Source organism: Neglectibacter caecimuris (genome assembly GCF_034335015.1).
GTDB classification, from domain to species: Bacteria; Bacillota; Clostridia; order Oscillospirales; family Acutalibacteraceae; genus Acutalibacter; species Acutalibacter caecimuris_A.
In genome coordinates this window covers 519,044-634,386 of record NZ_JAWXXK010000003.1, presented here as the reverse complement: position 1 = coordinate 634,386, position 115,343 = coordinate 519,044, and the positions used below count along the sequence as shown (strand labels likewise).

Below are 115,343 nucleotides of genomic sequence, written 5' to 3'. Positions count from 1 at the left end.
GGCGAGGGAAAGGATCTGCGTACCCCTCTGACACAGGACTGCGCGCTGGAGATCCTCACCTTTGATGAGGCGGAGGGAAAGCACGCTTACTGGCACACCACCGCCCACATTATGGCCCAGGCGGTAAACCGGCTGTACCCCGGCACAAAATTCGCCATCGGCCCCGCCATTGAAAATGGCTTCTATTACGATTTCGACATGGATACCCCCCTGTCTTCGGAGGAACTTCCCAAAATTGAGGAAGAGATGAAGAAGATCATCAAGGAAAATCTGGAGCTGGAGAAATTTGAGCTGCCGGCGGAAGAAGCCAAACGGGAAATGGCCGGGCAGGAATACAAAGAGGAGCTGATCGACGAGCACTCCGGAAACGGGGAGAAGATCAGCTTCTACCGGCAGGGGGACTTTACGGATCTCTGCGCCGGCCCCCATCTGATGAGCACCGGCGGGGTAAAGGCCGTAAAGCTCACCTCTATCACCGGCGCTTACTGGCGGGGGGACGCCACGAAGAAAATGCTTACCCGCGTCTACGGTATTTCCTTCCCCAAGCAGTCGCAGCTGGACGAGTACCTGCAAATGCTGGAGGAAGCGAAAAAGCGGGATCACCGCAAGCTGGGCAAGGAGCTGGGCCTCTTTATGCTGCGGGACGAGGGCCCCGGCTTCCCCTTCTTCCTGCCCAAGGGCATGGTGCTGAAAAACACTCTGATCGATTACTGGAGACAAGTCCATAAGAAATACGGCTACTTGGAGATCTCCACGCCCATCATGCTGAACCGCCAGCTTTGGGAGCGCAGCGGCCACTGGGAGCACTATAAGGACAACATGTACACCACGGTCATTGACGAAACCAACTTCGGCATCAAGCCCATGAACTGCCCGGGCGGTATGCTGGTGTATGCCAGCGAGCCCCATTCCTATCGGGAGCTGCCCCTGCGGGTAGGGGAGCTGGGCCTGGTACACCGCCATGAGCTTTCCGGCACCCTTCACGGCCTGTTCCGGGTGCGCTGCTTTACCCAGGACGACGCCCATATTTTTATGACCCGGGAGCAGATGCAGGAGGTCATTCAGGAAACGGTGGGCTTGTTTGACGAGGTGTACTCCACCTTTGGCCTCAGCTATACCATTGAGCTTTCCACCATGCCGGAGGATCATATCGGCGAGGTGGAGGAATGGGAGCGCAACCAGGAGATCCTGAAAAGCGCCATTACGGCCATGGGCAAGGATTACGTGATCAACGAAGGCGACGGCGCCTTCTACGGCCCCAAGCTGGATTTCCACATTGCGGATTCCCTGGGGCGCACCTGGCAGTGCGGCACGATCCAGCTGGACAGCCAGCTGCCGGAGCGCTTCGAGCTGGAATATGTGGGCGCGGACGGAGAAAAGCACCGCCCGGTGATGATCCACCGTGTAGTGCTGGGCTCCATCGAGCGGTTTATCGGGGTGATCACCGAGCATTTCGCCGGGAAATTCCCCCTGTGGCTTTCTCCCGTGCAGGCCGTGATCCTGCCTATTTCCGAGCGCCACCACGAATATGCCCAAAGTCTGAAGGCACAGCTGGAGGCCGCTGGGCTGCGGGTGGAATGCGATACGAGAAATGAGAAGATCGGCTATAAGATCCGGGAAGCCCAGCTGCAGCAGACCCCCTATATGCTGGTGGTGGGCGATAAAGAGGCGGAGAGCAGCACCATTTCTCCCCGCCATCGGAAGGACGGCGACCTGGGCGCCATGTCGGTAGAGGAGTTTATCGCGAAAACCCAGGCGGAGATCGCCTCCCGGGAGATCAAGTGAGCAGCGAAGCCGCGGGAAAGCGGCTGTATGTGCTGGCGGAACTGGATCAAAGAACCCAGACCGAGGGGATAAGGCTCTACAGCCGCCTGACCGCCGCCGGGTTTTCGGGCAGGCAGACGCCCGGGCCCCCTTATCACATTACCTTGGAAGCTTTCCCTGTGAAGAGGAGGGGAAGGTGCTGTCCGCCGTGCAAAAAGCGTCGGGGGAGACAGAGCCCATTTCCCTTACGTTCAGTCATATCGGGGTGTTCGGCGGAGGAAACGTGCTGTTTCTCGCGCCGGACTGTACCCGGGAGCTGCCAGCCAGACGGCGCGAATTTGAACCACGGTTTTGCCGGGCGTATTTTCGCCCGCCCGTTGTTAGAAATGCAACGCTTTTGCCTAGGTCGGACAAAAATCCACCACGGCAAAACTTCTTCGAACTGAAAACTGGTGAGATGTTGTCGATTTTCAGCGCAAAAAGCTTGCTTCGCAAGCTCCGGACGACGGCAGGCAAATGTTCCGCTTGCGGAACATTTGCGCCTTTGCCTAGGACGATAAACTGAAAAGCGGCAATATATCGCTTGTGGCAGCTTGCTGCCGCTATTCAGCGGGTTCAAATTTGCGCCGTCTGGCTAGACTGCAGGGAGCGGTTTGGAAGCTCGGAAAACTGGACGCCCCATGCCACGCTGTATCTGGAGGACGCGCCGGAGGTCTGCCGGGCCCTGCTCCTTGTACTGAAGGAGTTTTCCCAGTTTCAGGGCAGAATAGAGGCGCTTTTGCTCTACGAGTTTTTCCCGACCCGATTCCTCGGCCGGTTCCCGCTGAAGGGAATTCAATAATTGTTTTCACAAAAAGTGCCGCTGCAAAACATGTTTTGCAGCGGCACTTTTTTAGATGCTGAATGCTGGACGGCGGCGCATAGCAATGAGCAACGAGGAGTAAGGGCACCAGCGTTGTAACTAACGCTGGTAAATTATAACTTAGCAGATAGTCCCCTCTTGTCATTCTGAGGAACGAAGTGACGAAGAATCTCGTCCTTAATTCCAGAGCAAAAGGGCAAAGGACGAGATTCTTCACCGAGAAAGCAAGGCTGCCTTGCTTTCTGTTCAGTAATGACAGGTGGAAGGTAAGCGGGCAACCGCTAAATTCCAATTTATCATACTGTTCCTTTTGCCCTTAATTGCTCATTTCACATTTCTCATTTAGAAAGGTCGGCCCTCACAGCGAATGGCTATTTGTCGGCTTCGTATTCCAGAAGATCTCCCGGCTGGCATTGCAGGACTTCGCAAATTGCCTCCAGGGTGGAAAAGCGGATGGCTGTTACCCGGTTGTTTTTGAGCTTGGAAAGGTTCACGTTGGAAATGCCCACTTTTTCCGCCAGCTGATTCAGAGAAATTTTCCGCTCTACCATCATTCTGTCCAGCCGCAGTACGATCCTGCCCATCGCTTACACCAGCCCGTCCATATCGTTTTGCATTTGCATGCCCAGGGCGAATACCTGAGACAGGCACAGCATCAGAATTCCCATGACGATCCCCATCATATCCACGCTGGATTCCACCAGCTCCGGCCCAATCACCAGTGTGGCAATGGTGCTGAAAACCAGTTGCACCATGGTGATGGAAATAAAGAAAATGCCGATCTCCCGCATCATGCGCACATTATCCTTTTGAAAGGGCGTTTTCCCCTGGGAAAATTTTGTCAGCCCCTGGGTGGTGCGCAAAATCAGGTTGACATTGCGGAATACCCAGGCCATCAGTTCCAGGGTCATGGCGCCGCAAAGGAGAAAAAGGATCATAGCGGCGCTATTTAAGGAGCCGTCCTCGTTGCCGATCACCAGGGCCAGGGAAAAGCCGTGTACGCTGACAGCCTCTCCGGGAACCACGCCGCCCTTGACCAGAACGCCGGGAAAGAAATTTTTATCCAGCAGGAACAGGACGAAACCAACGATCATCGTCACCGCGCCGATGTCATAGCCAATTTCCAAAAGCTTGGAAAGCACGGTGGCGGCCTTGGTCAAACGATCTTTTTTCTGTGTTGCCATAAAGAGGCACCTCCCAATCGGTTTGTGCCTTCAGTATAATCTGGAAATTATCGTTTGTCAATAGAATTTTAATGTTTATCGATAATATTTTTTCGACAAACATTGCTTCCGAATTTCCACGAGCAATATTTTTGACCTTACGGAGCCACCTTTACCGCCCGGGTGGCCCAGAAGGTGGGAACATTGTGCTCATGAAGCTTTCCCTCGCCGTTGGTATCCTCATAGACATGGGTGAGGGTGAGCCCGGCCTCCAGTTGGCCGCCGATCTGCTCCTCCAGGGTATGGGAAAACTGCACGCCTTCGTTTCCCTTTTGCAGAGACGCCAGCTGCTCCGGGTTTTTCAGGGGATCGAAGGGCAGGCTCCAGGTCAGGGTGGTTTCCGTTTCGTCAAACAGGTAATTGATCCCGTTATCCAGGCCGCTGAGCAAAGCGCCGCCGGGCTTCAAAACTCGGGCGCACTCCCGGAAAATGGGGCGCACTTCCCGGACATAGCAGTTGGATACCGGGTGAAAGATCAAATCGAATTCTCCGTCCGCAAAGGGCAGGGGCTTTGTCATATCCGCCCGAATCATGCGGATCTCATAGCCCTCTCGCCGGGCCACCTCCCGTTCGCTTTCCAGCTGCTCCGGGGTGTAGTCCAGCACGGTGCAGTCCGCGCCCAGGGCGGCAAAAATGGGCATTTGCTGCCCGCCGCCGGAGGCAAGGCCCAGCACCCTTTTTCCCCGCAGCTCTCCGAACCAGCTGTGGGGAACGGGCTTTGTGGGGGTAAGCAGTACGTCCCAACGGCCTTCTTTTGCCCGCAGGAAGGTCTCGTGGGAAATGGGAACACCCCATACCCAGCCTTCCCGGCACCAGTCACCAATAGCTTTCGCGTTGATATCCTGATAGTTCATTTCTCAGGTTCCTTTCTGTACGAGCTTTTCCGCCAGCAGGATCGGTTCACGGTTCTCCGTGGTATAGGGCTTCCAGCAGGGCAGGGAGCCGCCATTGGGGTCGCCGGTTTTTACAAAATTTGCCCAGTAGGCGGACATCACCCGGGAAAGCTCTCTGTCACACTCCTCCCAGGGCCGCCAGCAGCGGGGATAGGTCTCAAACACATACCACAGCTCGCTGGAATGGAAGGCCCCCGCGTTGTCGCCGGGAAGCTTGCGGTCAAAGAAATAGAAATAGGCGGGGGTGCGGCCCAGCTTCAACTGGTTTTCGCAGAAGCGCGCGCCGCTTTCCTGAAGCAGCGTATCTCCGCCGATATCGTCTCCGGTAGAGCCGATCATGTAAGAAATATCGTGTATTTTTCCGGCCTCCGCCAGGGCGTCGGTAGAAGTGGGCAGCAGCCAGCCGTCCTGATGGGGCGTCCAGCCCAGGCCCTCTCCGTTTACCGCGTAGGCCGCTTCCATCAGGGTGTTTGCCGGGACTTCCCGCAGATCTTTTATGGTTTTTACCTGTAAATGCTCCATAAGTTTTTCAGAAATATCCCAAAGCTGTTCCTTGTTTGGTGTTTCAAATACCGCCCTGAGCCCGCCGCCGCTTTGCAGAATAGCGCCTCGCAGCATGCCTCTGGAAAGGGGGGAGGAAATGATGGACTGCACGCTCATGCAGCCCGCCGATTGTCCGGCAATGGTGATTTTTTCCGGATCGCCACCGAAAGCGGCAATGTTTTCCCGGATCCACTTTAAGGCAAAGATCTGATCCAGAATGCCGTAATTTCCGGAAACGTGCTCTTCCGTTTCTCGCTCCAGCTCCGGGTGGGCAAAGAAGCCGAAAACGTTGACCCGGTAGTTGATGGTGCAGAGGATCACGCCCTTCTTGGCAAAGCCTTCCCCGTCAAATTCCTTTTCACTGCCCCACCCGTGCAGAAAAGCGCCGCCATGGATCCAGAACAGCACAGGAAGGCCGCTTTCCGGGGTGGAGTCAGCCGGCACCCAAAGGTTCAGGCGCAGACAGTCCTCTCCGCATTCCGGCACGAAGGAATCGTAAAATTCTTTCGCATAAAAGCCCATTTTTGTCGGATCGGCCTGGGGGCAGCGGTTGGGGAATTCCTGACAGGGAAGGATCCCCTCCCAGGGCGCGTGCTCCTGAGGGCGGCGAAAGCGCAGCTCTCCCACAGGGGGCTGCGCATAGGGAATTCCCTGGAATAGGACGGTTTTTCCGTCCTCGCTTCGAAGGCCTTCCACAAGTCCCTGCTTTGTTTTGACAACAGCGTTCATAGTGACTCCTCCTTTTTAGGGTGTGTTTTCTCCATTTTTCTCCCGCTCCGGGGGAAGCATGGTCAGCCGCTTTTGTACCTCCTCCGGCGGTGTTTCGGTTTTTCCCAGCTCCGGCCAGGCGGTGATCCCGTCCTGCTTTTTGCGGGGAATGATATGAAAATGCAGGTGGGGCACAGACTGCTCCGCGCTTTCCCCGCTGGCGTTCAACAGATTTACGCCCTCGTAGCCGCAGCTTTGCACATAATGCTCCGCAATGAGCTTTGCTGTCTCCATGAGATGAGAGCAGGTCTCCATGTCGCAGTCCATCAGGGTCTTTGCGTGCCGTTTGGGGATCACCAGGGTGTGGCCCTCCGCGTCTCCGGCAATATCCAGAAATGCCAGGGTGTATTCGTCCTCATAGATCTTCCGGCAGGGCGCTTTCCCCGCCGCGATCTGGCAGAAAATACAGTCCGGCTCCGAATCGGATTTTTCAGGCTCCGCTTCGGAAAGGGGAATGGGATCCAGCAGACCCGCGCCCTCCTCGCTGGGAGGAGGAAGCTCGTTTTCCTTCAGCCGGGGAATGAACTTGGGGGCAAATTTTCCCTTTCCTCGGCCCATGATATACAGCATGCCGATGAGGGAGAACAGTACCGCGCCGACGAAGTTCACCAGGAGATCCTTCATGGTATCGTGCAGTCCGATATCCAGATAGCCCGCCCAGGGCTCTCCGTTTATCACAACGCTTTCAATGGGAACGGTAACGGCGGCGTTTCTGCCCTCCGGGTTCAGCATTACGGAGGTGACAGCGGAAATCACGGTGTCCTTCTGCATATCCATGTGGAAGAAGCAGTCCATGCCGTATTCGAAAAATTCCCACAGCACGCCGATAGTCATGGAAAAGCAGAAGGCCACTACCGCCACAAAAGCGGGAGACAGCCGCACCTTGAATTTCCGGGAACGGTTCAGAATATCCACCATGGCAATGCCGATGGCGGCCATCAGGAAGCCGTTCAGGGTATGGAGCATGGTGTCCCAAAAGGGAAAAATCAAATAGTATTCCTGGATTTCCCCCAGAATCTCCGCCGAGAAGATGAACAGAAGAATGATCACCTCCAGCGTATTGGGAACATCGATGTGCAGCCGGCGCTCCACGAAGCTGGGAACGGTGAACAGCAGCAGGGTAAGGGCGCAGAGGAATACATCGTAATATTCCCGATTGAAGATCTGAAGCACCATCACGGCGATCACCAGCGCTCGCAGGACCACATAGGCCGCAAACAGCACCGGGTGTTCCTTGATTTCCTGCTTCATTTTCCTTTTGTTCTCCGCCGACCGAAGCTTTTTTTCCGCTTTTGTCAGCTTTTGCTTCTTTTCCTTTTTCATGGTTACTCTGATTTCCTTTTTGAATTCAAAAGTAAATAGGCTGGTAAATTGTAGTTTAGCGCTCTTAGGCTCCACTTGAGGCAAGGGGAGCTGTCACGGCGAAGCCGTGACTGAGGGGATTGAAACTGGCGGTTTTATCTCACTTTCTGCGTGTGACTATCCCTTCCACCGAGTTTCACCTGTCGGTTCGGTTGCTGTGCCCCAGTGGGGCACGTTCAGCAATGTCTGAAGCGACAGCCGAGTTCTCCACTGGAGACCTTCCCCCCACCGGGACGCGCTCACCCGTCCGGCGGTCCCCGCAGACTGCGAAGCAGTCTGTTTCCCCTCTATAAATAAGGGGAGGCAAAGGGCAGCTAAATCCCAATTTAGCGCTCTGCTTACGGTCGGGTCAAAAACTATTTTCCCGCACCAAGTACGGACACGAGTGGCCGCGGCGCCTCGCCGCCTAATTCAGTTTTTCAGGCTCTGCAGGGGCGCCGGGATCTTGCCGCCCCGGTGAATGAATTCCGCGGGGGAGGCGGGGTTTACCGCCATGATGGGCCCCCGGCCCAAAAGGCCGCCGAAATCCAGCTCGTCTCCGGCTTTCCTGCCCACGGCAGGGATCAACCGGACGGCGGTAGTTTTGGAGTTCACCATGCCGATGGCCATTTCGTCCGCGATGATGCCGGAAATGATCTCAGGGGAGGTGTCTCCGGGAATGGCGATCATATCAAGGCCCACGGAGCACACCGCCGTCATGGCCTCCAGCTTTGTCAGGGTAAGGCAGCCGCTGCGGGCAGCCTCAATCATGCCCGCGTCCTCGGTGACGGGGATAAACGCGCCGGAAAGCCCGCCCACGCTGGAGGAGGCCATGACGCCGCCCTTCTTTACCGCGTCGTTTAACAGAGCCAGGGCCGCCGTGGTGCCGTGAGCGCCGCACTGGGCAAGCCCCATGCCCTCTAGAATATAGGCCACGCTGTCGCCGATGGCGGGGGTGGGGGCCAGGGACAGATCCACAATGCCGAAGGGAACGCACAGCCGCCGGGAAGCCTCCTGGGCCACCAGCTGTCCCATACGGGTGATCTTAAAGGCCGTGCGCTTGATGAGCTCGGCGATCTCTGTCAGGCTGCGGCCCTCGCCGGATTTTGCGATGGCGGCCCGTACCACGCCGGGGCCGGAAACGCCTACGTTTATCACACAGTCCGGCTCACCGGGGCCGTGGAACGCGCCCGCCATAAAGGGATTGTCTTCCGGGGCGTTGCAGAACACCACCAGCTTGGCGGCGCCGATACATTCCCGGTCGGCAGTACGCTCAGCGGTTTCCTTGACGATGCGGCCCATTTTTTCCACAGCGTCCATATTGATCCCGGCCTTGGTGGAGCCCACGTTGACGGAGGAACAGACAAGCTCCGTTTCGGAAAGCGCCTGGGGAATGCTCTCCAAAAGGGCATAGTCCCCGGGGCCGAAGCCCTTTTGCACCAGGGCGGAATATCCGCCGATAAAGTTTACCCCCACCTCCCGGGCGGCTTTGTCCAGGGCCTTGGCGAAATGAATGGGGGAAGCGCCGGGGCAGACCCCGGAGATCATGGCGATGGGCGTTACGGAAATGCGCTTGTTGATGATGGGGATCCCATACTGGCGGCTGATGTCCTCCCCGGTGCTGACCAGGTGCTCCGCGTAACGGCAGATCTTATCGTAGACCTTTCGCACCGCCTTGTCGATCTCGGAATCCGCGCAGTCCAAAAGGGAAATTCCCATAGTGATGGTGCGCACGTCAAGATTTTCGTTGTCGATCATATTGATCGTTTCCAGAATTTCATTGGTATTCAAGATAAGACCACCTTTTTTAGATGCTGGATGCTAGATGCTGGGCGTTGGTGGCGCTGCTGTGCAGCGCAATGTAAAGAAAAGTAAATGATAGTTTAGTGCACACTCTTGGCTCCCCTGAAAGGGGAGCTGTCGCGGCGAAGCCGTGACTGAGGGGTTCTGGCTGGGAAGATGTAAAACGCAGATTTTATATGGCTTTTCAGTGAGCTGGAACCCCTCCGACGGTCTTGCGGCCGCCACCTCCCCTTTCAGGGGAGGCAAGGGTTACTGCTATTTGCCAGCCCTACAAACCTCAATTCATCAAATAAAAAAGACAAAAAGGAAAATTCCCATGAGTAGAATAAGTCGACGTTTTCCGGTTCCACGAAAGCGGAATCGTTCTCCTGCGGAGAACGAAGGAAAACTCCCAAGAACAGAATAAGTGGACGTTTTCCGGTTCCGCGAAAGCGGAATCGTTCTCCTGCGGAGAACGAAGGAAAACTCCCAAGAATCTAAAACGCCGAAGGCGTTTTAGATTTTGTGCATAGAATTAAAAATATCCTCATGCATCACGTGGATCTTCAGATTCAGGCTTTCCCCCAGGGCGTCGAATTGATCCGCCAGCTCCGCCACCTGGGCGGTGGCGCGGGTGATATCCACCAGCATGACCATGACGAACATATCCTGTAAAACGGACTGGGTGACTTCCAGCACGTTTACGCCGTGCTTTTCACACTGGGCGGCAACCTTTGCCAGAATTCCCACCATGTCTTTTCCAATCACTGTGATAACGGCCTTTGTGGTTTTTTCCATAAATGCTCCATCCTTTCCCGGAGCACGGCCCCGGAAGTATCTGATTATCTGCGAAAAGAAATCCGGTTTCCATTATAAGGCACCGGAAGATGGTTGTCAAAGAAATCCTGAAGCTTTCCCGTGAAATCGATTTTTTCCTTTTCTTTTGTCCCTGTTTATGCTATACTGAAATTCAATTTTAACTTTCCCATGGGAAGGGAGGCGGGGATCATGGAACATCGGTATGCAAGCGACTGCCACAACCATTCGGCCTGCTCGCCGGACGGGAAGGACACGGTGGAGCGCATGTGCCGGCAGGCCGCGGAGCTGGGGCTTTACGCCTATACCTTGACAGATCATTGTGAATGCCAGGAATATGAAAGCCGCTATAGGCCCAGGGTGCGAAAAGCCTGGGGGGAAATGGAGCGGGCACGGGACAGCTTTTCCGGAAAGTTTCGGTTTTACCGGGGCATCGAGCTGGGCCAGCCCAATCAGGATCTTCCGGCGGCGGAACAGGCACTTTCCCAGGGGGAATACGATTTTGTCATTGGCTCTATCCACAATATTCGGGGCTTTGAGGACTTCTTTTTTCTGGACTATACCAGGGAAGGGCCGGAGTTTATCGACCGGCTGCTTTCCGCCTACTGGCAGGAGCTTTTAGAGGTGATCCGCTGGGGCGGATTTGATTCCCTGGGCCATTTGACTTATCCGCTGCGGTATATTGTGGGGGATCACGGGATCCCGGTGGAGCTTACACAGCACCGGGAGCAGATCGACGGGGTCTTTCGGGCGCTGATCTGGGCTGAAAAAGCGCTGGAAGTGAACACCTCGGGTCTGCGGCAGAAAATAGGCCGTACCCTGCCGGATCTGCCCTTACTTGCCCGATATCATGAGCTGGGAGGCAGGCTTGTTACCCTGGGCTCCGACGCCCACCGGGCGGAGGATCTGGGAAAAGGCGTCGATGAGGGCATGGAGCTGCTGAAGCAGGCGGGCTTTAGGGAATTTGCCGTTTATGAAAAGCGGAAGCCCACTCTGCTGCCGCTGGAATAGCCAGACAGCGCGAATTTGAACCACGGTTTTGCCGTCTGGCTAAAGGAGGAAAAGCCAATGGGTGTTTTTCAGGTAGAGCTTAAAAGAGTGGTGGACGACAGCTACGAGATCGAGATCGGCTTCGGGCTGGAGGAAAAGCTGGTATCGGATCTGCGAAACGGGCTTTTGGGGGACAGAAAAAAGCTGGCCCTGATCACAGACAGCAACGTGAAGGGCTTATACGGAGAGCGGCTGTGGGAGATGCTGCTGGAGGCGGGCTTTCAGGCGGAGCTTTTTGTGTTTGAAGCCGGGGAACGGCAAAAAACCAGGGAAACAAAGGCCCGGCTGGAGGATGAGCTGCTGGCCGCCGGCTGCCGCCGGGACTGCGGGATCATCGCCGTCGGCGGCGGCGTGGTCACGGACCTGGCCGGCTTTTTGGCGGGCACCTTCGCCAGGGGAGTTCCCTTTGTGAATTACGCCACCACCCTGCTTTCGGCGGCGGACGCCTCCGTAGGCGGAAAAACGGCGGTGGATACGCCTTTGGCCACCAACCTGATCGGCCTTTTCAACCAGCCGAAAAAGGTATATCTCGATGTGAACGCCTGGAGGACCCTGCCCAAAAGGCAAATTTCCAGCGGCCTGGCGGAAACCATCAAGCACGCCTGTATTGCCAGCCTCGGCTTTTTTGAGTATCTGGAGGAGCATATGGAGAAGCTTCTTGCCTGCGGCCGGTCGGCCTGCGCCCATATTGCGGAGGAAAACTGCCGGATCAAATATCAGGTGGTCATGCGGGACGAGCGGGAAAGCGGGCTGCGGGAAGTGTTGAACCTGGGGCATACTGTGGGAAGAGCCATTGAAACGGTAAGCGGCTATGAGCTGCTTCACGGAGAGGCAGTTTCTATCGGCCTTGCGGCGGAAGCGGCGCTGGCGGAAAAAATGGGCTTTCTCACCGAGGAGGAGCGGCAAAGGCTGCTGGCCCTGCTGAAGCGGGCCGGGCTTCCCACCGGGATCCCCTCGAAGATCGACCGGGAGGCCCTGGTGCAAAAGCTTTACACCGATAAAAAGGTGCGAAACGGCAGGCTTCGGTTCGTACTGCAAAAGGGCTTGGGAGATGTGGTGGAATTTTCTCCCGGCGTATTTTCCACTCCCGTGGAGGAACAAACAGCGCGGGAGATCATAGCTTCACTCGACTACATAGCATTTTAGCGGAAAGGTGGAAGATCAAATGAAAACAGACCGTCTTTTAGAGCTTTTACGGGAGGACGCGCAGCTTACCCCCGCCCAGCTGGCCGTGATGCTGGGGGAAAAGGAGGAGGACGTAAGAAAAACCATTGCGGCGCTGGAAAAGGACGGCGTGATCCGGGGCTATCATGCTTTGGTGAACTGGGAAAGAACCGAGATCCACCGGGCCACGGCCCTGATCGAGCTGCGGGTCACCCCCCAGAAGGACACAGGCTTTGACGAGATCGCCGGAAAAGTGATGAATTTCCCGGAGGTGGAAAGCGTGTATCTCATGTCCGGCGGGTATGACCTGGCAGTGACAGTGACAGGGGAAACCATGTCCGATATCGCCATGTTCGTTTCCCGGCGGCTGGCCCCCATTGGCGGCGTGCTCTCCACCGCCACCCATTTTGTGCTGACGAAATACAAGGACGGCGGCGTGATCTTCCACAGCGATTACGAGGAAAGAGACGAGAGGGGGAGCAATCTTTGTGATTGATTTTGAGTCCCTCTTAAATCCCACCGCGAAAAGCATCAAGCCCTCCGGGATCCGAAGGTTCTTCGATATTGCCCATGAAATGGAGGACGTGATCTCCCTTTCCGTGGGCGAACCCGATTTTCACACCCCTTGGCATATTCGGGAGGCGGGCATTGAGTCTCTGGAAAAGGGGCGTACCCGCTATACCCCCAACCGGGGCTTTATCCGTCTGCGGGAAGCCATCAGCGGCTTTCTTTCCCGCCATTATCAGGTGCAGTACGCGCCGGAAAGCGAGGTGCTGGTAACGGTGGGCGGGTCGGAAGCCATTGACCTGTGTATCCGCAGCCTGATCTCCCCCGGCGAGGAGGTGCTGATCCCGGAGCCCAGCTTCGTCTGCTATGTGCCCATCACGCAAATGGCGGGCGGCGTTCCCGTGATCATTGAGACCAAGGCGGAAAATGAGTTTCGCTTGACCGAAGAGGAGCTGGAGGAAAAGATCACGGAAAAAACAAAGCTTCTGGTGCTGCCCTACCCCAACAACCCCACTGGCGCGGTGATGCGCCGGGAGGATCTGGAAGCGGTGGCCCGGGTGGTGGAGCGCCACAACCTTTTGGTGCTTTCCGATGAAATTTACGCTTCCCTTACCTATGGGAACGCCCCTCACGTTTCCTTCGCCTCCCTGCCGGGTATGCGGGAGCGCACGGTTCTGGTCAACGGCTTTTCCAAGTCCCATTCCATGACAGGCTGGCGCCTGGGCTATGCCGCCGGGCCCAAGGAGATCATCGGCGTAATGACAAAGCTGCATCAGTTTGCCATTATGAGCGCCCCCACCACCAGCCAGTATGCCGCCATTGAGGCCATGGAAAACGGGGACGAGGATATTGAATACATGCGGGGACAGTACGATATGCGCCGCAGGCTCATTTTGGACGGCTTACATCAAATGGGCCTCAGCTGCTTTGAACCGGAGGGGGCCTTTTATGTGTTTCCTTCCATTCAGTCTACCGGGCTCACCTCTCAGGAATTCTGTGAAAAGCTGATTTATTCCCACCATGTGGCGGTGATCCCCGGCGATGCTTTCGGTGCCTGCGGCGAGGGCTTTGTGCGCATTTCTTATTCCTATTCCATCAAGCACATTACGGAAGCGCTGGAACGTATGGAAGCGTTTCTGAAAGAGCTGTGAGAGAGCGGGTGGCGCTGGCCCGGTGCGAAACCTACCGGGCGGAGGAATTGGAGCCGCTGATCCACGGCATGTTTGAAACGCTGGGCATTTATGATGAGCTGAAGCCCGGTATGACGGCGGTGCTGAAGCCCAATCTTGTCATGCGCGCAAAGCCGGAGGAGGCGGTGGCCACCCACCCGGCTTTTGTGGCGGCGGTGGGGAAATGCGTGAAAAAGGCCGGGGCAGGGGTGCTCATTGCCGAAAGCCCCGGCGGGCCCTATGCCCCCGGGCTGATGAAGGCCCATTTTAAGGCCTGCGGCTATACGGAAATGGCGGAGCAAAACGGGTTTTCCCTGTATACCGATTGTAAAAGCAGAGAGGTCTCCCTGCCGGAGGGCTCCGTCTGCCGGCGGCTTTCCGTGGTGGAGCCCTTTTTGGACGCGGAGTACCTCATTGACCTGGCCAAGCTGAAAACTCATTCCATGGTAGGTTTTTCCGGGGCGGTCAAAAATCTGTTCGGCGTGGTGCCCGGCCTGCAAAAGCCGGAGCTGCACTGCCGGTTCCCGGAAAAAGAGGAATTTTCCCAAATGCTGGTGGATCTCTGCGGGCTGATTTCCCCTGACCTCGCGTTTCTCGATGGGATCTGGGCCATGGAGGGGGACGGGCCCACCGGCGGCTCCCGCCGGGAACTTGGGGCGGTGGCGGCCTCGAAAAATCCCTATGCGGCGGACGTGTGCGCCGCTTATTTAGCGGGCATCGAGCCCGCCTCCGTGCTAATGCTGCTCTATGGAAGCCAGCGGGGGTTTGGACCCATTTCCCTGGAGGAGCTGGAGCTTGTGGGGGACGACCCGGAGACCCTGCGGTTGGCGGACTTCAAGCAGGCAAGGGCTTCCAGCACGGACTTCATCGATAAGCTGCCGAAGCTGCTGCGTCCCCTGGCAAAAAAGCTTGCCACGCCTTATCCGAGGATCGATAAAAAGGGCTGTGTGGGCTGTGGAAAATGCGCGGAAAGCTGCCCTCAGCATACCATTGCGCTCAAAAACGGAAAAGCGGAGATCGACTATAAAAACTGCATTCATTGCTTCTGCTGCCACGAAATGTGCCCCCGGCATGTGATCGGCGTGCGAAGGCTGGGTGCGTTCAGGCTGTGAAAAGGTATGAAACTGAAAGCGTATGGAAAAATCAATCTGACCCTGGATATTACCGGAAAGCGGGAGGACGGCTTTCACCTGCTGGATACGGTGATGCAAAGTGTTTCCGTCTGGGACGAGGTGGAGTTGACCCCCGGCGGTAAGGGTGAAATTCGCCTGCGGTGCGACCGGGAATATCTTCCCACCGATACGAAAAACACAGCTTACCGGGCGGCTTCTCTCTTTTTTCGCCACTGCGGGCTCAAGCAGGAGGGCCTGACGATCTCCTTACGAAAGAACATTCCCACCCGGGCCGGTATGGGCGGCGGCAGCGCCGATGCGGCGGCGGTGCTTTTCGGGCTGAATCGGCTTTATGAAACAAAGCTGGAGCCTTCTGCTTTATTGGAGCTTGGGGCCGGGGTGGGGGCCGATGTGCCCTTCTGCATACAGGGGGGGACCTGCCGCTGTACAGGCACCGGAGAGCTTTTGGAGCCGGCTTCTCCCATGCCGGACTGCTTTCTGGTGATCTGTAAGCCCCCCGCCGGCATGAGCACGCCCCGGGCTTACGCGCTGTTAGACCAGTATCCCCTTTCCGGCGGCAGAGCTACCCCCAAAATGCTGCAAGCCCTGGAGGCGGGAGAGCTGCGGCAGATCGGCAGGGCGCTTTCCAACCGTTTTGACGAAACCATGAAGCTTTCCCAGGTACGAACAGTCAAAAAGCTCATGCTGTCCGCCGGGGCCCTGGGCGCGATGATGACAGGCAGCGGCTCCGCTGTTTACGGTATTTTTGATCAGGTGGAAAAAGCAAAAAGCTGCATGCGCCTTCTGGAGCGCAAGGGTGAAGTATTTCTTTCCAGACCCCGTCCCCGGGGCGTGGAGGAAGGGTAAAAAAGCTCCGCCGCAAAATGACACATTTTGCGGCGGAGCTTTTTAGATATTAGATACTGGATTCTAGATGCTGGACAGCGGTGGTACCGCTATGTTCAATGAGCAATGAGAAATTAGCAATGAGAAATGAAGGGCATGGCCGGGTGATAAATTATAGTTTAACACGCAGTTCCCACCTGTCATTCTGAGGAACGAAGTGACGAAGAATCTCGTCCTTAATTTTCCGGATAAAAGGGGAAAGGACGAGATCCTTCGCTTCGCTCAGGATGACAGGAGAGAGGTGAGCGAATAACCGGTAAATTCCAATTTAGCGAACTAAGTTCTTGCCCTTTATAATTGCTCATTCCTAATTCCTAATGTCCCTTTTTTCTCCGGCAGCGAAGAAGAACGGCGGCGGCAAGCAGGAAGATGCCGCCCAGCAGCAGGGCGGGACGAAGGCCGGGGAGATAGTCCTGCCCTCCCGGGGCGGTACAGAGAGCCTCCAGTCCCCATTCGCCCATGCGCTCCCGCCCGGTCATGGCGCAGAAGATAAAATACAGGACCGGGACCAGATAAGCGGCGGGCAGGTTTTCCCACAGGGCATAGCATGTGGCTCCCAGTCCGCCTAAAAACAGAGAAGCGCAAACGGCTTCGCACCACAGTCCGGAGGGGATCTCGCAATGAAGAAATCCCAGAACCAGCAGCGTTCCGGCGGGAAGGGCCAGCAGAAGAAGACAGGCGCAGGCCGCCCGCACGGTGAAAATCAGGGCAAGAGGGGTGCTTCGCATGCGGAGTACGTCCAGGGTATTCTGCTCCTGCTCCGGCAGAAACAGCGGTGTCAACAGCAGGATCCCGGTAAGGGGAAGGAAGATCAGGAAAAAGGACATGGTTTGGCCTTTCTCCCAATAGCAGGGCCACATCACAAGAAAAGCCCCGGTCAGCAGCAGAAGGGAAAGCAAAAGGTGGGGAGGCAGATTATTCCTCACACAGGTTTTTGCGATGGATAAAGCGCGTTTTGAAAGCGTCAAAGCCGAACCACCTGCCTTTCCGTTTTTGTTCCAAAACCAGGGCCGAAAGCCCCACAAGGGCCAGGGCTACGGCGGTATAAAGCAGTCTGTTGGTCAAAAGCTCTCCAAAATTCTGTTGAAAAGTGGAGGCCCCCATAATGTTATTGTGCCGGGGCATCAGAAGAAAATCTCCATAGCCGCCGCTCATTTGCCGTATGCCCCGGTTCAGGTCCAGAAACCAGAGGGCCAAAATCGCGGCAAGGCCCAAGGGCGTATCGGTAAGCTCTGTAATAACAAGGCCCAAGGAGCAGGAAAACAGCACGGTGGGCAGGATCCACCCCAGGGTGTATTTGCAGTAGGCCAGCGGGTCAATGGAAAGCCCGCTGTACAGCAGGGCGCTGCGAACGGTATCGATCCCCATTAGCAGGAGCACCGGGGCCATGGAGAGCAGCACCGCGGCGCCGTACCGGGTCAGGGTAAGCCTCAGGGAGGAGACCCGCCGGGTAAAGATCAGTTCCCGCATACGGGCCCGGCGGTCCCGCAGCCCCTCCGAAACCATAAGAAAGGCTGGAAGAAAAGCGCAGAAAATCGTCATGTAGTCGGAAAACAGCCTGGCGTGGGCCCCGGTATAGCGGTCGATCTCCCGTGCCTCCTCATATTCCCGCAGGGCCTCCTCATAGGTCTTTCCCCGGTAGGCGAAGGCGGAAAGGCGATCCTCCCGATAGTCGCTTCCCCCGCCCAGCAGATCGTCCGCCTGGTTCATCAGCTCCCGAAACCGGGCATAGGAAAGCCCCTCTGCGGGAGTAAGGCCGTGGTCGGACTCCTGCTGCTGGGCGCTCAAGGTGCCGTCCTCGTTCATGGTGACGGTCATGCCGCCCTGGGCGTCGGGGTCGTTTTCCATGGCCAGAACAGTTTCCTGATCCGTGCCGGAAAGCTGGGAAAGCAGCTCCGCCATTTTGCCCTGATCCTCCTCGCCCAGCCGAACGTTGCGAAGAAAGCCCCAGGGGTAGGTCACATAACGGTTGGAGGCAAATTCTGAAAGCAGGCTGTTCAGCGCCCCCGGCATCACAAGGGCCGGGTCGTCGGTGTGAACAAGGCCGTATTCTGTAAGTCCCGGCTGGGGCTCTGTGAGCTTTTTGTCCTCGTCCAAATACCCGCCAAGCTGGCTCTGGTAGAAGATCAGCAGGGTGAGAAACAGCAGCAGAAAGGGAATGGAACGGGCTCCCTTTTTCAGCTCCTTCCAAAACATGCCGAGCCCTCCTTTCCGCTGTGGATACAGGCAAGATACGCCCGCTCCATATTGGGTTCTCCGGTGGTTTCCAAAAGCTCGCTGACCGTGCCGGTATAGCGGAGCCTGCCGCCGTCCAGAATGGCCAGGTTTTCACAGGCCTCCTCAATATCGCTAACGATATGGGTGGAGAGCAGCACCGTTTTTTCCCGGGCAAGCTCCTGAAACAGCTGCCGGAACCGCACCCGCTCCTCCGGGTCCAGCCCGGCGGTGGGCTCGTCGGCAATGATGATCTGGGGGTCGTGGAGCAGTGCCTGGGCAATTCCCAGGCGGCGCTTCATACCGCCGGAAAGGGCTTTGATCTTTTTCCCGGCCTGCTCTGTCAGGTTCACCTGCTCCAAAAGCAGCTTGATCCGCCTGTGCCGCAGGGATTTTTCCATACCGGAAAGCACCCCCAGATAATCCAGGGCCTCAAAGACGGACATGGAAGGGTACAGGGAAAATTCCTGGGGCAAATAGCCTGTGATCTCCCGGATCTTTCCGGCCTGAGAAACGGAGATCCCGTTTACGGTGATCTCCCCGCTTTTGGGGGTAAGCAGCGTGCAAAGGGTTTTCATCAAAGTGGTTTTCCCCGCCCCGTTTCTCCCCAGCAGACCGAACATACCCTGGGGAATCGTAAAGCTCACGTCACAGAGCGCTTCCTTTTTTCCATAGCTCTGGTATAAATGGGAGATCACAATTTCCCGATCCATAAAAAAACACTTCCTTTTTCTGAGGTTTTCCCCAGAATACAGGAAGTGTTTCACATTTTTTTCAACCCGGATACAGAATCTAAGCCGCCGGGTGCGGGAGAAGTGTAAAAAGGGATTTCAGGTTTTGTGCGGCAGACAGGAAAAGTTCAGTTTGACAACATAGATAGATACAGTTTTATGCATAATTTTTGATAAAAATTCTTAAAATTTTATGATATTTTTATTGACTTTATATCTAACTTAAGATATACTTAAAAAAGGGAACTAAATTTTATATCATAAAAAAGAGTTGTCATCATGTTTGCAAAAAGAGTAAAGTCAATATGCAGCGCAGTCCTTATTCTGTCTGTTTTCCTTCTTTCTTTTTCTATGCCGGCCGGCGCGGCGGAAGAAACCAAATTTTCTGCTTTTGGAATGGTCGGATACAGAACAGATTGTCAGCGCGTCACGTGCCAGGAGCGCTGAAAGCAAAATCGTATATCCGGGCGTATTAGAGTACTATATTGATAATGGCGGATCTACTCTTTTGACCGAACAAGGGCAAACGGTGCTTCGGAAGGATCTGGCCAACACCTTTGAGGAAAGAAGAAGCCCGGAACATATCAACGAGGAAGTAAAAACCGCGCTGAAAGAAAGCTTGTCAGACGGAAAAAGGAGAATCGGAGCGATCAATACCCAGGGCGGCTATATGGACGACCCCTGCGCGTACGCAAAGAATGTATACGGCGGTACCTTTTGGGGCGTAAACTGGAAAAATACCTGGGAAAGCTATGCCCATTTCGCGATTATGACCGACTTTGCCAAAAACGAGCCGAACTGTTGCCCTACTGCTATTACCAACCTGATCAAAATGTACGGAGAAAAATATAATAAAACTACAATTAGAAATGCCACAGATAAAAGTGTTTACAGCAAGGTGATGGCGGCAAACGATGGGTATTATAATCCAACCGGGGTGATAGAAGAAACAGCTGGGGGTACAGGATTTTTTTGGGCTGGAAGATTTATTAAAGATTCTTTTAAACAATATGGGATAAATACGGTTGATACATTTGATGCAGGCCAACTAAATTATCAAAAAACAATCACTTTATTTGATTCTCCTAACAAATTGATGTTGATCGGTATACCATACAGCGAAACAAAACATCCATATGGAAGCCATGCCGTTATTGGATATGCCTACAACCGTGTCTGTAACAGTGCCGGAATTTACCGTGCCTTTATCAAAATTTCTGATGGCAGAAACGTAAATAGAAAGGGAAGATATGTTGAGATAGATTCCGTTGCTTTCGGCGGCAAATTTTGGGAAATCACATTTTAAACAGAGGCGATCACTGTGAAAAAGAAGCTCCTAATCATATCCCTTTTCGCTATTTTAGGCATCCTGCTGGCTTTCGGAGCTTACCGGATCGACATTCTGATAAACGGAGAAAGGCTTCCCATTAGCAATGAGATTCCACAAATGATAGAAGTTTTTCCACCAATAGGAAGCGAGAAATCCCATACAGTTCTGAAAATAGAAAGCGATGAAGAAGAGATTCGGGAGATTGTATCGTTGTTTCGCAAAATCAGATATAAAACCTGTGAGCAAAGCGGCCATGAAACAGATTCGTACGCGTTGTATTTCCGCTATGCTCACTATGGAATATCGCTCAGGCTGTTTCCTGACGCAGTAGCGATCTGGGGAGACGAGAATCTTCTTTATACCGTAACAGACGCAGAACTTTTGCAAAGAAAAGCAGAACAGCTGGATCAGCTTGTTTGGCCTGCGGACGTGGAGGGATAGAAAGCACAATGAAAAAGCGAATCCTGATAATCGGGCTTTTACTTATTACGTGCGCGCTGCTTGTTTTCGGAGCCTATCGGATCGATATTTTGCTAAACGGGGAAAGGCTTCCGATCAGCAATGAAATTCCAAAAAAGGTGGAATTCTCAAGATCGGACATAGAAAATCACGAGTACGCCATTTTGGAAATAGAAAATAATGAAGAAAAAATCCGGGAAATCATATCATTTCTGAAAAACATCAGATATGAGAATTGTGAACCCAGCGGACGCGACAGCGATCAGATCTATTCCATAAAGCTTCACTATGCGCACTATCTCGCTTTCCTTGTGGTGTTTCCTGATGGTATCAAGATATGGGGAGACGCAGACAACACGATACTTTACTATGCGAAAGACCCCGAAAAGCTGCAGGAAGAAGCCGCGCGGCTGGATCGGCTGATTCTCGGGGAATAAGTCTGCTTTGCGGTTACCGGAGGTGTACACGCCATGAAAAAACGATTCCTGATAAGCTGTGCTGTCCTTCTCGCGGGGGTTCTTCTCGTTGCCGCGCTTTTTGTGGGTGACAGGCTCCTGAATGGTGACAAGCTTGAGCTGAGAAGGGAGCTCCCCGTAGCAGTGAACTTCAGCTTTATGGAGTCTCAGGGAGATCTGCACGAATTCACGCTGGAGGAGGACCGGGAGATGATCGGGGAATTTATTTCCTACCTGAGGGAATTCCGGTACGACGACTATTTTGAAATGCCCTTTATTCTGGGCTGGTCAGGCGACAACTTCGGCCTGACCTACAGTGACGGCGAGTATTGGCATATTGCGCTGGTGGCCGAAAAGGGATTTCAGATACAGCGGGGAAGCGGAAAGGATATCCTGTACTACGCTAAGGACGACGAGGAATTCCGCTCCAAAAGCGAGTATTTTCTTGAGAAATTTTCCGAGGGCGAAAAGCGGGAGAATCAGGAAAACTGAAATGCTTTCCCGGAGGTGAAAAACGAAAAACCACGGCTTCAAAGTGGAAATAAAACGAAAAACCCGGGGACACCGGCCGCATATAAACGGCAAACGGTGTTCCCGGATTTTTTGAGAGGGGCTTTTCCTGGAAAATGGCATTGCCTGCCGCTAAAAATCAAAAGAAAATTCCCGGTGGTTTTGAAAGCCGTCCTCATAGATGCTGGTCAGATACTGTGCGGTAAAGCCGCCCTCTGTTTGCAGGGCCTGGTACAGGGTATCGTCCCACAGGTCTTGTGTTACATGGCCGCTAAAGTAGGCGGTGTTGATATCGGCGAAAAAGCGGCCCAGCTCCGGGTCTGCTTTTCCGTTTTCATCGGCGGTAAGCTGGGCGCAGTGCTGCCAGTGGTAATCGTAGGCGTAGTCTGAAAAGGGGGATTCTACAGGGATCGCGCGGTAATGGGCTGTTTTTCCTTCCAGGGAAAGCTCCCCGTATTGCAGGGGCCACATCAAAAGGGAAGAGGTGGCGATATCCCAAAGCCCCGCTTGGCTTTTGACCGTATGCTGAATGTGCATGTGGCCGCTGAGGTTGCAGAGCACGCCGTATTTCTCATACAGCTCCAGCAGCTTGGAGCCGTTGTGGATCGCATAGCCGAAATCGAAAAGATCGCTGTGAGCGATCAGGTTTTGGTGGCTTATCGCCACCACCCGGCTTCCCTGTCTTGCCGCCAGGATCAGCTGTTCCTCCGCCCACCGAAGGGTTTCCTCTTTTACGGCGCCGCCGCACCCCGGTGAATTTACATCTATCATCAGCGCGCGAAGCTGGGGCGTGATCTGAAACACATAGCTCAGAGAAGTTTCGTCCCGGCTGAGAGCGTCTTCAAAGCCGAAAGCGCTGTAGAGCTCCGAGAACTCCGCTGCGGTCACGCTGTCTACCAGGGTGTAGTGATCTCCCTGAAAGCTGGCGGCGTTTCGATTTTCCAGGTCGTGATTTCCTGGAATGGCCAGCACCGGGATCCCCGCCTCTTTGATTTTGGAAAGCTTTTCGATCAGCGCCTCATGGCTCTTTCGGGCGCCGTTAAAGGTCAGATCCCCGGAAAGGAGCAGGGCGTCCGGCGGGGTGGAGATCACCTGCTCCACAAAGGCGTCAGTGATCTCCTCGCAATGCTCCATTGCTTTGCCGTCCCCGTTTTCCAGAACTAAACGAAAGTATTCCCCATGGTCGGTAAGCTCTGGGGAAAGATAGTGGAGGTCTGTTGCCGTGACCAGCCTGGCAGTAACCGGAGGCAGAGGCTTTTTCCAAAACAGCAGAACGCAGACCCCCGCCGCTATGAGCAGCAGGAGACCCCCGAAAATACATAGCTTTTTCTTCATTTAAGAATCTCCTCACAAGCCTGCGTTGATATGGCGCAGTTTTTTCTTTTAGATACAATATGAGCCCGGTTCCTCACCAAAGGCAGTTCGGGCTCCGCATGCTTCAGATTTCCAGCATGGTGATGACGTTCCGGGGGCAGGCTTCGGCGCACTTGCCGCAGCCGGTGCATTTTTGGGGATCTACCCGGGCCAGGTTGTCCTGTACGGTAATGGCCCCGTCCTCGCAGGTTTTTTCGCATTTTTTGCAGCCGATGCAGCCGATTTTACACACCTGCATGGTATCCCTGCCCTTGTCGCAGTTGGAGCAGCGCACCACCGCCTGCCGCTTCAGGGGGACAAATTTGATCAGACCCTTTGGGCAGGCCTCCACGCATTTGGAACAGCCCCTGCATTTTTGGGGGTCGATCCTTGCCACGCCGTTGCACACGCTGACCGCGCCGTATTCGCAGGCCCGCACACAGTCTCCCATGCCCATGCAGCCGTACCGGCAGCTGGAGATCCCCCCGGCCAGGAAGGTGGAAGCGGAGCAGCTTTCAATGCCGTCATAGATCATTTTATCGGTGGTGTTGTCATAGCTGCCCATGCAGTGCACCAGGGCGGTTTTATATTCCACGGAAACATCGCCAGAGCCTAAAAGCTCCGCGCATTTTTGGGCTGTTTCCTCCCCGCCGGGCGAGCAGAGGCCGGGTTTTGCCTCTCCCTTGCTCATGGCGGCGGCATAACCGGAGCAGCCGGAAAAGCCGCAGGCGCCGCAGTTGGCTCCCGGTAATATTTCTTCCAGAGCCTCGGCGGTTTCATCCTTCGGTACCGCCAGAAGAATGGAGGCCACCGCCAGAACGACCCCGGCCAGCAGGCCGATGATCCCCACGATCAAAATGGGAGTGATAAAATTCATAGTTGTTTCTCCTTTTCTGAAAGGAAGTTGCCGGTCAGAACACAAGGGCCGATCGCCGGAAAGCTACAGCAGCCGATCGACCACGCCGCCGAATCCAAGGAAGGAAACGGCCACCAGAGAGGCCGCTACCAGGGTAATGGGCAGGCCCCGGAAGGTCTCCGGAATATCACACTCTTCCAGACGCTCCCGCACTCCGGCAAACAGCACCATCGCCACCAGGAAGCCCACGCCGGAGCCGAAGGCGTTTACCAAAGACTGCAAATAGCCGAAGGAGGGATCCGCCGCGCCCTTTTCCAGAACCAGCATGGTCACGCCCAGCACGGCGCAGTTGGTGGTGATCAGCGGAAGATAAATGCCCAGGGAATTGTAAAGCGGCGGCATGAATTTCCGCAGCACGGTTTCCAGCAGCTGCACCAGGGCGGCGATCACCAGAATAAATACCACGGTCTGTAAATAGCCCAGATCTCCCGGCACCAGAAGGTACGTGTAAAGCGGCCAGGTGACGGCGGTGGCGATCACCATGACCACCGTGACAGCGCAGCTCATGCCAAGGGCGGTGTCAAGCTTTTTGGAAACGCCCAAAAACGGGCAGATGCCCAAAAATTTATTGAGCACATAATTTTCGGTGAGAATGGCGGCCAGGAAAATAGCCACCAGGGTTTTGATGGTTTGTCCGTCCATTATTCAGCCGCCTCCCAGTTTTCCATATTTTTCGTACAAGTTTCCTTTTCCGTGAGCTTTGAGCAGGAGGCGGCCAGAGGGCAGCCTGCGCAGCCCACTCCCTCCGGAGCTTTTCCCTCTTTGGAAAGCTTTCCGGCCAGCGCCACCAGCATGCCAAACACAAAGAAGCCGCCGGGGGGCAGAAGAAAAATGATCACGGGCTCCATGAAATGGGAAAGAATGGGAATGCCAAATACTGTACCTGCGCCCAAAAGCTCCCGGATCGTCCCCATGCACAGCATGGCGGCGGTAAAGCCCACGCCCATGCCGAGGCCGTCCAGAATGGAGGGAAGCACCTTGTTTTTGCTGGCAAACATCTCCGCCCGGCCAAGAATGATACAGTTTACCACGATCAGGGGCAAAAACACGCCCAAGGCCGTGTCCAGCGCGGGGGAAAAGGCCTTGATAAAAAGCTGAACAATGGTGACGAAGCCCGCGATGATGGTGATAAAGGCGGGAATGCGAACCTTACCCGGGATCACGTTCCGCAAAAGGGAAATGGCGGCGTTGGAGCACACCAGCACAAAGGTGGTGGCGGCCCCCATGCCGATGGCGTTTCCGGCGGCGGTGGTCACCGCCAGAGTGGCGCAGCAGCCCAGCACCAGCCGAAGCACCGGATTTTCCCGGATAATTCCCTTGGTGAATTCCATTCGGAGAGAACCGCTTTTTTTAGTTGCCATCGTAGTCGCCTCCTCCGAATATGTTGTGGTAGGTATCCACCGCCTGATTGACGGCGTTCGTCACAGCCGTGCTGGTAATGGTGGCCCCGGTTATGGCCTCTATCTGTCCCTCCGCCGGGGTCTGGTATTTCACAAGCTGAAGGCAGGTATCCGGCACAGGCTGCCGGTACTGAGCCCGGAAGCTCTCTTTTTCGGCGTTGGCCCCAAGGCCGGGGGTCTCGCCGTGGCTTAAGATCATCACGCCGGTAATGGCGCCCTCCGCGCTGATGCCGGTCATCACGCGCACGTCGCCGCCATAGCCCTTGGCGGTGGTCTCAAACACATAGCCAACCGTTTCATTTCCGGATTTTCCGATATAATATTCGTCCGGGCTTCCGGCATTGGCGGCTTCAAAAGAATCCGCGCCCTGCAATACGACCTTTCTGGATTCCTCGGCCTTTTGCAGCTGCTGCTGCGCGATCTTATCCTTTGTCAGGAGGTTTGTTCCCATGAGAGCCGCCGATACCACAACGCAGATGATAAGCAGTACCGCCGTGGGGACGAAAACGCTTTTGAAATCAAGCTTCACTGGGGGAGCCCTCCTTTTTCTTTTGTTCCTTTTCCTTGCCGAAGGGCCTGGGCCTGCTGATCCGCTCGATCAGCGGGGTAAGGATATTCATCAGAACGATGGAGTAGGAAACGCCTTCGGGCAGGGATCCGAACTCCCGGATTACCATGGTAAGGGCCCCGCAGCCAACGGCAAAGATCAGGCGGCCCTTAAAATACAGGGGGCTGGTGGTGTAGTCCGTGGCCATAAAGAACGCGCCCAGCATCAGGCCGCCGGAAAGCAGATCGATCAGCGGGTTTCTGCCGAAGAGGGCGGAAAACGCCGCCGCGGTGGCAAGGTAGGTCACCGGGATCACCGGGCTGATGACTTTTCTGACGATCAGGTACAGCCCGCCCAGCAGAATGGCCAGGGCGCAGGTCTCGCCCAGGCAGCCGCCGTGGGTTCCCAGAAAAAGCTCCAAAACCGTCGGAGAGCCTTCGCCGCCGTTCTGCCAGAAGGAAACCAGAGGCGTGGCGGTGGTAACTGCGTCGGCATTGGCGGAATAATCAAAGGCTGCCGTCCAGTGGGTCATGCGGGCGGGGAAGGAATTCATCAAAATGATCCGGGCGGTCAAGGCGGGGTTTACAAAGTTCTGCCCAATGCCGCCGAACATCTGCTTTACCACCACAATGGCCACCACACTGCCGAATACGGCAATCAACGGGTTGATGGTCACGGGCAGATTCAGCGCCAGCAAAATACCGGTGACCACGCAGGAGAGGTCACTCACGGTCTGGGGGCGCTTCATAATGTGCCGGGACAGGTACTCGCTCAAAATGCAGGAGGCCACACAGGTGAGGATCACCGCCATGGCCCGAAGGCCGAAGATCACCACAGAGGCGATCATGGCGGGGGTAAGGGCAAGGATCACGTCCAGCATGATATTCTGGGTAGTGCGCTTTCCATGAAAATGGGGAGAGGAGGAAACGATCAGCTTATCCATGATTCTTTTGCCCCGCTTTCTTTACATAGTTTTTTCCCAGCCGGATGGCCTGTACCAGCCGCCTTCCGGCGGGACAGGCAAAGGCGCAGCTGCCACATTCCATGCAGGCCATCAGGTCCAATTCCCGCAGGGCCTCGATATCCTTCTTTTCCACAGCTTTTTCCAGCTTTGTGGGAACAAGCCCCATGGGGCAGGCCTCCACGCATTTGCCGCAGCGGATGCAGCTTGTGGGTTCCAAAGAGGCAGCCTCCTGGGCGGCGAAGGCCAGAATAGCGTTGTTCTGCTTTAAGATGGGGAGCTCATCGGAGGTAACGGCAATGCCCATCATGGGGCCGCCCATCAAGAGCTTTTTGGGCTCCGACCGGTAGCCTCCGCAAAATTCAATCACGTCCCGAATGGGGGTTCCCACGGGAACGATCACGTTTTTCGGCTCCTTGACCGCGGAGCCGTCAATGGTGACCCGCTTTTGGGTCAGGGGCATGCCGGTGCGCATGTAGCTTGCCAGGAAGGAAATGGAGGCGATATTCATCACCAGACACCCCGCATCGGCAGGCAGCTTTCCCATGGGGATCTGCCGCCCGGTGCAGGCCTGTACCAGAACCTTTTCCGCCCCCTGTGGGTATCGGCTGCGCAGAGGAAACACCCGCACCTCGTCGAGAGGATCCATTTCCTGATTGTCCGCGATCTCCCGCAGCTTTTCAATGACATCGGGCTTGTTATCCTCTACGGCGACAAACACCCGGTGCACATCTAAAATATCCTTTACCTTGTAAATGCCGTCCAGCACATTTTTCCCGTTTTCCAGGGCTTCCCGGTGGTCGGCGGTTACATAGGGCTCGCACTCCGCCGCATTTACGATCAGGGTATCGATGGTTTTCTCCTTCGGCACATTTAATTTTACGTGGGCGGGAAAGCCCGCGCCGCCCAACCCCACCAGCCCAGCGGAGCGCGCCGCCTGAGCCAGCTCTTCCCGGTCCCGAATGGCGGCAGGCGGGTAAATATTGGGATCCCGCTCCATTTTTCCATCGGAGTCGATCACCACGGCGGCGGTCATCTGCCCGCCGGTGAGCATCACGCTGGTGATCTCCGCCACCGTGCCGGAAACAGAGGCGTGAATGGGGGCGGACACGTAGGCGTCGCTGTCGCCGACCACCTGCCCCAAATAGACATGGTCGCCCTTTTGCACCATGGGGGTGCAGGGCGCGCCGATATGCTGTTGCATGGGCAGGATCACCCTGCTGGGGGGAGGCAGTACGGCGGAAGGAAGCTCCCAGGTGTTTTTGCAATGAGAAACCGCCGCTCCGCCATGAGTGCGGAAGGGGTGTTTCGGAAATACCAGTGCCATAAGCGTGAAACCGCCTTTCTGTATGCGGCTTTCGCAATTTGTCGAAAGCCGCCGCATATTTTCTTATTTTACTAGGAAATCGTTGTTCTTGCAACAGGGATTTTTTTGTAATGCATTTTCCTCTCCAAATCAAAGGACTTTTTAAGTGTTTGGCGCGGCAAAACGCAATGGAAAATTAGAAATGAGGAATGAGCAATTAGCAATGAAGGGTAAGGCGGAGAGATAAATTATAGTTTAACGCCCGTAGGCTCCCCTTGCGCGAGTAAGGGGAGCTGTCAGCCGAAGGCTGACTGAGGGGATCAAAACTAGCGGTTCTATGCCGCTTTCTGCGGGTAACGATCCCTTCCACCGCCTGTCGGCGATCCCCGCAGACTGCGAAGCAGTCTGTTTTCCCTCTATAAATAAGGGGAGGCAAAGGGGAGCTAAATTATAGTTTAGTACATAGTTCCCTCTACTGTCATTCTGAGCCGCAGGCGAAGAATCTCGCCCTTAATTCTTGGTAAAAGGTTAAGGACGAGATCCTTCGCCACCTTCGGGGGCTCAGGATGACAACTTGAGAGCCCTTTTCTCTTTTCTAACAACTAACTACTCACGGCTAACAACTAACACACTAAATTCCAATTTATTTGCTTACCAATGGTCGGGTCAGTGATTAACTTCCCGCACCAAGCAGCTTCACAAGTGGCCGCGGTGCCTCACCTCTAAATTCCAATTTACAAGCGTTGATTACAACGCTTGTGTCCTTGACCTTTCTAATTGCTCATTCCTCACTGCTCATTTCATATTCCCTTCTCTTAACATTATGAAGCCGCAGAGTCTTCCATGAAACAGAAAACCCCCGTGGAAGCCGCATACTGCGGCGATCCACGGGGGTTTCTGTACATTTGTACTTTTTACTTTTTCAACTCCGCCCGGCGCATGAGCAGCCAGGTGAAGAGGCTGAACACGCCGAAGAGGATCAGGCAGCTTACCCCGGCGTTCCAGGGGGCGCCGAAGGCCAGGTGGAAGAAGCTGAACAGCGCTTTTCCCAGCACCGGCCAAAGGGGCCACTGGGGGTAATGGTCGTACAGCTCAAAAACGCCCGGCAGCCCTACAAGGAGCAGGAGAGCGCTGCCAATGCCGATCAGAAGCTTTCCCAGCTTGTTCAGGCGGTAGAACAGCGTGCTGATAAAATATCCCAGTGCCCCAAAGGCCAGAAGCAGGCAAAAGCTGAAGGGCACCGCCGCAAAAGCGACCAGTACCGGGGATAGGCCGGAAAGGGCGGAAGAGAATACGGTTTCCAGCAGGGAAAACGATTCCGTTTGAACGCCGGGCAGCAGGCCCGCCAGCCGTAAAAGCAGGGTAGAGGCCTCGTCGATCATTGCCATAATCAGGCAAAGCGCAGCGGAGGCGCACAGCCTGCCGAAGAAAAGGTTCCGGCGGGAAACGCCGTTTTGCAGGGCCATGGAAAAGCTTTCCCGGAAGGAGCAAATACCGGCAACCAGGAGAAAGATGCAGGAAATGGCCGAGATCCCGCTGGAGCTGGTGATCACCAGCCCGCCGTTTCCGGCGCTGACCAGTGTAAGGGGGATCGATACGAGATAAGCAAGAACCTGCATGCCCACCAAAATGAGATAATAGACCAGCAGATCCTTTTTATGGGAAAAAAGCTGATATCGGAAAGAAGAATAAATTTGCATAAAGAGGCCCTCCTCAGGAATTTGTCAGCAGAATGAAAAGCTTTTGCAGGTCTACGCCGGAAAACTCCAGCTCCGGCCCGGCCGCCGCTTTGTCCGGCAGGCCCTCCACACAGGCGGAGCGCAGGCCGCCGATGGCCTCCACGTCCAGTACCTTCCGGCCCTTTATGTAATCCTCCACCGCCTGGGCGCCGCCGGATACCGTATAGACTCCGGCGGTGAGCTCCTCCCGGGGACAGGCCCGCAGAAGCGCTCCTTCCTTGAGGATCACCACGTCCTCAATAAACCGGGCGGCCTCTTCGATCAAATGGGTGGAGATCACAGCGGTAAAGGGCTTTTCCGCGTATTTCGCCAAAAGGATATGGTAAAAAAGCTCTCTGTGGTTGGCGTCCAGCCCCAGCACCGGTTCGTCCAGCAGCACATAGGGAACGTTGACGGAAAGCGCCAGCACCAGCTTAAAAATGGAAAGGTACCCGGTGGAAAGCCCTTTGACCCTTGCTTTCAAATTCAGCTGAAAGCTGTCCGCCAGCTTCCGGGCAAAATCCTCGTCAAAGGCGGGATAAAAATTCCGGGTCCAGCGGAAGGCCTCTGTTACCCGCATGGCCTCCGGATAGCAGGTTTTTTCGCTCATCAGGTAAAGCTTTGCCTGGGCGGCGTCGTTTTCCGCGGCGGGGGTTCCGTCAATGGTAACGCCCCCGGCGTCGGGAAAGATCCGGTTGGAAATAATATTCAGCAGGGTGGATTTTCCCGCCCCGTTTCTCCCCAGCAGGCCGCAGAGCTTTCCTTCGCCGAAGCTCAGGGAAACATTTTTCAGAGCCTGGGTCTGCTGAAAGCTTTTGGAAACATTTTCTACAAGAATGCTCATAAAGATACCCCTTTCTTTTCTGCTGTGTACCGGTCAGCCTTCTCGCCGGAAAATTCGCTTTGCACGATTTCGGAAAGCTCCTCGGCGGTCAGCTCAAGCCGATGAGCCTCGGCGACCATTGCCGCTACAAAATTTGGCGTAAAGCTTTGAAGACGTTTTTGCCGCACACGCTCCCGGGCGCCGGGGGAAACGAACATGCCCACGCCCCGTTTTTTATACAGGATCTGCTCCTCCACCAAAAGATTTACGCCCTTCAGGGCTGTGGCGGGGTTGATGGTGTACCGCAGGGAAAATTCCGTGATCGACGGGATCTGCCCCTCCTCCGGGAAGCCTCCGGTGAGAACAGCGTCCTCGATCCCTTCGGCGATCTGCTGGAAAATAGGCTTTTCCGAGTCAAACTTCAGCTCCATAGCCTTCCTCCTATCTGGTTAGTTAGTCAAGTAAATAACCAGTGAACAGGATATCAAAAAGGAACGCCCCTGTCAACCCCCTGTAAGAAAAATTTTTTGCGAGGGGGCGTTTTAGTTGTTAGCTGTTAGAGAAGGGCAAGTTCTCTCTTTTGTCATTCTGAGGAACAAAGTGACGAAGAATCTCGTTCTTAATCTCTATACAAAGAACCAAAGGATGAGATCCTTCACTTCGTTCAGGATGACAGAAAGAGGGCTTTCCTTTTCTAACAACTAACGGGGCAAATCCAATTTATTGAACTGTCTACCAATCTGTCATTCTGAGCCGTAGGCGAAGAATCTCTCCCTTGCCCTTCCAGAAGAGCGCGGCATTTCCGAAAAATAAAAAAGCCGCCGCGAAGCGGCGGCGGTGGAGCTTAAGAAAGGTCAGAGGAATTGGAGCCTGTGGAGGAATCGTTCCAGGTGGAGTTGCTTTCCAGCCTGCTGCTGTTGTCGTCATAGCGTGAGGAAAGGCCATCATCGTTCCGGGAAGAGAGGTCGTCCCGGTCGAGACGGGAGCTGTTCAGACCGGAATTTCTGGAAGTGTCGTTCCGGTCAGATTCCAGGCGGCTTCCGGTTTCGCTCATATCCTCTCCGGCCTTGGAGATGGCGTCTCCGGCTTTGGAAGCGGCGTTGGAAACTACATTGCCAGGCTTGTTGCCGCAGCCCGCCAGGAGAAGGGCCAGAAGCATGCACAGCAGGGGTACAAGAAGTTTATTTTTTATCATGGAGAAAACATCCTTTCTTTTTTTAGAAGCTGCGTTCCCCGGTGGGGACCGCAAATTCTTGATTTTCGCTATGGCTTAGAATCTCCAGCCAAAGCAAAAAAATACCCCTTCCGCCGGATTTGAAAAAATTTTTTCAAAATGATAAAATATTCTTAAGAATGTTGTAAGGTTGTGAGAGTATGATATGGACCGTGACGCTGAATCCCGCCATGGACTGCTACCTGTTCCCGGAGCGCTTTGAAAAGGGTGCGATCAATTCCTATGATAGATGCTGCTTCCGTCCCGGCGGCAAGGGTGTGAACGTATCTTTGCTGCTGACCTCGCTGGGCGTGGAAAATACCGCCCTGGGCATCGGCGCCGGCGCTTCCGGCCGGGAGATCGAAGCGCTGCTTCGGCAGGCGGGCTGCAAAACAGATTTTCTGTTTTTGAAGGAAGGGGCCTCCCGCGTGAACCTGAAGATCCGTACCCCGGAAGGGGAGGAAACGGACTTGAACGGAGCAGGGCCGGAGATCTCTGAGGAAGCCCTGGAACGGCTGGGAGAAAAGCTTTTCGCCCTTCAGCCCGGGGACGGGCTGGTGCTGGCGGGCAGTATTCCGCCGTCTCTTCCCACAGGCAGCTACGTGCGGCTTTTAAGGCGCGCCGGAGAGAAAGAGCTTTTTACTGTGGTGGACGCCGCCGGGGAAGCGCTGCTTGCGGCTTTGCCCTGCCGCCCATTTTTGGTCAAGCCCAATCTGGAGGAGCTGGGGGCGCTGTTCGGCACGGAGCTTCGGGAGCTGTCCGCTGTCATAGAAAGCGCTTTGGCCTTACAGGAAAAGGGCGCCCGGAATGTGGCGGTTTCTCTGGGAGAAAGGGGAGCGCTGCTGGTCTGTGAGGACGGCAGGCGGCTGTTCTGCCGGGCGGCGAAAGGGGAAGCGGTTTCCTCCGTGGGCGCGGGAGATTCCATGGTGGCGGGCTTTCTCTATGGCTGGCAGCTGCACAATACACTGGAAGGCGCTTTGCGCTGGGGCGTGTGTGCCGGTTCGGCCACAGCCTTTTCCCAAGGGATCGCCTCCGGGGAGGCCGTGCGGCGGCTCTATCCCGAAACAGGCAATATTCATGTTCTCTGAAAAGCGTGCACCGCTGAGATTTCAGTTGACAGAGAAGCGGTTTCCACGTACAATGTTATATAGTTGATTGCAAAAGATATCAGGTTAGTTCAGGGGCAAGCTTGGCCCGGTTTACTTTTTTAGAATAGGAAAGTGGTCATCACGATGAAACAGACTGGCAGCAGGCCCGTGGAGGAGGAATTTCGCTCCTCACAGATCTATAAGACCCTGAAAAGCTCCGGAATTCCCGTAGCGGATAAGATCGCCCAGGGGTTGGGAAAAGCCGCCGAGGGGCTGGACAGCGCCCTGGGCAGCATCGCGCCTGCGGTAAAGCGAAGCGTGGGTGTGCAAAACGGGTCGCCGCAAAGCCATACTCAAAGCACAGCCCCCACAGGAGGACAGCCTTTTTCCGGACAGCGGGCGGGGCAAACACCACCTCCCGGCCGAACCGCTCAGACCGCGGGGGTTCAGGGAAAAGGATATCCATACCAGTATCAGTACACATATCCCGCCGGAACCAACAAAACGGCTCCGGGGCGGCAGGCAGCTCCCGGGCAGCCTGTTCCGGGGCAGGCTGCGTACCCCGGCAGAAAGCCCGCGGGGGTCAATCGGGCCCCGGCCCCGCAAATGCCGGCCATGAAGCTGGTGCGCAAGGGGAGCCCGGCGAAATTTTACATTACCGGCGCCGCTGCGCTGCTTTACGCGCTGAATTTTCCATTGTACGAGGTCTCCCACTTTATCGTGTTCGGGCTGGTGCTTGCGGGGGTGTTTCTCCTTTCCGGTAAGCTGTTCCGGGGAAAGAAGGAATTTGTTCCCATCGAGCCGGTAAAGCCGAAGGAGAAGGAAGCACCCAAGCAGGAGGAAAAGCCCTCGCAGACCGGGAACCCGGAGGTGGATAAGATCATCGATGAGGGCAGGGAGTATTTGAAAAAGCTCCGGGCCGCCAACAACGCCATTCCGGACGAAAGCCTTTCCGAGTGCATTGACAGAATGGAAAGAGCTTCCGCCGATATTTTCCGCTTTGTGGCGGATCACCCGGAAAAGGCCCCGCAGATCAGGAAATTCATGAATTACTATCTACCCACCACCCTGAAGCTTTTAAGTAGCTATCAGCGGCTTTCCTCTCAGTCCGTGCGGGGAGAAAACATCACCTCTACCATGTTCAATATCGCCGGTATGATGCACACGGTGGCGGCCGCCTTTGAAAAGCAGCTGGATTCCCTGTTTACCGATGAGGCCATGGACGTTTCTGCGGATATTTCCGTATTCGAGACTCTCCTGAAGCAGGAGGGCTTTGTGGAGGAGCAAAAAGAGGAGAAAAAGCAGTAATGCTTTGAGGACACGCTCAATTATAATAAGGACCGCGCAGCAGCGGCCCTGAAACCATCAGAAAGGATGCTGTCACATGGATAATGAGATCAAGCTGACCCTGGAGGCCGAAGAGCCCCAGGCCCCCGCCCTCACGCTGAACCCGGAGGAAACCGCCAAGGAGACCGCGGTGGAGCCTGTTGTGCTGGACGAATCCGCCTTGACCCCTGAGGAGCAGAAGGCTGTAAACGAATTTGCCGAGAAGATCGACCTGACGAACAGCACCCTGGTGCTGCAGTACGGCTCTGCCGCCCAGAAGAAGATCGCCTCCTTCTCCGATACGGCTCTGGATAAGGTGCGCACCAAGGATCTGGGGGAGATCGGCGATGAGATCTCCAGCCTGGTGGTGGAGCTGAAGGGCTTCGATATCGACGAGGAGGAGAAAAAGGGTCTGTTCGGGTGGTTCAAAAATACCGGCAATAAAATCACCGCCATGAAGGCCCGGTACGACAGCGCCGAAACCAATGTGGATAAAATTGCCGCGGCCCTGGAAAATCATCAGGTTCAGCTGATGAAGGACGTGGTAATGCTGGATAAGCTCTATGAAATGAATCTGAACTATCACAAGGAGCTTTCCATGTACATCATTGCCGGCAAGAAAAAGCTTCAGCAGGAGCGGGCCACCCGGCTGGTGGAGCTGCAGAACAAGGCAAAGCAGAGCGGCCTGGCGGAGGACGCCCAGGCGGCTAACGATTTTGCCCAGCTGTGCGATAATTTTGAAAAGAAACTGCACGACCTGGAGCTGACCCGCATGGTAAGCGTGCAGATGTCTCCCCAGATCCGTCTGGTGCAGAACAACGATAAGCTGATGACGGAAAAGATCCAGTCCACCCTGGTGAACACGATCCCCCTGTGGAAAAGCCAAATGGTGCTGGCTCTGGGCGTGGCCCATTCCGCCCAGGCGGTAAGAGCCCAGCGGGAGGTATCGGATATGACCAACCAGCTGCTGCGCAAGAATGCGGAGAAGCTGAAGATGAGCACTATCGAAACCGCCAAGGAATCCGAGCGGGGCGTGGTGGATATGGAGACCCTGCGTATCACCAACCAGTCCCTGATCCAAACCCTGGACGAGGTGGTAAAGATCCAGGACGAGGGCAGGGCAAAGCGCCGGGCCGCCGAGCAGGAGATTGGCAAGCTGGAAGGCGAATTGAAGCAGAAGCTTTTGGATATTCACCAGTGAAGTTAGTTGTTAGAGGACGGTCAAGGGCGCAAGGCTAAAGGTATCCTTCTTGTCATTCTGAGCCGAAGGCGAAGAATCTCGTCCTTTAGCCAGTAGTTATTTAGAAAAGACCACTGCATTGTGTTTTATGGGTTTTACCCTAAAGGAGCTTTGGAAGCCATGAAAAAGAAAAATGTGATCGGCGCTTTGGTAATGGCGGGAATGATCCTGGTTTCCGTTCCCTTCGGCGCCAACCGTTCTCTGAACCGTCTGCGGGAAGAAACGCGGGACGAGGCCTATTATTATGACAGCACCGGGTATGCTATTTACGAAGGGCTGGAGAAGCAGCAGGCAGCGGCCCGAAACCTTATCACCGTGGCGGAGCGCTATGTGGAAAGCAATCCGGGGCTGGATCCGTATCTCGATGAGCTCACGTACCGTGCGGATTTCTGCGAGAAATTTTACGATCCCGGAGATCCGAAAGAGGTGGAATCCTACGGTCTGCTGGTGGAAGCCGCCCAGGGGCTTTCCGGGCAGCTGGAGGGGATCAGGCTGAACGAAAAGGACGAAAAATACCCCCGGCAGCTGATTGCCGAAATAGAATCCGAGCAGGATAAGCTGGAGCGCAGCAGCTATAATGACGAGGCCAGGGAATTTAACGAGACCCTCACAAGGTTCCCCGCAAGCCTGCTGGGAGAGCTCACCGGAGTGAAAGAACTGGGCGTTTTCGGGCAATAAGGGCAACACCGCACAAAGATTGTGCGCAAGTTGTACAGTCAGATTTTTCGTCAGAGTGCACAGATTGAGTGCAGCCAATCTTGCGATTGACAAACGAGAGCTGCGTGCTATGGCGGAAAATATGCAAGCAAATTGTGTACAAAGGCCTCTGGCCGGTCTTTGTGCGGTGTTGCCTAAGGTTTTTTACAGCCGGCAATGTCCGGCTGTCTGTTTTCAGAAAGGGAGAATCGCCATGACAAGAAAGACCCGCGTACCGCATATTCTCAAAAGCTTTGCCGCGCTCTGCTTCACAGCGCTGCTTTTGTGCTCCTTGTCCATTCCCGCCCTGGCCGCTGTGCCGGATCGGCCCCAGAACCAGTACGTGCTGGACGAGGCCGGGGTGCTGGATAGCGCCACGGAGCGGGAGATCATTTCCAAAAACCAGAAACTTTTTGAGAAAACCGGCGCGGAGATCGTCATTGTCGCTGTGGATTTTTTGGGCGGCCAGGAGATCGATGATTATGTGTTTGAGCTGTTTAACTCCTGGGGCGTTGGCTCAGAGCAGCGGAATAACGGCATTTTGCTGGTAATGGCCATCGGTGAGGACAATTATTACGCCCAGGCGGGCTATGGAATAGAGGATTATTTCGACAGCAGACTGCAAAGCCTGCTGGACGAATATCTGGAGCCGGATTTCGCCGCCCGGGATTACGATGCCGGCGCGAAAAAATTTTTCGACGCGGTATATACCGAGCTGGAAACCTATTCCTATGACGACAGCTATGATGATCAGGAATACGGCCAGGGCGGCGCCAATACGGACAATTATGATTACGAGTACGAAAGCGGCTACCGTGCTTCCGATTTTGTCTTTACGGTTCTCCGGTTTGTATTCCGGATCGTGTTGGTGATCATTGTCATTGTGGTGATCCTCGCTGTGATCCGGGCGCTTTCCGGCGGCGGAGGAGGCCCCGGCAATCCCGGCGGTGGTGGAGGCGGAGGCGGCTTCTGGCGCGGCATGTTCTGGGGGAATATGCTGGGCAGCAGACGGCGCAGAGGCTGGTATGCGCCTCCGCCGCCTCCTCCCCCCGGCGGCTTTGGTCCCGGCCCCCGGCCCCCCAGAAATGGCGGCGGTTTTGGAGGCTTTGGCGGGTTCTCCGGCGGAGGGCGTTCCGGGGGTTTCGGCGGTTCCCGCGGCGGTTTTTCCGGCGGCGGTCGCTCCGGTGGCTTCTCCCGTGGCGGCGGCTCTCGCGGAGGCGGCGCAGGCAGAAGATAAGCGGCTGCACGCACAGTGACGAACGATGGCGGCGCTGTCATGCGGCACCATGAAAAGCAAGGATCCATCAACAGGGATTTTTGCTTTCCTCGAAAGGGGATCCCATATTCTATCAGAGAAAAACAGGCCGAATTTGAAACAGGAAAGGATGAGTTACATGAAGCAATGCTTTCACTGCGGGGCCAATGTACCGGAGGAAGCGGTAAGCTGCCAGAACTGTGGAACGGTTTTGCCCCCAGAGACGCCGCCTGCTTCCCAATCCGCAGGGCCCGCCATGCCGCAGCCTGTCCCGCCGCCCTTTTATTCAGCGCCTCAGCCCCGTGCCGGGGCGCCCTGGTACCCCAGCCTGCCCGCTCCTGTGCCTCAGCTGCGCAGAGTCTTTTCCTGGGCAGACGTGTGTACCATTTTGGGCTTTGCCTCCTCGGTGATCGGCTATTTCTGGGCCAGTCTGGTATTACTGCCGCTGGGCCTGGTGACCTCCCTCATTGGCTTTAAGGGAAATAAAACACGGGCCCTTGCCGTGGCGGGAATCGTGGTTTCCGCCATTGGTCTTTTGATCAAGCTGATGATGATCCTGAACGATGCCAGTTGGCTGCCCTATTGGATCACCAACGGCATTTGGTGAGGAAGTTGTTAGCCGTTAGTTGTTAGTTGTTAGAGAAAGGCAAGGGCGAAGCTTTTTTCCTTAAGAAATGGCAAAGGGCAGGCTTGTCCTTTCTTCACGGCGCAATAGCTGAGCGCGGCTGACGGTTGATCACCGCATGTTCCATCATATTTTACATGATCCTCTAAGGATAGGGGATCATAAAGGAGAGAAACAGTGCCTGCTGTTTTTCTCCTTTGTTTTTCCGGGAAAAGCTTGAAAATGCCATGAGAAACAGTTGCGGCAAAAGGAAAATATTGCTACAATAAAGTAAAGGTTATTTGAAAAATCGTAAACGCCGTCTTTTTGCCCAATGCGGACGGATTTTTGCGTTGGAAATCTCAGACGGGCATCAGCCCGTCTTGTGGTCCTCCGCCTTGAAACCGTCTCGCCTTGTACAAAATCCGGCATTTTCTCTGTTTTCAAACAACCCCTAGCCGAACGGTTAAATTCGCACCGACTGGCTAAGAAAAGCAGACCTGAAAAGCGAGGAAGATCTGTGTGAAAAAGCTGCTTTGTTATATGAAAGGGTATCGAAAGGAATGTGTGCTTTCGCCGGCCTTCAAGCTGCTGGAGGCTTCCTTTGAGCTCCTGGTGCCTCTGGTGATGGCGGCGGTGATCGACACCGGCATTAAAAATGGAGACAGGCCCTATATTATCCACATGTGCCTTCTGATGGTGGCGCTGGGCGTGATCGGCCTTTGCTGTACCCTGGTGGCCCAGTATTTTGCCGCCAAGGCCGCGGTGGGTTTTTCCTCCCGGCTGCGCCAAGCGCTGTTTGCCCGTATCCAGAAGTTGAGCTATTCCCAGCTGGACCGGGCGGGTACCTCTACGCTGATCACCCGTATGACAAGCGATATAAACCAGGTGCAGAACGGTGTGAACCTTACCCTGCGCCTGCTTTTGCGCTCTCCCTTTGTGGTGTTCGGCGCTATGCTTATGGCCTTTACTATTGACTGGAAGGCCGCCCTGGTGTTCGCGGTAGTGATCCCGCTGCTGTTTCTGGTGGTTTTTTGGATCATGCTCTGGACCATGCCCCGGTACAAGCGGGTGCAGGCGGGGCTGGACCGGGTGCTGGGCGTAGCCCGGGAAAACCTGACCGGCGTTCGGGTGATCCGCGCTTTCGGCAGGGAAGAGGCGGAGATTCGGCGGTTTGACGAGGAAAACGAGAGCCTTACCCGCATGCAGACCTTTGTGGGAAAGGTTTCCGCACTGATGAATCCTTTGACCTATATTTTAATCAATCTGGCCACCATGGCGGTGATCTGGGTGGGAGGTCTGCGGGCAAATACCGGGGCCGTCACCCAGGGCCAGGTGGTGGCCCTGGTCAATTACATGGCGCAGATCCTGGTAGAGCTCATCAAGCTTGCCAATTTGATCATCAACATTGCCAAGGCCCTGGCCTGCGCGGGCAGGGTGGAGGCGGTGCTGGAGCTGCCTGTGGGAATGGAACTTCCCCGGCAGGGAGAAACGGGGAAACGCCCCGGCGCCCTGGCCTTTGAAGATGTGAGCCTTACTTACGGCGGCGCGGGGGCGGAGTCCCTTTCCCATATCAGCTTTTCCGCAGAGCCCGGCCAGGTAGTGGGGATTATCGGCGGCACAGGCAGCGGGAAAACCAGTCTGGTGAATTTGATCCCCCGGTTTTACGACTGTACCTCCGGCAGGGTGTTGGTCAGCGGAACAGATGTAAGGGAATGGGACCCGGAAGCTCTCAGAAGCCGGGTGGGGGTGGTGCCTCAGAAGGCGGTGCTTTTCTCCGGTACGATCCGGGAAAACCTGTTATGGGGCAAGGAGGACGCCTCGGAGGAAGAGCTTTGGCAGGCGCTGGAGACTGCTCAGGCGAAAGATTTTGTAAAGCAGAAAAAACAGGGCCTGGACGAGCCGGTGGCTCAGGGGGGAAGAAATTTCTCCGGCGGCCAGCGGCAGAGGCTCACCATTGCCAGGGCCCTGGCGCGAAAGCCCGATTTTCTGATTCTGGACGACAGCGCCAGCGCTTTGGATTACGCCACTGATCTGAAGCTGCGCACCGCCATTGCCGATTTGCCCAACAGCCCCACGGTGCTGCTGGTTTCCCAGAGGGCGGCCTCTGTGCGGCAGGCCGATGTGATCGTCGTGCTGGACGACGGTGAAGCGGTAGGCGTGGGAACCCACGATGAGCTGCTGGAAAGCTGTCAGGTCTACCGGGAGATCTATGAATCCCAATTCCAAAAAGAAAAATCGTGAGCGTCTGACTAGGGTTTGATCTTACGGAGAAAGAGTGGTCGAAGCAATGAGCAGGCAGGTGGAAAAAGCAAAAAAAGGCACGCTGAAAAAGGTGCTTTCCTATCTTCGCCGGTATTGGTTTTTTATGGCGCTGTCCGTTTTGCTGGCGGCGGCTTCCGTGGCGGCGTCTCTCTATATCCCGATCCTTACCGGCAGCGCGGTGGACTTGATCCTCGGTCCCGGGCAGGTGGATTTTTCCGGGATCTTCCGGATCCTTGTGAAAATCGGCATTGCCATCGGTGTGGCGGCCCTGTGCCAGTGGACCATGAACGTAAGCAATAACCATGTGGCCTACCGTGTGGTACGGGATATTCGGCAGGACGCCTTCCGCAGGCTGCAAAAGCTGCCGCTGCGCTATCTGGATTCCCACCCGGCGGGGGAGGTAGTCAGCCGCATGGTGGCTGATGTGGATCAGTTTGCCGATGGGCTGCTCATGGGTTTTACTCAGCTGTTTACCGGGGTGCTGACCATTCTCGGCACGCTGTTTTTCATGTTTTCCGTGAATGTGGGCATTTCTCTGGTGGTGGTGCTGGTCACCCCCGTTTCTCTGTTTGTGGCGGCCTTTATCGCCAAGCGCACCTATGATATGTTCCGGCTGCAATCCCAGGTGCGGGGGGAACAGACAGGCTTTGTAGAGGAAATGGTGGGAGAGCAGAAGGTGGTGCAGGCCTTCGGCAGGGAGAAGAAGGCGCTGGAGCAGTTTGACGAGGTCAACGAGCGGCTGCGCAAATGCTCTCTGCGGGCCATTTTCTTTTCCTCCATTACCAACCCCTCCACCCGGTTTGTCAATTCCCTGGTGTATACGGGAGTGGGCCTGGTAGGGGCGCTTTCCGTGGTGGGCGGCGGCCTTACCGTAGGCCAGCTTTCCTGCTTTTTGAGCTATGCGAATCAATACACCAAGCCCTTTAATGAAATTTCCGGTGTGGTGACAGAGCTGCAAAACGCCTTGGCCTGCGCGGGCAGAGTGTTCGAGCTCATAGAAGAGGAGCCTCAGCTTCCGGACAGCCCGAATGCGGTACAGCTGGAGCATGTGGAGGGCCGGGTCTCCATCGAGGACGTGTTCTTTGCCTATCAAAAGGGTCAGCGGCTCATCGAGCATTTCAATTTAGAGGTAAAGCCCGGCCAGCGGGTAGCCCTGGTGGGTCCCACCGGCTGCGGCAAAACTACCGTCATCAACCTTCTGATGCGGTTTTATGATGTGGATTCCGGCGTGATCCGGGTGGAGGGCACGGATATCCGGGAGGTCACCCGGAACAGCCTGCGGAAAAACTACGGCATGGTGTTGCAGGATACCTGGCTCAAGCAGGGAACGATCCGGGAAAATATCGCCTACGGCAAGCCGGAGGCCACCCTGGAGGAGGTGGTGGAGGCGGCCAAAGCCGCCCATGCCCACAGCTTCATTAAGCGCCTGCCCCAGGGATACGATACCGTCATCGGCGAGGACGGCGGCGCCATCAGCCAGGGACAAAAGCAGCTTTTGTGCATTGCCCGGGTGATGCTCTGCCTGCCGCCCATGCTGATTCTGGACGAGGCCACCTCCTCCATTGATACCCGCACCGAAGCCCGCATTCAAAAGGCCTTTGCCAAAATGATGCAGGGCCGCACCAGCTTCATCGTGGCCCACCGCCTTTCCACCATTCAGGACGCCGATGTGATCCTGGTCATGCGGGACGGCCATATCATCGAGCAGGGAAGCCATCAGGCACTGCTGGCCCAGGGCGGCTTCTACGCCGAACTCTACAACAGCCAGTTCGCGGCGGGGTGATGTAAGATTTAAGGTGTGGGCAGAGTTTGATAAATTGGAATTTAGCGGTTACCCGCCCATTTTCTATTTTGTCATTACTGAACAGAAAGCAAGGCAGCCTTGCTTTCTCGGTGAAGAATCCCGTCCTTTGTTCTTTTGCCCTGGAATCAAGGGCGAGATTCTTCGCCAAGAAAGCTATCGCTTTCTGCGTTCCCCAGAATGACAAAAAAGAGAACTTTCCCTTTGCCCTTCTACACAGAGAATGAAGGACGAGATTCTTCGCCTACGGCTCAGAATGACAGTGAGGGGCTCTCCTCTAACAACTAACAGCTAACGATGAACAACTATTACCCCGAAAGGAGCCGGTCAATATGGAACCTGTGAAAAAGGACGGAATGGAGGGGCTGTATCAAGCACTTCTTCAGCGGGCGGCGGAGGCCAGGGAAACGGCGTACTGCCCCTATTCCGGCTTTGCGGTGGGGGCGGCGCTGCTGTGCGCGGACGGTACGGTGTATTCCGGCTGCAATATTGAGTGCGCTTCCCTTTCGCCGGGAAGCTGCGCGGAGCGCACCGCTTTTTTTCGGGCGGTAGGAGACGGAAAGCGGGAGTTTCTCGCCATTGCCATAGCGGGCGGCCCGGCCCATGAGCCGCCCAGGGAGCTTTGCCCGCCCTGCGGCGTGTGCAGGCAGGTCATGCGGGAGTTCTGCGGGCCGGATTTTGAGATCCTTCTCACAGACGGAACAAACCAAAAGCGGTATACCCTGGCGGAGCTGCTGCCCGTTTCCTTTGGGCCGGAGCAGCTGGGAGAGCGGGAAAAGTGTTGAAGCCTGTTTCCCTTGTTTGTGGGAACAAGCTCCGGAAAAGGAGGCGGTTTTGTGCGCATGGTGGATATCATTCACAAAAAACGGGAGGGCGGTGAACTGACGGAGCAGGAGCTTGTCTTTTTTGTCCGAGGCTTTTCCGAAGGGAAGATCCCCGATTACCAGGCCTCCGCCTTTTTGATGGCGGTTCTTTTTCGCGGCATGACCCGCCGGGAAACGGCCTGCCTCACTTTGGAAATGGCCCATTCCGGAGAGATGGCGGAGCTTTCCGCCATCGACGGGGTGAAGGTGGATAAGCACTCCACCGGGGGAGTGGGAGATAAAACCACCCTGATCTGCGGGCCCATTGCCGCGGCCTGCGGGGTGAAGATCGCCAAAATGAGCGGCCGGGGGCTGGGGCATACCGGCGGCACGGTGGATAAGCTGGAAAGCATTCCCGGATTTCGCACGGAGCTGCCCCGGGAGGAATTTTTCTCCGTTGTAAACCGCACCGGAATGGCTCTGATCGGCCAGTCCGGAAATCTTTGCCCGGCGGATAAAAAGCTTTACGCCCTGCGGGACGTGACCGGCACGGTGGAAAGCCTGCCGCTGATCGCCTCCAGCATCATGTCAAAAAAGCTGGCCGCCGGAGCGGATGCTATTTTGCTGGATGTAAAAATGGGCTCCGGCGCGTTTTTGAAAAGTCGGAAAGATGCCCGTGCTCTGGCGGAGGAAATGGTGCGTATTGGCCAGAGCGCGGGGCGGAAGACCCTTGCCCTGATCACGGATATGGATCTGCCGCTGGGCAGGAAGATCGGCAACGCCCTGGAGGTACAGGAGGCCTGTGAGGTTCTGCGGGGAACGGGAGAAAAGCGGATTTCCGCTTTGTGCTTGGAGCTTGCGGCAAACATGATCTATCTGGGCCGGCAGGCGGAATCCCCGGAGGAAGCCCGGGAAAAGGCGAAGCAGGCGGTAAGCTCCGGCGCGGCCTTTGAGAAGCTCTGCGAAACGGCGGAGGCTCAGGGCGGGGACAGTTCCTTCCTGCGGGAACCGGAAAAGCTTTCACTCTCTCCTGTAAGGAAAGAGGTGCGTGCACCCGAAACGGGCTGGATCACCGCACTGAACGCGGAGGAATGCGGGCTTGCCGCCATGGAACTGGGGGCCGGCCGGGAAACAAAGGAAAGCAAAATCGACCTCGGCGCGGGGATCTCCCTTCTCAAAACAAAGGGAGATCCCGTCATAGCCGGGGAGCCCCTTGCCCTGCTGTACAGTGAAAGCGAGGAAAAGTGCCGCCGAGGCGAGGAACGCCTGCTTTCCGCGCTGCGGTTGGGCCCCGCGCGGCCCAAGGAAGAGCCCCTGATTTTAGAGCGGATCGAGGCGGAATAACGCCTGCCTAGGCCGGGACCTCAAGCGGCTGACCTTTTGACTGAATGAAACAAGAAACAGGAGACATGGAAATATGCCTCCTGTTTTTTGCTTTATTCGGAAAAGAAAATTACAGATCGGATCTGATATTCAGATATGGAACGCAAAGCCGAACCGTAGTCCCTTCTCCTCGCTTGCTTTGATAGGTCAGGCCGTATTCTCCGCCGTAATACAGCTTGATCCTTTCCATCACATTTTTGATGCCGTAACCGCTGGAAGAGCCGCAAGTAAATAAAATCTATGGGGTCAATGCTTTGGGCGGTGCGAACGTTACTTATGATGTTACCGGTTTTGATGATATCCTCTACGACTACATCAATGGAAACCCCATTGCCCGGCAGGTGGTGGATACTAACGATGCAGTTGCCAAGAACGGAACGGATACCCATTCCCACTATAAGGATCTGCCGAAAGAAACGGTACGGCGCTTTAACTGGCTGTACAAAAACGATGGCCCGGAAGCGGCATATGAGTACATTGATACGGTAACAGATAAGGACTACACCGGGATTCAGGCGCTGCTTTATGGAGCCATGAAGGGAACGGGAACCGTATCTATTGCGGAAACACTGGGATCCGGCGCGGCGTTTCTCTTGAACGATGATGAACTGAAGAAGAAATTGAGCGAAGAGCATGTAAAGTTCGAACAGGATTTGGCAGGCGCCAGAGAGCAGCACCCGGTTATGGCAACGGCCGGTGAGGTGGGCGGGAACCTTATGATGCTTTCAACGCTCAGCTCCGGGATAGGCACGGCAGGGAAAGCGCTTGGAGCAGGGAAAGCCGCAACGACCTTTGCCGGGAGAGCAGTAAACAGCGCGGCTACCTTTATGGCGGCGGACGCCGTGAGAAACGCGGGCGCGGTATCTACCGGGAACATGAGCCCGGAAGAGTATGGAAAATCTGTGGCGATATCCGGAGCGCAGGGGCTGGCCGGGGGATTGGCGGAAGGGCTTGTGAATACCGGGATCAGCACAGCCCTGACCAAATCAGGGCTGATGACTCCCTTCATGGAGTTTGTCCGGCAGACAAGCAGCGGCTTTGCGGCGGCAAGCGCAAACATCGGTACTGGGTACGCGCTGCGAGAGGAAAAGCCTACGAAAGAGCAGATGGCAACGGATTTTGTTACAGCCTTTCTGTTCTCTGTGATTCGTGGGGCAATCTCGACAAGCCAGACCACACAGGCAGACAAGGCAAGGCTGGAAAACTCTGTGGGCGCTATCGGCCAGAAATATGAGCAAATGGCACAGAGTTGGCAAACTATGAGCCCGGCGGAGCGCGCGGCCATGGCCGGGGAGATCATAGACCAGACAAGGCAGCTGCAAGGGGCTATGAACAGTACCTATATAGCGGGACAGCAGGAAACCGTGAACCAGCTGAACGCGGCCTTGGATTATATTTGCACCGGTATGGAAAGCTATGTGTCCGGCATACAGCCGTATGGAAAAACAGAGGGAAGAAATACCGGGACGAGGAAGGAAATCTGGCCTTTGAATCCATCATGGAACGCGTACTCTGGGATTCCTTTGGCGACGCGGCGGGTATAGTGACCTTCGGCGGGGAGATCGCCGATGTGATTGAAAGCAAAATTACAGGCGGCAAATGGTACGGGATAGAAATCCCGGGCGGAGAGCAGCTGGACGATGTAATTGATTCCGTAGGAGGAGCCGGAAACACGATTGAAAAATTCATTGCGGACAGCTTCGATGTGGTCTCAAACGGTGGAGACTGGGGAGAGTATGTTCGGAGAAATGCTGGGGACTACCTGGGCGCCGTGAAGGAGATTCTGGAAAAGGCATCTATGTATTTAGGTGGGTTCCCCATGGAGAACATAGAAAAGTATCTGCTTGGTTCCCTGCCGGAAGAAATCAAGGCTCAAGCTGAAGGCGTTTTTGACACGCCGGCGAAAACTGACCTGAAAGGTTTATCCGGCGGAGCGCTGGAAGCGAGAACGGAATATCTCTTCGGGGTGCGTAATGTGCAGATCGATGAGGGCACAGCGGAAAAGCTCTCCGAACTATACCACGCACAGCTTACTGATGCCATACCGGCAGATACCCCTTCTAAGGTGACGGTGGGCGAAGAGGAAAGAGCGCTGACCGCATACCAGAAGCAAATCTATGATAGAGTGTGGGGCGGTATCGTGCAGGACTGTCTGGATCCTCTGGCAGGTTCGGGGAGCTTTCAGAAAGCGGAGCCGGAAGTACAGGCTAAGATGCTGAAGAAGCTCTACAGCTATGCTGACGCAAAAGCAAAATCCGTATTGTACGATGATTTCGCACTTGATAAGCAGTACCAAAATGCGGAGCGGATCACTGAAGCTGGCGGAACAGCCGATCAATGGGCCGCGTGGACGGCGGAAAGCTCCGGCATGAAAGCAGAGAAGAAATATCTTCTGCTGGCCGATGAGGACTTCTCGGACGAAGTGAAGAAAGCCATGGTTGGAAACGAGATCGGCACGGAGCTGAAAACGGAATCCGGAGAAGATAGTCAGTACGCCAAGATGCTGAAGCTGCTGGAAAGCGGAATGGATATGACGGATTACCTTTTGCTGAAAGCCCAGGGTTCTGACGCCGTAAATAAGCTTGGCAAATTTTTAGATGAGGGAATGGAGGCGGACAGCGCCCACGATATCGCGCAGGCTTTAGACGACCTGGAGGACGACGCCGCGACTGTGGAAAAGTATATGGCTATCGCTGAAACGCCGTACCCGGAAGAGGTCAAAAGCCAGGCCCTGAAAGCAATAATGAGTGACAGCGCATATGCCAAGTACCAGCGGGTAGTGAAAAGTAAAATAAGTACGTATACATACTGTAAGTTCCTGCGGGACGTTGGAAAATATTCCGGGGAAGGAAAGCAGGAAAAGGTATGGGCGTATATCAACGCTTTGCCATTATCTCTCGCTCAGAAGGACACGTTACACCTGAGTATGTATAAAGAAAGCTCTTTGAAGAAAGCGCCGTGGCATTGATAGAAGAAACCGGAGGGCTTGATTCATATTTGACTTGTCTGTTGACTTGTCTATCTCAAAAAAACCGCCTGTTTTGGGCTGCTTTAGTGCGAATTTAGAAAAAAGAAAAGCCGCATTGAGTGCCGAAAATGGCTCTACAATGCGGCTTTTCGTGTGGAGCGGGCGAAGGGAATCGACCGGCGGTTTGCACCGCCGCTAACTCGCCCACCTCAAGCCGACGGCTTGAGGTGCCGGGCTCGTCGCTATGGCCTAAAAACATTCCGCCGGAATGTTTTCTGCACGGCCATACCCTCCCGGGTTCGATTCCTATCAAGCTTACAAAAATTTTGTGAAGTGGATACGAAAAAGATATTTTTGCCTAATTGTGGGTGTATCTGAACCCACAAGCCTTTCTGCTCTAAATGCATAATGAGGTGAGCAATTTCGTTTTCTATTCAATCGAAGTTTTATCTGGTAGCCTGCAAAGCCCTACGATGAATTTTTGTGTTAACTAAAAAACTTAATCAAGCACCTTGCAACACAATAAATAGTTTTCACGATTAATCCTAATGCTCACGCGGGATTTCAAGACTTAAATTTTTTCTTTCGCTGTCAAAATTGATTGAATCTATTTCAATTCGGTCTCTGTACAACAATTCCCAGGATATCTGGACTTTGTGCTGCCCCGGTCTCACAAAGTTCACAAACTCGTCTAATATGAAAACCTGCTTCGACAATGTGATTTAGGTATGTGCTTACTGGACGGTGAAAATATAATATATCGGATTCATAGTCTGATCGTCCCTTTGTTGAGAATGGAACAGAATAGCAACTTTCTCGAATATATGAGAACGAATTGTCGTATAGATGTTTTTTTGTCCAAAAGATAGGATGCGGAATGACAGCAATAAGTTTTCCACCAGGGTTCAACGCATTGTAAACGATTGGAAAGAAACGGGCAAGATTCGGCATATTATTAAGTACCATTACAGCTAATGCTATATCGTAGCTCGTTTCAAAAGCATTTTGATACAAATCTCTGCATTCAAAAGAAAGTGAGGGATATTTTTTCTGCGCATAGGCTATAGAACATGACGAAATGTCAATGCCAGTTACCGATGCGCCGATCGTTTCATAAACTGCATTGGTCAGATATCCGCAACCGCAGCCAATATCCAATACTCGCTGGCTACAATTAGTAGATAGACGAATCTCAGATAAAACCCAAGGCTTAATAACCTGGGTATAGGTCAAATCAGTTTCCTGTTCCAAATCCTCTGCACGAGTCTTTAAATTCCGATCCCAAAGATCGGCAATCTGCTGATTAATCAAGGCATCCATATCAGGTATCCTCCAATAACGTTATAAGCATGGCAATCACGCGCTCATTGAACAATTCGGAAAACTGCACACTCTGCCCAGAATCCTTGCTCTTTTCACGGAAAATGATATTGGAATAATGACCCATAGGAGCTAGGCATGAGAAACTATATTCCTGGATTAACGATTCTTTTGCATGAATACCCCCGTGGGGAGTCCTTGTTTACAGTCTCAATGGGAACACCAACAATTTCATTGGTCTGTAACGCAATGTCAAGTTTTTCAATGGTGTTCTGGTCGAAGAAACGGATCGAACGTTCCACAACAAAAAGATCGTCATCATTCAAAAACATACGAAATGCATTCTCTTTGTATAATCGCTGCGTAACATATTTAACATGCTTAGCAAGCTGTGAACGAAACTCAGCTGCCGGCAGGCCATACTCCCCGTCTTTATAGATGAAATCACACAATTGCTTGCGGATATTATCATCGTAGAAATTTCGACTCATAAAGTTTTGAAATTCAAAAATAGTTTTCCACCAAGGCTTGAGGAACTTCCGGGACTGGTATCTGTCAACAAGCGAATACGTTCGTTTAATCTGCTTAGCAAGTTTCCCGCAATCCTCTTCAGATGGATTATGCCATGGTACGAACCGCTCACAATGGCGTTCTGCTTTCTTTCCATATTTGCTCCAACTAAAGTGCTTGCATTGTTTTCTGCCGCCTGGAGGCACAACTAAATCAGCCCTTTCCTCCTCGATTGCCGCTTCAATACCTATGGAAATATAATCAGTGTTCCGGTTCTGCTTTGAGGCAATGTAAATTACATTGACCAGGGATATCCAGTCACTATCTGAGCGGTTGCCCTCGACCACAGCGTCAGAAGAGAACAGGTATGGCTTGAGGACTAAACCCTGTCGACTGACTGGAAACTCAGCGAGTCCCATTTGGACAAAGCTAAATTCTGTTGGGAAGAGGGAAGGGTACATAATCTTATAGAAAGCGCGAGCATTGTGATCCATTCGACGTTGTATATAGGAGAATATAAAATCTGAAAAAACGGCGGTGTGATGATTATAGACATACATATATAGGTTATCTCGGGCTTCAATCATATTTTGAAGAACTGGTACCGCTTTGCTGGTGAAAACCAGAGAATACTGCTCTGAAAGGTGCATATTCCGAAACAGTCTATCTGTATCAATGGTTGGTACACCAATGCCAGTAAAAAGGGAATCACGCATGATATAGTCGAGCTTGTCCATATCAAAGATAGTGGAGTTGATCAGTCGAATAGCGGCATTTTTCTCCATACTATCTTGAAGAAGTCTGCTGGTTTTAACGTCATATTCAATTCCAAGGATGCAACGTAGAAGCAACTCAAGATCGACCCGGATTTTTCCGTCGCTACCCTCAGTACCTTTTTTATTGTCAATCGAAACTGCTTTAAACATGTCATAGAAGCTCTCCAGTACAACGATACAAGAAAGGTGCTCATGGACAGCACCTTTATCAGGCTTTTTATCGTATTTCTTTTCCTGGAAGCGTTGATCCAACTCGCTGCCGCCTAAAAAATGATGGACATCCTTACGAAGCCTACGCCACACCTCAAGCGGGTCGAACTGTGTCTCACCAAGGTGGGAGAATGGACAATGACCTACGTCGTGCAGAAGGGCCGCAAGAGTCACGTTGAAACGAATGAAATCAGAGATTGGGGGATCATTGGTAGAATACTTTCTACCATTTGTAAGAAAACCATTTTCATTGAGACTATCAATTGCACGACGAGTGAGTTCCATGACACCGAGTGAGTGCTCGAAACGGGTATGACGTGCTGCTGGATAAACCTGCTGACAGGTCAACTGGCGAATATCCTTTAACCGTTGAAAGGGCGCTTTGTCGATAATCTCAAGTTCAAATTTAGTTAGGCGAACGTAGCCGTGAGTAAGATCACGGATAATCTTCTTGGGTGTGAAATACTGATCCCACTCCTCCTTTTGAGTGCTTTTTATTTTTTGGAAATTCTTATCGTCTTTGGGAGAGTACACCATAGATGAACACCGCCTATTTATTTAAGTTTAAATAGCTTGTATATCCTGTCTTGTATTGTATACACCATATCAACAAGCTGAGCAGATTTGAATCCATATATCAATAAGTTAAATGTGCGATTTCGTATATACTCCAAATCGCCTATTTTGAGCAGCGATTTTTCACTTAGCCTCTTGGCATACTCATCCCTCGTTATAGCGTATGCCCATAGTCGTTCGGATTGACTTGCTCGTTCCATTCTTCATCATCCTCAATATTCCGATTGGAATTTCTGCACCGCTTTGATTTCATTTCTTCCACAGCCATGTAAGTGGCATGGTCGATAATGCCAAACGTGTACTTATAGTTGTTTAGTAGCTTATTCAGTACATCACGGCTCCACACAGTTCTTCCGGATGGAGAAGGAATACCTTGCTTGCGCAAATGCTCTTGAATTTTCTCCAAACTGTTTCCTGACAGGTATAGGCCAAATATCTCCCGCACAATTTTGGCCTCCGGCTCAACTGTTTCTACTCTCTTGTTCTTGTCGCGTCGAAAGCCATAGCATACTTTGCCGAAGATTTTTGATTCCAATGGAGACAACTTCACGATTATCTTCCTTTCTTAATATTATAGTGGATTGCTCGAGCATTTTCAAGTAGAACCTATAAATTAGTGGAATTGATTTCGCTTTTTTCTTCTATTGAACATGATTATTAATGGATTATTAGGCGTTTCTTGCAGATGAGAACAAAAAAGCGTGGATTATGACGCTATCCACACTTTTTGTTTCTGCAATAGAACTTTAGAGTATAAAAAGGGAGGCAAAAGCCTTTAAAATGCTTTTGTCTCCTTTTGGAGCGGGCGAAGGGAATCGAACCCTCGTATTCAGCTTGGGAAGCTGATGTTCTGCCATTGAACTACGCCCGCAAAAATATCTTTATCTATTATAGCGGCTGGAAGAAAAAAAGTCAATGGCAAATCAGAAGAATCCTAAGTGTCCTTTATGGAAAATGTCCCTGTGAAAATTTATGGATTTTGCGGTATTGGCGATATGGCAAAAGTGTAGTATAATGTTGGCAAAGAGCAGAGGCGGTTACGGTTTCAGCCTGATTTTGCGCATACTCAAGAGGGCTCCAAAGAGCGCGCGGATAAGCGGCACCCCCTGTCGGCGGTGTAATACAGGCGCGTTTATGCCATCCGGCAGGCCTTTTAACATGGTGCGGGTTTTCTTACTCCGATGCTTTTTTGCATTGAGGCGGTAGAGGCCAACACGGACCGCGCCGCATACCGCATTTGAAAAAGTTTTCTTTATTTCGTATTCTTTTCTCTCTGCTTAAGTCTCAGAACATGGCTGTTTTGCATGAAATGAGACAGTATAGAAAAATTTTTTCATAATATCGAGAACGATTCTCATGTTTTAGATTTTTATTCACACAAATTGACGATTTGTGTCAAATCTATGGAAATTTTGTCGAAAGTGCTTTATACTAAAGCATACCGCTTTCGGGAATACTGGTCAAGAAGGAGCGTCAAATCAGACGTGGCCTTTTGATTTTTGCAGGGAGGAAGCTTGAAGTATGGAATTTTTATCTTTTGAAGAAGAACATTTTTTGGGGAACAGGCTGCGGGAGCTGCGGCTGTCCTTTGGCTTTAAGCAGGAGGATATCGCGCGGGCGCTGAATGTCAGCCGTTCCACCTATTCGTACTATGAAATAGGCACCACCAGGCCGGATCCCGCTGTTTTGGGAAAGCTGGCTCAGTATTACAGCGTGCCTGTCTCCATGTTTTATGAGAAGGATATTTCGGTAAAGGAAGCGCTGTATGATTCCGCCGGAAGGCGCCGCCGTACTTCCCGCACCGCTTCCAGAAATCCGCAGAAGGTGGGAGAGCTTTTGCCCATGGAGCGTTCTTTGGTTTTGTTCCTCCGGGTAAACGGCATTGAGCCCGAGGACGTTTTGGAAAAGCTGGAGGCCCATGTGGAGCGGGAGCGCCAGGCTGCCCGGAAGGAAAAAGGAAAAGAGAAGAAGTAAACTGGCTTTTAGCGGCGGGAAAAATTTCCGCTTTTCCAGAATTCGACATATTTCGCCATACGAGTGAGATAAACTAAAAAGACAGTAATTTTCATATTTGGAAGGATAAGCCGTGCTTCGCGGATTATCTATATATGTTTGCGCTTGTAGCTCAGTTGGATAGAGTATTAGACTCCGACTCTAAGGGCCGCTGGTTCGAATCCAGTCAAGCGCGCCAAAAAGCGGGAAAGTTCGTATTGAACTTTCCCGCTTTACAATATATCCGATATGAGGTGTTTGCTCATGAAAAGCATTATTATCGTCGGCCCCTCAAGGGCCGGGAAAACCACTTTGGCGAAAAGGCTCCACGAAGAGTTGGGCTACTTTGTCATCAGCCTGGATAAACTCGTTGCTACGTTCCATGCGGCATACCCACAGTTGGACATTCGCCTGAACTGGAACAGAGATAGAACAACAGAAAACATAGCGCCGTTTATCGGTCACTTTTTGGGCCTGTTTTCGTCTGATACAGGATTTGCGGGAGAGTTAAATCTCCGTGCACACAATGTAAAAGACAATGCTTTTGTGCTGGAAGGCGGGTACTTTGATTTTGAAAAAATTACCTCTATCCTGAAAGAATATGGGATGATTGAATTGAATGACCGCTTTATTTTGATCGGATTAGTACAGGGCCAAAAGACGGTTGATAAGTATGTAAATGACTTCAAAAAGTACGACACAGAAGACGATTGGACGTACAATTTGAGTGAGGACGAATTGAGAGATTATGTTACCCAAGACGCTATTCCATTTAACAGGGTTATGACAGATTACCTGGTAAAGTATGGCTTTACAATCTACGATACGTCAACGAATCGGGAATCCGTTTTTGATAAAATCATAAAAGACATATCAAAGAGTTGAAGAGGAATGTAAAAATGGAATCCAAATTTTTCAGAGCAAAGAAGATTTACGGCAATGTGACTCTGATTGCCGGTCTGGGCGGCGAGCAAGTCACAAACCGCAGGTGTTTTCTATGCTTTTAACGTGCGGTCTGCGCTGAAATATCTGTTTTGTAGTAGTGACACATAAAAAAAGCTTCTGCCGATGATGTAGAAAGGAAAACGCCCCAAAAGGCATGGAGGAAATGAGGGCAAGGGAAAAGGGGCGGACAGTAGAAAAACGGTAAAGGAAAAAGAGAGAGGATAGGAAAGAAGGAAAGCAAATAAGAAAATGAAACAAGCAAAATAGAAAAGTAACCAAAAGAAGGGATAAAGAAGAGCATCAAAACAGGGGCAAAGGATAGGAAAGCTCAGAAGTAGAAGAAGGAAGAAAAAATATGTTTTTAGAGGAGAGCACCTATGCAAGTGACAGAACGTACCAACGCGATGTGACACGTGGCTGGTAACATAGGGCTTCGCCCGCATATGAAATACCCCCGGCTTCGCCGGGGAATTTTTATGCTTGACAAGATTCGAAAGGCCGCTAAGAAGATGTGCCAGTGGGGCGTGCTCACCCTATCAGTGGTCCAACTGGTTGCTTTTCTTATTCAGGGGGGCAAGGAAGGCTCTTCTGTTCGTTAGTTGGGATAAATTATAATTTAACGAATTAATTGTTAGAGAATGGCAAGTTCTCTCTTTTGTCATTCTGAGGAGTATAGCGATGAAGAATCTCGCCCTTCATTCCCTGAGCAGAAGGGCAAAGGACGAGATTCTTCACTTCGTTCAGAATGACAAGGATAATCGCTAAATTATAGTTTAACGTCCTTAGGCTCCACTTGCGCGAGTAAGGGGTGCTGGTCTCCGGTGGAGACCAGCACCGACCAGAGCGAAGCGGAGAAAGCAGTCACGGCTGTGCCGTGACTGAGGGAATTCTAACTAGCGATTCTATGGCACTTTCTGCGTGTGACTATCCCTTCCACCGTTCTCGCCTGTCGGCTCGGTTGCTGTGCCCCGGTGGGGCACGCCCAGCAACGGTCTCACCTGTCGGTTCGGTCGGTGCAGAACAATGCGCCAAGAAAGCCATGGCTTTCTGCGCTTTGCACCCGAAGCGGAGAAAGCTGTCACGGCTCTGCCGTGACTGAGGGGATTAAAACTGGCGGTTTTATCCCACTTTCTACGTGTGACTATCCCTTCCACCTTTCTCGCCTGTCGGCTTGGTTGCTGTGTGCCGGTGGCACACGTCCAGCAACGACCGAGTTGACAAACGAGAACGGGTCAGAGCGGTTGCTGTGCCCCAGTGGGGCACGTTCAGCAATGTCTGAAGCGACAGCTGAGTTCTCCACTGGAGACCTTCCCCCCACCGGGACGCGCTCGCCGTTCGGCGCTCCCCGCAGATTGCGGAGCAGTCTGTTTCCCCTCTATAAATAAGAGGAGGCAAAGGGCAGCTAAATTATAGTTTGCGGCGAGGCGCCGCAGCCACTTGTGTCCCCACTTAGTGCGGAAGTTTGGTTTCTGACCCGACCGGAAGATAAGATGACAAATTGTAGTTTAGTACATAGTTCCCTCTACTGTCATTCTGAGCCGCAGGCGAAGAATCTCGCCCTTAATTCTTGGTAAAAGGTTAAGGACGAGATCCTTCGCCACCTTCGGGGGCTCAGGATGACAACTTGAGAGCCCTTTTCTCTTTTCTAACAACTAACTACTCACGGCTAACAACTAACACACTAAATTCCAATTTATTTGCTTACCAATGGTCGGGTCAGTGATTAACTTCCCGCACCAAGCAGCTTCACAAGTGGCCGCGGTGCCTCACCTCTAAATTCCAATTTATCGGGCGTTGGGTACAACCGGGCGCTGCTTGTAGAGCTTGGGCTCTTACCTCTTTATTGCCAATTCTCATTTCACATTGCTTTTCTATAAAAATGTCAAGCTTTCCTGTATTTTCCAAAACGGGAAAGGAATTTTCTTAAAGGGGCGCGGAAAATTTTGAAATATCTCTTTCCGCTTGCCCATAGTTGTGGTATACTAGGCACGGGATAACAAGCCTTGAACACTAAATATTGAATATTCTGTCGAATTTTCACGATCTGGAAAGGCGCTTTTTTATGGCGAATATTTTAGATTATCTGCGGGAGGTCACGGAGAGCTTTTCGGAAAAGCCCTTTTGTGAAGTGGACAGCCTGATCCTTTCTCAGCTTTCCTATCTGAACTTTGCCGGGCTGGTTCCCGGCCCGGAGAAGGGAGGCTTTGTTCCGCTGGGAGACCTGGCAGGAGAAGCCGCCATTACTTCTCTAACAAAGCATGACAGGGTACCGGAGCTGGACGGAGAACTGGTGCGCCGGGCCGTCGGAAATCCCCGGTTCCAAGACCTGAAGGTGGGGGGATATGTAAATATCATCGACCGGGAGGCGGAGGAACAGTTTTCCGCCGTCACTTTTTTGCTGAAGGACTTTGCCTATGCGGCCTACCGGGGCACGGACGCCTCCTATGTAGCCTGGAAAGAGGATTTTAATCTGGCTTTTCTCAGCCCGGTTCCCTCCCAACTGGCAGGGGCGGCCTATTTGAACTGGGCTGCCGAAACCCTTGCTTGTCCCTTGCGGGCGGGGGGCCATTCCAAGGGCGGAAATATTGCCGTTTACGCCTCGCTGTTTTGTGCGCCGGAAACCCGTAAACGCATTACGGATTTTTACAGCCATGACGGCCCCGGTTTTCCTGAGGGGGTTTTGCAAAGCCAGGAATTTGTCGAAATGAAGGATCGGCTGCATAAAACGATCCCCCAGTCCTCTCTAGTGGGGCTTTTATTGCAGCACCAGGAAACCTGCCGGATCGTCCGCAGCAACCAGTTCTGGATCCTGCAGCACGATCCCTTTTCCTGGCAGGTCAAAGATGGCGGTTTTGAAGCGGCGGAAAACCTCTCCTACGGGGCAAGGTTTTTGGATCAAAGCCTGAACGCCTGGATTGCTTCCCTTTCCCCAAAGGAGCTTTCCGATTTTGCCGACGCCCTGTACCGGGTGCTGCGGGCTTTGCCGGGGGAATCCTTTTCCGATGCCCCGGAGCAGTGGTGGAAGGCCGCCTGGGAGACCCTGAACGGCCTGCGCGGGCTGGATAAGGACACCTACGCCTGCATTCTTCGCACCGTAAGCTCTCTGTTTTCCATGGCCCGAAACAACCTGACTTTGCCTGCGTTTTCCCTGCCGGGCTTCAAGCTGCCGGAAATTCCGGCTCCAAAGAAAGCCGCGGCTTTCCCTTCGCCCTTTGCGGAAGCGTTTTTACAAAAGCTGCCTTTCCGTTTAGACACTAGACGCTGGCCGGTAGATACAATGAGCAATGAGGAATGAACAATGAGCAATTCAGTCAGGGAGAAAACAAGAAATTTAACAGAGTAAATAATAGTTTACAGTGCTCTTGGATCCTGCTTGTTTATAATAGGAAGGAGCAGGGCAAACCGAGTTGACAAACGAGACCGTTCCCACGCCGGAATGCGCTTGCCCTGGCAGCGCTTCCACAGACAGCAAATAGTCTGTGACTATAGCTTTTCATTGCTAATTGCTAATGGCTTTTCCCGAAGGCCGTTTCTCAGGTTTGAAAAAGATACATAAGGAGATGTCCTGTTCATGAAATCAGTTTCTGTTCGCCGCAAGCCCCTTCAAAAGCTTTGTTTTTTCTTTTCCTGCCTGCTCTGCGTGCTTTTGCTCGTTTCCTGTTTTTCCCTTCCGGCTTTGGGAGCGGAAGAGGCAGAAAATGTTCCGTTGCCCGAAGCTCCGGAAGCAGCAGAGCAGCAGCCGGGAGAGGCTTCTACAGAATTGCCGGAGGCTCCCGATTTCGGGGACGAGCTTCCCGAAAACAGCTCTCTTCCTTTGGAAACGGAGGAGCCTGGGGAAGCCGAAGCCCCTGAAACCGTTACCCTTACCTTCAAGCTGGGCTCCTTCGGTACAGAAACGGTGCTGGTAGAAAAGGGACAATACCCCCAGCTGCCGGAGGCTCCCCAGCTTCCCGCCGCACGGTTTGCGGGTTGGTTCGATAAAAACGGCCAGTTGGTTTATCCCGACTCCTTTCCGGCGGAGGAGGACGCCGTTTATATTGCCCGCTGGGAGCGGCAGGTATCGGAGCTTTTGAATACCGATACCCATTTTGCCTACATCAGGGGCCACGAAAACGGTATGTTCAAGCCGGACGCGGGCGTTACCCGGGCTGAAGCCGCCCAGATGTTTTACGCCCTGCTGCGGGAGCGGGGTTGGGAGAAAAAATCCTTTTCCGACGTAAACGGCCAATGGTATGCCGAGGCGGTGGGCGTTATGGCAGGTCTGGGGATCTTACAGGGTTATCCGGACGGCACCTTCCGGCCCGGCAAAAAGATCACCCGGGCGGAGTTTGTGACCATCGCCGTAAGCTGTGACGCCCTGGCAGAGGGCGAGCTTTCCTTTTCCGATGTTTCCAAAAGCTCCTGGGCCGCCCCCTATATTGCCACCGCTGCCGCGAAGGGGTGGATCTCCGGTTTTCACGACGGCACCTTCCGGCCGGAAAAGGGCATCACCCGGGCGGAGGCCGTCACGGTGCTGAACAAGATGCTGGGCCGCTGCCCGGACGAGACCGTGAGGGAGAAAACAGACGCGAAAAATTTCTATGACCTTTTCCCGGAGCATTGGGCTTATGAGAACATTCTGGAAGCCGCCACAGATCACTCCCATGTTTCCTACGGCGTTTCCGGAGAAATTTGGACGGACTATACACAGGATACGGAATATCCGGAAAAAAGCCGCTGGGTGAAGGATGGCTCCACCCTGTATTATCTGGACGCCTCCACCCGGAAATTTCTGCGGGGAGAGCAGACCATCGATGGCAAAAAGTATCTCTTCCGCTCCGATACCGGGGCCGCCTATACCGGCTTTCGCAAGAACGGCTCCTGGCGCAGGTACTATAAAAACGGCCTGATGGTGGAGGATATCTCCGGCCTGGGCGTAGTAAAGGGCCCGTATTTTATCAAGGTCTATAAAAATTCCAATTATCTTATCATTTTCGCCAAGGACAGCAGCGGCGCTTATAACACGCCGGTGCGGGCCATGAGGACCTCCTGCGGCTACGGTACCCCTACCGGCACCTTTTACACGCCGGACCGGTACCGCTGGCTGCAAATGGTAGGAGATACCTGGGCCCAGTGGTGTACCCAGATCCAGGGGAATTACCTGTTCCATTCCGTACCAAACTGGACCCAGAGCAATATGGATCTGGAGGTAGACGAGTATAATCACCTGGGCGAGACCCGTTCCTTGGGCTGTATTCGCTTAAACTGCCGGGACGCCAAATGGATCTTCGACAACTGCGCCTTGGGTACCAAGGTACAGATCACCACCTCGGAAGGCTCTGGCCCCCTGAAAAAGCCCGCCGGGCTTCAGATCCCCTCCTGGCACAGCTGGGATCCCACCGACCCCACCGCCGCCTGGCGGTGCAGGCAGAACGGCTGCCACTGAACTGCCGCAGAGATTAGAACAGCGAGGTGCAGAGCTTATGATCCTTTTCCTGATCCTGCTGGCGGGGACTGTTTTATGGAAAAGCAAAGCGGCAAAAAAGGGCGAGTTTTTTCTGGATTATATGGATAAGGAGCGCACCACGGCCATAAACGGCATATTTGCCTTGCTTATCTTTCTCAGCCACGCAAGCGGGTACCTAAAGCTTACCGGGCCTCTTGACGCGCCGTATCTTTCCATTCGGATTTACCTTGACCAGGCTATCGTTGTTCCCTTCTTTTTTTATTCCGGCTACGGTATAATGGAATCTATTAAGCGCCGGGGCATGTCTTATGTGAAGGGGATCCCCTTCCGCCGTTTTTTTCGGGTGTTTTCCCATATGTGTCTGGCGGTTTTACTCTACGCGGCTGTGAACCTGATATTGGGGAAAAAGCTGAAGTCCCTGGACGTTTTGCTGGCGTTTCCCGGCTGGACGAGCATCGGCAACAGCGGCTGGTATGTGTTTGCCATTCTTTCCCTTTATCTGATCGTATTTGTCTCCTTCCTGCTTTCCAGGGGAAACGTGTATTTCGGCGCGGCGCTCACCATGGCGCTTTCCATTTTGTTTGTTTTCTGGCAGATGCGCATCGACAGGGACCCCTGGACCTATAATACCGTGATCCTTTTCCCGGCAGGCATGCTTTTTTCCCTGGGAAAGCCCCTTTTTGAAAGAGTCATGGCCAAAAACGATGCTCTTGCTTGTACGGCCTTTGCCGGTTTGCTGGTGGTTTATCTGTTCTTCGACGCCAGACGAAATGCGGGGATCAAATGCTATAGCCTGTGGGCGATTTTTTTCATGCTGCTGATCGTTACCCTCACCTTGAAATTCTCGGTGGGCAACCATATTTTGCGGTGGTTTGGTTCCCATGTGTTCAGTTTCTATATTCTGCAAAGGATCCCCTTTATGATCCTGAGCCATTTTGGCTGCCAGAACCGCCCTCTCCTTTTTACGGCGGTGAGCTTTTTCTTCACCGTGGCCCTTGCCGCCCTGTTCGATTTCGCCACCGGGAAGCTGGATAATTTGCTTTATTCCAGGCAAAGCGCCCGTCCCCAAACAGGCGGCGCGGAATAACACGCTTTGCGGCTTGACAACATACAAGTGAAAGCCGCGACCGCGTTTTTCATTCCACCCCAAAAAAGGGCGCTTCTTTAAGGGAAGCGCCCTTTTTACTGATTCCTCCTGCTTTTTGTTTGTCAAAGCAGTTTCCCGTCAACCGTCAGTTGATGTAGACTGCCTTCCAGGCCCTCCTTCATGCGCTTGTCGAAAATCTCCACTTGGGCTGAAATGTCTTGTTCCAACCGGTTTTTCCATGCAGTTCCCCCCCAGTGCTTTATTTCTCCTGTCGGGCTGTCAATTTGTTTCCAGCTCCGCCAGCCAGGCGGCAACGAAATCCTTGCAGTCGGCCGCTTCTCCGCTGCCGAGGGAAAGCCCCTCGGTAACGACCGCATCCGGCTCCATTTCTCGGATCGTTTCCACCGTGCCGGAAAGCCCGCTTCCGCCGCTGGTCACAAAGGGGCATATGGTTTTTCCGGAAAGATCGGCGGCGTCCAGATAGCTGTAAAGGATCATAGGCATATCGCCCCACCAGATGGGGCAGCCGAAATAGACCGTATTTACGCCGCTGAGATCGGGCAGTTCTCCGGAAATAGTGGGTCGGGCAGATTCCCGCTGCTCCTGACCGGCAATTTCCAGCAGCTCATTATAGTCTGTCGTGTAAGGCGTTTCCGGTTCGAGTTTGAACACTGGTGCTCCGGTTTGACCGGCGATTTCCAGCGCCACCTGCTCCGTGTTGCCCGACCAGGAGAAATATACTACCAGAGACCGATCGTGTTCCGGCTCTCCCGGTTCCATGCTGGGATCGGGCTCTGTTGTGGGCGTGGCTTCCGGAGAAGGAGCGGCTTCCGGTGTAGGAGACGGAGCAGGCTCTGAGGCGCTGCTGATCGCAGTGCTGCTTCGGGACAGAGAAGAAGCTTCTCCGCCGCAGGCGGTGAGGCAAAGCAGAAGGGCAATGGCAAATAGCCCGGTAAAGAATCGTTTCATTTCTTTTCCTCCGTTTTTGTCAAGGGAAATTAGGGCAGGCGCAGCTCATCGATCCAACCCTGAACGGCGGATTGCGGCGCGCTGCCGCTGAAGCGCCGCCCGGTTTCTCAGGCTGCGTCAGGTGCCAGAGCGTGCAGGTTCGCGGCGCTGGAGCCCATGGGGCTGCTGGCGGAGGTGCAGAACGGCACAATGGTTTTTCCCGCAAGCTCATAGCTTTCCAGAAAGGTGCTGATGATTTTCGGGGCCTGCCCATGCCAGATAGGGTAGCCAAGAAATACCACGTCGTATTGCCCCGGATCCACAGCCTGACCGGAAATAGCGGGGCGGGCGGTTGGGTCGTTCTGCTCCCGGCTGGTACGGCTGGAGGCGTTGCTGTAATCCAGATCGGCAGCGGTGTAGGGAATTTGAGGAACGATTTCATAAAGCTCGGCTTCCGGCAGAGCGGTTTGGAGATGCCCGGCAATTCTCTCCGTGCTGCCGGTACAGGAAAAATACGCGATCAGGGTTTTTCCCCGGATGGGGGTGGGATCCGGCTGACCGGCCGTTTTTATAGTGATGGCTCCCTGTAAGCCGCCGATCAGGCTTTGTCCGGAAACCGCTTTGCCCAGCTCGAACAGCGAGCTGTTTTCCTGAAAATCACCATAGAACAAAACCACATCGCCCCAGGGAGCATAGTAAGCCAACGTGCCTGCCCCGCCCTTCGCCAGGGGCATGCCAGTGGTGTCCAGCCTTTGCGCCGGATAAAATATCTTTTCGTTGGTGCTGTAATTTTCCACCGAAATCGTCATGGGAAGCTGCTCGTAAAGGGAATTGGCGGCGGTGCTGTCATTCAACTCATAAATCACTTCGCTGCCGCCGCGCCGCACGGAAATTTTCCGGGCCTGCGGCGTGGGCGCCGGGTCGGGCACGGGTGTGGGATCAGTTCCGGGTCCAGGGCCAGGCTCAGGCGTTTCTGTTTCACTTTGTACCCAGCGGGCCAGCATGGAGGCCATTTCTCCGCGGGTGGCAAGCCCCTTTGGATCGAAGCAGTTATTTCCTTTTCCGCTGATGATGTTTTTCTCCCGGGCCCAGTTCACGGCAGATACCGCATAGCTTGAAATCTGCGCCGCGTCCGTAAAGTTTTGCGTCTGCCCCGCGGCAGGCCGCCCTTCGGCGCGCCAGAGAAAAGCGGCCAGCTGTTCCCTGGTTACCGGATCGGCAGGGCCGAAGCGCTCATTCCCATATCCGGCGATCAGCCCGGTGGAAAAGCCCCAGTCCACGGCGTTTTTGTAGTAGGCATTCAGGGGAACATCGGAAAAACCGGCAGCAGCAGCGGTGGCAGGGCTTCCGGCCCGGCGGTACAGCACCGCCGCCAGCATGGCGCGGCTGGCAGTGCCGTTGGGAGCAAACCGCCCGCTCTCCACACCGCTCATTAAGCCGTTTTCCCGGCAGAAGGTCACCGCATCGGCATACCAGCTGTTTGCGGGCACATCGGAAAATTCGGCGTTCGCCGCCCGGCAGGGCAGGCCCAATGTAAGCAGTATTACCGCTGTCAGAATGCGGGAAAAGATCTTTTTGAATGAAAAAGAGGCAAGCCGTTTCATAAATTTCCTCCTCTGTATTTGACTGCCCCCATTATAATTGCGGCTTTTTGGAATGTCCAATACTTCTTATTTGTCTATTTCTATGCCTAAAAAGCATAGAAAATTTTACAGGCCTCCCCGGCTTTGCCCTTATCGAGGGAAGCTGCCATTGTGTTTTGCGATGTTATTCTTTTAGGCTTCCTTCAAAAATGGAAGCTTCGGAAAAGCGCAATTCTTTTTTCTGTGTTCGCGTTCAGTCCGTCATTCCTGAGAAATCCTTTTTCTACCATCTTTTCCAATGACTAACCGCTTGCAACGAATCAGAAAAGAACGAGATTCTTCGCCTTCGGCTCAGAATGACAGATGGGGGCCTTGCCCTTGTCGAAGGAAACTGTTATTGTGTTTTGAGATGTTATTCTTTTAGGCTTCCTTCGAAAACGGAAGCTTCGAAAAAGCGCTATTCTTTTTCTGTGTTCGCGTCCAAAAGCCGCTGGATTCCGGCTTCTGTGTAGGAGAGCAGCTTTCCGTACCGCCGCGCCAGATCTTCCCGAAGCGTCTCATAGCGTCCGGTGGAAACGGCGTTCTCCTTTTCCTCTTTTAAGGAAAGATATTCCTGCAAGGCAGAGCTTTCCTGGTAGAAGATCACGTTATATTTTCCCTGATTCAGCGAAAGGGGAAACAAGTCGGTCAAAAAGGCATGGTCTTCCACAGAATACCGAACGCCGTATTTTTCACAGAGCCGATCAAATTCCGGTAAAAAAGCATCGCGCTCCTGCCGGGAATCGCAGGGGTGGGAAAGGGCGATCCGCTTTACCCCGGCGCGCACCATTTCGCAGAAACAGTCTGCTGCACCGAGATGATAAGAAAAACGGTCCAGTTTCATAGGGACAGTTCCTCCATTTTTTGAATTTGCGGCAGGAAAAGAAAGATACTTTGCAGAAGAATACGCAGGCCGTGATCCCATGCGACGGCAGAAAGAAATTTTTCAGGGCAGCGAGAATCGCCCTCAAAAAATCTTTTGCTCCTGATGTTTAGAACACATTATCGTCAGGAAAATGCTCCATGATTTCGGAAACGGAACATTCCAGGATATTACACAGCTTGTCAATGGTGTTGACTTCCACATTCATATTGTGGCGAAGCCGGTAAATTTGACCCCTGCTCATGTTGTAACGGGTATACAGGCAGTACTCAGAAATGTCTTTTGCTGCCATTGTTTGCCAGAGTTTGTCATACTTTATCATATTTGCGCACCTGTTGTCGAGCGGTTTTTCTTGCTTTTTCTCCATTATGCGATTAGTATGGAGAAAGATGTAGTGCCCGTATACGGTGGTTAATATGTGCGGAATTTTCAGATAATATGCGAAAAATCGGGTCAGCATAAAAACAGGTTAATTCCAAAAATCAAAGCAAAGTGATTTTTACATTTTTTGTTTTTACTTTATTACATTCCTAGCCCGAAAACCCGTGAATTTTTCCACCCTTCGGAAATGAAAGGAGAATGGCCGTAATATGAGCTATGACAAAATGTATTACACAGTATTTAACGCCGTTACAGACGCGCTGGAGGTAGCTGAAAAAATGCCGGACAGCCCGGAAAAGAAGGAATTGCTTCACATTCTTTCCCTGAGCCAGCAGACCAGCGAGGACATTTATGTCTCAGAAGTATAGTTTAACACTAATATCTTTGCTTGACAAAGGGAAAGAATGTATTTTTGGGTGAAAAATTTCCTCTTAGCGGGATTTTTCCTGCCAAAGGAAAAAATTTTTCAAACAGCCCCGGGCTTGTTTGAAAATAGAGGAAGCCCCGGATAAATCAGAAAAATGAAATGTTCGCCAGCCGCACAAGGTTACTCTTGTGTTGGCTGGCTGTTTTGTTGAAGAGGCCTTTGCTTGCGTGAAGTACCATGTGGACATTTCCGGTTTGCCCAATGAAGCTTAAGGAAGCACTGATTAAATCTGTAAGCTAGTTGCGTGCCAAGCCGCCAGGCGCGATTTATTCAGTGGTTCCTTAAGGCTGCCCCGCGCAATTCATGGCTATCTCCTGAAACGGCGTCTTACGGGAAATTTTTTCAGCAAAGCATAGAAGATCTGCCGCCGGGTATCAGTGCGCCCCCGTGCAGACCTTCCGCGCTCTGCCGAAAAAGTTCCTTTTGTGCTATGCTGCTTAGAATTATGTAGCGCTTTCTTAAAAGTTATCATCGTAATTTGTCGAATAATAATATATTTTGTAAGATTTTGAAATATTTCTATTTTTTCTGTTGACTATTTTTGAATCGTGTTCTATATTAAATATATAGGCCTGACTTATTCTATAAAAAGGAGAGAATTTATATGAAGCTGAAAAGATTGATTTCCGTCTCTCTGGCCGCCGCTTTGCTGGCGTGCGCCCTGACCGTTCCCGCAAGCGCGAATACGGTAGACAGGGATTACGCGTTTTATGACATTGCCGCATCTTCCTGGGTGAATACGGCTACTGCGAAGAAAGACACCGCTTCCGAGGTGTACGCGGCTCCCACAGATTCCCCCAATGGAACCACCCTGGTTAGAACATACTGCTATGTCGGGGAAAGTGCAGTGAATAAAACGACTAGGGGCACAGTGTCCTTGATAAGCGGCAACAGATATGCTATCAATAATTATGTCTATGAAGACGGCAATAAGTACAACGGCCAAGTCACCATGTGGCTTAGTATGAGTCCGGCGGCCGGCCGCGGAAGGCTGCGGGGCGTCTGGAGCCCGGACTACACGGAGGAGAGCGGCGTGATCCACGTTTAACGCTCCGTTGAAGCTCGTGCCGGCAGAGACAGTACAAACTCCTGCCGGTATCAATAAGGCAGTGCCGCACAAGTCACAGGTCAGGCCTGAAGCGCCGGTTTCCTCGCGTGTTTTTCGTTATGGCGCGTGGCTTTTGCCGCGTAATACAACACTTGGACCTGTGCGGCGCCGCCTTACCTATTTTTTGGGAGGCATTCTTAATGAAAAAAAATAAAATCTGGCTTATGCCACTGTCCCTTTGCCTGCTGCTCTGTTCCTGCGCGCCCATGCGCTCCAACAGCCAGCTGGCGGCTTCTTCCCTGGCGCCCTCAAGCGCCCTTTCCTCCGCTGTGGAGAAAAATGCAGGGTCCGAGGCTTCTTCCGAAATTTCTTCCGGTTCTTCCGCCGCGGAGCCCGTTTCTGCCGGAGAGCTGGGAACCGTGCAGATAGATCCCAGAGACGTGGGAACGTTCAAATATCATGTTTTGAAAATGCGGTACGGGGAAAACCTGGAGGAGCTGGGGATTTCTCAGGAAAAAACCGCTGATTGGGATCCTGAGGTGCAGGACAGCGGCGTGGTGCTGCTGACCATGAAGCTGGAAAATGTGGATTATCCCATGGACGAGCCAGGACTGGCGGAGGACGGCTATATTCTGGTCAACAGCCTGAACCTGTATCCCACAGAGGCGATCGACCAGAACAAAACGCCGGAGCATATCGTAGATGGGGCTTTGGATTACAGCAACGTGCCGGTTTACTTTGACCGGGCGCCTCAGAAAGAGAAAAGGTATTTTGCGCTTCCCATGCCGGAGCCGGGGCAGAGCTCGGAGGAATTTCAGGTGGCCTGGGCGCTGAGCGCCCAATACGCCGGGCTGTTTCAGGAGGACAAGCTGGAGCTGGTGCTGACAGCTGCGCCTTTAGAATACGGCACCAACGAGGTTTGCCGGGCAAAGCTCCGCTATGCTGACGCGGTGCAGGGGGAAGAGTAGCGTGAAGCGGGTATTTTGGATAGAACTGCACAAGGCCTTACACAGCTGGTTTTTTCTGGCGGCAGTCTGCTGCGGCGGGCTTTTTGCCATTCTCAGCTTCGTTGACCGGGTCAGCCAGTACTATTCCGGCACCGGATTTCTTGGCATGGTGGACGCGGCAGAACAGATGGGATATGTCAAGTACCCTATCGTACCCGATACTATTGTTTATAATCAATGGCTGGGCGGAGAGGGGCTTTCCTTGGGCTACACTTTGTTTTTTACCCTGCTGCCCCTGCTGGCGGTTTTGCCCTACGGGTATTCCTTTTCCGAGGAGCTGCGGGGCGGGTACTTGAAAATGGTCGTTCCCAAGTGCGGAAGAAGGCGCTATTTCCTGGCAAAGGCCGGGGCTTCCTTTCTATCCGGCGGGCTGGCGGTGACCATTCCGCTGGCGGCAAGCTTATTCTTTTGTTTTTTGATCTTTCCGGCGGCAAAGCCCAATGTGATCTACGATCAGTATTTTCCCTTCACTCATTCCAGTATGCTGGCGGGGCTTGTATATTCCCACCCCTTGCTTTACATGCTGCTTTACCTGGGGATCGATTTTGTGTTTGCCGGGCTTTTCGCCTGTCTTTCCATCAGCTCCGTGTTTTTCTTTCGGCAGCGGCTGGCTTCTGTGGTGCTTCCGTTCCTCTTTGTGCTGGGGTGTGATATGCTGCGGAGCTTCGGCACGTATGTCAGCTATGTGGAGATCTCTCCCATGAGGCTGATGCACGCGGTACCGACGGCAAATTTCATCAAAGCGCCGGTGCTTTTGGGCTGGCTGTGCCTGTTCGTGCTGCTGACCCTGCCGTTGATCCTGTACCGGGGGTGCAAGCATGAGATTTTTTAACCTGTTTCGGTATGACCTGCGGCGGGGCAGGCTGTTCAGCCCCGGCAGGCTGTTTGCCGTGGTGTCTCTATTTTCGTTTCTGTTTCTCTGCTTTTGTGTGGATGTGTTTCAGGGCTTCTATTTTGAGCTGAAAAGCTTCTGGGAGATCAATTCCCTTTCGCTTTCCTTTGGGGACGTTTTGCTCGGTAAAACCGGGGGGATCCTTCCCCAAAACGCGCAAAGCCAGTCGTTTTTGTTTCCCACGGAATGGCTGGCGATCCAAATGCTGCTGTGCTATTTTACATTGGGGTATTTTCGGGAGGATTTCACCCGTGGCGGAGTGCAGGTGATCCCCCGCATGGGCAGCAAAACCGTGTGGTGGCTTTCAAAATGCCTGTGGAATATCTGCTCGGTCACCCTCTATTACTGCCTGGGGTATGGAACGCTGCTGTTTTTGACCGTTCTGACGGGGAAATCACCGAGCTTTACGCTGAACTCCTCTGTTTTTGAATTTTACTTTTCCTGCCCGCTGCCTGCCGCCAATGCTTCCCAGGGAGAGCTTTTTCTGGCCCTCTGCGTTCTGCCCTGGCTGACCGCCGTAGCGGTAAACCTGGTGCAGATGGCCCTTACGATCGTTCTGAAGCCGGCGCTCGCCTATCTTGCCACCGGCTGCTGGCTGGTGGTGGGCGTCTACTATGCCCATGCCTTTGTGCTTCCGAATTATTCGTTGTCTGTCAGAAGCGGGGCGGTGGGCGTTTACGGCTTTCAAAGCACGCTGGGGATCGCGCTCTGTTTGGGAACGGGCCTTCTGGCTGTGGCGGCGGGGCTTTTTGGGCTTCGCAGGAAGGATATGATAGACAGCCAGACGGCCTTTAGTTAAGGAGGATCTTCTGTGAAAATTTCACTCTGTCATGTGACAAAACGCTTTGGCCCCACCGCAGTGATCGACGATGTGTCTCTGGAGCTTCACGGCGGCCGGGTGTACGGTTTTCAGGGAATCAACGGTTCCGGGAAAACCATGCTGATGCGCCTGATTGCGGGGCTTATCTATCCCTCGGAGGGAACCGTTACGGTAAACGGCACGGTTCTGAGCGGGGAAAACAGCTTTCCGGAAAGCATGGGGCTTTTGATCGAGAGCCCTTCCTTCCTTGGCGGTTATACCGGGCTTCGCAATTTGGAGCTTCTGGCAGGAATCCGGAAGCAGATCGGAAAAAAGGAAGTGGAAGCCGCCATAGAGCGGGTGGGGCTGGATCCGGCCGATCCTAAGAAATACAGGAAATATTCCCTGGGAATGAAGCAGCGCCTGGGAATTGCCTGCGCCATTATGGAAAAGCCGGAGCTGCTTATTTTGGACGAGCCGGTAAACGCGCTGGACGAAGACGGGATCGCTTTGGTGCGGGAGATCGTAGCGCGGGAAAAGGAGCGGGGCGCCTGCGTGCTGCTTTCCTGCCATGATTTTGAGGAGCTTTCTTATATGTCCGATGAAATTTATAAGCTGGTTGCCGGAAAGCTGACCCGCAGGATGGTAAAGGAGCAGACCGGCGAATTTCGCGAGGAACAGCTATGAGAAGGCGGGTTTTTTCGGTCATTTTCTGTGTGATACTGGCCCTGGCGGCAGGGGTGCGGATTTACCAGGTGAACACAGCCGACTATTATCGGTATTTTCCGGTGCGGAAATTTTACGGCAGGGGAGAGCAGGTTCCCTTAAATAACGATCATTATTACTTTACCAGGCGTGATTGGAGCGGCTATACGGTAGAGGTAACGGACGCCAGGATCGAGAAAACAGAGGCTTTCCTGGCGGAGCGTCACGCGCCGGAGGGGTTTCTCGCGCAAAACGGCTATGTGCAGAATAACCATCACGCCTATGATTATCTGTGCATCGTGACCGCGGTGTTCCGCTATGACGGAACGGACAGCCTGGAAAAGGACCCTGTCAGCCTGGCGGAATTCAAGCTGCTGGGGCCGGACTACACCCTGGCCTCCGTCCCTGAGCTGAATGGGCTTCCCGCATTCAATTCCTCTATGAAAGGGAACAGCAGGTTTGTGATCACCTCCGGAAAGCCCTTCACCGTTGAGATCCCGTTTTTTATCAGCACGGGCTTTGAAACTGACATGAGCGTAGAGTATTTCCAAAAAAGTGACCCGCAGTTACTGGTGACGTATTATCCGGAGGAAAGCTGCATCGCTGTTTTTTCAGAAGACGCACCGTAAGAGTTGTACCATTGTCAGTGCCCTTCCTTTTCTTCTCTCCTTTGGGGCGTGTTTTCGGCTGCCGCTGAGGGCGGAGCCTCCTTTTTGAAAAGTTTTCCCGGGAAGTATGCGGGAAAACTTTTCTTTTGCGCTGTTTTGTGCTATACTAAGCGCTGATTGCGAGATACTGAAGAGTAGAAAAGAAGCGCGGGCGCAAAGCGGCCGCTCACAGAAAGGCTGTGAGAACCGGGCGGCGCGGCCTGGATCGCTCGCCGATCGGAAGCGCAAAAGGAAAGGAACGTGTAAGAATGGGAAGCAGAGAAAATTTGAGGAATGTGGCGATCATCGCCCACGTAGACCATGGAAAGACCACGCTGGTGGATCAGCTTTTACGGCAAAGCGGCGTGTTCCGGGCCAATGAGGCCGTGGCCGAGCGCGTGATGGATTCCGGCGATCTGGAGCGGGAAAGAGGGATCACGATCCTGTCGAAAAACACCGCCGTGATGTATCAGGATACCAAAATCAATATTGTGGATACTCCCGGCCACGCCGATTTCGGCGGCGAGGTGGAACGGGTGCTGATGATGGTAGACGGCGTTCTGCTTTTGGTGGACGCCTTCGAGGGCTGTATGCCCCAAACCAGATTTGTGCTGAAAAAGGCCCTGGGCCTGGGGAAAAAGCCCGTGGTGGTGCTGAATAAGATCGACCGTCCCGGCGCGCGGCCCGCCGAGGTGGTGGACGAGGTACTGGATCTCTTTATCGAGCTGGGCGCCAACGACGACCAGCTGGATTTCCCGGTGGTGTACGCCTCCGCCCGAGACGGCTACGCCACGTTGGACCCCAACGAGCCCGGCACGGATATGACCCCCCTGTTCGAGATGATCATCAAGGAAGTGCCGGCTCCCCAGGGGGATCTGGAGGGGCCCACCCAGGTGCTGTTTTCCAATATCGATTATGACGACTATGTGGGCCGCATCGGCATCGGCCGGGTAGAGCGGGGCAGCGTTCGTGTGGGAGAAACCGTTACCATCTGCGGCGGCGCCGAAGATGTGCGCAAAAACGCCAAGGTCACAAAGCTGTATCAGTTTGAGGGATTGAAGCGTGTGGAGGCGCAGTCCGCAGAGCTGGGAGATATCATCGCCGTTTCCGGCATTGCCGATTTGAATATCGGCCAGACCGCCTGTGCGGTGGACTGCGTGGAGCCACTGCCCTTTGTGAAGATCGACGAGCCCACGGTTTCCATGATGTTCCTGGTGAATAATTCCCCCTTTGCCGGGCGGGAAGGAAAATATGTGACCTCCCGGAACCTGCGGGACAGGCTCTTTAAGGAGGTGGAGACCAATGTGGCCATGCGGGTGGAGGAGACGGAAACCACCGATTCCTTCAAGGTTTCCGGCAGAGGCGAACTGCACCTTTCCATTTTGATCGAGCAAATGCGCCGGCAGGGTTATGAATTCCAGGTGTCCCCGCCCAATGTGATCTATAAGGAAAAGGACGGCCAGCGCCTGGAGCCCATGGAGCTTTTGATGATCGAGGTGCCGGATAACTATGTAGGTGCCGTTATGGAAAAAATCGGTTCCCGGAAAGCGGAGCTTCTGAACATGGGCAGCAGGGATTCCGGCTCCACCCACCTGGAATTTAAGATCCCCGCCAGGGGCCTGATGGGCTATCGTTCGGAATTTTTGACCGATACCAACGGCAACGGGATCATGAACCATGTGTTTGACAGCTACGAGCCCTATAAAGGCGATATCCAGCAGCGTACCCAGGGCTCCATCATTGCCCATGAAACGGGAGAATCCACCGCTTACGGCCTGTTCTATGCCCAGGACCGCGGACGTATGTTTATTGGGCCGGGCGTGGAGGTCTATGAAGGCATGATCGTGGGGGCCAACCCCAAAAATGAAGACATCACCGTGAATGTGTGCAAGAAAAAGCACGCCACCAACACCCGCTCCTCCGGCGCGGACGAGGCCTTGAAGCTGACGCCCCATTCCGTGCTGAGCCTGGAGCAGTGCCTGGAATTCATTGCCGACGACGAGCTGGTGGAGGTCACCCCGGAAAGCGTGCGAATGCGCAAGACGGTTCTTTCCAAGGAGCTTCGCATGAAGCAGGCCAGTAAGAAAAAATAAGAACTTGTACCGATCGGGTACATGTGTGGATTTTCCAGCGGAATTCATCGGGAAGGAGGGCTTTTTGCTTTGGAGCTTGTGATTCTGGATCTGGAATGGAACGCGGCCTACAGCAGGCGTACCAAGGGCTATATCAATGAGATCATTGAATTCGGTGCGGTGAAATGCGGGCCGGATCTAAAGCGGAAAAGCACCTTTTCCTGCTTTGTAAAGCCCCAGGTAAGCAAGCACATCAGCACGCTGGTCTCCAATTTGACCAGCATTACCGACGATACCCTGACCGATGGCATGAGCTTTATGGGCGCTGTCAGCAAATTCCGAAAATGGGCTGGGGACTGTATCGTCATGACCTGGGGCACCTCGGATATTTTGACCCTGATCGAAAATTGCCGTTATTTCAGCGGCAGCGGCGAGGTACCGTTTTTGTCTCAATACTGCGATTTGCAGCGGTATGCTCAAGTGCAGATGGGAACCGGCACGGCGGAGCAGCTGGGGCTTTCCAGGGCGGCGGAGCTTTTGGGCCTGGATATTTCCGGTATGGAGCACCACAGGGCGCTGGACGACAGCCTGATGGCGCTGAAGATCCTTCGGCGGATCTATTGCCAGGAAACGCTGCCGGAGTTTACAGACCCCTGTAACGAGGAGTTTTACAGGCGGATCACCTTTAAGACCACCTATATCTGCGATTTGCACAGCCCTTTGGTGCAGAAAAGCCATTTGCGCTTTCCCTGCCCCCGCTGCGGGGGAGAAAGCGCCCGCACCAGTCGCTGGGCGTTGAAAAACAGGGGCTTTCGGGCGGAATTTCGCTGCGGCGCCTGCGGGCACCTGTTTGCCGGAAGGCTTACCATTAAACAGAAATACGAGGGACTTACCGTGAATAAAAAAACCTATCCCCTGCCGGAGATCGAAGCGCCCCGAAAGGCTTCCCCTGGCCCTCTCGGAAACATGCGCCTGGAGCTTGTGGAGCATACCGGAGTGCTGCGGTTCCCGGGTCTGAAAGACTGCAAAACGGCAAACGCCGTGTTTTCCACCAGGCTGGGCGGCGTAAGTGAACAGGAATTTGCCGCCATGAACCTGGGCTTCAGCCGGGGAGATACGGAAGAGAATGTGGCGGAAAATTACCGCATTTTTTGCCGGGCTGCCGGGTTTGACAGTGAGTCTCTGGTGGCCGGAAGCCAGGATCACCACGTCAATATCCGCCGGGTAGGCGCGGCTCAGCGGGGGATCGGCATCTGGAAGGAAAAGGATATGGAAAGTATCGACGGTCTGTGTACCGACGAAACGGGCGTTACTTTGGTGATCTACTGCGCGGACTGTGTTCCTCTGTATTTTATCGATGAAGCCCACCACGCCATCGGCCTGGCCCACGCAGGCTGGCGGGGAACGGCGGCGGGCATGGCAAAGGTAATGGCAGAGCGGCTTACGGCGGAATTCAGCACCCGGCCTGAGGAGCTGCGGGCCGCGATCGGCCCTTCTATTTGTAAAGACTGCTTTGAGGTGGACGAACCGGTGGCCGCAGAATTTTTGAAGTTGCCCCATTCGAAGCTGTTCGTTTCCGGCCCGGAGGAAAACGGGAAATACCATGTGGACCTGTGGGAATGCAACCGCCAATTCATGCTGGCCGCGGGGCTCCTGCCGGAGCATATCACAGTGGGAGAGGTCTGCACCATGTGCGAAAGCGACTTGCTGTTCTCCCACCGAAAAACCCGCGGCCGCCGCGGCAGCAACTGCGCCATGCTGGGGCTGGTGAATAATTAGTGATTAGCAATTAGTAATTAGCAATTTTAAGGGCAAGGGAAAATTTGATAAATTGAAATTTAGCAGTTACTCACTCACCCTCCATCTGTCATTCTGAGCGAAGCGAAGAATCTCGTCTTTTGTCCTTTCCCTAGAAATTAAGGGCGAGATTCTTCGTCGCTATGCTCCTCAGAATGACAAAAAGGGGGAACTCGTTCTTCTCTAACAACTAGTTCGCTAAACTACAATTTACCGGACAGTGACCTTGCCCTTCATTGCTCATTTCTCATTGCCTCTGCTGTTCAGTATCTAACAACAACTAACGATTATAGGAAACATAGGATATAAAATGGAACCAGAAAATTTGTCCCTGTTGTCCGGCATGGGGGAAAGCTGCCGGCTTTGTCCCCGGCAGTGCGGGGCCAAAAGAAGGGAAAGCGGAAAAGGCTTTTGCAAAAGCGGCAATGAGCTGCACATCGCCCGGGCGGCCCTTCACTTCTGGGAGGAACCGCCCATCAGCGGAAAAAACGGCTCCGGCGCGGTGTTTTTTACCGGGTGTCCCCTGGGCTGCGTGTATTGCCAGAACCGGGAGATCAGTAAGCAGGCGGCCCCGCCGGGGAAGACGGTTTCCCCGGCTGAGCTGAGCCAGCTGTTTTTTGACCTGATCCGGCAGGGGGCTCACAATATCAACCTGGTCACCCCCACCCACTTTATGCCCCTGATTCGGGAAGCGCTGCTTTACCGCCCCCTGCCGGTTCCGGTGATATATAATACCTCCGGCTATGAAACGGTGGATTCCCTGCGGGCGCTGGAGGGGCTGGTGGATAGTTACCTGCCTGATTTTAAATACGCCGAGCCGGAACTGGCCAAGGCGCTTTCCCGGGCTCCCGATTATCCTGAAACTGCCCTTGCCGCAATTCGTGAAATGGTGCGGCAGGCAGGCGCTCCCGTTTACGGAGAGGACGGTATGCTGCAAAGGGGCGTGCTGATCCGTCATTTGATTTTGCCGGGGCACACCAGAAATTCCATTGCCGTATTGGAAAAGATCGCCCAGGAATTTCCGGGGATCCCCGTAAGCCTTATGGCGCAGTACACTCCACCCCGGGAATTCCCGGAGGGAAAAGACTTTCCGGAGCTTACCAGAACCATCACCGCGAGAGAGCTGAACAAGGTACAGGACAAGCTGTTCCAGCTGGGGCTGGAGGGCTTTGTGCAGTCCAGAAAAGCCCAGGGTAACGAGTATTTGCCGGATTTTCATCAGCTTTTGTGAAAGGGCAATTAGAAATGAGCAATTATTTAGAAGAGGCTGGTTTGCTAAGTTGGAATTTGCAGCGTTGGTTACAACGCTTGTGCCGCTGCACCAACTCGTGAAGTTGCTTGTTGCAAGCGGACAGCTTCCGGCCCGACCACAACCAGGCTGATAAATTGGAATTTAGCGGTTATCTACTCACCTCCCTCCTGTCATTCCTGAACAGAAAGCAAGGCGCGCCTTGCTTTCTCGGTGAAGAATCTCGTTCTTTGCCTTTTTGCCCTGGAATTAAGGACGAGATTCTTCGTCACTTCGTTCCTCAGAATGACAGTGGGGAACTGAGTGCCAAACTATAATTTACTAGTTACCTCCGGTCGGGTCAGAAATTGTTTTTCTGCACCAAGTGGGAACACGAGTGCCTGCAGCGCAGCTGCAAACTATAATTTACCGCCCCGTCCCTGCCTTTAAATTGCTCATTGTATCCATCCTTGCGCGGAAGTGTGCCGTCACCGTCCAGCATCCAGCGTCTAAAAATCCAGTATCCAAATTGACCGCCCAAAGGAGGAGTTCTATGAAAAGCATCAAATTGTATCAGGTTTCTTCGCTGGAAAAGGTTTTTCCCAGTGAAAAAATTTCCGGTGAACGCGGGAAATTTGCAGAGTATTCCCGGGCCAGCGCTTTGCGGGGGGAAGAGCTTGCCTATCAGATCGTTCTGAGAAAAGAGGGCTGGGGGAAGGAGGAAGTTCGCTGGTCTGTGTCCTCTCCGCTGGGGGACGCGGTGCGGGTCTTTCAGGTGAAAAGCGTTCCCTGCGAGCTGGCGGCTTACCCTGAGGAAGACGCCCACGACAGCGATTATCTCACGCTGGATTCCGGCCTGTTCCCCGACGTGCTATATCCCATGGGGGAGAACACGCTGGAAATCAACAGCTTCCTGAATACCACCCTGTGGGTGGAGCTTGCCGTACCGGAGGACTGCCCCGCCGGGGAATATCCCATTTGCTTTACGGCGGAGGGGGAAGAGGGCAGGGTGGAGTGTACCTTTACGCTTACCGTGGTCGCCGCCCGGCTGCCGCCTCAGAAGCTTTTATTCACCCAGTGGTTCCATGTGGACTGTCTGGCGGAGCAGTATCATGTGCCCGTGTATTCCGAACGCCATTGGGAGATCATCGGCGCGTATTTGAAGGAAGCGGCGAAAGCAGGCATGAACACGGTGCTTACCCCGGTGCTCACGCCGCCTTTGGATACCGCCATCGGCACGGAGCGCCTGTGTGTACAGCTGGCAGAGATCGAAAAGCAGGGGGATACTTACCGCTTTGATCTGTCCCGGCTCCGGCGCTTTGTGGAGCTGGCCCTGGAATGCGGGATCACTCATTTTGAAATAAACCATCTGTTTACCCAGTGGGGCGCGAAATTTACCCCGGCGGTGTATGCCACGGAGCAAGGAGAAAGAAAGCGGATCTTCGGCTGGGACAAAAAGGCGGATTCCCCGGAATACACGGCCTTTTTGCGTCAGCTGCTGCCTGCCGTGAACCGGTTGTTCCAAAGCATGGGGCTGAAGGACAGGCTGCTGTTTCACGTTTCCGATGAGCCGGGAAAAGGCGCGCTGGAACACTACAGCCGGGCCAAGGCCATGATCCGGCAGCTGGTAGGAGACTGCCCGGTGATCGACGCTCTGTCCGACCCGGAATTTTACGACCAGGGCCTGGTGGGGCAGCCCGTGGCGGCCACCAACCATATTGAGCCCTTCCTGGAGCGGCAGGTGCCGGAGCTGTGGGCCTACTATTGCTGCGGGCAAAGCGTGAAGGTGGGGAACAGGTTTCTCGCCATGCCCTCCTACCGGAACAGGATCCTGGGCGTGCAGCTTTATAAATACCGGATCAAGGGCTTTTTGCACTGGGGCTATAATTTTTGGCATTCCCAGGAATCCAAAAGCCGGATCGACCCCTTCCGCGTAACAGATGCCGGCGGAGCCTTCCCCGGCGGGGACGCGTTTTCCGTTTATCCCGGTGAGAACGGCGCGCCCCTGCCCTCCCTGCGGCTGAAGATCTTCCACCACGCCCTTCAGGACCTGCGGGCCCTGGAGCTGCTGGAAGCCCTGACCGACCGGGAGACTGTGGAAAGCACCGTAAAGGATTTTGAAGCCATCACCTTCTCAGAATATCCCCGAAATTCCCAATATCTTTTGGAGCTGCGGGAGGCGGTCAACCAAAAGATCGGAGAAGCGCGGGTGGCGGGTAACTAATAGTTTAGCGAACTAGTTGTTAGCTGTTAGTTGTTAGTCGTTAGAGAAGAACAAGTATCCTCCTTTGTCATTCTGAGGAACAAAGTGACGAAGAATCTCGTCCTTAATTCCAGAGAAAAAGGACAAAGGACGAGATTCTTCACCGAGAAAGCAAGGCGCGCCTTGCTTTCTGTTCAGTAATGACAGACGGAAAGTAAGCGGTAGAGCGATAAATTCCAATTTATTAAATTTTGCCCTTGACCTTCCTAATCGCTCATTGCTCATTCCTCATTATTTCGCCTTCCCGCACGCCACTTTAAGAAAAAGGAGTTGTCAGCATGGAAAAACTGATCACGGAGCTATTTGATTTTATTGAGAGCAGCCCTACCGCCTTTCATACGGTGGAAACGACACGAAGGCTGCTGACCGGCGCAGGGTTTACCGAGCTCTCCGAAACAGAGCCCTGGAAGCTTTCCCCCGGAAAAGGATATTTTACCACGCGGAATATGAGCTCTGTTATTGCCTTTCACTTTCCCAAAAAGGATTTTCACGGCTTTTCCGTTGTTGCGCCCCATGGAGATTCTCCCTGCTTTAAGATAAAGGGCAGCCCGGAAATGAAGGTGGAGGAGCATTACGTGAAGCTGAACACCGAGGTATACGGCGGCATGGCCCTGAACCTGTGGACGGACCGCCCCCTTTCCGTGGCGGGGCGGCTGACCCTGCGCACGGAGAAGGGCGTAAAAGCCCTGCTGACCGACCTGAAGCGGGATCTGCTGTTGATTCCGGGCCTGGCCATTCACATGAACCGGGAGGCGAATTCCGGCTCGAAAATCGACCCCCAGAAGGATACCCTGCCGCTGCTGGGCGGCAGCGAGGCGGAGCTGCTTTCCCTGCTGGCGGAGCAGGCCGGAGTGGATAAAGAGGAGATCCTTTCCCATGATCTGTACCTGTACCACCGTGCAAGGGGTACCGTGTTCGGCGCGGCGGAGGAATTTATTGCCGCCCCCAAGCTGGACGACCTGGAATGTGTATTTTCCGCCGTTACCGCCTTTCTGCAAAGTGATAATCCGGAAAATTGCAGGATCTGCGCCATCTTTGACAATGAGGAAACCGGCAGCATGACCCGCCAGGGCGCGGGCGCCACCTTCCTTTCCGATGTGATCTCCCGTATCTGCAAGGCGGCGGGCAAGGACGAGGAGCAGCGGCAGCTGGCCATTCAAAACGGCATGCTGCTTTCGGCAGACAACGCCCATGCGGTGCACCCCAACTATCCCGAAAAGGCAGATCCCACCAGCCGGTGCTATCTGAATGAGGGGATCGTGATCAAGCACAGCTCGCATTATGCCACCGACGGCGTGACAGCGGGGCTTTTTCACCGGATCTGTGAAAGGGCGGAGGTGCCCACCCAGGAATTTTACAACCATTCCTCCAATCCCGGCGGCGGTACTCTGGGGCTGATCTCCGGCGCTCAGGTCGCCATTCCCACGGTGGATATCGGCCTGCCCCAGCTTGGTATGCATTCCCCCTATGAAACGGCGGGAAGAGCGGACGTGGCTCACATGGTAAATGCCATGACAGCATTTTTTAATACCGTTATCGCGGCGGGAGAAGACAACAGCTGGAGCTTAAATGGCAGAGGAGGCAGACAATGAAGGAGCTTATCGTCGAGAATTCTCCCATGGTATTTTATCAAAGCGGGAACGAGCATGGAGAGCCGGTGCTGTTTCTCCACGCCGCCTTTGCCGACCATACCATGTTCCGGGCGCAGGTCAAATATTTTGAGAAGGACTATCAGGTGCTGACGGCGGATCTTCTGGGCCACGGAAAATCTGTAAAGGCCCGAAAAGGGGACGGCATTGCGAAAACGGCGGACTGGATTGCCGAAGCCATGGATGCGGCGGGCATCGAAAAAATACATCTGGCCGGCGTTTCACTGGGCGCGGTGCTGGCGCAGGATTTCGCGAACCGGTATCCCGGCAGGGTGCGCTCCCTGGCCTGCTTCGGCGGATATGACATCAACCATTTTGACCCGGAGCTGCAGAAGGAGAACGGCGCGGCGCAGATGGGAATGATGCTGAAGGCTGTTTTTTCCATCAAATGGTTTGCCAAAGCCAACCGGAAGATATCCGCGGTTACTCCCCGGGCGCAGCGGGAGTTTTACGAGATGAATCTTCGGTTTCCCAAAAGCTCTTTCCGCTACCTCGCTTCCCTGGGGAGTCTGGTTAACCGGCAGCAGACAGAGCCCAGGGAGTACCCCCTGCTGATCGGCTGCGGGGAATTGGATATTCCCATGGAGCAAAAGGCGGTGGAGCAGTGGAAGCAAAGGGAACCGGACTGCGAGACGGTTCTTTTCAGCGGTGCGGGTCACCTTGTCAATTTGGATGCGCCTCAGGCGTTTCAGGAATCCTTGGAGCGCTTCTGGACTATGGAAAGAAAGCGGGGATAAGTGATGAACGCGGAAATTATTTCAGTGGGAACAGAGCTGCTTTTGGGGCAGGTGGTGAATACCGACGCCGCCATTGTGGCCCGGGAGCTTTCCGCCCTGGGCGTCAGCCTTCTGCATTCCTCCGTGGTGGGGGATAACCCCCAGCGGCTGCGGGAGGCGGTGGAAACAGCCATTTCCCGCAGTGATCTGCTGATCATGACCGGGGGCCTGGGGCCCACCACCGATGATCTTACCAAGGAGACCACGGCGGCAGCCGCCGGAAAAAAGCTGGCGCTTCACGAGGAAAGCCTCAGGCGGATCGAGAATTATTTCAACGAAAGCCATGTCAGCGAGAACCAGGCGAAGCAGGCCTGGCTGCCGGAGGGCTGCTTCGTGCTGCAAAACGACAACGGCACCGCCCCCGGCTGTGTTTTCACAGCGGAAAACGGCTGTATCGTCATCATGCTGCCCGGCCCGCCCTCCGAGCTGGAGCCCATGCTGAAGAACTATGCCGTCCCCTATTTGAAGCAGGGCCAGGAGGCGGTGATCGTTTCTCACAACGTCCACATTTACGGCAGGGGCGAGGCCCCGGTGGCCCAGCTGATGGACGATAAAATGAACGGGGAGAACCCCACCCTTGCCCCCTATGCCAAGGAGGGGGAATGCTTTCTGCGGGTGACCGCCAAGGCAAGGGACGAAAAAGCGGCGGACCAGCTGTGCGCCCCCTTGATCCAGGAGATCAAGTCCCGCCTGGGAGACTATGTGTACAGTGTGGATATCGAGTCCCTGGAGGAGCTGGTGGTAAAGCTCCTGAGGGAACAGGGAAAAACCCTTGCCACGGCGGAGTCCTGCACCGGCGGGCTGCTGGCGAAACGGATCACCGATATCCCCGGCTCCTCCGCTGTGTTCCACATGGGTTGCGTTACCTACGCAAATGAGGCAAAGGAAGCCCTGCTGTTTGTTCCTCATGAGGTTTTAGAGGCCTACGGAGCGGTCAGCGAGGAAACGGCCCGGGCCATGGCGGAGGGAATTGTAAAGCGCTCTGGCAGCGATTTGGGCATTGGGATTACCGGGATCGCCGGGCCGGACGGCGGTACGGCGGAAAAGCCCGTGGGGCTGATCTATATTGCGCTCAGCAACGGAAGCGATACCTGGGTGGCGAAGCGCGCTCCCATCGGACGGACGAAAAGCCGGGAGTGGCACCGCCACTGTGCCGCGTCTCAGGCGCTGGATATGGCCCGCCGGTATCTTTCCGGCCTGCCGGTGCTGCCGGAGAAATAATGGGCGGCGGGATCATTGGGCGGTTTGCCCCTTCTCCCAGCGGCAGGCTGCATCTTGGAAACCTTTTCTGCTCGCTTCTCGCCTGGCTTTCGGCAAAGGCCAAGGGCGGGGAAGTGGTTTTGCGCATTGAGGACCTGGACCGGGAGCGCAGCCGCCCGGAATACGCGGAGCAGCTGGAACAGGACCTTGCCTTTTTGGGGCTTACCTGGGACAGGGGCGGCGAAGCCGGAGGGCCGGAGTATTTTCAGGCAAACCGCACCGCTTATTATGAGGCCCTTCTGGCCTGTCTGAGGGAAAAGGGCCCGGTATATCCCTGCTTTTGTAGCAGGGCGGAGCTTCACGCCGCCAACGCCCCTCACGCCTCCGATGGGGAAGCGGTCTATTCCGGAAAATGCCGGGGACTTTCTGCGGCGGAAGCGGAGAGTCTTTCAAAAACCCGCTCTCCTGCCTTGCGGCTGCGGGTGCCGGAGGAAACTATTGTGTTTCAGGACGGGCATTACGGCCGGGTCTGCCAAGCTCTGGAACAAGACTGCGGCGATTTTATCCTTCGGCGCTCTGACGGTACCTTTGCCTATCAGCTGGCGGTGGTGGGAGACGACGCCGCCATGGGCATCACGGAGGTGGTGCGGGGCAGAGACCTTCTTTCCTCCACACCGAGGCAGATCTACCTTTACCGGCTCCTGGGCTTTCCAGTGCCGGAATTCTTTCACACCCCCCTGCTGCTGGGGCCGGACGGCCGCAGGCTTTCCAAGCGGGACCGGGCCGACAGCCTGGACGCCCTGCGGGAGCAGGGCCTTTCCGCAGAAGAGATCATCGGCCGCCTGGCCTTTCTGGCCGGACTCCTGGACAGGCCGGAGCCCGCCTCCCCCAAAGAGCTGATCCCCATTTTCTCTTGGGATAAGGTGCCGAAGGAGGACGTGAGATGGGAAATTAGGAATGAGAAATTAGGAATGAGGAATGAAAGGTCAGGGGCACAGGTGTTGTAACCAACACCAGCGTTGTAACCAACACAAGCGTTGTAACCAACGCTGGTAAATTGGAATTTAGCAAACAAGTTGTTAGTCGTTAGTAGTTAGTTGTTAGAAAGGGAAACGGCCCCTGTCTGTCATTCTGAACGAAGTGAAGAATCTCGCTCTTTAGCCCTTCATTTAGAGTATTAAGGACGAGATTCTTCGTCACTTCGTTCCTCAGAATGACAGTGGGGAACTGTTCGATAAATTGGAATTTAACTGACTAACGAATAGCACTAACCCCTTGCCTTTCTCGCCTGTTGGCTCGGTTGCTGTGCCCCGGTGGGGCACGCCCAGCAACGGTCTCACCTGTCGGTTCGGTCGGTGCAGAACAATGCGCCAAGAAAGCCATGGCTTTCTGCGCTTTGCACCCGAAGCGACAGCTGAGAACGGTTCGCACCAGCGGTCTCGCCTGTCGGCTCGGTTGCTGTGTGCCGGTGGCACACGTCCAGCAACGACCGAGTTGACAAACGAGAATGGGTCAGAGCGGTTGCTGTGCCCCAGTGGGGCACGTTCAGCAATGTCTGAAGCGACAGCTGAGTTCTCCACTGGAGACCTTCCCCCCACCGGGACGCGCTCACCCCTGAACAGGGGAAGAAGGTTGCTTTGCAACCTTCTGGGACCGCCGATAGGCGGTGGAGAGGTTCCAGATCGCTGAAAACCCGCATAAAACCTACCTTTTCTACCATGCAGTCGGAACCCCTCAGTCACGGCTACGCCGTGACAGCTTTCTCCGCTTCGCTCCGGTCGGTGCTGGTCTCCACCGGAGACCAGCACCCCTTTCAGGGGAGCCAAGAGTAGCTACTAAACTATCATTTAACAATTTCCTTCCGGTCGGGCCGGAAACTAACCGTCCATGCTCGGCGGGGACACGAGTGCCCGCGGCGCCTCGCCGCAAACTATCATTTAGCGTGTTAGTTGTTAGAAAGAGGAAAAGGCCTCTCTTTGTCATTCTGAACGAAGTGAAGAATCTCGTCCTTTGTTCTTTTCTCCTGGAAGGAAGGACGAGATTCTTCGTCGCCATACTCCTCAGAATGACAAAAGAGAGAACTCGTCCTTTTCTAACGACTAACAGCTAACAACTAATGCGGCACCCTTGCTTTGCCGTAATTTTTTCGCTGATTTTTTCATAACCACTGGATTTTTGAAAGGCTATATGTTATAATTTTAACAAAATATCGCCTGCGGGCGGATCGGAGGAATTTTTGTGCTGTTACAGGACAAGGTTGCTATCGTTACCGGGGGAAGCCGGGGGATCGGCTTTGCGATTGTCAAGGAGTATTTGAAAAACGGCGCTATTGTGGTGCTGTGCGGTTCCCGCCGGGAAACCGCTGAAAAGGCGGTACAGGAGCTGAAGGCCGAAAACGCTCAGTGGCGGGTGGAGGGTATTTGGCCCGATCTGACGGATTACGATTCCGTAAAGGCCGCTTTTGACAAGGTGGCGGAAAAGTACGGGCGCATTGATATTCTGGCGAATAACGCCGGCGTGTCCGCCTCTGAGCCCATTTCCGCCTACACGCCTGAAATGTTCCAGAAAACCATGGATCTGAATGTAAAGGCCGTGTTCAACTGCACCCGCGCGGTGGTGGACCAAATGACCGAACAGGGCAGCGGCTCCATCATCAATACCAGCAGCATGGTAAGTCTTTACGGTCAGCCCGCCGGGGTGGCTTATCCCACCAGCAAGTTTGCCGTAAACGGCATGACTCTTTCCCTGGCCCGTGAGCTTGGCCCCAAGGGGATTCGCGTCAACGCCGTTGCCCCCGGCATCACCAATACCGATATGATGAAGGCGGTACCGGAAAATATTATAAACGCCATGGTGGCCCAGGTTCCCCTGCGCCGGATCGGCGAGCCGGAGGAAGTGGCGAATGCCTTTGTATTCCTGGCAAGCGAGATGGCAAGCTATATTACCGGCGTGGTGCTGAGTGTGGACGGCCTGGCCCGTTCCTGAGAAAAAGCGAGAAAAAGGCGGGGGCGCTTCCAAGGAGGCGCTCCGCTTTTAGGTTACCCGGCGCTAAAATGAGATTTTACAAAAATTTACTTTTCTTTTTTGGGAAATCCGCTTATAATGAATGCTAAGCCATGTCTGCAAAGTCATATTGCCGGGCGGCGGAAAGTATTCCGAAAAAGCGCAAAGGGGAATTTGTGCTGTTCGGCTGGGAAATTTAGAACCTGTATTCATAACCGAAGATGCCGGAAGAGCGAGAAATTTTCGTGTTGCTCTAGGCAAATTTGGGCAGGCATACTGTCGTATGGCAAGCAAATTTAACGACGAGTAGCGCGAAAAAGTCCGCTCAGACGGCGTTTGCAGGTTGTGAATACAGGTTCTTATAAGATAGAGGAAGAAAGGAGCTTCAAACTATGAAAGCTTTTTTAAAAAAATTTTACCGTGCTCTCTGTGGCCTTTTAATCCTGGCGGTTGCGGTTTCTCTTGTGGGCTGCGCTTCCGATTCCGGAGAAAATTCTTCCGGAGTCCCGGCGGAGCCCAAGGTAGTGCGCATCAATACCACCGCGGACCCGGACAGCCTGGATCCCTGGCAGTCCGCCGCCTCGGATACAGAGGCTATTTTTCACAATGTGTTTGAGGGCCTTTGCCTGTATGACAGCGCCGGAAACATCATTCCGGGCCTGGCGGAAAGCTGGGAGATCAGCGAGGACGGCAAGACTTACACTTTCCATCTGCGGAAGGACGTGACCTTTCACAACGGAAAGAAATTCACCTCCGCCGATGTGCTGTACAGCTACAACCAGCTGACAGGGCTTTCCGGCGGAGAACCTCTCACCAAGAAGTTCAGCATGATCGAAAGCATAGAAGCGCCGGACGAAGCCACCTTTGTGGCGCATCTCAGCGCTCCCTCTGCGGCTTTTCTTTCTCTCACTGTGATGGCGGTGCTGCCGGAGGGCTATGAGGAACAGGCCGTAACTCCCGTGGGAACCGGCCCCTTCCGCTTTGTGGAATACACCCCTTCTCAGAGGATCGTATTGGAAAAGAACGAGGATTATTACGACAAAGGTGAGGGCGACGCTCCCGGCAGAATGGCTCAGGTGGACAGAGTGGAGGTCTATATCATGGACGATAGCGCCGCTGTGGTTTCCGCATTGCGCTCCGGTCAGTTGGATATCGCCGCCATTCTGGACGCGGAGGACGCCAAGGTGCTGGAGGGAGAATTCGATATTTACAATTCCCCGCAGAATATGGTGCAGAGCCTGTTTTTGAACCATGAGGTAGCGCCCTTTGACGATGCGCGGGTGCGCAAGGCCGTCAGCTATGCCGTAAACCGCCAGGAGATCGTGGACGGTGTGTTCGGCGGGTATGCCACTGCCCTTCCCAGCAATTTCAGCCCCGTGATGGCAGCCTACTACAACAGCGATTTGGAAGGGACCTATGAATACAACGTGGAACAGGCAAAGGCCCTTTTGAAGGAAGCAGGGCTTGAGAATGGATTTTTTATGACCATTACCGTGCCCGCCAATTACCAAAAGCATATCGATACCGCCCAGGTGATCGCCCAGCAGCTTTCCGCCGTAGGGATCGATGCCAAGATCGAGCTGATCGAGTGGGCCAGTTGGCTGGAGGACGTGTACAAGAACGCCAACTATCAGTCCACCATCGTGGGCCTCAGCGGCAAGCTGGATCCCGATTCTGTGCTGGGCCGCTACGAAAGCACCTACGCCAGCAACTTCTTCCACTTTGCCAATGAAGAATACGATGAATTGATCACCGCTGCCAGAGTGGAGCTGGATCAGGAAAAGCGGGCGGAGGAATACAAGCGCTGCCAGGAGATCCTCACGGAGGAAGCGGCAGCGGTCTACCTGACAGACCCCAACCTGATCGTTGCCTGCCGCAAGGACCTGAAGGGCTTCACCTTCTATCCTGTGACCTTCTATGATTTCAGCACACTGCGGTATGAGTAAGGGCAGCGTGCCGCTGCACCCACTCGTGAGGCTGCTTGGTGCAAACGGACAGTTTCCAGCCCGACCACAATCAGGCAGATAAATTGGAATTTAGCGGTTATCTACTCACCTCCCTCCTGTCATTCTGAACGAAGTGAAGAATCTCGTTCTTTTCCTTTTTGCCCTGGAATTAAGGACGAGATTCTTCGTCACTTCGTTCCTCAGAATGACAGTGGGGAACTGAGTGCCAAACTATAATTTACTAGTTACCTCCGGTTGGGTCAGAAATTGTTTTTCTGCACCAAGTGGGAACACGAGTGCCTGCAGCGCAGCTGCAAACTACAGTTTGTCGCTCTTATCCGGCATCCAGAATCAAATCTCTAAAAGGTGGTGCAAGCATGGCGTATTATGCCCGAAAAACAGCGGGGTTTCTTGTGACTCTGCTATTGGTTTCGCTTGTTACCTTCGCGGTGTTCCAGATCCTTCCCGGGGACCCTGCCACGGCCATTTTAGGCGTGGACGCGGACCCGGTGCAGGTCGAGCAGCTGCGCAAAGAGATCGGCGCCGATCAGCCTCTTCCCCAGCGGTTTCTCAGCTGGGCGGGCGGGGTGCTGCGGGGAGATCTGGGCACCTCCTATCAGTACCGGCAGCCGGTGGCAAAGCTGATTTCCGGCGGCCTTTCCGTCACTGTTTCACTGGCGGTGTTTTCTCTGATCCTGACAGCGCTGATCGGAATTCCAACGGGACTGTGGCTGGCCCGTCACGGGAAAAAGCTGTATGCCGCCCCTGTCACCTTTCTTTCTCAGCTGGGGCTTTCCGTACCGGCATTTTGCATGAGCATCGTCCTCATTGAAATTTTTTCCGTACAGCTGAGGTGGCTGCCCTCCCTGGGCTTTACGCCCTGGACGCAAAGCCCGGTCAAATGCCTGCAAAGCCTGCTGCTGCCCGCCATTGCCATTTCCTTTGGTTCCTCCGCCGTGCTGATCCGCTATGTGCGGGCCAGTGTTTCCCGGCAGGAGGGAGAGGATTATGTACGCACCGCCAAAAGCAAAGGGGCGGCCCCCGGCAGAGTCATGTGGGGCCATGTGCTGCGCAATTCCCTGATCCCGGTGCTCACCATTTTCGGCATGATCGTCACCGATGTGCTGGGGGGCAGCATTATCATTGAAAACGTGTTTTCCCTGCCCGGTATCGGCAGGCTGATCTCCACTTCTATCGCCACAAGGGATCTGCCCCTCATTCAAGGACTGGTGCTGTATTTGGCGGGGATCGTGGTGGTGTGCAATTTTGCAGTGGACCTGCTGTATTCGGTGATCGATCCCCGGATCCGGCTAAAGTGAAAAGGAGGGAGGGCCCTTGAGATTTTCAGAGCTGTGGAAGCGGTGCTGGCACAGAAAAAGCTTTGTGGCCGGGGCCTGCATGGTGGCCCTGATGCTTCTTTTGATGCTGGCGGGTTTTTTCTGGATGCCCTATGATCCCGACGCCATGGAGCTGACAAACAAATTGCAGTTTTTTTCAGCCGCCCACCCTTTGGGAACTGACCAGTTCGGGCGGGATATTTTAAGCAGAATGATGGAAGGCGCGCGCTATTCCTTTTTGATCGGCGCTCTGGCGGTGGCGGCCGGGTTTGTGACCGGCGGCCTGATCGGGATGCTCTCCGGCTATTACGGCGGCAGGCTGGACGAGCTTGTGATGAAGCTCATCGATGTGCAGATGGCCTTCCCCGGCGTGCTGCTTGCCTTAATGCTCATCGCCGTGTTTGGCGTGGGCCTGGGAAATATGGCCCTGGCCTTGGGGATCATGGCCATTCCCAGGTTTTCGAGGATCACCAGAAGCGGCTTTCTCAAATACCGGGAGGCGGAATTTGTAAAGGCCGCCAGAGTGCGGGGCGCGGGAGACGGCAGAATTCTGTTCCGGCATATCCTGCCCCATGTGGCGCCGGATCTGATCGTTACCTGTTCTCTGAGCTTTGCCGGGGCGGTCATGAGCGAAGCGGGGCTCAGCTATCTGGGCCTGGGCATTCAGCCCCCTACGCCAAGCTTCGGAAAAATGCTCAGCGAGGCTCAGGCCAGTATTCTTCAGGCGGGGTGGTATGTGCTGGTGCCCGCTGTTGCCATTACCCTGCTGGTCATGGGCTTTAACCTGATGGGAGACGGCTTGCAGGAGGTGATCGGCCATGACTAGAAAACCTCCGGTGCTTAGCAAGCCCCCTGTGCTTGCCGTGGAAAAGCTGACGGTGGAATTTCCGGCGGGGCGTTCCGCCGGTTACTGCCCTGCCGTGAAGGAAGTGAGTCTTCAGGTGGAGCCGGGAGAGCTGGTAGGGCTGGTGGGGGAATCCGGCTGCGGCAAAACCGTGACCGCCCTGACCATCGCCGGCCTGCAGCCGGAAAACGCCAGGCTCTCCCACGGGAAAATACGCTTTCAGGGAACGGAGCTTTTCAGCCTGAGCGAGGAACAGCGAAGCCGCCTTCGCGGGAAAGAGCTTTCCATGATCTTTCAGGAGCCCATGACTGCCCTGAACCCCCTGATGAAGGTGGGCAGTCAGATCGCGGAAGCCGCCCGGATCCATGGGGCTTCCCGGCAGGAGGCAAAGGAAAAGGCTCTTTCTATGATGGAGCAGGTGGGCCTGCCGGACGTCCGGCGGCTCTATGAGGAATATCCCCACCGGCTTTCCGGCGGCATGCGCCAGCGGGTGATGATCGCCATGGCTCTTTTGAACCGCCCGTCCCTGCTTCTTGCGGACGAGCCCACCACCGCTCTGGACGTGACGATCCAGGCCCAGATCCTGGAGCTGATCCGGCGCATGAACCGGGAAATGGGCACGGCGGTGCTGCTGATCTCTCACGACCTGGGCGTGATCCGGCGCATGTGCCGCCGGGTGTATATCCTGTATGCCGGGTGGGTGGTGGAAAGCGGCCCGGTAGAGCAGGTGCTTTCTCAGCCGATCCACCCCTATACCAAGGGGCTGGTGGCGTCTCTTCCCTCTCTTTCCAAGCGGGGGGAGAAGCTGCGCCCTATTCCCGGTACGGTTCCGCCCCTGGAGGAGCGAGGCGGGGAGGGCTGTCCCTTTTATAACCGCTGCGAAAGGAGAAGGCCCCAATGCCAAAAGGGCTCTTCCCCCAGGCTGGAGAAAAACGGGCGCATGGCGCTTTGCGTTGACGCGAAGGAGGAATGGGGCCTGTGAAGAAGGAAACCGGAATCCCCTTTTTACAGATCAAGGGGCTGACGAAGGAATTTCGGCAGGGGAAAAACCGTGTGGTGGCGGTATCTGACCTGAGCCTGGAAATAGAACGGGGCGAAATTTTCGGCCTGGTGGGGGAATCCGGCTGCGGAAAATCCACCCTGGGGCAAATGCTGGTGCATCTATTGGAGCCTACCTCCGGGGAGATCCTGCTGGAAGGGGAAGATGTGACCCGCCCTTCCAAAAAACGGTTTCGGGAGCTGTGCCGCCGCACGCAGATCGTCTTTCAGGACCCCTATTCCTCCATCGATACGGGAAAAACCATCGGGTGGCTTTTAGAGGAGCCGCTGAAGATCCACAAGCTGGGAAAAACCAAAGAGGAACGGCGAGAAAAGGCCCTTCACATGCTGAAGGCGGTGGGGCTGGAGGAGGGCTGCCTGGAGCGCTGGCCCGATGAGCTTTCCGGCGGACAGCGCCAGCGGGTGGCCATTGCCCTGGCCCTGATCCTGGAGCCGGATTTCGTGGTGTGCGACGAGCCTGTTTCCGCCTTGGACGTTTCCGTGCAGGCCCAGGTTTTGAACCTGCTGTCGGAGCTGCGGGAAGCCTTTGGGCTTACGTATCTGTTCATCTCTCACGACCTGCATGTGGTTTCCTATTTGTCCGACCGCATCGGCGTTATGTACCTGGGAAACCTGGTGGAGCTGGGGGAAAGCGGCGCCCTTTCCCGCCGCCCCCTGCACCCTTATACCCAGGCCCTGTTTTCCGCGGCCCTGGCCGCGGAAGGCGAAGGGGAGCAGGCGCTTCTTTCCGGAGATCCCCCCAGCCCGGCAAACCCACCCTCTGGCTGCCCCTTTCATACCCGCTGCCCGGAGTGCATGGAGCGCTGCAAAACGGAAAAGCCCGCCCTTCGGGAAATTGAGCCGGGAAGATTCTGCGCATGCCATGCCAGATACTAGATGCTGGATTCTAGATGTTAGATGGAGAAGGAAACTTAGAGGTTAGTTGTTTAGAAAGGACTTCGGATTTTGGAAAGAGATTCTGAAACCTTTGGGGATCCAGAAAATACCGAAAACCTGGGTTATAATTAAAAAGCGTTGAAAGAATTAAAAATGATTATGAACTGATTTAAAAATGAATTGCTTTTTGAAAATTTTTATGCTATGCTGTCTTTGGTGCTACCGATAAACGGCAAGCGGTTAGTTCCCCCTGCTTTTTCAAGGGGGCGCTTCTTAGTCCCCTGATCTTATGAAAGGGGGGGCTGTCAAATGGTTACATATTCCGATCTCATTCAGACGGGTATTTTGATCGTTGGCATTATTGCCCTGTTCCTTCAGGCCAATAAAAAGAAGTAACCGCCCCATAGCTTCCCGGCTCAGGCGGTTACTTCTTAACCAAATGTAGGGGTGCTAACCGTTTGTCCGGTAGCATCCTTGCTTTTATATTCAGTATAGTTCAATTCCGCCAAAATGTCAACTTGCTTTTTACCGCGAACTGAAACGCATTAGTAACAAAAAAGCGGGAATCCCTGAAAAACGAAGAGTCCCGCCTTTCGCGTATTTATGATATGCCACCCTCTCATAAAGAATGACACTACACGCAGGACATGGCATCCCTGTTACCTCCGACAAAGCTGTTTTGTGCCGAATGCCATATTAACGGTAGCGGCTACCAAAAATGACGGAGGGTAACACAATGAGTGAATTGAAACCGAGAATCCATGATGAAGTAAACGGACTTGATTATGTCCTTGCTGTGGATTACTACATCCCGGCTATCGAACTGCCGTGGGTCGATGACCGCCCCATCGGAAAGTGGGGACGGATGCACCGGGCTTACTTGGAAAAAACAAATCCGCTTCTGCTCAACCACCTGATTTTGATGGGCAAACTGCACTCCTACCTTGCCGACCTCAATGAGCAGGCGCAGAATCGTTGCCAGCTTATCGTCAAGCAGATGGCCGCTACCGAGGGCGTGACCGAGGACTTGAAGCGGCGGTCGCAGTGGGAGTGGATCAAAGCTATGAACAGTATTGTCGGCCGAGCCGAGGAAATCATCAGGAGTGAGATAATCAACGCCTAACTGCTTCAAAGCCTCGGCAAATGCGCCAGTAGGAGACTGTGAACACCATGAGGAAACTTGTTATAAGGCAAGTCTCCTCATGGTGTTTTATTCGTTACAAATGAGCAGAATATCCGAAAACACGAGAAAAATTGCCGGGGACTCTGGAAATTGGTCGTGTTATGTGGTATAGTAGATTATGGAATTGTTTAACTACTCAAGCGCAAGTAAGTGCCTCTACCCGATTGCTGTTGAACAACATAGCGAATTTGATTTTGATAATATGAAATCAAAGGAAGATTGTGAGGGATTTTATGGCAAGCAGTAACAATAGTAAAATAATAAGCAAGGCAAGTCCTCACACCATCATGAAATTCAAACTGGTAGAGGAGTACATAAAAGCATGGGCGCAAAAACTGATGCTGAATAGCTCTTGTTATGGATTGGTGTTTATCGACTGTATGTGTAATAGTGGTGTTTACACATATAACGGCGAAACTGTCGAAGGGACACCAGTTCGGGCCGCTAAGGCCCTTCTTGACGTTGCCCACACCTATCCTCAGAAACAAGTTCAGATATATTTGAACGATAATTCCCAAGAGAAAGTGGACGAACTAAAAAAGCATCTTCCCGTTGACGAAGGAAATTTCAAAATCATTGTAACAGCTAAAGACCGGGATGAACTTTTAGAAACGATAGGCCCTCAGCTGTATGGCCGTCAGCATCTGCACTATTTTCTGTTTTATGATCCGTATGATGCGTCTATCAACTGGCCTGTGCTTATCCCGTTTTTGAGGAATTGGGGCGAGGTCATGATTAACCACATGGTTTCGGATACAATACGGGCAATCACGCAGGTAAGGCGGGAAGCTACAAAGGAAAAATACGCAAATACCTATCTTACTGACTTTGAGAAATTAATTCCATTTGGCAGCGAGAAAAAGGCATACGAAGAACGAGTGGAAGAAATCATACAAGTGCTAAAAGGACAACGCAGGTATTTTGTGGGGGCATTTCCATTCTACAATACGCAAAATTCTCAACTGTACAGCTTAATTCATTGCACCAGCAATATCGAAGGTTTCAAGCTATACAAACAGGTAGCATGGAAAACGTTTGGAGGGAAGTCATCAACGAAAGATACACATGGTGATCAACTCCAATTAACTTTTGATTTTAATAACGATGGTTTCTTTGCTCCGGCAACAGATGAGTCGTGCTTTTTTGTGACAGATATTGCCAAGTATCTTCAAAAATCATTTGTGGGACAGTCAAATGTGCCGCTTGATTCATTATGGCGTCTATTGGATTATCATCCTATTTTTCCCTCTGAAGGGTTCAGGAAAGAAATTCGAGACGAATTGAAAAACACATATGGAGCGACATTTAGCCAAATCATAAATCCAACAACAGGGAAAAAGCAAACCGTCGTTTCATTCTTGAAAGGAAACATGGTCTATGAGTGAGGTGGCTGGTTACATAGGAAGAAAGACCATGCTCTATAAAACTGGAGTTGAGTATGGAGACTATACAATGAATTTTGTGCTGGGCTGTTCGCATGGTTGCCTGTTTCCTTGCTACGCCTTTTTACAGAAAAAGCGTTTTGGGCAAATAAAGGATTATGCAGACTGGTGCAGTCCGAGGCTTGTGTCGAATACGCTGGAACTTCTTGACAACGAAATTCCGAGATTAAAGGGAAAGATTGTGTCCGTACAACTGTGTTTCACAACTGACCCTTTCATGTATGGATACCAAGAGATTGCGGACATGGCAATCGCATCAATCAAAAAGCTGAATGCTGCCGGAATTAAATGCACAGTCCTAACAAAAGGAATCCTTCCCATATTGCTGGCCGAGTTCTCAGGCAAAAATGAGTATGGCATAACACTTATCTCATTGGATGAAGAATATCGAAAGAAAATGGAACCAGGTGCAGCACCCTATAAAGATCGATTGGAAGCATTGAAAGCACTGCATGATGCTGGATGTAAGACGTGGATAAGTATGGAGCCATATCCAACTCCAAATATGGCGGAGCAAGATTTGCATGAGTTGCTGGAGGCCGTGAGTTTCGTTGACCGTATCATTTTTGGACGAACAAATTACAATAAGACCGCAAGCTCCTATGAGGGACACAGGGCCTTTTATAACAAATGTGCAGCGGAGGTCATTTCCTTCTGTGAGGAACATGGCATTCAGTATCACATAAAGGAAAAGACGATAACAGAAGAATGAGGTGCAAGCGATGGCACTTTTACAGGATTTAATCCGGCAGATAGATGACCCGGTACTCCGTGAGCGGATTCTGCAAGAAACTGATAAACTAATCGAGCAGAAAAAGTTCGGCCTTGTGTTTGAGGAACATCTGCCGGAATGTACTCCGCTTTATAATATGCCGATTCAAGTTGGTTCCAAGGTTGCACTGAAAACCGGGTATGTCAGCGACATCTACACGGTTCTGCATATTGATGGTGAAAGTGCGATCTGTGACCGCAGAGAAACGCATGAGCAGAGAACATTCAGGCTTGACGAGATTGTAGTTGTTGCGGAATTTGGTGAGCCAATTTACCCGACACTTACGCCGATTGATACGGTCGAGAATGCGCCGGACAGCAATCTGTGGCACACGCTGATTGAGGCGGATAATTACCACGCCCTTCAGTTACTGGAATATCTCTATGCTGGAAAAGTGGACTGCATCTACATTGATCCGCCCTATAATGGCCGTCAGAAAGACTGGAAATATAACAATGACTATGTTGATCCGGGGGATCAGTATCAGCATAGTAAATGGCTTTCTATGATGAAGAAACGCCTCTATTTGGCGAAAAAACTGCTAAATCCGAAGGACTCGGTTTTAATTGTTACCATTGATGAAAAAGAATATCTGCATCTTGGCTGCCTGCTGGAGGAAATATTTTCGGACGCCAGAATTCAGATGATTTCTGCAATGACGAATAAAAAGGGGTCTACAAGGCCGGGGCAGTTTTCCAGGGCGGGGGAATATTTCTTTTACATTTTCATGGGAAATCACTCAATTGAACAAGTTAATGACAATATGTTATTGTCTAAAGATGAAGATGACGAATCAGAGCAGACTATAACAATATGGAATAGCTTGCTCCGTCGAGGTACGGCAGCACTTCGTTCTGACAGACCAAATTTGTTTTATCCCATTTATGTAGATAAGGAAACTCATAGGATTTTGTATGTTGGAGATTCACTTGCTTTGGAAGAAAACCGCAACAATATTCCTTGGCCATCAACACTTCCTGACAGTGCCGTTATCTGCTGGCCGTTGAGAAAAAATAATGTCGAGGGGCGGTGGCAAGTAGGACAAGATACATTAAGAAAGCGAATGGCGGAACATCGTGTTAAGGCCGGCCAATTTAACGCGACTACTCAGCAATGTAGTATTGTCATGTTGAAAGACAAACAGATGGAACAGATTGAAGATGGCCTTTTAGAAATTATCGGAATAGATGACTCGGAAGCTTATATGGTGAGGCAAAAAACTGGAGATTTTGACTCGGCTCAAAATCCTCGAACAATATGGGTACGGGATAGACACGATGCAAGTGTTTATGGCTCTACAATGTTACGAAATATTATTGGTGGTCAAAAATTCACTTTTCCAAAGTCGCTTTATGCCGTACATGATTGTATAAATTTCTCATTGAAAGGCAAGCCTCACGCTCTTATCCTTGACTTCTTTTCTGGCTCTGGTACAACGCTCCATGCGGTCAATCTTCTCAATGCTGAAGACGATGGACATCGCCGTTGTATTATGGTCACAAATAATGAGGTCTCAGCAGATGAAGCAACGACTCTAACCGCACAAGGCTACCAACCTGGGGATGAAGAATGGGAGAAACTCGGCATTGCGCGATATGTGAACTGGCCGCGCACAGTGTGCAGCATTGAAGGGCACGATATAAACGGTAACCCGTTGAAGGGCAATTATATTGGTAGCGACATTCCCATGGCAGACGGGTTCAAGGCCAATGCCGCCTTTTTTAAGCTCAGTTTTCTTGATAAGACATCTGTTGTGCTCGGAAAACAGTTTGCGGAGTTACTGCCTGTCCTCTGGATGAAGGGCGGAGCAATCGGAAGATGCCCGGCTTTGAATACAGAGGAACTGCCGCCTATGTTGCTCATGCCAGAAAACAAAATGGCGGTTCTGATTGATGAAACTTACTATTCTGAGTTTGATGATGAGATTCGCAAGCACTTGGAAATTCAAACGGTATTCATTGTGACGGATTCGGAGACGGCCTACCGTGAGATGATTCGTAACTATGACGGGAAGGACTGCTATCAGCTTTACAGGGATTATTTGGACAATTTCCGCATTAACACGGGGAGATAAACATGAAAGTAGAATTATTTCCATTTCAAAAACGGGCGCTTGCCGACATTCGCTTGAAAACAGCAGAAGCCCTCGGCAGTTACCATAGAACACACGCTCCGCAAGTGGTTTCCTTTACGGCTCCCACGGGTGCGGGCAAAACGATTATTATGGCATCCCTAATTGAAAGCATTTTCTTTGGGGATGAATCCTATATGGAACAGCAGAACGCCATTGTAATTTGGTTGTCGGACTCGCCGCAGCTGAATGAGCAGTCCAAGCAAAAAATCGATGCCAAAGCAGATAAAATCCGTCTTGGACAGTGCGTGACGGTCAGTGAGGATTCTTTTGATATGGAATTCTTCGAGGATGGACATATTTACTTCTTGAACACGCAGAAGCTGTCAAAGACATCTAAACTTACAAAAAACGGAGATGGACGCACATACACGATTTGGCAGACCATTGCGAATACTGCAAGGAAAAAGAGCGACCATCTCTACTTTATTATTGATGAAGCGCATCGTGGGATGCAAGGCAAAGAGGCCGGCAAAGCAACAACCATCATGCAAAAGTTCTTGAAAGGGAGCGAAGAAGATCATATACCTCCAATGCCAGTGGTAATCGGAATGTCTGCCACCACCCAGCGTTTTAATGCTCTGGTAGAAGGAACCTCCTCAACTATACACAAGTCCATTGTCACAGCGGATGAGGTGCGGGCGTCTGGCCTGCTGAAAGACCGCATTGTGATTACTTACCCGGAAGAAAGCAGCGTAAACAAGGATATGGCCATCTTGCAAGCCGCCGCTGATGATTGGCAAGAAAAATGGCAACATTGGACACAGTATTGCCAAGAACAGCACTATGCCTATGTAAACCCTGTTTTTGTTATACAGGTATTGAACGGTAGCAATGGTAAACTTACAGATACAGATTTACAGGACTGCTTGCAGAAAATCGAGGAGCGTACTGGTTTTCGGTTCGATGCCGGACAAGTTGTGCATACGTTCGGTGAAAAGGGGACAATTACGATAGGCGGTCTGGATGTGCGCTATGTAGAACCATCGGATATCTCCGAGGACAGGAATATCCGTGTAGTATTTTTTAAGGAGAATCTTTCCACTGGGTGGGACTGCCCAAGGGCAGAAACTATGATGTCTTTCAAGCACGCCAGCGATGCCACCTACATTGCACAGTTGCTCGGCAGAATGGTCAGAACGCCGATGCAAATGCACATCACAGTAGATGAAGTATTGAATGATGTTCATCTGTTTTTGCCGTATTTTGATGAGGAAACAGTAAAAGATGTCGTAGATGCTTTGCAAAGTGCAGAGGGCGGGGATATTCCAACAGATGTGTATGGGGAGACACCCAATCAAAGGCGATACGATACTTTGACGGTCAGACCTGGTGGAAAAAGGCCAAACAACAATGTGCCTGGACAACTTACACTTGATATTCTGGGTGGCACAACAGAACAAGATGGAGCTACTATAACAGATTCCCAAAATCAAGGTGAAACAGCAGCAGAAAAAACTGTTGGTGAAACAAGTTCTTCAACATTGAATATAGCTGAGAGTCCTTATCGTGATTCAACAGTTGAACCTTCTTCCGATACACAAGCTACTGGTGCTATACCAGTAGCCGACAATGGAATATCGGCTCCAGCGGCAGAACCTTCTACAGAAGATACGAGTGCAGATGGCGCAAATCAAACAATCCCAGTTGATTTGTTTGACCGCGAAGAGATCATGAAATTTATCAATGATGCGAGTCTTCTCTCCTACAATGTTAGAGCTGTGCGAATTAATAATTACTTGACCTCGCTTTTCAAAATGGCACACCTGCTTACTATGTCTGGTCTGCATCGCTTGGCAATCAGAGAAGTGCAATCCGAGATTGCAGATATGATTCACGACTATGTGGAAAATTTGAAAACCCGTAGCGAATACGATGAACTTGTGTTACAGGTCAAGCAGTTCAAGCTGGCAACACAAATTTTTGATGCATTTGGGGAAACAGTTGACAACTACTATGTACATAACCTTTTCACAACTACGGACACAGATGTGGACAGGCAGTTCCGTATTGCGGAAAATAAACTCGGCAATGAGGGCATCGGAAATGTCTATGGAAATAAATACATGGATGAGGATGATCCCGGCAGATTTAAGGTGGATGTTATTCTGTTTGTTGCCGACGAAGATAGCATGAATAAACTGCACGCCTATGCTCAGCAGCGATTCCACCGCTTGAACGATGATTACCGCCGCCGCATTGCAACGAGTGTTGATGAGAAAGTACGCAGGCAATATGATACCATCGTGTCTGATGGAGATGTGGTAAGCAAACACAATTTCCGCTTACCGGAAACAATTCAGGTTCCACACGAAGCAGGTGGAAAAGCGTATCGAGACCATTTATTTGTCAGCGATGCAACAGGAATTGCTATATTAAAGCTAAACACATGGGAAATCGGGACACTTGAAGAAGAACAGGCGCAGGATGACTTTGTCTGTTTTATTCGTAATCCCTCCAGAGGTGCATGGTCTCTTTGCATCCCTTACGAAATGGATGGGGAAATGAAACCCGCATATCCGGACTTTATCATTGTGCGCAGAGACCCTGTTTCAAAATATGTCATTGACATTTTAGAACCTCACCGTCCAGACCTCGATGATAATCTTGGTAAGGCAAAAGGATTTGCAGAATATGCAAGACAAAATCCCGGACTTGGCAGAATCCAACTAATTCGTCAGATGAAACAGGCGTCAGGGACCTATAAATTCAAGCGATTGGATATGTCGAAAAGTGCCATTAGGGATAAAGTTTCTCATGCACAGAACAGCGAAGAACTTAATCATCTCTTTGACACTGATGGATTTTTTATGTAATGAATGATGAAGATATTTGTATAAGCAAGTTTTACTCGGCAGAGTTATCCGCGTCGGGAAAACGAACACATAGCCAGCCCGGTAAGAGACTATCACCAAAGTGGCAAGCAGTGCATTTGTTCCCACAAATGCCCAAAACAGCTTTCCGGCGTGACCGCCAGAAAGCTGTTTTTGCTTGTTGGTGGCACGGCCCCCAAACCCCTTTTCGCAGAATTTCATTCTGCGGCTACGCACCGTTCCGGCGCTTTTTCTCCCATTCCCGGCGGAGATTTTTTATAAAACGGCGAGGCTGGCTTACCAGCATGATCACAAACTGCCCCATAAAGGAAAACGGCATTTTTCAAAAATCCGTCAGGCTCGCAGAGCCGCAGCCAGCGTGAAACGCTGTTCAAAGGGCTTGGGATGCTTCCCAACAAGCAAAACCTGCGGTTTCCGGCATCGCCGGGAACCGTGGTTTTGAGCGTTTGTATATACAAACGCCCTGCTTGCCCAGTAGCGAAAGTCTGTGCTGTCCGCCAGCTCTCGACAAAATTTTTCCCAACGGCATTGACAGGAACATCCGTTTGTGCTACCATAATGTGGAACTGAATACTGCACATATTTTTCACGCAGATACATAGACCGAACCACAGCGTTTTTGCTGGGGTCGGTCTTATTGTATCTGCTTTTTTTGTTTTTGAAAGGAGGCCAGACAATGAAGAAAATCAAAACGGAGAAAGTCAGGCGCAAGCGGGGCAGGCCCAAACTGGACGCCCGTATCACCGAGGAATACGCCCCCAGCAGGCGGCAAGCGCTGAACAAGATGTATATGTATGAGGGCGTCCATCTATTATCGGTAGCGGATACCGAAATCCCAAACAGTGAGGTTTTATGGCAGGCGGACAGAACAGCCGTCACTGTAAAATCGCGGGATGGCATTCTGGAACAGCTCGGCAGAATGGCGGTGCAGGACAAGCTGGGCCGTACCGATTGCGTCTATCTCGCCAGCCTTGCCATCGCCGCCGTTCAAGCCGGGTATACCACACGAGAGGTGGAGGTTGCCCTGCGGGAGATCCGCATGGCGGCGAAGTCCAGCATGAAAAATCCAGACAGCGAGGCGCTTTATTGTGCGCTGGGCAACACCGTGGACATTCTGCGGAGGATGGGAGGTATCGCATGAAAACGGAAAAACGGCCAGTGGAAATCACAGTGGCGGGGGAACTCCCAGGCTTTGAATACAGCGGGCGCCGGGGCGTGTTTTTGAACCTGGGGCTTGATGTGGAAATGGACGGAGTGACCTATCACCTGTCCAGCAGCTTTGCGGAAAAAGCGGAAATGGGCGAGGTCATTGACACAGCAGAACTGGAGCGGGACGGGCGGCGGACGGCGTAAAAATTTACGATGTCCGTCAGAAAACTATTGCTTTACAGTGCTAAAGCGGCTATAATGGGAGCAGGTAACAGATGCTATGTTCCTGCGTCCAGGGAGGTAAAAAAATAAGATGCAGGAAAACTACAATGTTGGAATTTATTGCAGGCTCAGCCGGGACGATGAGAGGACCGGGGAGTCCGTATCCATCGAAAACCAAAAAATCATGCTCAGCCGCTATGTGCAGGAGCAGGGCTGGAACCTCTACGCCGCCTACTGTGACGATGGCGTTTCGGGTACGACCTTCGACCGGCCTATGTTCAATCAGATGATTGCCGACGCCAGGGCAGGGAAAATCAATCTGATATTGTGCAAAGACCTCAGTCGCCTCGGCAGAGACTACATCGAGGCTGGCCGGTATACGGACATCGTGTTCCCTTCGATGGGCTGCCGGTTCATCGCTCTCAATGACGGCGTGGACACCATCCACAAGAACAATGAGATGCTGGTCATTTTGAAGAACGTCATGAACGATCTCTACGCACGCGACACCAGCAGCAAAATCCGGGCGGTGAAGCAGTCCACATTTCGGACGGGAAAGTATGTCGGGTGCTACGCTCCCATCGGCTACCGAAAATCCTCGGCGGACAAGCACATCCTTGAAATCGACCCGGTGACCGCGCCTGTTGTTCTTCGCATTTTCGATATGCGTTTGCAGGGGGACAGCTTTCGGAAAATCGCCCGTACGCTGAATGAGGAGGGCGTACCCTCGCCCCGCGGTTTCTACTACATGGCGGAGGGCAGGCCGAACCTGCGGGGCGAGACACCCTACTGGAACGATGTGACGGTCAAGACCATTCTGCGGAATGAGGTCTACCTCGGCCACATGGTGCAGAACAAGACCGGCACCGTTTCCTACAAGGTTCACAAGCAGGTCAGCAAGCCGAAAGAGGACTGGATCAAGGTGGAGCATACCCATGAGCCGCTTGTTTCCCAGGAGGTCTGGGATGCCGTTCAAAGGCTGGACAATCACCCCTCCAAGGGGCGCTCCGGCAGCGATGGGGAAATCTCCCTGTTCGCCGGCGTCCTCTACTGTGCGGACTGTGGAGGTTCTATGCGGTATCAAAGGGATTACCGCAGCCGGAAGCGCCACGCCGATGGGCATTTTGGCGGGTTTCAAGCTTACTCATGTAACCGCTATATGAGCGGCGGCAAAGCGGCCTGTACCTCGCACTACATCAACTGCAAGGTGCTGACGAAGCTGCTCTTGCTGGACATCCACGCCAAGGCAATGCTGGCGCAGAACAGCCCCGCCGCCCTCAAGGAGAAAATCCTTGCCCAGAAGAACGCCGCCAGCGTGGAGCAGACAAAGGCGCTCCGGGCAACGCTGGCGGCGGTGGACAAGCGGCTGGCCGAGTTGGAAAAGCTGGTGGTGTCGGCCTACGAGGACAAGGTGAAGGGTGTCATGCCGGAGGCGCTGTGTGTCCAGCTGATGAACCGCTACGAGGACGAACGCCGGGGCAAGCTGGAACAGCGGACGCAGCTCACCGCCCAGCTGGAGGCCACGCAGGAGGACGAGCAGGCCACCGACGAATGGCTGAACCTGATCCGGGACTACTCCCAGCTTGAGGAACTGGACCGCCCTACGCTTTTGCGGCTCGTGAAACGCATCGAGGTCGGCGAGAAGTACGAAATCGCTGGGGAAACCCACCGGGACATCAAAATCTACTACAACTTTGTCGGCTATGTGGAACTCTGAAATCTATCCTTCTTTATGCGAGGTTATCTAACTGTAAATTTTGTACACACCGAAGAACTGGTTCCCTGCCCCTTGCGAAAAATCCGTTTTTCCCGTATACTATACCCTGTGTTCTTATGCGATAGAGTTAGGATGAAAACAGTATGGCGATTTTAACTGTAAATCATATTACCCAAAGCTTCGGGGAAACCGTGATCCTGGAAGGCATTACCTTTGAAATGCAGAAGGGAGAGCGCATTGGTCTGGTGGGAGTAAACGGCAGCGGAAAAACCACGCTGTTTAAGGTGCTTACCGGGGAATACACGCCCGATACCGGCTCGGTGGTCTTTTCCAAAGAAACGGCGCCGGGCTACATGGAGCAGCACGTTTGCCGGGACTTCCACAAAACGGCCCTGGAAGAAGTGATGACGGTGTTTGCCCCCCTGCTTCAAATGGAGCGGGAGCTGGAGGACTTAAACGCTCTGCTTTCTCAAAATCCGCCGGAAGAGGAACTGCAAAGGCTGATCCTGCGCCAGACAGAGCTCAACGACCGCTTTGTGGACGGCGGCGGCCTGACCTGTCGGGCCAGGGCCAGAAGCACCCTGATGGGGCTGGGCTTTACGGAAGAACAGCTCACAAACCGGGTAGGCGTTTTAAGCGGCGGGCAAAAGGCAAAGCTGCAGCTTGCCAAAATGCTTTTGGGCGGGGCAAACCTGCTGCTGCTGGACGAGCCCACCAACCATCTGGATATCAATTCCGTAGAGTGGCTGGAGGATTTTCTGAAAAATTACGGCGGCTCTTACATTGTGATCTCCCATGACCGCTATTTTTTGGATAAGGTGACCTCCCGCACTTTGGAGCTGCAGGGAACGCGGTTGGACTCTTATAAGGGAAATTACACCCGGTATCTGGTCTTGAAGGAAGAAAAGCGCCTTGCCATGGAGCGGGTGTATGAGAATACCCAGAAGGAGATCCACCGCATCGAGGGGATCATCGAGCAGCAGCGCAGGTGGAATCAGGAGCGAAACTATGTGACCATTGCCAGCAAGCAGAAGGCCATCGACAGGCTGGAGGCCACCCTGGAAAAGCCGGAGCAGGATCCGGAGGCCATTCGGTTTCGGTTTCACGCCAGCCGCCGCAGCGGAGACGATGTGCTGACAGCCGAAGACCTTTCCCTGTCCTTTGACGGCGGCGCGCCGCTGTTCCGGCAGGTGAATTTGGAGATCAAGCGGGGAGAGAAAATCTTCCTCATCGGGCCTAACGGGTGCGGAAAAACCTCGCTGTTTAAGATCCTTCTAGGCCAGTACCGGCAGGATAGCGGCTTGGTGCGTATCGGCGCCGGGGTGGATCTGGGCTATTACGAGCAGTCCCAGCTGAGCCTGCACGATGAAAAAACCGTGATCGATGAGATCTGGGACCTTCACCCCCGCATGAACCAGACCGAGGTGCGCAGCGCGCTGGCGGTGTTCCTGTTCAAGGGGGAAGACGTGTACAAGCCCGTCAGCGGCCTTTCCGGCGGCGAGCGGGCCAGGGTGCTGCTGTTAAAGCTCATGCTTTCCAAGGCGAATTTTCTGCTGCTGGACGAGCCCACCAACCACCTGGACATCGGCTCCTGCGAAGCGCTGGAAAACGCCCTTTCCGACTATGATGGCACGCTGTTTGTGGTGTCTCACGACCGTTACCTCATCAATAAGCTGGCAGACAAGGTCTACGTGCTCAGCCAAAACGGAGCCGCGCTGTACCATGGCAATTACGATTATTATCTGGAAAAGCGGGAAGCGGAGCTTATCAGGGAGGAAAAAAAGGCGGAACCCAAGGTGAACCTTTATAAGCTTCGAAAAGAGCGGGAAGCCGAACTGCGAAAAAAACGCGCCGCCCTTTCCCGGCTGGAGCAGGAGATCGAGGAAAACGACAAGGCCCTCCAGGCGCTGGAAGAAAAGCTGGAGGATCCCACTGTCGCCACTGATTACGAGGCCATCACGGAAGCCACCGGGCAGATCGCCGCGCTCCACGAAAAGGCGGAGGCGCTTCTCACGGAATGGAGCACCCTTTCGGAAGAGCTTTTAGATGTGGAGGAAGAGCAGAAGGACCATGAGAAATGAGGCAGCACGGCGCCGTGCAGAAGCTGATAAATTGGAATTTACGGGTGCACCGCTTACTTCTCACCTGTCATTACTGAACAGAAAGCAAGGAAACCTTGCTTTCTCGGTGAAGAATCTCGTCCTTTGCTCTTTTGCCCTGGAATTAAGGACGAGATTCTTCGTCACTTCGTTCCTCAGAATGACAGTGGGGAACTGTGTGCTAAACTACAATTTATCCAGCACCGCTTGTGCCCTTGCCCTTTTTCTAACAACTAACATCTAACAACTAGTTTCAAAGCAACGCGAGGTTTCCAGAATGAAGGTAAAATTTATTACGCTGGGCTGCAAGGTGAATCAATATGAATCGGAGGCCATGCTGGAGCTTTTGCTGCGGGAGGGCTTTCAGGAGGCGGCGGACGGCGAGGAAGCGGACGTGGTGGTGGTGAATTCCTGCACCGTTACCGCAACGGGAGATCAGAAGGCGCGGCAGGCGCTGCGCAGGGCAAAAAAGCAAAATCCCGGCGCTGTGGCGGTGCTGACGGGCTGCTGGCCCCAGGCCTTTCCCGGGGAGGCGGCGGAATTTCAGGAGGCAGATATTGTGCTGGGCACGAAAAACCGCGCCGCTTTGCTGCCCCATATTCTGAGCTATTTCTCCCACAAGCAGCGGATCGTGGACATCGCGCCCCATGAAGCCGGGGAAAAGTTTGAAGCCATGCGGGTGTCCTCCTTCCACGGGCGCACCAGGGCTTTTCTGAAAATAGAAGACGGCTGCAACCGCTTCTGTTCTTACTGCATCATTCCCTATGCCAGGGGCCGGGTGCGCTCCAAGCCTCTTTCGGAGATCCGGGCGGAGGTGAGGTCCCTTGCCGCCCACGATTACCGGGAGGTGGTGCTGACCGGGATCAACCTGCCGGCTTACGGGCAGGACTTGGGCCTGCACCTCTGCGACGCGGTGGAGGCGGCCTGCGAAGAGCCGGAGATCCGGCGGGTGCGGCTGGGCTCTCTGGAGCCGGAGCAGCTGACCGAGGAGGTCATTGCCCGCTTGCAGCGCCAGAAAAAGCTGTGTCCTCAATTTCACCTTTCCCTGCAAAGCGGCTGCGATGAGACCCTTCGCCGCATGAACCGCCATTACACTACTGCGGAATACCGACAGATTGTAAAAAATCTTCGGGCGGCCTTTCCCGGCTGTGCTATCACCACGGATATCATGGTGGGCTTTGCCGGGGAAACCGAAGAGGAGTTTCAGACTTCCCTGAATTTTGCGAAAGAGATCGCCTTTGCGAAGGTTCACGTGTTCGCTTATTCCCGCAGGCCCGGCACAAAAGCCTATACCGCGCCGGATCAGGTGCCGGAAAAAGTAAAGGAGGAGCGAAGCCGTGTGATGATCGCCGTCACCCTTGCTACTCAGCGAGCTTTCCTAAGGGCTCAGGTGGGAAATACCGAAGAAGTACTCTTCGAGCAGGCGGCGGATAAAAACGTGTACGAGGGCTACACCGGAAATTATACTCTCGTGCGGGCCGTTTCCCCCATGCCCCTGCACGGCCAGCTGCTTCCCGTACAGATCACAGAAGCGGGAGAAGGCTTTTGCCTTGGGGAGATCAGACGCTAGATGCTGGAGAAGGGCGTAAGGGCGATATAGAATGAACAGTGAGAAATGAGCAATGAGCAATTAAGGGCAAGGGCGTTAGTTCGGTAAGTTGAAATTTAGCGGTGAGGCACCGCGGCCACTCGTGAAGCTGCTTGGTGCGGGAAGTTAATCACTGGCCCGACCGTTAGTAAGCAGATAAATTGGAATTTGGTGGTGAGCCACTCACCTCCCACCTGTCATTCTGAACGAAGTGAAGAATCTCACCCTTTTCCCCAGAATCATGGTCGAGATTCTTCGTCACTTCGTTCCTCAGAATGACAGGAGGGAGCTGTTCGCTAAACTATAATTTAGCGGTGTCCCTGCGGTCGGGTCAGAAATCATTTTCCCGCACCAAGTAGGGATACGAGTACCAGCGGCGGTTCGCCATTAAACTATCATTTACCCGCCTCTTACATACTTTTCTCCCGCCACTCTGAAAAATGCCCAATTCTAAACCTTCTTGTCAATTCTCCTTAAAATTTCAAAATTTCACTTGTAAACTTAGTGAAAATATGAGATGATAGGAGCAGGAAAAAACCGGGGCAGAGAAAAGCCCGGCGAATCAGGAGGGGGCGCCTTTTATGGCGAAAGCAAACGACAGAAAATTTACCAAAACCGAGAAAAGCTGGATCCTGTACGACTGGGCCAATTCCGTATACGCCACCAATATGCTGGCGGCCATTTTCCCGCTGTATTTTGCCAGCGTCTGTCAGGCAAACGGCGCGGATAATCTGGTGCTCTGGTCCTACGGTACCTCTGCCGCCACCTTCCTGGTAGCGATCCTGGCGCCTATTCTGGGGGCCTTGGGAGACCACAAGGGCCACAAGAAAAAACTATTTGCCGGGTTTTTATTCCTGGGCGTGGCCTTTACCCTGTTCAACGCCTTTACTGGGGACTACCGCCTGCTGCTGGTGGGCTATGTGGTGTCCCACATTGGATTTTCCGGCTCCTGCCTGTTTTACGACGCTTTTCTTACCGATGTTACCACCCTGGAGCGCATGGATCGTGTTTCCTCCTGGGGCTATGCCATGGGCTATATCGGCGGCAGCACCATTCCTTTTTTGATCTCCATTGTCATTTTGGTTATGATGGGCATGGATAACCCCCTGGCTTTCCGGCTGGTGATCGTGCTTACCAGCGTCTGGTGGCTGGTGTTCAGCATTCCCGCCCTGAAAAACGTGAAGCAGCTGCATTACATAGAGCCCCGGAAAAACCTGGTGCGCTCCACCTTTTCCAACCTGTGGCGCACGGCGAAGGATATTTTTTCCCACAAGGGGATCTTCCTGTTCCTGGTGGCCTATTTCTTCTATATCGATGGCGTGAACACCGTGATCTCCATTTCCACCTCCTACGGCTCCAAGCTGGGGCTTGACACCGTAAGCATGATTCTGGCGCTTTTGGTCACGCAGATCGTGGCGGTGCCCTTCTCCATTCTGTTCGGCAGACTGGCGGGAAAGCTGGGCTCTGTGAATATCCTGTGCGGGGCCATCGCGGTGTATTTCTGCATTTGTGTGGTGGGCTTCTTTATGGGCTTCAACATCGAGCAGCACCCCGGAGACGCTTCCGCCCTGAGCCTTTCTCTGACCCTGTTCTGGTGCATGGCGTTTCTGGTGGGCACCGTGCAGGGCGGCATTCAGGCCATTTCCCGTTCCTATTTCGGCAAGCTGGTTCCCGCTGAGCGTTCCAATGAGTATTTCGGCTTCTTTGATATTTTCGGCAAGTTCGCCGCCGTGATCGGCCCCCTGCTGGTGGCCTTCTTCACCCAGCTGACCGGGCGGGATTCCATCGGCGTCATCAGCCTTGCGCTGCTGTTCCTCGTGGGCTTTTTCATTCTCTTTACCGGCCGGAAGAAGCTCTTTTCCGAGCAGGTTGCCCGGCCTGAAAGCGGGGAATAAGCCATGCGGTTTCGGCGGGAAGGGGCTGTGATGAGCGTGGACCTGCACGGGGTCTATTTGGAGGACGCCCGGGAGCTGCTGCTGAACTGGCTGGACCATGCTCAGCCCGGCGTCACGGAGCTGCGGGTGATCCATGGCTCCAACCGGGGCACCGTGCTGCGGGATATGGTGCGGGAGGAGCTTTCTCACCCCAAAATCAAAGCAAAACTCCCCACCCTGAACCCCGGCGAGACCCGGCTGATTTTGAAGTAGCCGGATATCCTTTTTCGCCGCTTATGATCCTGCCGGGCGGGGCGGGTTTCGCAAGCCGGACAAGCCGCTTTCTTACCGCGGCGCATCAAGCTGAAAAAATGAATCGGCCCATTGCGGGAATTACTCCTGCAATGGGCCGTTTTCTCTGCTGTTTTAGAAGAGCTGATAGGGATTTCTAATAGCTGAGTCAACGCAAATGCGCAAAGTGCATAAAAATTTATTCAACTTAGAAAAAATTACTTGACAATATTCTTTGTTCGGCATAAAATGAAAGTTAAGGTAGAATCATTTTACATGATTAGGAGGGGAGGGAAAAGAATCAAAGGGTCAAAGGGCTGACAGGCGTTGAAGCCCAAGAGCATGTATGAATGCTTCGGCGCAGAATCTCAATGGGTTCCACACGTTTTCCGGATTTTGAAAAACCAGATGCTTTCCCGGGCTTATTGTGTCTATGCCGATAGCCTGGCACGAGGAAAAGAGGTAACAAAATGAAAAAGAAATTGCGTAACCGGTTCGTTTCGCTTTTCCTGGCAGTGGTTTTCGTGCTGTGCGCTTCCGTTCCCGCCGGCGCGGTATCGCCGGTGCAGGGGTGGATCACGGACAGCGACCTGTTTATCGGGGAGGAAGCGGCAAAATACATTGCGGAATTTTTTGTGCGGGACATGATAGAAACCGGCGCCACCTGCTGGAATTCGGAAACCGCTGTCACAAAGCTTGTTCCCCTGTATGATGAGACCGGGGAAAACGTGGTGAGCTACACCGCGGAGCGGACCCAGGGCTATCTTGTAATCTCCGCCTATGCGGACGTGCCCAATATCATTTTGGAATGGGCGGACGAAGCGGAACCGATTTATGAGGAACTGCCTCTTCAGGAAAATTCTAAAATCATTTACGCCGGTGGCTTGGACTATTTTGCAGATCAAGGTGGTAACACAGTAGTCAGTGTTGATGGAACAGCTATACCCAAACAAAAGCTGTCCTGCGGATTGATGGAGCTGCGCAGCCCAGATAATATTCCTGCGAAGTTGGCGGAAGCCATTTCGGAGACTAAGCAAGCTGTTTCTGCCGGAGAGGCTGGGATTTCTCCACTTTCCAACAAATATGGGGAAGATATTATTGACGTATATGAATATGCGACAAATACGTATGGTGGGACATGGAAATATAGTAACCATGCAAATCATTGGGATGAACATGCCAGTTCCGCTAGAGTTAGTTTATTTGAAAACTATAAAGGGGTTCATTACTATAATCACTGCGGACCTGTAGCAATTACAAATATTTTATCAATGTACGGAAAGAAATATGGAAATTCCTCACTTATTAACAAATCTTATGCGGAAATATTTGAAAAAGTGCTTGCGGCAAGTAAAACTGCTTCTCCAAACTATTACATAAATGACCCTAATGGAGGAACAAAAGGCGAAACTGCAAATAAGTTTATCGAAGCCTCTTTCCGGCAGTTTGGCATAGCACCAGGGACAAAAATGAAAACTTTCGGACCATATGAAATAACCTATGAAAATATAGTAAATGCAACCACAGCGGATCGTCTGATGTATGTAATGCTGGTTGGCCATGAATGTTATGGAACACATCATTTAGTTGCCTATGCCTATAATCGTATTTATAATACACAAAACAGTAACTTAAAGAAAGTTTTCTTAAAGGTATGTGATGGTCATGTGGTTACTCCGCGATATATTGACGCAAGTCAATTATTTTCACAATATAATACAACTCCTTATTGGGAGGTAAAATTTTATGGATAATTCAAGGTAAAGCAAGGAGCAGTAACATGCAGCAAATGGAAACTACCAAAAAGCATTTAATCTTTTTTCTTTCTATCACCGTTCTTTTTGCCATCGGGCTTTCATTGATCGCCTGTACAGGCACCCCTTTCTCACAAGAGTCCCCCTTGGAGCCCGGGCAGCTATTTCGCTTTCGTAAAGAAGCCGTGACGGGCCTTACCTTAAGGAGCGGCGCTTCCAACAAAAGGGAGCTTAACGGGGAAGAGCTTGCAAAAGCGCTGTCCTGCCTGGAAAGCTTTCGGTATCAGTCCGTGGTCTATGAAGAACCGGTAGGAGGAAAAAACGAGTACAGCTTTTTCCTGCAAAGCGTTTCCGAAAGGGCTCCCTCCGCTTATTCCGCGGTAGTTACCTTTCGGGAAAACGGGATTCGGATAGGCGGTTACTGGTACCTGAGCGAGCAGGATTCTTTACGGGAACTGATGGAGCTTCTGTAATGACCGGAAAGGAACGCGCTGATGAAACTTTTAGAAGCAAAGAAAGCCGGAAAAAAGCAGATGATCTTTACCCTTTATTTTCTCTTGGCACTGGCGGCGGTATGCCTGGTGATCTCCGGCTGTGTCCGGCTGTGGAGCAAAAATCAAATGGAGCCCGGCCAGATATTCCGCCTTTCCAGGAACAAGGTTTCCACCATAGAGCTTGTGGAGCGCCGAAGCGGAAAAAAGACAGTCGTTCAAGATGAGGAAACGCTGGCCTGGGCTATAGATGCCCTCAATGCTTACAGATATTCCTATGTCTTTTTCTTTGACAAAGAACGGGCAGACCTGGAGGACGGCTTTGAGCTCCGGATTCATAACGGCTGGCAATGGGAAAGCTATATTTTTGCCAGGGAAGGTTTCCTGATTGATGGACTCTGGTACGGAGGAGACAGCATAACGCTGTCCGAGCTCAGTAGCCTTGTGACCTCTTAAGGCAATGCTGTACAAGTTACGGCTAACGTATAGAATTGTGTGGTGTATCTTGTTGGTACAAGTTCTAAAAGGAGGCGCCAGCCTGGAAGAGCAGAAGGGAAAGAAAAAGAATAGCAAAAAGCGGAAAATTCCGCTTTTCCTGATCATTATGTTCCTGGGAGTAAGCCTTTTCGCGCTGGGAAGAATGGTCTATGCAAAATACGTGGTTCCCAGGCCGGTGGAGTTTACTACCTTTTCTCCATTTGAAAGAAGAATTTTTGACCTGGACGCGTCAGAAATAGCAGCAATTCGTTTTTTTAGCTGGGAGCGAGTCTATAGTAACGGAACCCGGAGAGCACCGTTTTACACCTTCGATACAAAAGAAGAAATTGAGACTTTTGTAGAGTACCTCAATTCTTTTCGATATACCCATACAGCGCCCGGTCCGGATCCTGTCAATTTGGGAAAGGAAGGTCTACCTGCTTGCAGATTCTTGGCAGAAACGAAGAACGGAGAAAATTTCCACTGCAGTTTCGAGCAAAACCGCGTTTACATCGGCGAGGTGTGGTACTACGGCGATCCAGGCTTTTTCCAAAAGCTGATGGATTTAGAGAAGTAGTGTCAAAAGAAGACTCCTCCTCTCCTTTTTGCTTGCTTTCAATTTCCCGATTCGGTGAGTGTTTATCCTGAGAGAGTTGTATAAGGAGTAAAGAAAACATCAGTATATTGAACTCATCTTCTAACCAGGAGGAATCGGCATGGAAGAGCAGAAGGCGGAGAAAAGGAGCGGCAAAAAACGGAAAATTCCGCTTTTCCTGATCATCATGTTCCTGGGAGTAAGCCTTTTTGCACTGGGGAAGATGGTCTATGTAAAATACGTGATTCCTCGGCCAGTGGAGGTTACCATTTTTGCACCTTTTGAGAGAAGAATTTTTGACCTGAACGCGTCAGAAATAGAAATCATCGGGTTGACCGGCAGTGTACGTATCACTAGTTATGGAGATCATCTACCTCCCTTATATTGTGATCTTGAAGGGAAAGAAGAAATTAAAGATATGGTAGACTACCTCAATTCCTTTCGATACACGCATACAGAACCCGGCCCGGATTTCCGAAATCTGGGAAAGGGCGGCCATACTTATTGCAGTCTGGCTATGAGGAAACAAACAGGAGAAACCTTTGGCTGCCATATTGAGGAAGACCGTGTTTGTATCGGAGAAGTATGGTATTACGGTGACCCGGATTTTTTCCAAAAGCTGCTGGAGCTGGTAAACTAAGTGGAAAAGGAGAGGGAAGTTCTCTCTTTTTCTCTTTTCAGTGAGTGCTTTTCCTGTGAGCATTGTATAAAGGAGAAAGGGGGGATCCACTATGAAAAAGCAAAAAAATGACAGAAGTCGCACTGCTCTTTTCCTTCTTCCGCCGCTCCTCCTCCTGATCGCCGGAATCGCGGAGGTGTTGTTCTTTTCTTCTGTTCGCTCGGAAGAACCGCCGCTGGAACCGGGACAGGCCTTTCGGTTTCAGACCCGAGATGTACAAAAAATCGGGCTTTGTCTCTGTTCTAACGAGGGGGTAACTGTAAAAGAAGTCTCTCTGGAAACTCCGGAACAGATCGGCAGAATAGTCGATGCCTTAAACGGCTTTCGCTACCGGAAAAGCAAATTTATCAATCTAATGGATCCTCAGGCATCTTCTGAGACGCCTTCTTTACAAAAAAACTATGTCGCTATTGATTTGATTTTTACTTCCGGTAAGTCTTGCGGGTGTTTTCCACGTGAAAATGGGGAACTCCGGTTACGGGATATTCGGCGCAGGTTTATCGGAGATACCTCGGCCCTGCTTTCTGTTTGTCACGAGTTTCTGGAGGAAGGGGGAAGTCAATATGGAACAGAGGGCTAAAAAGCGCTGGAAAAAGTGGGTACAGCTTGGCGCTTATGTCCTGCTCCTGGGACTTGGGCTTTTCTTCCTTTTCGATTATGGACGCTGTAGCCTCAAGCAGCTGCAAATGGAACCGGGACAGCTTTTTTGCCTTTCCGAGGAAGAGTTGATTCGGATTTCCCTGATCGACCCCGAAAGCGGGATCGAAATGAACCGCTATCCCGGCGAGGACAGGACAAAGCGGGCGATCGAAGTGTTGAACGAGTATCGCTACAGCTACATTCTACCGGAGGAAGCCATCACCAATATGGATTATGGCATTGCCGGTACCGTGGAGATTCACACCCGGTACCGGACAGAGACCTATCGCTTTTCTACCCGGGGCGTTCTGAAGAACGGGTTCTGGTATTGCGGAGATGCCCGCTTGATCGGCTTTATTCCCTCAGTGCTGTCTACTCCCGAGCTTGTACCTCCCTCTTCTCCGGGCCCCACCGGGATTCCGGACTTTCCTCTTCCGGGACAGGAAGAATGAAGCGGTTTTCTCCTTGAAATTGACCACTTCTGATCAAAAATTCGTCTTTTCCTCTATTTTCAAGCAAACCCTAGCGGTATTTTGCCGCTATTTCTTCACTGCTCTCTGAAAAAAGCGACTGAGCGATCTTCTGGACATTTTCAACAGGGAGTTCGGCCAGACTGCCTCTGTCTTTTTTTAAGCATATCTCAAATCCTCTCACAATGCGCTCCGCAGCTAATCCATGCCCATTGCCTGTTTTTGTTACATCGGCCTGACTCACGAAACGCTTCAGCATTTTCCGCTCTCTGGAATAAATCAATTCTACCAGCTTGGCGCGGTATTCCAGTTCCTCGCTTGTGATGCCCTTATAGCGGGCTTGGTCCATGGCATGCTGAGCTTCGTGTTTCAGAAGGGACACTTGGAAATCTTCTGACTCCAGATCATAAGCGGCTCTGACGCAGTGAATCAAGCCATCGCCATTGGACCAGCCGCCAGTGCCCGTTTCGCCAAAGGAAATGTAGTCCAGCCAGCTTTTCATAATGAACCCGTCCAGAAATTTAACAGCGTAGTCCTGCTTGCCCTCCGGCAGCTCCACCTTATAATGTCTCAGTTCCTCGACCTTCCATATATACGGACCGTAGTATCCACTGGTTCGTCCTGTCAGAGCGTAAAATGACTTCCGGTGGAACGCCGTTTCTGCCATTTCCTCCAGCTTGTCCAGCGAAGCATCGGACGCTGTTTGAAACAGTTCTGCCAACCGTTCCCGCAGCCGTTGCGCAGTTTCTTCGGCAGGCAGCTCCAAATAAAAGACCTCCCGGTAATACTTCTGATAGATCAAGAGGATTTCGTTCAGTTCCGTATCTACATCGTAAGTCAGGTAGTGTTCTTTTTGATACAAGTCCACACCCTTTTGATAGAGTGCTGCCGTTTCCGGGAACTGTTTCCAATACGTCATTGCTGCCCGAAGGTTTCCCTTTATAAGCATTTCACGTAGGGTCTCCTTCTCAAATTTTTTCATAGCGCAAACCCTCCAAACCCATATTTCTCATGAACCAAGTATACCGCCAATATGAATGACAGTCAACTCTCATTGATAGGCCCTGGTAGTAGTAGCAAGCAATACCCCGGTATATACACGGCGCAGCTTGTTGAGGGCCAATAAGGGAAAGGGAGTGCCCAAGGTTATCCTCGGACGCTCTCGTTTCGGTTCCCTTCTGCTGGTCGATCACAGCCTTTAGCCTGTGACATTCTGTCATAAATGAGCTGCCAGTCGTGTTGTATAAGAATTACAGAGCTTATCTTCTAACCAGGAGGCGCCGGCATGGAAAAGCAGAAGGGGGAGAAAAAGCCTTGCGGGCCGCCGGAAAAAAGTGTATGATGAGAAACATCAGAGACGTGAAAGGGGACGGGTTTCGTGGAACAGCAGGCAAGGCAAAAGGCGCTGGAGATCATGGAGCAAAGGTTCGGGTGCGATGCTTTGATCGCTTTGGCTACAACGGCGGGGGAAGTTCCCTTTGTACGGGCGGTCAACAGCTACTATGAAGACGGCTCCTTTTATGTTATCACCCATGCGGGATCCAGGAAAATGCGACAGCTGGAGCAAAATCCCCGTGCCGCCATTTGCGGAGACTGGTTCACGGGCCATGCCCTGGGGGAAAGCCTGGGGTGGCTTCGCCTGCCGGAGAACGCGGAGCTGGCGGATAAGCTGCGGGCGGTGTTTGCCGAGTGGTACGATAACGGCCACGTGGACGAAAGCGATGAAAACACGGTGATCCTTCGGCTGCGCCTGACAGACGGCACGCTGGCGGATCACGGTACATGGTATCAGATAGACTTTACCGAATAGGAAATTTCACACTTGGAGCTTGTACCGATGGGAGAAAACTGTACGCATATCTTGTCGGAGTTGCCTTTATGTTATCCGGCAGGAAGGGAGGACTTTCTTTTGAAAACCGGGATCAGCACGGCTTGCTTGTACCCCATGGAAACGGAGCAGGCCCTTGCCCTTCTTCTTTCCTTGGGCTACCGGCGGTTCGAGGTGTTCTTAAATGCCTTTGAAGAGCTGGAAAAGCCTTTCCTTCGGGAGCTGAAGCGGAGGGCGGAGGAATACGGCGCTTCCTTTTGCTCTGTTCACCCCTTTACCAGCCCCATGGAAAGCCTGCTGCTGTTCGGGGAATATTCCCGGCGCACCGAGGAGGGGTTCCGGCTGTATGGTCGGTATGCGGAAGCGGCGGCCTATCTGGGCGGGAAATATGTGGTGCTCCACGGCCAGCGTCAGGGTGCGGGGCCCCTTTCCGAAGAAGCCTATTGGGAGCGGTTCGGGCAGCTGACCCGTTTCCTTGCCTCTTCCGGAGCGAGGCCCGCCCAGGAAAATGTGCGGGATCACAGAAGCAGCGATCCTGATTTTATCAAAGGCATGAGGGAGTATTTGCAGGAAGACTGCGCTTTTGTGCTGGACGTGAAGCAATGCGTTCAATCAGGCTGTACCCCAAAGGAAATGGCGGAAGCCATGGGAAACAGGCTTGCCCACGTTCATCTCAGCGATCACAAGCCCGGCGCGCCCTGCCTGCTGCCCGGCGCGGGAGCGTTTGATTTTTCCTCCTTCCGAAAGACGCTGGAAGGAATTTCCTATCAGGAAACGATTGTGACAGAGGTGTACCGGCGGAATTTTTCTCAGCCGGAGGAGCTGGAAGCGGCCCGCCTGATGGTGGAAAGCTGCTTTTCAGACGACTTTTTTTCCTGAATTTCTTGCTTTTTCCACATGTGGTAGTGTATAATACTAACAATAACAGTATGTATGAGTATTCAGGAGGTGCCAGACTGTGAAATGTCCATTCTGCGGCTATACGGAAAGCCGTGTGATCGATTCCCGCCCCACCGATGAAGGGGAGCGGATCCGCCGCCGCCGGGAGTGCCTGAAATGCGGCAAGCGCTTTACCACCTATGAGATCATCGAAAGCGTACCGATCGTGGTGATCAAAAAGGATAAATCCCGGGAAACCTTTGACCGCAATAAGCTTTTGGGCGGCCTCTTGCGCGCCTGCGAGAAGCGGCCCGTATCGGTGGATACCCTGGAACGCATTGTAGATGAGATCGAGAACCTGCTCCAGAATTCCCTGGATCGGGAGGTTTCTTCCCAGCGGATCGGCACCTATGCCATGGAAAAGCTGAAGACGGTAGACGAGGTGGCCTATGTCCGTTTCGCCTCCGTGTACCGCCAGTTCAAGGATATCAACAGCTTCATGGAAGAGCTGAGCAAGATCATCAGCAGCAAAAGGGAGCTGTAAGGAAAAACTGACGCGCCGTCTGGCCAGTCCTTGTTTGACCAACCGCAAATAACGTTTTCTTTATCCAATGGGGGCGTTTTCTGTGTTGGAAGCCTTTGCCAGGCGGCAGCCTGTTTTGCAGCTTTCGCCTGGAAGCTGTCTTCCCTTAT

At 53.1% G+C, this 115,343-nt stretch carries 103 protein-coding genes and 2 tRNA genes (1 of these 105 cut by a window edge); 73 read left to right on the top strand and 32 right to left on the bottom strand.

From position 1 onward, the window contains the following. Positions 1 to 1,785 carry the 3' portion of a threonine--tRNA ligase gene (gene thrS, locus U8T64_RS05990; protein WP_322181889.1) on the top strand. 120 nt of this gene lie to the left of the window's left edge, so 1,785 of the gene's 1,905 nt are visible here — the last part of the coding sequence; its start codon lies off the left edge, out of view; it ends in the stop codon at positions 1,783 to 1,785. A gap of 562 nt (positions 1,786 to 2,347) precedes the next feature. Then, the gene (locus tag U8T64_RS05985) at positions 2,348 to 2,605 is read left to right on the top strand and encodes a hypothetical protein (RefSeq protein WP_322181887.1); all 258 of its coding nucleotides are present in this window, start codon (positions 2,348 to 2,350) and stop codon (positions 2,603 to 2,605) included. A 392-nt stretch (positions 2,606 to 2,997) separates the two neighbouring features. Here U8T64_RS05985 and U8T64_RS05980 read toward each other — a convergent pair whose 3' ends face one another. From U8T64_RS05980 to U8T64_RS05945, 7 genes are all read right to left on the bottom strand, one after another. Beyond that, positions 2,998 to 3,210 (bottom strand): helix-turn-helix domain-containing protein, encoded by a 213-nt coding sequence (locus U8T64_RS05980; protein ID WP_322181886.1) that lies wholly within the window; start codon positions 3,208 to 3,210, stop codon positions 2,998 to 3,000. Positions 3,211 to 3,213: 3 nt separating this feature from the next. Next, positions 3,214 to 3,810, bottom strand: coding sequence for a DUF2975 domain-containing protein (locus tag U8T64_RS05975; RefSeq protein WP_322181884.1), 597 nt, complete (start codon positions 3,808 to 3,810; stop codon positions 3,214 to 3,216). Positions 3,811 to 3,947: 137 nt separating this feature from the next. Next, on the bottom strand, positions 3,948 to 4,703 hold the full coding sequence (locus U8T64_RS05970) for a class I SAM-dependent methyltransferase (RefSeq protein ID WP_322181882.1): 756 nt from the start codon (positions 4,701 to 4,703) through the stop codon (positions 3,948 to 3,950). A 3-nt stretch (positions 4,704 to 4,706) separates the two neighbouring features. Further along, positions 4,707 to 6,014 (bottom strand): carboxylesterase/lipase family protein, encoded by a 1,308-nt coding sequence (locus tag U8T64_RS05965; RefSeq protein WP_322181880.1) that lies wholly within the window; start codon positions 6,012 to 6,014, stop codon positions 4,707 to 4,709. A 15-nt stretch (positions 6,015 to 6,029) separates the two neighbouring features. Continuing rightward, complete coding sequence (locus U8T64_RS13885; RefSeq protein ID WP_367575401.1) at positions 6,030 to 7,376, bottom strand: HIT family protein; 1,347 nt, start codon at positions 7,374 to 7,376, stop codon at positions 6,030 to 6,032. A 450-nt stretch (positions 7,377 to 7,826) separates the two neighbouring features. Next, positions 7,827 to 9,188, bottom strand: a complete 1,362-nt coding sequence (locus U8T64_RS05950) for a PFL family protein (RefSeq protein WP_322182049.1) — start codon at positions 9,186 to 9,188, stop codon at positions 7,827 to 7,829. A gap of 504 nt (positions 9,189 to 9,692) precedes the next feature. Next, positions 9,693 to 9,974, bottom strand: coding sequence for an ACT domain-containing protein (locus U8T64_RS05945; RefSeq protein WP_322181878.1), 282 nt, complete (start codon positions 9,972 to 9,974; stop codon positions 9,693 to 9,695). 210 nt (positions 9,975 to 10,184) lie between these two features. Here U8T64_RS05945 and U8T64_RS05940 point away from each other — a divergent pair, with 210 nt between their 5' ends. From U8T64_RS05940 to ispE, 6 genes are read left to right on the top strand one after another with little or no spacing between them, the layout of a single operon-like run. Next, a complete protein-coding gene (locus U8T64_RS05940) occupies positions 10,185 to 11,003 on the top strand; it encodes a histidinol-phosphatase HisJ family protein (protein WP_322181876.1) in 819 nt (272 codons plus the stop codon). Positions 11,004 to 11,060: 57 nt separating this feature from the next. Next, positions 11,061 to 12,188 (top strand): 3-dehydroquinate synthase, encoded by a 1,128-nt coding sequence (gene aroB, locus U8T64_RS05935; RefSeq protein ID WP_322181874.1) that lies wholly within the window; start codon positions 11,061 to 11,063, stop codon positions 12,186 to 12,188. A gap of 19 nt (positions 12,189 to 12,207) precedes the next feature. Then, a complete protein-coding gene (locus U8T64_RS05930) occupies positions 12,208 to 12,702 on the top strand; it encodes an Lrp/AsnC family transcriptional regulator (RefSeq protein ID WP_322181872.1) in 495 nt (164 codons plus the stop codon). Then, a complete protein-coding gene (locus U8T64_RS05925) occupies positions 12,698 to 13,864 on the top strand; it encodes a pyridoxal phosphate-dependent aminotransferase (RefSeq protein ID WP_322182047.1) in 1,167 nt (388 codons plus the stop codon). The genes U8T64_RS05930 and U8T64_RS05925 overlap by 5 nt, the downstream gene beginning before the upstream one ends. Further along, entirely contained in the window at positions 13,861 to 14,994 is a 1,134-nt protein-coding gene (locus U8T64_RS05920) for a DUF362 domain-containing protein (protein ID WP_322181870.1), read from the top strand. Before U8T64_RS05925 ends, U8T64_RS05920 begins: the two co-directional genes overlap by 4 nt. A gap of 6 nt (positions 14,995 to 15,000) precedes the next feature. Then, positions 15,001 to 15,861, top strand: coding sequence for a 4-(cytidine 5'-diphospho)-2-C-methyl-D-erythritol kinase (gene ispE / locus U8T64_RS05915; protein ID WP_322181868.1), 861 nt, complete (start codon positions 15,001 to 15,003; stop codon positions 15,859 to 15,861). 353 nt (positions 15,862 to 16,214) lie between these two features. On the opposite strand, the gene U8T64_RS05910 is transcribed toward ispE, so the two are convergent. From U8T64_RS05910 to U8T64_RS05900, 3 genes are read right to left on the bottom strand one after another with little or no spacing between them, the layout of a single operon-like run. Beyond that, positions 16,215 to 16,868 (bottom strand): hypothetical protein, encoded by a 654-nt coding sequence (locus U8T64_RS05910; protein WP_322181867.1) that lies wholly within the window; start codon positions 16,866 to 16,868, stop codon positions 16,215 to 16,217. Beyond that, a complete protein-coding gene (locus U8T64_RS05905) occupies positions 16,816 to 18,096 on the bottom strand; it encodes an ABC transporter permease (RefSeq protein ID WP_322181865.1) in 1,281 nt (426 codons plus the stop codon). Before U8T64_RS05905 ends, U8T64_RS05910 begins: the two co-directional genes overlap by 53 nt. Next, complete coding sequence (locus U8T64_RS05900) at positions 18,078 to 18,827, bottom strand: ABC transporter ATP-binding protein (RefSeq protein ID WP_322181863.1); 750 nt, start codon at positions 18,825 to 18,827, stop codon at positions 18,078 to 18,080. The genes U8T64_RS05905 and U8T64_RS05900 overlap by 19 nt, the downstream gene beginning before the upstream one ends. 409 nt (positions 18,828 to 19,236) lie before the next feature. Between U8T64_RS05900 and U8T64_RS05895 the strand changes: the two genes are divergently transcribed. Genes U8T64_RS05895 through U8T64_RS05880 form a run of 4 tightly spaced genes read left to right on the top strand, consistent with a single transcriptional unit; the run spans position 19,237 to position 21,581 of the window. After that, complete coding sequence (locus tag U8T64_RS05895; protein ID WP_322181861.1) at positions 19,237 to 20,151, top strand: hypothetical protein; 915 nt, start codon at positions 19,237 to 19,239, stop codon at positions 20,149 to 20,151. Positions 20,152 to 20,166: 15 nt separating this feature from the next. After that, on the top strand, positions 20,167 to 20,616 hold the full coding sequence (locus tag U8T64_RS05890; protein WP_322181859.1) for a hypothetical protein: 450 nt from the start codon (positions 20,167 to 20,169) through the stop codon (positions 20,614 to 20,616). Positions 20,617 to 20,624: 8 nt separating this feature from the next. Next, positions 20,625 to 21,071 carry a hypothetical protein gene (locus tag U8T64_RS05885; RefSeq protein ID WP_322181858.1) on the top strand — a complete coding sequence of 149 codons (447 nt, stop codon included), beginning with the start codon at positions 20,625 to 20,627 and terminating at the stop codon, positions 21,069 to 21,071. A gap of 33 nt (positions 21,072 to 21,104) precedes the next feature. After that, positions 21,105 to 21,581: a hypothetical protein gene (locus U8T64_RS05880; protein WP_322181856.1), complete on the top strand. Its 477-nt coding sequence runs from the start codon at positions 21,105 to 21,107 to the stop codon at positions 21,579 to 21,581. Positions 21,582 to 21,731: 150 nt separating this feature from the next. On the opposite strand, the gene U8T64_RS05875 is transcribed toward U8T64_RS05880, so the two are convergent. From U8T64_RS05875 to U8T64_RS05825, 11 genes are all read right to left on the bottom strand, one after another. Further along, on the bottom strand, positions 21,732 to 22,934 hold the full coding sequence (locus U8T64_RS05875) for a metallophosphoesterase (protein WP_322181855.1): 1,203 nt from the start codon (positions 22,932 to 22,934) through the stop codon (positions 21,732 to 21,734). A gap of 103 nt (positions 22,935 to 23,037) precedes the next feature. Continuing rightward, complete coding sequence (locus tag U8T64_RS05870; RefSeq protein ID WP_322181853.1) at positions 23,038 to 23,829, bottom strand: RnfABCDGE type electron transport complex subunit B; 792 nt, start codon at positions 23,827 to 23,829, stop codon at positions 23,038 to 23,040. 63 nt (positions 23,830 to 23,892) lie between these two features. Further along, complete coding sequence (locus U8T64_RS05865) at positions 23,893 to 24,510, bottom strand: electron transport complex protein RnfA (RefSeq protein WP_322181851.1); 618 nt, start codon at positions 24,508 to 24,510, stop codon at positions 23,893 to 23,895. Continuing rightward, entirely contained in the window at positions 24,510 to 25,229 is a 720-nt protein-coding gene (locus U8T64_RS05860; protein WP_322181849.1) for an electron transport complex subunit RsxE, read from the bottom strand. The genes U8T64_RS05865 and U8T64_RS05860 overlap by 1 nt, the downstream gene beginning before the upstream one ends. Continuing rightward, positions 25,219 to 25,797 (bottom strand): RnfABCDGE type electron transport complex subunit G, encoded by a 579-nt coding sequence (locus tag U8T64_RS05855; protein WP_322181848.1) that lies wholly within the window; start codon positions 25,795 to 25,797, stop codon positions 25,219 to 25,221. Before U8T64_RS05855 ends, U8T64_RS05860 begins: the two co-directional genes overlap by 11 nt. Beyond that, positions 25,787 to 26,758 carry an RnfABCDGE type electron transport complex subunit D gene (locus U8T64_RS05850; protein WP_322181846.1) on the bottom strand — a complete coding sequence of 324 codons (972 nt, stop codon included), beginning with the start codon at positions 26,756 to 26,758 and terminating at the stop codon, positions 25,787 to 25,789. The genes U8T64_RS05855 and U8T64_RS05850 overlap by 11 nt, the downstream gene beginning before the upstream one ends. Beyond that, the gene (gene rsxC / locus U8T64_RS05845) at positions 26,751 to 28,103 is read right to left on the bottom strand and encodes an electron transport complex subunit RsxC (RefSeq protein WP_322181845.1); all 1,353 of its coding nucleotides are present in this window, start codon (positions 28,101 to 28,103) and stop codon (positions 26,751 to 26,753) included. The genes U8T64_RS05850 and rsxC overlap by 8 nt, the downstream gene beginning before the upstream one ends. A gap of 893 nt (positions 28,104 to 28,996) precedes the next feature. Next, positions 28,997 to 29,782 carry a hypothetical protein gene (locus tag U8T64_RS05840; RefSeq protein ID WP_322181843.1) on the bottom strand — a complete coding sequence of 262 codons (786 nt, stop codon included), beginning with the start codon at positions 29,780 to 29,782 and terminating at the stop codon, positions 28,997 to 28,999. 13 nt (positions 29,783 to 29,795) lie between these two features. Next, a complete protein-coding gene (locus U8T64_RS05835; protein ID WP_322181841.1) occupies positions 29,796 to 30,644 on the bottom strand; it encodes an ATP-binding cassette domain-containing protein in 849 nt (282 codons plus the stop codon). Next, the gene (locus U8T64_RS05830; RefSeq protein WP_322181839.1) at positions 30,641 to 31,054 is read right to left on the bottom strand and encodes a GntR family transcriptional regulator; all 414 of its coding nucleotides are present in this window, start codon (positions 31,052 to 31,054) and stop codon (positions 30,641 to 30,643) included. Before U8T64_RS05830 ends, U8T64_RS05835 begins: the two co-directional genes overlap by 4 nt. Before the next feature lie 413 nt (positions 31,055 to 31,467). Then, a complete protein-coding gene (locus tag U8T64_RS05825) occupies positions 31,468 to 31,818 on the bottom strand; it encodes a hypothetical protein (protein ID WP_322181838.1) in 351 nt (116 codons plus the stop codon). 179 nt (positions 31,819 to 31,997) lie between these two features. Here U8T64_RS05825 and pfkB point away from each other — a divergent pair, with 179 nt between their 5' ends. The 10 genes from pfkB (at position 31,998) to U8T64_RS05775 (ending at position 44,258) form a co-directional block, all read left to right on the top strand. After that, positions 31,998 to 32,924 carry a 1-phosphofructokinase gene (pfkB, locus tag U8T64_RS05820; RefSeq protein WP_322181837.1) on the top strand — a complete coding sequence of 309 codons (927 nt, stop codon included), beginning with the start codon at positions 31,998 to 32,000 and terminating at the stop codon, positions 32,922 to 32,924. 144 nt (positions 32,925 to 33,068) lie between these two features. Beyond that, positions 33,069 to 34,232, top strand: coding sequence for a 5-bromo-4-chloroindolyl phosphate hydrolysis family protein (locus U8T64_RS05815; RefSeq protein WP_322181835.1), 1,164 nt, complete (start codon positions 33,069 to 33,071; stop codon positions 34,230 to 34,232). A gap of 76 nt (positions 34,233 to 34,308) precedes the next feature. Beyond that, on the top strand, positions 34,309 to 35,451 hold the full coding sequence (locus tag U8T64_RS05810) for a toxic anion resistance protein (RefSeq protein WP_322181833.1): 1,143 nt from the start codon (positions 34,309 to 34,311) through the stop codon (positions 35,449 to 35,451). 159 nt (positions 35,452 to 35,610) lie between these two features. Further along, a complete protein-coding gene (locus U8T64_RS05805; protein ID WP_322181830.1) occupies positions 35,611 to 36,168 on the top strand; it encodes a LemA family protein in 558 nt (185 codons plus the stop codon). Positions 36,169 to 36,400: 232 nt separating this feature from the next. Next, entirely contained in the window at positions 36,401 to 37,423 is a 1,023-nt protein-coding gene (locus U8T64_RS05800) for a TPM domain-containing protein (RefSeq protein WP_322181828.1), read from the top strand. Between the two features lie 157 nt (positions 37,424 to 37,580). Next, positions 37,581 to 38,048 (top strand): hypothetical protein, encoded by a 468-nt coding sequence (locus U8T64_RS05795; protein WP_322181826.1) that lies wholly within the window; start codon positions 37,581 to 37,583, stop codon positions 38,046 to 38,048. Positions 38,049 to 38,567: 519 nt separating this feature from the next. Continuing rightward, positions 38,568 to 40,289, top strand: a complete 1,722-nt coding sequence (locus U8T64_RS05790) for an ABC transporter ATP-binding protein (RefSeq protein ID WP_322181824.1) — start codon at positions 38,568 to 38,570, stop codon at positions 40,287 to 40,289. Between the two features lie 46 nt (positions 40,290 to 40,335). Beyond that, complete coding sequence (locus U8T64_RS05785) at positions 40,336 to 42,093, top strand: ABC transporter ATP-binding protein (RefSeq protein WP_322181822.1); 1,758 nt, start codon at positions 40,336 to 40,338, stop codon at positions 42,091 to 42,093. Between the two features lie 350 nt (positions 42,094 to 42,443). Then, complete coding sequence (locus U8T64_RS05780; protein ID WP_322181820.1) at positions 42,444 to 42,896, top strand: cytidine deaminase; 453 nt, start codon at positions 42,444 to 42,446, stop codon at positions 42,894 to 42,896. A 51-nt stretch (positions 42,897 to 42,947) separates the two neighbouring features. Next, positions 42,948 to 44,258 (top strand): pyrimidine-nucleoside phosphorylase, encoded by a 1,311-nt coding sequence (locus U8T64_RS05775; RefSeq protein WP_322181818.1) that lies wholly within the window; start codon positions 42,948 to 42,950, stop codon positions 44,256 to 44,258. Between the two features lie 109 nt (positions 44,259 to 44,367). Here U8T64_RS05775 and U8T64_RS13880 read toward each other — a convergent pair whose 3' ends face one another. After that, on the bottom strand, positions 44,368 to 44,487 hold the full coding sequence (locus U8T64_RS13880) for a sensor histidine kinase (RefSeq protein ID WP_367575400.1): 120 nt from the start codon (positions 44,485 to 44,487) through the stop codon (positions 44,368 to 44,370). Positions 44,488 to 44,551: 64 nt separating this feature from the next. Here U8T64_RS13880 and U8T64_RS05770 point away from each other — a divergent pair, with 64 nt between their 5' ends. Together U8T64_RS05770 and U8T64_RS05765 are read left to right on the top strand one after the other, a co-directional pair. After that, on the top strand, positions 44,552 to 45,841 hold the full coding sequence (locus U8T64_RS05770; protein ID WP_322181816.1) for a hypothetical protein: 1,290 nt from the start codon (positions 44,552 to 44,554) through the stop codon (positions 45,839 to 45,841). Further along, positions 45,796 to 47,265 (top strand): hypothetical protein, encoded by a 1,470-nt coding sequence (locus U8T64_RS05765; RefSeq protein WP_322181814.1) that lies wholly within the window; start codon positions 45,796 to 45,798, stop codon positions 47,263 to 47,265. Before U8T64_RS05770 ends, U8T64_RS05765 begins: the two co-directional genes overlap by 46 nt. A gap of 612 nt (positions 47,266 to 47,877) precedes the next feature. Here the strand turns inward: U8T64_RS05765 and U8T64_RS05760 are convergent. The 4 genes from U8T64_RS05760 to U8T64_RS05745 all read right to left on the bottom strand — a co-directional run bounded on the left by U8T64_RS05760 (position 47,878) and on the right by U8T64_RS05745 (position 51,528). After that, positions 47,878 to 48,585, bottom strand: a complete 708-nt coding sequence (locus tag U8T64_RS05760) for a class I SAM-dependent methyltransferase (protein WP_322181812.1) — start codon at positions 48,583 to 48,585, stop codon at positions 47,878 to 47,880. 146 nt (positions 48,586 to 48,731) lie between these two features. Continuing rightward, positions 48,732 to 50,618 (bottom strand): HD domain-containing protein, encoded by a 1,887-nt coding sequence (locus tag U8T64_RS05755; RefSeq protein ID WP_322181810.1) that lies wholly within the window; start codon positions 50,616 to 50,618, stop codon positions 48,732 to 48,734. Positions 50,619 to 50,811: 193 nt separating this feature from the next. Further along, positions 50,812 to 51,207, bottom strand: coding sequence for a recombinase family protein (locus tag U8T64_RS05750; RefSeq protein WP_322181808.1), 396 nt, complete (start codon positions 51,205 to 51,207; stop codon positions 50,812 to 50,814). A 247-nt stretch (positions 51,208 to 51,454) separates the two neighbouring features. Further along, positions 51,455 to 51,528 (bottom strand) — tRNA-Gly (locus U8T64_RS05745). Positions 51,529 to 52,178: 650 nt separating this feature from the next. Between U8T64_RS05745 and U8T64_RS05740 the strand changes: the two genes are divergently transcribed. From U8T64_RS05740 to U8T64_RS05715, 6 genes are all read left to right on the top strand, one after another. After that, positions 52,179 to 52,631 carry a helix-turn-helix domain-containing protein gene (locus U8T64_RS05740; RefSeq protein ID WP_322181806.1) on the top strand — a complete coding sequence of 151 codons (453 nt, stop codon included), beginning with the start codon at positions 52,179 to 52,181 and terminating at the stop codon, positions 52,629 to 52,631. A gap of 140 nt (positions 52,632 to 52,771) precedes the next feature. Next, positions 52,772 to 52,848, top strand: a tRNA-Arg gene (locus U8T64_RS05735). A gap of 65 nt (positions 52,849 to 52,913) precedes the next feature. Next, positions 52,914 to 53,534 carry an AAA family ATPase gene (locus tag U8T64_RS05730; RefSeq protein WP_322181804.1) on the top strand — a complete coding sequence of 207 codons (621 nt, stop codon included), beginning with the start codon at positions 52,914 to 52,916 and terminating at the stop codon, positions 53,532 to 53,534. A 2,122-nt stretch (positions 53,535 to 55,656) separates the two neighbouring features. After that, positions 55,657 to 56,889 carry an Mbeg1-like protein gene (locus U8T64_RS05725; protein WP_322181802.1) on the top strand — a complete coding sequence of 411 codons (1,233 nt, stop codon included), beginning with the start codon at positions 55,657 to 55,659 and terminating at the stop codon, positions 56,887 to 56,889. 276 nt (positions 56,890 to 57,165) lie between these two features. Then, positions 57,166 to 59,019 carry an S-layer homology domain-containing protein gene (locus U8T64_RS05720; RefSeq protein WP_322181800.1) on the top strand — a complete coding sequence of 618 codons (1,854 nt, stop codon included), beginning with the start codon at positions 57,166 to 57,168 and terminating at the stop codon, positions 59,017 to 59,019. 37 nt (positions 59,020 to 59,056) lie between these two features. Further along, positions 59,057 to 60,127: an acyltransferase family protein gene (locus U8T64_RS05715; protein ID WP_322181798.1), complete on the top strand. Its 1,071-nt coding sequence runs from the start codon at positions 59,057 to 59,059 to the stop codon at positions 60,125 to 60,127. A gap of 279 nt (positions 60,128 to 60,406) precedes the next feature. Here U8T64_RS05715 and U8T64_RS05710 read toward each other — a convergent pair whose 3' ends face one another. From U8T64_RS05710 to U8T64_RS05695, 4 genes are all read right to left on the bottom strand, one after another. After that, a complete protein-coding gene (locus U8T64_RS05710) occupies positions 60,407 to 61,096 on the bottom strand; it encodes a flavodoxin (RefSeq protein WP_322181796.1) in 690 nt (229 codons plus the stop codon). A gap of 107 nt (positions 61,097 to 61,203) precedes the next feature. Continuing rightward, positions 61,204 to 62,679 carry a flavodoxin gene (locus U8T64_RS05705; protein WP_322181794.1) on the bottom strand — a complete coding sequence of 492 codons (1,476 nt, stop codon included), beginning with the start codon at positions 62,677 to 62,679 and terminating at the stop codon, positions 61,204 to 61,206. Between the two features lie 436 nt (positions 62,680 to 63,115). Further along, the gene (locus U8T64_RS05700; RefSeq protein WP_322181792.1) at positions 63,116 to 63,541 is read right to left on the bottom strand and encodes a hypothetical protein; all 426 of its coding nucleotides are present in this window, start codon (positions 63,539 to 63,541) and stop codon (positions 63,116 to 63,118) included. A gap of 148 nt (positions 63,542 to 63,689) precedes the next feature. Then, positions 63,690 to 63,902 (bottom strand): helix-turn-helix domain-containing protein, encoded by a 213-nt coding sequence (locus U8T64_RS05695; protein ID WP_322181790.1) that lies wholly within the window; start codon positions 63,900 to 63,902, stop codon positions 63,690 to 63,692. 268 nt (positions 63,903 to 64,170) lie between these two features. On the opposite strand from U8T64_RS05695, the gene U8T64_RS05690 reads away from it, so the two are divergent. From U8T64_RS05690 to U8T64_RS05640, 11 genes are all read left to right on the top strand, one after another. Next, a complete protein-coding gene (locus tag U8T64_RS05690; protein ID WP_322181788.1) occupies positions 64,171 to 64,329 on the top strand; it encodes a hypothetical protein in 159 nt (52 codons plus the stop codon). A gap of 663 nt (positions 64,330 to 64,992) precedes the next feature. Further along, on the top strand, positions 64,993 to 65,436 hold the full coding sequence (locus U8T64_RS05685) for a DUF2712 domain-containing protein (RefSeq protein ID WP_322181786.1): 444 nt from the start codon (positions 64,993 to 64,995) through the stop codon (positions 65,434 to 65,436). 200 nt (positions 65,437 to 65,636) lie between these two features. After that, positions 65,637 to 66,404, top strand: a complete 768-nt coding sequence (locus tag U8T64_RS05680) for a hypothetical protein (RefSeq protein ID WP_322181784.1) — start codon at positions 65,637 to 65,639, stop codon at positions 66,402 to 66,404. Between the two features lies 1 nt (position 66,405). Beyond that, positions 66,406 to 67,275 carry a hypothetical protein gene (locus U8T64_RS05675; RefSeq protein ID WP_322181782.1) on the top strand — a complete coding sequence of 290 codons (870 nt, stop codon included), beginning with the start codon at positions 66,406 to 66,408 and terminating at the stop codon, positions 67,273 to 67,275. After that, the gene (locus U8T64_RS05670; protein WP_322181780.1) at positions 67,262 to 68,134 is read left to right on the top strand and encodes a DUF2705 family protein; all 873 of its coding nucleotides are present in this window, start codon (positions 67,262 to 67,264) and stop codon (positions 68,132 to 68,134) included. Before U8T64_RS05675 ends, U8T64_RS05670 begins: the two co-directional genes overlap by 14 nt. 12 nt (positions 68,135 to 68,146) lie before the next feature. Next, on the top strand, positions 68,147 to 68,821 hold the full coding sequence (locus U8T64_RS05665) for an ATP-binding cassette domain-containing protein (RefSeq protein ID WP_322181778.1): 675 nt from the start codon (positions 68,147 to 68,149) through the stop codon (positions 68,819 to 68,821). Further along, complete coding sequence (locus tag U8T64_RS05660) at positions 68,818 to 69,468, top strand: DUF5028 domain-containing protein (protein ID WP_322181777.1); 651 nt, start codon at positions 68,818 to 68,820, stop codon at positions 69,466 to 69,468. Before U8T64_RS05665 ends, U8T64_RS05660 begins: the two co-directional genes overlap by 4 nt. 287 nt (positions 69,469 to 69,755) lie before the next feature. Further along, positions 69,756 to 71,579: a translational GTPase TypA gene (gene typA, locus U8T64_RS05655; protein WP_322181775.1), complete on the top strand. Its 1,824-nt coding sequence runs from the start codon at positions 69,756 to 69,758 to the stop codon at positions 71,577 to 71,579. Positions 71,580 to 71,657: 78 nt separating this feature from the next. Continuing rightward, on the top strand, positions 71,658 to 73,337 hold the full coding sequence (gene pgeF / locus U8T64_RS05650) for a peptidoglycan editing factor PgeF (protein ID WP_322182044.1): 1,680 nt from the start codon (positions 71,658 to 71,660) through the stop codon (positions 73,335 to 73,337). A gap of 328 nt (positions 73,338 to 73,665) precedes the next feature. Further along, a complete protein-coding gene (locus U8T64_RS05645; protein ID WP_322181773.1) occupies positions 73,666 to 74,586 on the top strand; it encodes a radical SAM protein in 921 nt (306 codons plus the stop codon). A 550-nt stretch (positions 74,587 to 75,136) separates the two neighbouring features. Then, a complete protein-coding gene (locus U8T64_RS05640) occupies positions 75,137 to 76,807 on the top strand; it encodes a DUF4091 domain-containing protein (protein ID WP_322181771.1) in 1,671 nt (556 codons plus the stop codon). Positions 76,808 to 76,840: 33 nt separating this feature from the next. On the opposite strand, the gene U8T64_RS05635 is transcribed toward U8T64_RS05640, so the two are convergent. Further along, positions 76,841 to 77,071, bottom strand: a complete 231-nt coding sequence (locus U8T64_RS05635; protein ID WP_322181769.1) for a hypothetical protein — start codon at positions 77,069 to 77,071, stop codon at positions 76,841 to 76,843. A 53-nt stretch (positions 77,072 to 77,124) separates the two neighbouring features. Here U8T64_RS05635 and U8T64_RS05630 point away from each other — a divergent pair, with 53 nt between their 5' ends. The 29 genes from U8T64_RS05630 to U8T64_RS05490 all read left to right on the top strand — a co-directional run bounded on the left by U8T64_RS05630 (position 77,125) and on the right by U8T64_RS05490 (position 111,925). Continuing rightward, positions 77,125 to 78,438, top strand: a complete 1,314-nt coding sequence (locus U8T64_RS05630; RefSeq protein WP_322181767.1) for a M18 family aminopeptidase — start codon at positions 77,125 to 77,127, stop codon at positions 78,436 to 78,438. Further along, on the top strand, positions 78,435 to 79,232 hold the full coding sequence (locus U8T64_RS05625; RefSeq protein WP_322181765.1) for an alpha/beta fold hydrolase: 798 nt from the start codon (positions 78,435 to 78,437) through the stop codon (positions 79,230 to 79,232). Before U8T64_RS05630 ends, U8T64_RS05625 begins: the two co-directional genes overlap by 4 nt. A gap of 3 nt (positions 79,233 to 79,235) precedes the next feature. After that, entirely contained in the window at positions 79,236 to 80,492 is a 1,257-nt protein-coding gene (locus U8T64_RS05620) for a competence/damage-inducible protein A (RefSeq protein ID WP_322181763.1), read from the top strand. After that, entirely contained in the window at positions 80,492 to 81,478 is a 987-nt protein-coding gene (gene gluQRS / locus U8T64_RS05615; RefSeq protein ID WP_322181762.1) for a tRNA glutamyl-Q(34) synthetase GluQRS, read from the top strand. The genes U8T64_RS05620 and gluQRS overlap by 1 nt, the downstream gene beginning before the upstream one ends. A gap of 1,231 nt (positions 81,479 to 82,709) precedes the next feature. After that, positions 82,710 to 83,456 (top strand): SDR family NAD(P)-dependent oxidoreductase, encoded by a 747-nt coding sequence (locus tag U8T64_RS05610; protein WP_322181760.1) that lies wholly within the window; start codon positions 82,710 to 82,712, stop codon positions 83,454 to 83,456. A 410-nt stretch (positions 83,457 to 83,866) separates the two neighbouring features. Further along, positions 83,867 to 85,420, top strand: a complete 1,554-nt coding sequence (locus U8T64_RS05605; RefSeq protein ID WP_322181758.1) for an ABC transporter substrate-binding protein — start codon at positions 83,867 to 83,869, stop codon at positions 85,418 to 85,420. A gap of 377 nt (positions 85,421 to 85,797) precedes the next feature. After that, positions 85,798 to 86,739, top strand: coding sequence for an ABC transporter permease (locus U8T64_RS05600; RefSeq protein WP_322181756.1), 942 nt, complete (start codon positions 85,798 to 85,800; stop codon positions 86,737 to 86,739). Between the two features lie 16 nt (positions 86,740 to 86,755). Continuing rightward, positions 86,756 to 87,583, top strand: a complete 828-nt coding sequence (locus tag U8T64_RS05595) for an ABC transporter permease (RefSeq protein WP_322181754.1) — start codon at positions 86,756 to 86,758, stop codon at positions 87,581 to 87,583. Beyond that, complete coding sequence (locus U8T64_RS05590; protein ID WP_322181752.1) at positions 87,576 to 88,583, top strand: ABC transporter ATP-binding protein; 1,008 nt, start codon at positions 87,576 to 87,578, stop codon at positions 88,581 to 88,583. Before U8T64_RS05595 ends, U8T64_RS05590 begins: the two co-directional genes overlap by 8 nt. Beyond that, the gene (locus U8T64_RS05585) at positions 88,571 to 89,536 is read left to right on the top strand and encodes an ABC transporter ATP-binding protein (protein ID WP_322181750.1); all 966 of its coding nucleotides are present in this window, start codon (positions 88,571 to 88,573) and stop codon (positions 89,534 to 89,536) included. The genes U8T64_RS05590 and U8T64_RS05585 overlap by 13 nt, the downstream gene beginning before the upstream one ends. Positions 89,537 to 90,272: 736 nt before the next feature. Next, a complete protein-coding gene (locus tag U8T64_RS05580; RefSeq protein ID WP_322181748.1) occupies positions 90,273 to 90,659 on the top strand; it encodes a TnpV protein in 387 nt (128 codons plus the stop codon). A 293-nt stretch (positions 90,660 to 90,952) separates the two neighbouring features. Then, the gene (tcmP, locus tag U8T64_RS05575) at positions 90,953 to 92,104 is read left to right on the top strand and encodes a three-Cys-motif partner protein TcmP (protein ID WP_322181746.1); all 1,152 of its coding nucleotides are present in this window, start codon (positions 90,953 to 90,955) and stop codon (positions 92,102 to 92,104) included. Next, positions 92,097 to 92,873 (top strand): radical SAM protein, encoded by a 777-nt coding sequence (locus U8T64_RS05570; protein ID WP_322181745.1) that lies wholly within the window; start codon positions 92,097 to 92,099, stop codon positions 92,871 to 92,873. Before tcmP ends, U8T64_RS05570 begins: the two co-directional genes overlap by 8 nt. Before the next feature lie 10 nt (positions 92,874 to 92,883). Further along, positions 92,884 to 95,007, top strand: a complete 2,124-nt coding sequence (locus tag U8T64_RS05565; RefSeq protein ID WP_322181744.1) for a site-specific DNA-methyltransferase — start codon at positions 92,884 to 92,886, stop codon at positions 95,005 to 95,007. Positions 95,008 to 95,009: 2 nt separating this feature from the next. Further along, positions 95,010 to 97,880 (top strand): DEAD/DEAH box helicase, encoded by a 2,871-nt coding sequence (locus U8T64_RS05560; protein ID WP_322181742.1) that lies wholly within the window; start codon positions 95,010 to 95,012, stop codon positions 97,878 to 97,880. 694 nt (positions 97,881 to 98,574) lie between these two features. After that, complete coding sequence (locus tag U8T64_RS05555) at positions 98,575 to 99,039, top strand: hypothetical protein (protein ID WP_322181740.1); 465 nt, start codon at positions 98,575 to 98,577, stop codon at positions 99,037 to 99,039. Further along, positions 99,036 to 99,251, top strand: coding sequence for a hypothetical protein (locus U8T64_RS05550; RefSeq protein ID WP_322181738.1), 216 nt, complete (start codon positions 99,036 to 99,038; stop codon positions 99,249 to 99,251). The genes U8T64_RS05555 and U8T64_RS05550 overlap by 4 nt, the downstream gene beginning before the upstream one ends. Before the next feature lie 109 nt (positions 99,252 to 99,360). Further along, positions 99,361 to 100,986 (top strand): recombinase family protein, encoded by a 1,626-nt coding sequence (locus U8T64_RS05545; RefSeq protein WP_322181735.1) that lies wholly within the window; start codon positions 99,361 to 99,363, stop codon positions 100,984 to 100,986. 143 nt (positions 100,987 to 101,129) lie between these two features. Next, positions 101,130 to 103,067: an ABC-F family ATP-binding cassette domain-containing protein gene (locus tag U8T64_RS05540; protein ID WP_322181733.1), complete on the top strand. Its 1,938-nt coding sequence runs from the start codon at positions 101,130 to 101,132 to the stop codon at positions 103,065 to 103,067. A 295-nt stretch (positions 103,068 to 103,362) separates the two neighbouring features. Continuing rightward, entirely contained in the window at positions 103,363 to 104,655 is a 1,293-nt protein-coding gene (mtaB, locus tag U8T64_RS05535; protein WP_322181731.1) for a tRNA (N(6)-L-threonylcarbamoyladenosine(37)-C(2))-methylthiotransferase MtaB, read from the top strand. Positions 104,656 to 105,254: 599 nt separating this feature from the next. Beyond that, a complete protein-coding gene (locus U8T64_RS05530; RefSeq protein ID WP_322181729.1) occupies positions 105,255 to 106,568 on the top strand; it encodes an MFS transporter in 1,314 nt (437 codons plus the stop codon). 30 nt (positions 106,569 to 106,598) lie between these two features. After that, positions 106,599 to 106,820, top strand: a complete 222-nt coding sequence (locus tag U8T64_RS05525) for a Smr/MutS family protein (protein WP_322181728.1) — start codon at positions 106,599 to 106,601, stop codon at positions 106,818 to 106,820. Positions 106,821 to 107,308: 488 nt separating this feature from the next. Beyond that, a complete protein-coding gene (locus U8T64_RS05520; protein ID WP_322181726.1) occupies positions 107,309 to 108,592 on the top strand; it encodes a hypothetical protein in 1,284 nt (427 codons plus the stop codon). A gap of 26 nt (positions 108,593 to 108,618) precedes the next feature. Beyond that, the gene (locus U8T64_RS05515) at positions 108,619 to 109,065 is read left to right on the top strand and encodes a hypothetical protein (RefSeq protein WP_322181724.1); all 447 of its coding nucleotides are present in this window, start codon (positions 108,619 to 108,621) and stop codon (positions 109,063 to 109,065) included. A gap of 21 nt (positions 109,066 to 109,086) precedes the next feature. Next, complete coding sequence (locus U8T64_RS05510; RefSeq protein ID WP_322181723.1) at positions 109,087 to 109,539, top strand: hypothetical protein; 453 nt, start codon at positions 109,087 to 109,089, stop codon at positions 109,537 to 109,539. 49 nt (positions 109,540 to 109,588) lie between these two features. Further along, positions 109,589 to 110,137 (top strand): hypothetical protein, encoded by a 549-nt coding sequence (locus U8T64_RS05505; protein WP_322181721.1) that lies wholly within the window; start codon positions 109,589 to 109,591, stop codon positions 110,135 to 110,137. Between the two features lie 139 nt (positions 110,138 to 110,276). Next, positions 110,277 to 110,795 carry a hypothetical protein gene (locus U8T64_RS05500; RefSeq protein ID WP_322181719.1) on the top strand — a complete coding sequence of 173 codons (519 nt, stop codon included), beginning with the start codon at positions 110,277 to 110,279 and terminating at the stop codon, positions 110,793 to 110,795. 91 nt (positions 110,796 to 110,886) lie between these two features. Beyond that, on the top strand, positions 110,887 to 111,414 hold the full coding sequence (locus U8T64_RS05495) for a hypothetical protein (RefSeq protein ID WP_322181717.1): 528 nt from the start codon (positions 110,887 to 110,889) through the stop codon (positions 111,412 to 111,414). Further along, on the top strand, positions 111,398 to 111,925 hold the full coding sequence (locus U8T64_RS05490; protein WP_322181715.1) for a hypothetical protein: 528 nt from the start codon (positions 111,398 to 111,400) through the stop codon (positions 111,923 to 111,925). The genes U8T64_RS05495 and U8T64_RS05490 overlap by 17 nt, the downstream gene beginning before the upstream one ends. Before the next feature lie 70 nt (positions 111,926 to 111,995). Here the strand turns inward: U8T64_RS05490 and U8T64_RS05485 are convergent, their stop codons facing one another. Then, positions 111,996 to 112,805 (bottom strand): hypothetical protein, encoded by an 810-nt coding sequence (locus U8T64_RS05485; protein ID WP_322181713.1) that lies wholly within the window; start codon positions 112,803 to 112,805, stop codon positions 111,996 to 111,998. Between the two features lie 516 nt (positions 112,806 to 113,321). On the opposite strand from U8T64_RS05485, the gene U8T64_RS05480 reads away from it, so the two are divergent. The 3 genes from U8T64_RS05480 to nrdR all read left to right on the top strand — a co-directional run bounded on the left by U8T64_RS05480 (position 113,322) and on the right by nrdR (position 115,194). Beyond that, positions 113,322 to 113,753 (top strand): pyridoxamine 5'-phosphate oxidase family protein, encoded by a 432-nt coding sequence (locus U8T64_RS05480; protein WP_367575399.1) that lies wholly within the window; start codon positions 113,322 to 113,324, stop codon positions 113,751 to 113,753. A 99-nt stretch (positions 113,754 to 113,852) separates the two neighbouring features. Further along, positions 113,853 to 114,650: a sugar phosphate isomerase/epimerase family protein gene (locus U8T64_RS05475; protein ID WP_322181711.1), complete on the top strand. Its 798-nt coding sequence runs from the start codon at positions 113,853 to 113,855 to the stop codon at positions 114,648 to 114,650. A gap of 79 nt (positions 114,651 to 114,729) precedes the next feature. Next, positions 114,730 to 115,194, top strand: a complete 465-nt coding sequence (gene nrdR, locus U8T64_RS05470; protein ID WP_322181709.1) for a transcriptional regulator NrdR — start codon at positions 114,730 to 114,732, stop codon at positions 115,192 to 115,194. The last annotated feature ends 149 nt before the right edge of the window (positions 115,195 to 115,343 follow it).

Bases quoted from the DNA above. Each gene is read 5' to 3' on its own strand.
- U8T64_RS05795 (WP_322181826.1), top strand. From the start codon at position 37,581: ATGAAGCAATGCTTTCACTGCGGGGCCAATGTACCGGAGGAAGCGGTA.
- U8T64_RS05980 (WP_322181886.1), bottom strand. From the start codon at position 3,210: ATGGGCAGGATCGTACTGCGGCTGGACAGAATGATGGTAGAGCGGAAA.
- U8T64_RS05700 (WP_322181792.1), bottom strand. From the start codon at position 63,541: ATGAAACTGGACCGTTTTTCTTATCATCTCGGTGCAGCAGACTGTTTC.
- U8T64_RS05530 (WP_322181729.1), top strand. From the start codon at position 105,255: ATGGCGAAAGCAAACGACAGAAAATTTACCAAAACCGAGAAAAGCTGG.
- U8T64_RS05545 (WP_322181735.1), top strand. From the start codon at position 99,361: ATGCAGGAAAACTACAATGTTGGAATTTATTGCAGGCTCAGCCGGGAC.
- U8T64_RS05690 (WP_322181788.1), top strand. From the start codon at position 64,171: ATGAGCTATGACAAAATGTATTACACAGTATTTAACGCCGTTACAGAC.
- U8T64_RS05725 (WP_322181802.1), top strand. From the start codon at position 55,657: ATGGCGAATATTTTAGATTATCTGCGGGAGGTCACGGAGAGCTTTTCG.
- U8T64_RS05755 (WP_322181810.1), bottom strand. From the start codon at position 50,618: ATGGTGTACTCTCCCAAAGACGATAAGAATTTCCAAAAAATAAAAAGC.
- U8T64_RS05865 (WP_322181851.1), bottom strand. From the start codon at position 24,510: ATGGACGGACAAACCATCAAAACCCTGGTGGCTATTTTCCTGGCCGCC.
- U8T64_RS05880 (WP_322181856.1), top strand. From the start codon at position 21,105: ATGAAAAAACGATTCCTGATAAGCTGTGCTGTCCTTCTCGCGGGGGTT.
- pfkB (WP_322181837.1), top strand. From the start codon at position 31,998: ATGATATGGACCGTGACGCTGAATCCCGCCATGGACTGCTACCTGTTC.
- U8T64_RS05780 (WP_322181820.1), top strand. From the start codon at position 42,444: ATGGAACCTGTGAAAAAGGACGGAATGGAGGGGCTGTATCAAGCACTT.
- U8T64_RS05555 (WP_322181740.1), top strand. From the start codon at position 98,575: ATGAAGAAAATCAAAACGGAGAAAGTCAGGCGCAAGCGGGGCAGGCCC.
- U8T64_RS05705 (WP_322181794.1), bottom strand. From the start codon at position 62,679: ATGAAACGGCTTGCCTCTTTTTCATTCAAAAAGATCTTTTCCCGCATT.
- U8T64_RS05885 (WP_322181858.1), top strand. From the start codon at position 20,625: ATGAAAAAGCGAATCCTGATAATCGGGCTTTTACTTATTACGTGCGCG.
- U8T64_RS05585 (WP_322181750.1), top strand. From the start codon at position 88,571: ATGGGGCCTGTGAAGAAGGAAACCGGAATCCCCTTTTTACAGATCAAG.
- U8T64_RS05940 (WP_322181876.1), top strand. From the start codon at position 10,185: ATGGAACATCGGTATGCAAGCGACTGCCACAACCATTCGGCCTGCTCG.
- U8T64_RS05605 (WP_322181758.1), top strand. From the start codon at position 83,867: ATGAAAGCTTTTTTAAAAAAATTTTACCGTGCTCTCTGTGGCCTTTTA.
- U8T64_RS05900 (WP_322181863.1), bottom strand. From the start codon at position 18,827: ATGGATCGGGAAATTGTGATCTCCCATTTATACCAGAGCTATGGAAAA.
- U8T64_RS05565 (WP_322181744.1), top strand. From the start codon at position 92,884: ATGGCACTTTTACAGGATTTAATCCGGCAGATAGATGACCCGGTACTC.
- U8T64_RS05630 (WP_322181767.1), top strand. From the start codon at position 77,125: ATGGAAAAACTGATCACGGAGCTATTTGATTTTATTGAGAGCAGCCCT.
- U8T64_RS05930 (WP_322181872.1), top strand. From the start codon at position 12,208: ATGAAAACAGACCGTCTTTTAGAGCTTTTACGGGAGGACGCGCAGCTT.
- U8T64_RS05945 (WP_322181878.1), bottom strand. From the start codon at position 9,974: ATGGAAAAAACCACAAAGGCCGTTATCACAGTGATTGGAAAAGACATG.
- gluQRS (WP_322181762.1), top strand. From the start codon at position 80,492: ATGGGCGGCGGGATCATTGGGCGGTTTGCCCCTTCTCCCAGCGGCAGG.
- U8T64_RS05560 (WP_322181742.1), top strand. From the start codon at position 95,010: ATGAAAGTAGAATTATTTCCATTTCAAAAACGGGCGCTTGCCGACATT.
- U8T64_RS05760 (WP_322181812.1), bottom strand. From the start codon at position 48,585: ATGGATGCCTTGATTAATCAGCAGATTGCCGATCTTTGGGATCGGAAT.
- U8T64_RS05490 (WP_322181715.1), top strand. From the start codon at position 111,398: ATGGAACAGAGGGCTAAAAAGCGCTGGAAAAAGTGGGTACAGCTTGGC.
- U8T64_RS05515 (WP_322181724.1), top strand. From the start codon at position 108,619: ATGCAGCAAATGGAAACTACCAAAAAGCATTTAATCTTTTTTCTTTCT.
- U8T64_RS05720 (WP_322181800.1), top strand. From the start codon at position 57,166: ATGAAATCAGTTTCTGTTCGCCGCAAGCCCCTTCAAAAGCTTTGTTTT.
- rsxC (WP_322181845.1), bottom strand. From the start codon at position 28,103: ATGGCACTGGTATTTCCGAAACACCCCTTCCGCACTCATGGCGGAGCG.
- U8T64_RS05680 (WP_322181784.1), top strand. From the start codon at position 65,637: ATGAAAAAAAATAAAATCTGGCTTATGCCACTGTCCCTTTGCCTGCTG.
- U8T64_RS05785 (WP_322181822.1), top strand. From the start codon at position 40,336: ATGAGCAGGCAGGTGGAAAAAGCAAAAAAAGGCACGCTGAAAAAGGTG.
- U8T64_RS05500 (WP_322181719.1), top strand. From the start codon at position 110,277: ATGGAAGAGCAGAAGGCGGAGAAAAGGAGCGGCAAAAAACGGAAAATT.
- U8T64_RS05975 (WP_322181884.1), bottom strand. From the start codon at position 3,810: ATGGCAACACAGAAAAAAGATCGTTTGACCAAGGCCGCCACCGTGCTT.
- U8T64_RS05840 (WP_322181843.1), bottom strand. From the start codon at position 29,782: ATGCAAATTTATTCTTCTTTCCGATATCAGCTTTTTTCCCATAAAAAG.
- U8T64_RS05660 (WP_322181777.1), top strand. From the start codon at position 68,818: ATGAGAAGGCGGGTTTTTTCGGTCATTTTCTGTGTGATACTGGCCCTG.
- U8T64_RS05860 (WP_322181849.1), bottom strand. From the start codon at position 25,229: ATGGCAACTAAAAAAAGCGGTTCTCTCCGAATGGAATTCACCAAGGGA.
- U8T64_RS05965 (WP_322181880.1), bottom strand. From the start codon at position 6,014: ATGAACGCTGTTGTCAAAACAAAGCAGGGACTTGTGGAAGGCCTTCGA.
- U8T64_RS05825 (WP_322181838.1), bottom strand. From the start codon at position 31,818: ATGATAAAAAATAAACTTCTTGTACCCCTGCTGTGCATGCTTCTGGCC.
- typA (WP_322181775.1), top strand. From the start codon at position 69,756: ATGGGAAGCAGAGAAAATTTGAGGAATGTGGCGATCATCGCCCACGTA.
- U8T64_RS05830 (WP_322181839.1), bottom strand. From the start codon at position 31,054: ATGGAGCTGAAGTTTGACTCGGAAAAGCCTATTTTCCAGCAGATCGCC.
- U8T64_RS05570 (WP_322181745.1), top strand. From the start codon at position 92,097: ATGAGTGAGGTGGCTGGTTACATAGGAAGAAAGACCATGCTCTATAAA.
- U8T64_RS05645 (WP_322181773.1), top strand. From the start codon at position 73,666: ATGGAACCAGAAAATTTGTCCCTGTTGTCCGGCATGGGGGAAAGCTGC.
- ispE (WP_322181868.1), top strand. From the start codon at position 15,001: ATGAAACTGAAAGCGTATGGAAAAATCAATCTGACCCTGGATATTACC.
- U8T64_RS05635 (WP_322181769.1), bottom strand. From the start codon at position 77,071: ATGAGCAATGAGCGATTAGGAAGGTCAAGGGCAAAATTTAATAAATTG.
- U8T64_RS05670 (WP_322181780.1), top strand. From the start codon at position 67,262: ATGAGATTTTTTAACCTGTTTCGGTATGACCTGCGGCGGGGCAGGCTG.
- U8T64_RS05850 (WP_322181846.1), bottom strand. From the start codon at position 26,758: ATGGATAAGCTGATCGTTTCCTCCTCTCCCCATTTTCATGGAAAGCGC.
- U8T64_RS05685 (WP_322181786.1), top strand. From the start codon at position 64,993: ATGAAGCTGAAAAGATTGATTTCCGTCTCTCTGGCCGCCGCTTTGCTG.
- U8T64_RS05640 (WP_322181771.1), top strand. From the start codon at position 75,137: ATGAAAAGCATCAAATTGTATCAGGTTTCTTCGCTGGAAAAGGTTTTT.
- U8T64_RS05970 (WP_322181882.1), bottom strand. From the start codon at position 4,703: ATGAACTATCAGGATATCAACGCGAAAGCTATTGGTGACTGGTGCCGG.
- U8T64_RS05525 (WP_322181728.1), top strand. From the start codon at position 106,599: ATGAGCGTGGACCTGCACGGGGTCTATTTGGAGGACGCCCGGGAGCTG.
- U8T64_RS05580 (WP_322181748.1), top strand. From the start codon at position 90,273: ATGAGTGAATTGAAACCGAGAATCCATGATGAAGTAAACGGACTTGAT.
- U8T64_RS05695 (WP_322181790.1), bottom strand. From the start codon at position 63,902: ATGATAAAGTATGACAAACTCTGGCAAACAATGGCAGCAAAAGACATT.
- U8T64_RS05715 (WP_322181798.1), top strand. From the start codon at position 59,057: ATGATCCTTTTCCTGATCCTGCTGGCGGGGACTGTTTTATGGAAAAGC.
- tcmP (WP_322181746.1), top strand. From the start codon at position 90,953: ATGGCAAGCAGTAACAATAGTAAAATAATAAGCAAGGCAAGTCCTCAC.
- U8T64_RS05905 (WP_322181865.1), bottom strand. From the start codon at position 18,096: ATGTTTTGGAAGGAGCTGAAAAAGGGAGCCCGTTCCATTCCCTTTCTG.
- U8T64_RS05550 (WP_322181738.1), top strand. From the start codon at position 99,036: ATGAAAACGGAAAAACGGCCAGTGGAAATCACAGTGGCGGGGGAACTC.
- U8T64_RS05520 (WP_322181726.1), top strand. From the start codon at position 107,309: ATGAAAAAGAAATTGCGTAACCGGTTCGTTTCGCTTTTCCTGGCAGTG.
- U8T64_RS05730 (WP_322181804.1), top strand. From the start codon at position 52,914: ATGAAAAGCATTATTATCGTCGGCCCCTCAAGGGCCGGGAAAACCACT.
- U8T64_RS05590 (WP_322181752.1), top strand. From the start codon at position 87,576: ATGACTAGAAAACCTCCGGTGCTTAGCAAGCCCCCTGTGCTTGCCGTG.
- U8T64_RS05810 (WP_322181833.1), top strand. From the start codon at position 34,309: ATGGATAATGAGATCAAGCTGACCCTGGAGGCCGAAGAGCCCCAGGCC.
- U8T64_RS05805 (WP_322181830.1), top strand. From the start codon at position 35,611: ATGAAAAAGAAAAATGTGATCGGCGCTTTGGTAATGGCGGGAATGATC.
- mtaB (WP_322181731.1), top strand. From the start codon at position 103,363: ATGAAGGTAAAATTTATTACGCTGGGCTGCAAGGTGAATCAATATGAA.
- U8T64_RS05875 (WP_322181855.1), bottom strand. From the start codon at position 22,934: ATGAAGAAAAAGCTATGTATTTTCGGGGGTCTCCTGCTGCTCATAGCG.
- U8T64_RS05800 (WP_322181828.1), top strand. From the start codon at position 36,401: ATGACAAGAAAGACCCGCGTACCGCATATTCTCAAAAGCTTTGCCGCG.
- U8T64_RS05740 (WP_322181806.1), top strand. From the start codon at position 52,179: ATGGAATTTTTATCTTTTGAAGAAGAACATTTTTTGGGGAACAGGCTG.
- U8T64_RS13885 (WP_367575401.1), bottom strand. From the start codon at position 7,376: ATGAAAAAGGAAAAGAAGCAAAAGCTGACAAAAGCGGAAAAAAAGCTT.
- U8T64_RS05495 (WP_322181717.1), top strand. From the start codon at position 110,887: ATGAAAAAGCAAAAAAATGACAGAAGTCGCACTGCTCTTTTCCTTCTT.
- U8T64_RS05710 (WP_322181796.1), bottom strand. From the start codon at position 61,096: ATGAAACGATTCTTTACCGGGCTATTTGCCATTGCCCTTCTGCTTTGC.
- U8T64_RS05870 (WP_322181853.1), bottom strand. From the start codon at position 23,829: ATGAATTTTATCACTCCCATTTTGATCGTGGGGATCATCGGCCTGCTG.
- U8T64_RS05620 (WP_322181763.1), top strand. From the start codon at position 79,236: ATGAACGCGGAAATTATTTCAGTGGGAACAGAGCTGCTTTTGGGGCAG.
- aroB (WP_322181874.1), top strand. From the start codon at position 11,061: ATGGGTGTTTTTCAGGTAGAGCTTAAAAGAGTGGTGGACGACAGCTAC.
- U8T64_RS05600 (WP_322181756.1), top strand. From the start codon at position 85,798: ATGGCGTATTATGCCCGAAAAACAGCGGGGTTTCTTGTGACTCTGCTA.
- U8T64_RS05815 (WP_322181835.1), top strand. From the start codon at position 33,069: ATGAAACAGACTGGCAGCAGGCCCGTGGAGGAGGAATTTCGCTCCTCA.
- U8T64_RS13880 (WP_367575400.1), bottom strand. From the start codon at position 44,487: ATGGAAAGGATCAAGCTGTATTACGGCGGAGAATACGGCCTGACCTAT.
- U8T64_RS05625 (WP_322181765.1), top strand. From the start codon at position 78,435: ATGAAGGAGCTTATCGTCGAGAATTCTCCCATGGTATTTTATCAAAGC.
- U8T64_RS05540 (WP_322181733.1), top strand. From the start codon at position 101,130: ATGGCGATTTTAACTGTAAATCATATTACCCAAAGCTTCGGGGAAACC.
- U8T64_RS05835 (WP_322181841.1), bottom strand. From the start codon at position 30,644: ATGAGCATTCTTGTAGAAAATGTTTCCAAAAGCTTTCAGCAGACCCAG.
- U8T64_RS05510 (WP_322181723.1), top strand. From the start codon at position 109,087: ATGAAACTTTTAGAAGCAAAGAAAGCCGGAAAAAAGCAGATGATCTTT.
- U8T64_RS05765 (WP_322181814.1), top strand. From the start codon at position 45,796: ATGGAACGCGTACTCTGGGATTCCTTTGGCGACGCGGCGGGTATAGTG.